This window comes from Paraburkholderia sp. Ac-20340 (assembly GCF_017104965.1).
GTDB lineage: Bacteria > Pseudomonadota > Gammaproteobacteria > Burkholderiales > Burkholderiaceae > Paraburkholderia.
In genome coordinates, this window is sequence record NZ_JAAGPR010000019.1 from 57,001 (window position 1) to 156,217 (window position 99,217).

Annotated in this window: 85 protein-coding genes, 2 tRNA genes, 1 pseudogene and 1 riboswitch (1 of these 89 cut by a window edge); of the genes and pseudogenes, 50 read left to right on the plus strand and 38 right to left on the minus strand. The window is 63.2% G+C overall.

Annotated features, from left to right (window positions below; translation table 11 throughout):
- Both G3N59_RS22375 and G3N59_RS22380 read right to left on the minus strand, forming a co-directional pair.
- Positions 1 to 1,433: the 5' portion of an FUSC family protein gene (locus G3N59_RS22375; protein WP_205984805.1), read on the minus strand. It extends 859 nt beyond the left edge of the window; only the first 1,433 of its 2,292 coding nucleotides appear in the window; it begins with the start codon at positions 1,431 to 1,433; its stop codon lies off the left edge, out of view.
- A gap of 11 nt (positions 1,434 to 1,444) precedes the next feature.
- Positions 1,445 to 3,046: an efflux transporter outer membrane subunit gene (locus G3N59_RS22380; protein ID WP_205984806.1), complete on the minus strand. Its 1,602-nt coding sequence runs from the start codon at positions 3,044 to 3,046 to the stop codon at positions 1,445 to 1,447.
- A gap of 155 nt (positions 3,047 to 3,201) precedes the next feature.
- On the opposite strand from G3N59_RS22380, the gene G3N59_RS22385 reads away from it, so the two are divergent.
- Complete coding sequence (locus G3N59_RS22385; protein WP_205984807.1) at positions 3,202 to 4,140, plus strand: LysR family transcriptional regulator; 939 nt, start codon at positions 3,202 to 3,204, stop codon at positions 4,138 to 4,140.
- A gap of 190 nt (positions 4,141 to 4,330) precedes the next feature.
- A complete protein-coding gene (locus G3N59_RS22390) occupies positions 4,331 to 4,483 on the plus strand; it encodes a hypothetical protein (protein WP_205984808.1) in 153 nt (50 codons plus the stop codon).
- A gap of 91 nt (positions 4,484 to 4,574) precedes the next feature.
- On the opposite strand, the gene G3N59_RS22395 is transcribed toward G3N59_RS22390, so the two are convergent.
- From G3N59_RS22395 to wrbA, 4 genes are all read right to left on the minus strand, one after another.
- Positions 4,575 to 5,381 carry a metallophosphoesterase gene (locus G3N59_RS22395; RefSeq protein ID WP_205984809.1) on the minus strand — a complete coding sequence of 269 codons (807 nt, stop codon included), beginning with the start codon at positions 5,379 to 5,381 and terminating at the stop codon, positions 4,575 to 4,577.
- A gap of 19 nt (positions 5,382 to 5,400) precedes the next feature.
- On the minus strand, positions 5,401 to 6,828 hold the full coding sequence (locus G3N59_RS22400; RefSeq protein ID WP_205984810.1) for an FAD-binding oxidoreductase: 1,428 nt from the start codon (positions 6,826 to 6,828) through the stop codon (positions 5,401 to 5,403).
- A 145-nt stretch (positions 6,829 to 6,973) separates the two neighbouring features.
- Positions 6,974 to 7,306: a DUF2069 domain-containing protein gene (locus G3N59_RS22405; protein ID WP_321814683.1), complete on the minus strand. Its 333-nt coding sequence runs from the start codon at positions 7,304 to 7,306 to the stop codon at positions 6,974 to 6,976.
- Between the two features lie 215 nt (positions 7,307 to 7,521).
- On the minus strand, positions 7,522 to 8,130 hold the full coding sequence (gene wrbA, locus G3N59_RS22410) for an NAD(P)H:quinone oxidoreductase (protein ID WP_205984812.1): 609 nt from the start codon (positions 8,128 to 8,130) through the stop codon (positions 7,522 to 7,524).
- A 101-nt stretch (positions 8,131 to 8,231) separates the two neighbouring features.
- Here wrbA and G3N59_RS22415 point away from each other — a divergent pair, with 101 nt between their 5' ends.
- The gene (locus G3N59_RS22415; protein ID WP_205984819.1) at positions 8,232 to 9,539 is read left to right on the plus strand and encodes a YihY family inner membrane protein; all 1,308 of its coding nucleotides are present in this window, start codon (positions 8,232 to 8,234) and stop codon (positions 9,537 to 9,539) included.
- A 57-nt stretch (positions 9,540 to 9,596) separates the two neighbouring features.
- Here G3N59_RS22415 and G3N59_RS22420 read toward each other — a convergent pair whose 3' ends face one another.
- The 3 genes from G3N59_RS22420 to G3N59_RS22430 all read right to left on the minus strand — a co-directional run bounded on the left by G3N59_RS22420 (position 9,597) and on the right by G3N59_RS22430 (position 12,287).
- Complete coding sequence (locus G3N59_RS22420) at positions 9,597 to 9,923, minus strand: Mpo1-like protein (protein ID WP_205984821.1); 327 nt, start codon at positions 9,921 to 9,923, stop codon at positions 9,597 to 9,599.
- A gap of 193 nt (positions 9,924 to 10,116) precedes the next feature.
- Entirely contained in the window at positions 10,117 to 10,953 is an 837-nt protein-coding gene (locus G3N59_RS22425; RefSeq protein WP_205984823.1) for an alpha/beta hydrolase, read from the minus strand.
- Entirely contained in the window at positions 10,950 to 12,287 is a 1,338-nt protein-coding gene (locus G3N59_RS22430; RefSeq protein ID WP_205984831.1) for an O-acetylhomoserine aminocarboxypropyltransferase, read from the minus strand. The genes G3N59_RS22425 and G3N59_RS22430 overlap by 4 nt, the downstream gene beginning before the upstream one ends.
- A 413-nt stretch (positions 12,288 to 12,700) precedes the next feature.
- Here G3N59_RS22430 and G3N59_RS22435 point away from each other — a divergent pair, with 413 nt between their 5' ends.
- The 4 genes from G3N59_RS22435 to G3N59_RS22450 all read left to right on the plus strand — a co-directional run bounded on the left by G3N59_RS22435 (position 12,701) and on the right by G3N59_RS22450 (position 18,410).
- Positions 12,701 to 13,156: a CBS domain-containing protein gene (locus G3N59_RS22435; protein ID WP_205984834.1), complete on the plus strand. Its 456-nt coding sequence runs from the start codon at positions 12,701 to 12,703 to the stop codon at positions 13,154 to 13,156.
- A 122-nt stretch (positions 13,157 to 13,278) separates the two neighbouring features.
- The gene (locus G3N59_RS22440; protein WP_205984836.1) at positions 13,279 to 15,252 is read left to right on the plus strand and encodes an MFS transporter; all 1,974 of its coding nucleotides are present in this window, start codon (positions 13,279 to 13,281) and stop codon (positions 15,250 to 15,252) included.
- A gap of 108 nt (positions 15,253 to 15,360) precedes the next feature.
- Positions 15,361 to 16,461: a chorismate synthase gene (gene aroC, locus G3N59_RS22445; protein WP_205984846.1), complete on the plus strand. Its 1,101-nt coding sequence runs from the start codon at positions 15,361 to 15,363 to the stop codon at positions 16,459 to 16,461.
- A 242-nt stretch (positions 16,462 to 16,703) separates the two neighbouring features.
- Positions 16,704 to 18,410 (plus strand): tetratricopeptide repeat protein, encoded by a 1,707-nt coding sequence (locus G3N59_RS22450; protein WP_205984848.1) that lies wholly within the window; start codon positions 16,704 to 16,706, stop codon positions 18,408 to 18,410.
- Between the two features lie 60 nt (positions 18,411 to 18,470).
- Here the strand turns inward: G3N59_RS22450 and G3N59_RS22455 are convergent, their stop codons facing one another.
- Positions 18,471 to 20,144, minus strand: coding sequence for an electron transfer flavoprotein-ubiquinone oxidoreductase (locus G3N59_RS22455; protein WP_205984850.1), 1,674 nt, complete (start codon positions 20,142 to 20,144; stop codon positions 18,471 to 18,473).
- Between the two features lie 177 nt (positions 20,145 to 20,321).
- Here G3N59_RS22455 and G3N59_RS22460 point away from each other — a divergent pair, with 177 nt between their 5' ends.
- Both G3N59_RS22460 and G3N59_RS22465 read left to right on the plus strand, forming a co-directional pair.
- Positions 20,322 to 21,101: an SDR family oxidoreductase gene (locus tag G3N59_RS22460; protein ID WP_205984852.1), complete on the plus strand. Its 780-nt coding sequence runs from the start codon at positions 20,322 to 20,324 to the stop codon at positions 21,099 to 21,101.
- Between the two features lie 56 nt (positions 21,102 to 21,157).
- On the plus strand, positions 21,158 to 21,598 hold the full coding sequence (locus G3N59_RS22465) for an acyl-CoA thioesterase (protein WP_205985051.1): 441 nt from the start codon (positions 21,158 to 21,160) through the stop codon (positions 21,596 to 21,598).
- Positions 21,599 to 21,667: 69 nt separating this feature from the next.
- Here the strand turns inward: G3N59_RS22465 and G3N59_RS22470 are convergent, their stop codons facing one another.
- Positions 21,668 to 22,234 (minus strand): LuxR C-terminal-related transcriptional regulator, encoded by a 567-nt coding sequence (locus G3N59_RS22470; protein ID WP_205984854.1) that lies wholly within the window; start codon positions 22,232 to 22,234, stop codon positions 21,668 to 21,670.
- A 239-nt stretch (positions 22,235 to 22,473) separates the two neighbouring features.
- Between G3N59_RS22470 and G3N59_RS22475 the strand changes: the two genes are divergently transcribed.
- From G3N59_RS22475 to G3N59_RS22555, 17 genes are all read left to right on the plus strand, one after another.
- Complete coding sequence (locus tag G3N59_RS22475) at positions 22,474 to 23,178, plus strand: CoA transferase subunit A (RefSeq protein ID WP_205984855.1); 705 nt, start codon at positions 22,474 to 22,476, stop codon at positions 23,176 to 23,178.
- Positions 23,179 to 23,193: 15 nt separating this feature from the next.
- Positions 23,194 to 23,835: a CoA transferase subunit B gene (locus G3N59_RS22480; RefSeq protein WP_205984863.1), complete on the plus strand. Its 642-nt coding sequence runs from the start codon at positions 23,194 to 23,196 to the stop codon at positions 23,833 to 23,835.
- A gap of 307 nt (positions 23,836 to 24,142) precedes the next feature.
- A complete protein-coding gene (locus G3N59_RS22485) occupies positions 24,143 to 25,018 on the plus strand; it encodes an alpha/beta hydrolase (protein ID WP_205984866.1) in 876 nt (291 codons plus the stop codon).
- A 110-nt stretch (positions 25,019 to 25,128) separates the two neighbouring features.
- Positions 25,129 to 25,482 (plus strand): RidA family protein, encoded by a 354-nt coding sequence (locus tag G3N59_RS22490; RefSeq protein ID WP_205984867.1) that lies wholly within the window; start codon positions 25,129 to 25,131, stop codon positions 25,480 to 25,482.
- Positions 25,483 to 25,587: 105 nt separating this feature from the next.
- Positions 25,588 to 27,840 carry a bifunctional (p)ppGpp synthetase/guanosine-3',5'-bis(diphosphate) 3'-pyrophosphohydrolase gene (locus G3N59_RS22495; RefSeq protein WP_205984869.1) on the plus strand — a complete coding sequence of 751 codons (2,253 nt, stop codon included), beginning with the start codon at positions 25,588 to 25,590 and terminating at the stop codon, positions 27,838 to 27,840.
- Positions 27,841 to 27,932: 92 nt separating this feature from the next.
- A tRNA-Val gene (locus G3N59_RS22500) sits at positions 27,933 to 28,009 on the plus strand.
- A gap of 284 nt (positions 28,010 to 28,293) precedes the next feature.
- On the plus strand, positions 28,294 to 30,201 hold the full coding sequence (gene thrS / locus G3N59_RS22505; RefSeq protein ID WP_205984871.1) for a threonine--tRNA ligase: 1,908 nt from the start codon (positions 28,294 to 28,296) through the stop codon (positions 30,199 to 30,201).
- Positions 30,202 to 30,250: 49 nt separating this feature from the next.
- The gene (gene infC, locus G3N59_RS22510) at positions 30,251 to 30,772 is read left to right on the plus strand and encodes a translation initiation factor IF-3 (protein ID WP_084068824.1); all 522 of its coding nucleotides are present in this window, start codon (positions 30,251 to 30,253) and stop codon (positions 30,770 to 30,772) included.
- A gap of 313 nt (positions 30,773 to 31,085) precedes the next feature.
- Entirely contained in the window at positions 31,086 to 31,283 is a 198-nt protein-coding gene (gene rpmI, locus G3N59_RS22515; protein ID WP_027793434.1) for a 50S ribosomal protein L35, read from the plus strand.
- Positions 31,284 to 31,313: 30 nt separating this feature from the next.
- Positions 31,314 to 31,673 (plus strand): 50S ribosomal protein L20, encoded by a 360-nt coding sequence (gene rplT, locus G3N59_RS22520; RefSeq protein ID WP_004192938.1) that lies wholly within the window; start codon positions 31,314 to 31,316, stop codon positions 31,671 to 31,673.
- A 248-nt stretch (positions 31,674 to 31,921) separates the two neighbouring features.
- Complete coding sequence (pheS, locus tag G3N59_RS22525; protein ID WP_205984873.1) at positions 31,922 to 32,935, plus strand: phenylalanine--tRNA ligase subunit alpha; 1,014 nt, start codon at positions 31,922 to 31,924, stop codon at positions 32,933 to 32,935.
- Between the two features lie 118 nt (positions 32,936 to 33,053).
- Positions 33,054 to 35,510, plus strand: coding sequence for a phenylalanine--tRNA ligase subunit beta (pheT, locus tag G3N59_RS22530; RefSeq protein ID WP_205984875.1), 2,457 nt, complete (start codon positions 33,054 to 33,056; stop codon positions 35,508 to 35,510).
- Positions 35,511 to 35,592: 82 nt separating this feature from the next.
- Positions 35,593 to 36,003 (plus strand): integration host factor subunit alpha, encoded by a 411-nt coding sequence (locus G3N59_RS22535; RefSeq protein WP_027815071.1) that lies wholly within the window; start codon positions 35,593 to 35,595, stop codon positions 36,001 to 36,003.
- A gap of 145 nt (positions 36,004 to 36,148) precedes the next feature.
- Entirely contained in the window at positions 36,149 to 36,547 is a 399-nt protein-coding gene (locus tag G3N59_RS22540) for a MerR family transcriptional regulator (RefSeq protein ID WP_205984877.1), read from the plus strand.
- A gap of 92 nt (positions 36,548 to 36,639) precedes the next feature.
- Positions 36,640 to 36,716: transfer RNA gene (locus G3N59_RS22545), tRNA-Pro, on the plus strand.
- Positions 36,717 to 36,811: 95 nt separating this feature from the next.
- Entirely contained in the window at positions 36,812 to 38,332 is a 1,521-nt protein-coding gene (locus G3N59_RS22550; protein ID WP_205984886.1) for a DUF6538 domain-containing protein, read from the plus strand.
- 237 nt (positions 38,333 to 38,569) lie between these two features.
- A complete protein-coding gene (locus G3N59_RS22555; protein WP_205984888.1) occupies positions 38,570 to 39,439 on the plus strand; it encodes a replication initiation protein in 870 nt (289 codons plus the stop codon).
- Positions 39,440 to 39,753: 314 nt separating this feature from the next.
- Here G3N59_RS22555 and G3N59_RS37455 read toward each other — a convergent pair whose 3' ends face one another.
- A complete protein-coding gene (locus tag G3N59_RS37455) occupies positions 39,754 to 40,254 on the minus strand; it encodes a HigA family addiction module antitoxin (protein ID WP_346777917.1) in 501 nt (166 codons plus the stop codon).
- A 46-nt stretch (positions 40,255 to 40,300) separates the two neighbouring features.
- Between G3N59_RS37455 and G3N59_RS22565 the strand changes: the two genes are divergently transcribed.
- Positions 40,301 to 40,870, plus strand: coding sequence for a hypothetical protein (locus G3N59_RS22565; protein WP_205984890.1), 570 nt, complete (start codon positions 40,301 to 40,303; stop codon positions 40,868 to 40,870).
- Positions 40,867 to 41,076, plus strand: coding sequence for a hypothetical protein (locus tag G3N59_RS22570; RefSeq protein ID WP_205984897.1), 210 nt, complete (start codon positions 40,867 to 40,869; stop codon positions 41,074 to 41,076). Before G3N59_RS22565 ends, G3N59_RS22570 begins: the two co-directional genes overlap by 4 nt.
- A 457-nt stretch (positions 41,077 to 41,533) precedes the next feature.
- On the opposite strand, the gene G3N59_RS22575 is transcribed toward G3N59_RS22570, so the two are convergent.
- A complete protein-coding gene (locus tag G3N59_RS22575) occupies positions 41,534 to 42,970 on the minus strand; it encodes a hypothetical protein (RefSeq protein ID WP_205984911.1) in 1,437 nt (478 codons plus the stop codon).
- A 137-nt stretch (positions 42,971 to 43,107) separates the two neighbouring features.
- Complete coding sequence (locus tag G3N59_RS22580; RefSeq protein ID WP_205984913.1) at positions 43,108 to 44,094, minus strand: hypothetical protein; 987 nt, start codon at positions 44,092 to 44,094, stop codon at positions 43,108 to 43,110.
- A 211-nt stretch (positions 44,095 to 44,305) separates the two neighbouring features.
- Here G3N59_RS22580 and G3N59_RS22585 point away from each other — a divergent pair, with 211 nt between their 5' ends.
- From G3N59_RS22585 to G3N59_RS22610, 6 genes are all read left to right on the plus strand, one after another.
- A complete protein-coding gene (locus G3N59_RS22585) occupies positions 44,306 to 44,905 on the plus strand; it encodes a recombinase family protein (protein ID WP_205984915.1) in 600 nt (199 codons plus the stop codon).
- Between the two features lie 552 nt (positions 44,906 to 45,457).
- A complete protein-coding gene (locus tag G3N59_RS22590) occupies positions 45,458 to 47,068 on the plus strand; it encodes a hypothetical protein (protein ID WP_205984917.1) in 1,611 nt (536 codons plus the stop codon).
- 95 nt (positions 47,069 to 47,163) lie between these two features.
- Entirely contained in the window at positions 47,164 to 47,838 is a 675-nt protein-coding gene (locus tag G3N59_RS22595; protein ID WP_205984919.1) for an endonuclease domain-containing protein, read from the plus strand.
- Positions 47,839 to 48,468: 630 nt separating this feature from the next.
- Complete coding sequence (locus G3N59_RS22600; RefSeq protein ID WP_205984921.1) at positions 48,469 to 49,407, plus strand: DMT family transporter; 939 nt, start codon at positions 48,469 to 48,471, stop codon at positions 49,405 to 49,407.
- A 417-nt stretch (positions 49,408 to 49,824) separates the two neighbouring features.
- Positions 49,825 to 50,391: an acyloxyacyl hydrolase gene (locus tag G3N59_RS22605; protein WP_205984928.1), complete on the plus strand. Its 567-nt coding sequence runs from the start codon at positions 49,825 to 49,827 to the stop codon at positions 50,389 to 50,391.
- Positions 50,392 to 50,572: 181 nt separating this feature from the next.
- The gene (locus G3N59_RS22610) at positions 50,573 to 51,427 is read left to right on the plus strand and encodes a 3-hydroxybutyryl-CoA dehydrogenase (protein ID WP_205984930.1); all 855 of its coding nucleotides are present in this window, start codon (positions 50,573 to 50,575) and stop codon (positions 51,425 to 51,427) included.
- A 65-nt stretch (positions 51,428 to 51,492) separates the two neighbouring features.
- Here G3N59_RS22610 and G3N59_RS22615 read toward each other — a convergent pair whose 3' ends face one another.
- Positions 51,493 to 52,578: an aldose epimerase family protein gene (locus tag G3N59_RS22615; protein ID WP_205984932.1), complete on the minus strand. Its 1,086-nt coding sequence runs from the start codon at positions 52,576 to 52,578 to the stop codon at positions 51,493 to 51,495.
- Between the two features lie 43 nt (positions 52,579 to 52,621).
- Entirely contained in the window at positions 52,622 to 53,848 is a 1,227-nt protein-coding gene (locus G3N59_RS22620; protein WP_205984934.1) for a DNA-binding transcriptional regulator, read from the minus strand.
- A 294-nt stretch (positions 53,849 to 54,142) separates the two neighbouring features.
- Between G3N59_RS22620 and xylA the strand changes: the two genes are divergently transcribed.
- From xylA to G3N59_RS22650, 6 genes are all read left to right on the plus strand, one after another.
- A complete protein-coding gene (gene xylA / locus G3N59_RS22625; protein WP_205984936.1) occupies positions 54,143 to 55,465 on the plus strand; it encodes a xylose isomerase in 1,323 nt (440 codons plus the stop codon).
- A gap of 69 nt (positions 55,466 to 55,534) precedes the next feature.
- Complete coding sequence (xylB, locus tag G3N59_RS22630; protein ID WP_205984938.1) at positions 55,535 to 57,025, plus strand: xylulokinase; 1,491 nt, start codon at positions 55,535 to 55,537, stop codon at positions 57,023 to 57,025.
- A gap of 221 nt (positions 57,026 to 57,246) precedes the next feature.
- The gene (gene xylF, locus G3N59_RS22635; RefSeq protein WP_205984946.1) at positions 57,247 to 58,275 is read left to right on the plus strand and encodes a D-xylose ABC transporter substrate-binding protein; all 1,029 of its coding nucleotides are present in this window, start codon (positions 57,247 to 57,249) and stop codon (positions 58,273 to 58,275) included.
- 85 nt (positions 58,276 to 58,360) lie between these two features.
- A complete protein-coding gene (gene xylG / locus G3N59_RS22640) occupies positions 58,361 to 59,914 on the plus strand; it encodes a D-xylose ABC transporter ATP-binding protein (RefSeq protein WP_205984948.1) in 1,554 nt (517 codons plus the stop codon).
- The gene (locus G3N59_RS22645; RefSeq protein ID WP_205984949.1) at positions 59,911 to 61,110 is read left to right on the plus strand and encodes a sugar ABC transporter permease; all 1,200 of its coding nucleotides are present in this window, start codon (positions 59,911 to 59,913) and stop codon (positions 61,108 to 61,110) included. The genes xylG and G3N59_RS22645 overlap by 4 nt, the downstream gene beginning before the upstream one ends.
- 369 nt (positions 61,111 to 61,479) lie before the next feature.
- Positions 61,480 to 64,341 carry an AAA family ATPase gene (locus G3N59_RS22650; RefSeq protein ID WP_205984957.1) on the plus strand — a complete coding sequence of 954 codons (2,862 nt, stop codon included), beginning with the start codon at positions 61,480 to 61,482 and terminating at the stop codon, positions 64,339 to 64,341.
- An 85-nt stretch (positions 64,342 to 64,426) separates the two neighbouring features.
- Here G3N59_RS22650 and G3N59_RS22655 read toward each other — a convergent pair whose 3' ends face one another.
- Complete coding sequence (locus G3N59_RS22655) at positions 64,427 to 66,709, minus strand: ATP-dependent DNA helicase (RefSeq protein WP_205984959.1); 2,283 nt, start codon at positions 66,707 to 66,709, stop codon at positions 64,427 to 64,429.
- Positions 66,706 to 68,448: a VRR-NUC domain-containing protein gene (locus G3N59_RS22660; RefSeq protein WP_205984961.1), complete on the minus strand. Its 1,743-nt coding sequence runs from the start codon at positions 68,446 to 68,448 to the stop codon at positions 66,706 to 66,708. Before G3N59_RS22660 ends, G3N59_RS22655 begins: the two co-directional genes overlap by 4 nt.
- A gap of 174 nt (positions 68,449 to 68,622) precedes the next feature.
- Here G3N59_RS22660 and G3N59_RS22665 point away from each other — a divergent pair, with 174 nt between their 5' ends.
- The gene (locus G3N59_RS22665) at positions 68,623 to 69,225 is read left to right on the plus strand and encodes a hypothetical protein (RefSeq protein WP_205984962.1); all 603 of its coding nucleotides are present in this window, start codon (positions 68,623 to 68,625) and stop codon (positions 69,223 to 69,225) included.
- A 45-nt stretch (positions 69,226 to 69,270) separates the two neighbouring features.
- Here the strand turns inward: G3N59_RS22665 and G3N59_RS22670 are convergent, their stop codons facing one another.
- Together G3N59_RS22670 and G3N59_RS22675 are read right to left on the minus strand one after the other, a co-directional pair.
- Positions 69,271 to 70,554, minus strand: a complete 1,284-nt coding sequence (locus G3N59_RS22670; protein ID WP_205984964.1) for a DUF3443 domain-containing protein — start codon at positions 70,552 to 70,554, stop codon at positions 69,271 to 69,273.
- Positions 70,551 to 71,072, minus strand: coding sequence for a DUF2844 domain-containing protein (locus G3N59_RS22675; RefSeq protein WP_205984966.1), 522 nt, complete (start codon positions 71,070 to 71,072; stop codon positions 70,551 to 70,553). Before G3N59_RS22675 ends, G3N59_RS22670 begins: the two co-directional genes overlap by 4 nt.
- A gap of 399 nt (positions 71,073 to 71,471) precedes the next feature.
- On the opposite strand from G3N59_RS22675, the gene bamC reads away from it, so the two are divergent.
- On the plus strand, positions 71,472 to 72,728 hold the full coding sequence (bamC, locus tag G3N59_RS22680; protein WP_205984968.1) for an outer membrane protein assembly factor BamC: 1,257 nt from the start codon (positions 71,472 to 71,474) through the stop codon (positions 72,726 to 72,728).
- Positions 72,729 to 72,820: 92 nt separating this feature from the next.
- Here the strand turns inward: bamC and G3N59_RS22685 are convergent, their stop codons facing one another.
- The 5 genes from G3N59_RS22685 to G3N59_RS22705 form a co-directional block, all read right to left on the minus strand.
- Entirely contained in the window at positions 72,821 to 74,422 is a 1,602-nt protein-coding gene (locus tag G3N59_RS22685) for an L-lactate permease (RefSeq protein ID WP_205984970.1), read from the minus strand.
- A 279-nt stretch (positions 74,423 to 74,701) separates the two neighbouring features.
- Positions 74,702 to 75,208, minus strand: coding sequence for a hypothetical protein (locus G3N59_RS22690; protein ID WP_241023794.1), 507 nt, complete (start codon positions 75,206 to 75,208; stop codon positions 74,702 to 74,704).
- 245 nt (positions 75,209 to 75,453) lie between these two features.
- A complete protein-coding gene (locus G3N59_RS22695; RefSeq protein ID WP_205984978.1) occupies positions 75,454 to 75,675 on the minus strand; it encodes a glycine zipper 2TM domain-containing protein in 222 nt (73 codons plus the stop codon).
- Between the two features lie 228 nt (positions 75,676 to 75,903).
- On the minus strand, positions 75,904 to 77,835 hold the full coding sequence (gene thiC / locus G3N59_RS22700; RefSeq protein ID WP_205984980.1) for a phosphomethylpyrimidine synthase ThiC: 1,932 nt from the start codon (positions 77,833 to 77,835) through the stop codon (positions 75,904 to 75,906).
- Positions 77,836 to 77,945: 110 nt separating this feature from the next.
- Positions 77,946 to 78,087, minus strand: a riboswitch (TPP riboswitch).
- A gap of 204 nt (positions 78,088 to 78,291) precedes the next feature.
- Positions 78,292 to 78,699, minus strand: a complete 408-nt coding sequence (locus G3N59_RS22705; RefSeq protein WP_205984982.1) for a GreA/GreB family elongation factor — start codon at positions 78,697 to 78,699, stop codon at positions 78,292 to 78,294.
- Positions 78,700 to 79,351: 652 nt separating this feature from the next.
- Here G3N59_RS22705 and G3N59_RS22710 point away from each other — a divergent pair.
- Complete coding sequence (locus G3N59_RS22710) at positions 79,352 to 80,347, plus strand: EamA family transporter (RefSeq protein WP_241023796.1); 996 nt, start codon at positions 79,352 to 79,354, stop codon at positions 80,345 to 80,347.
- Between the two features lie 197 nt (positions 80,348 to 80,544).
- Here the strand turns inward: G3N59_RS22710 and G3N59_RS22715 are convergent, their stop codons facing one another.
- A complete protein-coding gene (locus tag G3N59_RS22715) occupies positions 80,545 to 80,682 on the minus strand; it encodes an entericidin A/B family lipoprotein (RefSeq protein WP_205984984.1) in 138 nt (45 codons plus the stop codon).
- A gap of 156 nt (positions 80,683 to 80,838) precedes the next feature.
- On the opposite strand from G3N59_RS22715, the gene G3N59_RS22720 reads away from it, so the two are divergent.
- Entirely contained in the window at positions 80,839 to 81,381 is a 543-nt protein-coding gene (locus G3N59_RS22720; protein WP_205984986.1) for a ferritin-like domain-containing protein, read from the plus strand.
- 40 nt (positions 81,382 to 81,421) lie between these two features.
- Here G3N59_RS22720 and G3N59_RS22725 read toward each other — a convergent pair whose 3' ends face one another.
- The 9 genes from G3N59_RS22725 to G3N59_RS22765 all read right to left on the minus strand — a co-directional run bounded on the left by G3N59_RS22725 (position 81,422) and on the right by G3N59_RS22765 (position 90,507).
- On the minus strand, positions 81,422 to 82,633 hold the full coding sequence (locus tag G3N59_RS22725; RefSeq protein WP_205984988.1) for an MFS transporter: 1,212 nt from the start codon (positions 82,631 to 82,633) through the stop codon (positions 81,422 to 81,424).
- A gap of 168 nt (positions 82,634 to 82,801) precedes the next feature.
- Positions 82,802 to 83,629 carry a phosphodiesterase gene (locus G3N59_RS22730; RefSeq protein WP_205984990.1) on the minus strand — a complete coding sequence of 276 codons (828 nt, stop codon included), beginning with the start codon at positions 83,627 to 83,629 and terminating at the stop codon, positions 82,802 to 82,804.
- Between the two features lie 31 nt (positions 83,630 to 83,660).
- A complete protein-coding gene (locus tag G3N59_RS22735) occupies positions 83,661 to 84,701 on the minus strand; it encodes an ABC transporter ATP-binding protein (protein WP_205984992.1) in 1,041 nt (346 codons plus the stop codon).
- Entirely contained in the window at positions 84,698 to 85,597 is a 900-nt protein-coding gene (locus G3N59_RS22740) for an ABC transporter permease (RefSeq protein WP_205984999.1), read from the minus strand. Before G3N59_RS22740 ends, G3N59_RS22735 begins: the two co-directional genes overlap by 4 nt.
- The gene (locus tag G3N59_RS22745; protein ID WP_205985001.1) at positions 85,594 to 86,418 is read right to left on the minus strand and encodes an ABC transporter permease; all 825 of its coding nucleotides are present in this window, start codon (positions 86,416 to 86,418) and stop codon (positions 85,594 to 85,596) included. Before G3N59_RS22745 ends, G3N59_RS22740 begins: the two co-directional genes overlap by 4 nt.
- A 32-nt stretch (positions 86,419 to 86,450) precedes the next feature.
- Positions 86,451 to 87,497 (minus strand): ABC transporter substrate-binding protein, encoded by a 1,047-nt coding sequence (locus tag G3N59_RS22750; RefSeq protein WP_205985055.1) that lies wholly within the window; start codon positions 87,495 to 87,497, stop codon positions 86,451 to 86,453.
- Between the two features lie 110 nt (positions 87,498 to 87,607).
- Positions 87,608 to 88,666, minus strand: a complete 1,059-nt coding sequence (locus tag G3N59_RS22755) for a substrate-binding domain-containing protein (protein WP_205985010.1) — start codon at positions 88,664 to 88,666, stop codon at positions 87,608 to 87,610.
- A 1,044-nt stretch (positions 88,667 to 89,710) separates the two neighbouring features.
- Complete coding sequence (locus G3N59_RS22760; RefSeq protein WP_205985012.1) at positions 89,711 to 89,983, minus strand: hypothetical protein; 273 nt, start codon at positions 89,981 to 89,983, stop codon at positions 89,711 to 89,713.
- 275 nt (positions 89,984 to 90,258) lie between these two features.
- Positions 90,259 to 90,507 carry a hypothetical protein gene (locus tag G3N59_RS22765; RefSeq protein WP_205985014.1) on the minus strand — a complete coding sequence of 83 codons (249 nt, stop codon included), beginning with the start codon at positions 90,505 to 90,507 and terminating at the stop codon, positions 90,259 to 90,261.
- A gap of 472 nt (positions 90,508 to 90,979) precedes the next feature.
- Here G3N59_RS22765 and G3N59_RS22770 point away from each other — a divergent pair, with 472 nt between their 5' ends.
- The 5 genes from G3N59_RS22770 to G3N59_RS22790 all read left to right on the plus strand — a co-directional run bounded on the left by G3N59_RS22770 (position 90,980) and on the right by G3N59_RS22790 (position 94,533).
- The gene (locus G3N59_RS22770) at positions 90,980 to 91,594 is read left to right on the plus strand and encodes a glutathione S-transferase (RefSeq protein WP_205985022.1); all 615 of its coding nucleotides are present in this window, start codon (positions 90,980 to 90,982) and stop codon (positions 91,592 to 91,594) included.
- Between the two features lie 178 nt (positions 91,595 to 91,772).
- On the plus strand, positions 91,773 to 91,982 hold the full coding sequence (locus G3N59_RS22775; protein ID WP_027814986.1) for a hypothetical protein: 210 nt from the start codon (positions 91,773 to 91,775) through the stop codon (positions 91,980 to 91,982).
- Positions 91,983 to 92,274: 292 nt separating this feature from the next.
- Positions 92,275 to 93,684: an FAD-containing oxidoreductase gene (locus G3N59_RS22780; protein ID WP_205985024.1), complete on the plus strand. Its 1,410-nt coding sequence runs from the start codon at positions 92,275 to 92,277 to the stop codon at positions 93,682 to 93,684.
- Positions 93,681 to 94,004: a cupin domain-containing protein gene (locus G3N59_RS22785; protein WP_205985026.1), complete on the plus strand. Its 324-nt coding sequence runs from the start codon at positions 93,681 to 93,683 to the stop codon at positions 94,002 to 94,004. Before G3N59_RS22780 ends, G3N59_RS22785 begins: the two co-directional genes overlap by 4 nt.
- A 49-nt stretch (positions 94,005 to 94,053) precedes the next feature.
- On the plus strand, positions 94,054 to 94,533 hold the full coding sequence (locus G3N59_RS22790) for a metallophosphoesterase family protein (protein WP_205985028.1): 480 nt from the start codon (positions 94,054 to 94,056) through the stop codon (positions 94,531 to 94,533).
- 85 nt (positions 94,534 to 94,618) lie between these two features.
- On the opposite strand, the gene proP is transcribed toward G3N59_RS22790, so the two are convergent.
- The 3 genes from proP to argA all read right to left on the minus strand — a co-directional run bounded on the left by proP (position 94,619) and on the right by argA (position 98,445).
- Positions 94,619 to 96,082, minus strand: coding sequence for a glycine betaine/L-proline transporter ProP (proP, locus tag G3N59_RS22795; protein WP_205985056.1), 1,464 nt, complete (start codon positions 96,080 to 96,082; stop codon positions 94,619 to 94,621).
- A gap of 639 nt (positions 96,083 to 96,721) precedes the next feature.
- Entirely contained in the window at positions 96,722 to 96,997 is a 276-nt protein-coding gene (locus G3N59_RS22800; RefSeq protein ID WP_065060302.1) for an oxidative damage protection protein, read from the minus strand.
- A gap of 44 nt (positions 96,998 to 97,041) precedes the next feature.
- A complete protein-coding gene (gene argA / locus G3N59_RS22805; protein ID WP_205985030.1) occupies positions 97,042 to 98,445 on the minus strand; it encodes an amino-acid N-acetyltransferase in 1,404 nt (467 codons plus the stop codon).
- 23 nt (positions 98,446 to 98,468) lie between these two features.
- Between argA and G3N59_RS22810 the strand changes: the two are divergent.
- Positions 98,469 to 99,217 (plus strand): annotated as a pseudogene (locus tag G3N59_RS22810) (hypothetical protein); the annotation flags it as partial.

Genomic DNA, 99,217 nt, shown 5'->3' on the forward strand with positions numbered 1-99,217 from the left:
AGCATCGGGAAGCCGTCGATGTGCGGGAACACGCCAAACGTCAGCACCATGCCGACGATCGCCGCGAGCATCGTGCCGACTGCCATCTGGTTCGCCATGCGCGTCGGTTGCGGCGAGGCCGATGCGAGCGCACAGGTCGCCGCGGCGTTGAGCACGAGGTTGGTGCCGCTCGGCCAGGCCGTGGCGATCCAGAACGCGCCCAGCAGTCCCATGACGATCGCGGCGCGCATGCCGTGCACGCTGGCCGCGAACAGATTGGTCCGGGGCATGTAGCGCGCGATCCATTTCTCGCGCGAATGCGTGTCGACGGCGAGCGAGGCGTAGGTCGCCGTGTACTCGTTCATCTCGTGCACGAAGCGGTAGAACAGTTCCGTCGCGGTGTCGAAGTCGAGCAGGGCGGCGGCCTTGTCGGCGTCGTCCAGCGTGGCTTCGAGCTGCGCACGCGTTTCGCGCACGCGCCTGGGCAACGCCGCGCGGTACTGCGAAAGCTGCGCGGACGCCTGGGTCGCATCGGCGGCCGTGAGCACGCGCTCGCCCGCGATCTCGAACAGCGGCGCGATCTCGTGGAAATACGGCTCCAGCGCCGCCACCGTGGCGCTCGAGCCTTCGCCGCGCAGACGGTTCATCAGCTGATGCAGCGCGTGAAAGCGCGTCGATGCCGCCATGAATTCGGTGTTCAGGCGCGCAAGACGGCCCGAGCGCATGCGCGAATCCGGCGACTCGAACACGGCATTGCTGCGGCTCGCCTCGAAGCCGACGATATCGGCCACGAAACGCGCATTGGTCGCTTCGATCTGCGAACGATCGACGCGCCCCGCGAGCGACGCCGACACGTAATCGACGAACGACGAAAAGCGGCGGCGCACCGTCGAGCGCAGCAATTCGCCCGTGTACTGCGGAAACACCACGGCGCTCACGACGCCCGAAGCCAGAATGCCGAGCGAGATTTCGGCCACGCGCGTCATCGCCGACATGAACGCGCCGTCGGGATGCTGCGAGGCCGGAATGCCGATCAGCGCGGCCGTGTAGCCCGCGAGCACGAAGCCATACGAGCGGAAGTTGCGGTTACGCGCCGCGCCCGCCGTACAGATGCCGACCCACAGCGCCGTGCTGGCGATGAAGAGTTCGGGCTGCTGCGCGAACAGGCCGATCAGCGCGAGCATCACGACGAGGCCGATCAGCGTGCCGCAAAGCCGGTAGAAACTCTTGGCGAACACCGGGCCGCTCTGCGGCTGCATGACGATGAACACCGTCGTCATGGCGGTGCGCGGCGAGGGCAGTTCGAGCTTCATCGCAATACCGAGCGCGATCAGCGCGGCGGCGATGGTCTTGAAGAGATAGAGCCAGACGAGGCCATCGGTGCGAGCCCAGTCGGCGAACGCTTTCAGAAAGCGCTGGCCGTCCGGCTGCGTGGAGGAAGAGGACGCTTGCATCGTCGCCTGCCTCAGTGCGCGCTGCCTGGCGCGCCGGCGTCGTCAGCCGACGAATGCGGCGCGAGCAGCGCGGCCGGTGCGAGCGGCACGGCGCGCGTCTTCTTGCCGTGCGCGGGCAACTGTTCGGCGGCCGTGGGACTCGCCACGGCGGGATCGGCCGCGGTATCGGCTCCCGCAGCGATCGTGCCGCCGCCCAGCGCCGCCACCAGCGTGGCATGCGCGGTCAGACGCGCCGCCTGGATGCGCGCGACGCCTTCCTGCGCACGCAGCAACTGCGTCTGCGCGATCAGCACATTGAGATAGTCGGTCAGACCGCGGCGATAGCCTTCCTGCGACAGATCGTAGTTGCGCTGCGCGGCCGCCACCGAGCGATGCGCGTCGTCTTCCTGCGTCGCGAGCGAACGCATGCGCACGACCTGATCGGCGATTTCCTTGAGCGCGGTCACGATCGTCTGGTTGTACTGCTCCACGGCGATGTCGTAAGTGGCCGACTGCGCGCCGAGTTGCGAGCGCAGACGTCCGCCGTCGAAGATCGGCAGCGACAGGGCGGGGCCGCCCGCATAACTGCCGCTCATCGACTTCAGGAACTGGAACATCGGGCCGGCCGCCGCATAACCGCCCATCGACACGAGCAGGTTGATGTTCGGATAAAAGTCGGCCTTGGCCACGTCGATGCCGCGCGCCTGCGCGGCCACGGTCCAGCGCGCCGCGACGATGTCCGGGCGATGGCCGATGAGTTCGGCCGGCAGCGCCGAGGGCAGACCCGCCGGTGCGCCCAGCGCCAGTGCCGGGCGCTGGATCGTTTCACCCGCGCCGGGGCCCTTGCCGGCGAGCGCGGCAAGCTGGTTCTTGCCCAGCGCGATGGCTTCTTCGAGCGAATCGATCTGGCGCTCGTACTCGGGCAGCGGCGTTTCGGCCTGGCTGACTTCGAGTTGCGTGCCGATGCCGCCCTTCAGACGGTGCTGCGCGAGCGCGAGCACTTTCTGCTGCTCGGCGAGCGTCTGTTTGGCGATATCGAGCAGCGCGTAGTTCATCGACATATCGATGTACGCGCGCGTGACGTTCACTTCGAGTTCGAGCTGCGCGGCGCGGGCATCGGCGGCCGTGGCGTGCGCCACGTCGAGCGCGCGCTCGGCGTTGTTCTTGTCCTGGCCCCAGAGATCGAGGTGATAGGACAGGCCGAGCGTGGCGGTGTTGTTCCACGAATTCGAGTTGGCGAGCGAGCCCGGTCCGTAATAGATATTGTCGGACCAATGCTGGCGCTGGATGGACATGCTGCCGTTGATCTGCGGCAGCAGGCCGGCTTCGGCCACGCCCGCCATCGAGCGCGCTTCGCGCACGCGTGCCTGCGCGGCCGCGAGCGACGGATTGCCCGAGATCGAGGCTTCGATCCAGGTATTGAGCTGCGGGTCGTTGTAGGCGCGCCACCAGTCGGCGGCGGGCCATTTTGCGTCGGTGTTGGCGGCGCGGATCGCCGATCCGGCGTCCAGTTCGCTCGCGTCGACGTGCTTCGCTTGAGGGGCGATTCCCCCGGTACTGGCGCATCCCGCGATTATCAACGAGAACGTAAGAACCGCGGCTACGGCTAGTCCTTTCGGTACCGGAGACTGCACGATTTACTCCCTTAACGGCTATAGATTGATGTGCGTCATTATATTTTTTGACCGATTGGCGAATAACCGGTAAAGATGCAAGGCATTCTTACGCGTTATGAGATAATTGATATTACAAAACGTGCAACAATTCGTCCGTCAGATAGAGGATTGGTATGGATACGCTTCAAAACATGCGGGTATTCGTCCGGGTGGTGGAAGCCGGCAGCTTTACGGGCGCCGCCCAGCACCTGAATACGACCACGGCTTATGCGTCGCGCGCGGTCTCCGACCTGGAGGCTCACCTGCGCACGCGTCTTCTGAACCGCACGACGCGCCGCATCGCGCTCACCGAAGCCGGCGAGCGTTATCTGCAGCGTTGCGAGCAGATCCTGGCCTATGTGGATCAGGCGGAAGCCGAAGCCGGCGACGCGCATGCGCGCCCGTCGGGCAAGCTCAAGGTTCACGCGATGACGAGCTTCGGCCAGCACTATGTCGTGCCGGCGGTGGGGCAGTATCAGCAGTTGTATCCCGATGTGCATGTCGAGCTGACGCTCGCGCAGCGCATGCCGGATCTGCTCGACGAGGGTTATGACGTGGCGCTCGTGCTGGCCACCGATCTGCCGGATTCGGGTTTCGTGTCGCAGCGGCTGACCAGCGCGTTCAGCATCGCCTGCGCGTCGCCGGCCTATCTGGAGCGCCATGGCGTGCCGCAGACGCCGCACGACCTCGTCAATCACCGTTGCCTGCAACTGGTGACGCCGGTGTTTCCGTCGTCGCAATGGCAGTTCACCGGGCCGCAGGGCGTCGAGACCATCGATCTCGGGCCGGCCACCTTCCAGGTGAACGTGGCCGAAGCGATGGCCGTGGGCGTGCGCGAAGGCATGGGCGTGGGCCTGCTGCCGATCTATTCGGCGATCAGTGGGCTGCGCAGCGGCGAACTCGTGTGGATTCTGCCCGAGTACCGCTCGCAGGAGATGACGGTGTTCGCGATGTATCCGTCGCGTCAGTATCTGGATGCGAAGATCCGCACGTGGGTCGAGTTGCTGCGCGAGAAGTTGCCCGCGACGCTCGCGGAAGACCAGACGGAACTGCGCCGCTTCGCGCGCACGTAATTCACGTAATGCGCACCTTGGTCAGGCCGGAAAGGCTGGGGGAAGGGCGTTTGGACGTGTGCTTGCAAGCCGCGCTGTGACAGGCTGTTACAGCTACGCGTTCTCGCAACACTTCTTAACGCACACGCGGGCGGCGGCTTGATAAGGTAGCGGAACTGAAACGTCAATTCGCCTGAACCCGAGGATTTCCATGGATACGCATCTGATGATCGGCATCGCCGTGATGATGAGCCTGATCGGCATCGCCGCATCGCGCGACCTTCTGCGCATGCGCCGCGCCCAGCTTCAGCCGGTCACGCTGCGCGTGCAGCGCCCGATCGACCGTTCGCGCGACCTGCGCTGAGTGTTCGCCGCGTGAGATGAGCGGGTGCGCGCAAGCCGCTGCACCGCTCGTCGCGCGGCTGAGTCTGCGCTGAATCTGCGTTAAGTACGCCTCAAATCTCCACCACCTTGTCCCACGCAAACGCCGGATTCTCCGGCAGACCGCTGCGCCGGTCACGATAGCCGCGCGGATTGCACACTACGCGTGTGCCGTTCACGGTGTAATCGAAGCAGGTATGCGTGTGACCATGTATCCAGAGCGCCGCAGGCGCGCCCACCAGCGCGCCCAGGTCGCTCACGAATCCCGCCGATACCGGATCGTTCGCATAGCGCGCCGCCAGGCTTAGCCGATGCGGCGCGTGGTGCGTCACCACGACCGTCTTGCCCGCGAAGGGCTTCGCCAGTTCCTTCTCCAGCCATGCGCGCGCCTGCGCGTGCAGCGCCAGCGAATCCGCAGGCGTGAAGTCGCGCGCGAGGCCATCGACGCTGGCCGGCCACGAGAGCTGGATCAATCCCTTGAAATCGAGCATCACGCGCAGCGCCGCCGCGATGGCGGCTTCGCGCGCGGCGTCATCCGCGCCGAACAGTTCGAAATCCGCCCACAGCGTCGTGCCGAGCACGCGAAAGCGCTGCGCCGGATCGACATACACGGCGTTGTTCAGGAAGTGCACGTTATCGAGCGAGGCGGCGGCGTCGCGCATCGCCGCTTCCAGCGCGCCGAGTTCGCCGTCGTAATACTCGTGATTGCCCGGCACGTAGATCACGGGCACCAGCGGATCGAAGGTTTCCGCCGCCCAGCGCAGGCCGAGCCCGTGATTGTGGATGTCGCCCGCGAGCACGACGAGATCGGCGTCGGCGTGTGGAATCAGGTTGGGCTCGTCATGTTCCAGATGCAGATCGGACAGCACGCGGATTTTCACGTCGTCGCCTCCTGGCGGTTTATCGGATGACCTTGCCGGGGTTCATCAGATTGAGCGGATCGAGCGCCGTCTTGATGGCGCGCATCATCGACAGTTCGACTTCGCTCTTGTAATGCGCGTTTTCCTCGACCTTCAACTGGCCGAGCCCGTGTTCCGCACTGATCGTGCCGCGATGGCGCGCGACGCTGTCGTAGACGATGCGGTTCAGGGTCTTTTCGTTATCGGCGAGGAACTGCTTCGGATCGCCGCCTTCGGGCGCCTGCACGTTGTAGTGCAGATTGCCGTCGCCCAGATGGCCGAACGTCACCATGCGCGCGCCCGGCACCACGCGCGCGATTTCCGCGCCGGTTTCCTCGATGAAATGGCCGATGCGCGAAATCGGCACGCCGATGTCGTGCTTCACATTCAGCCCTTCCTGCGCCTGCGCGAGCGGAATATGTTCGCGGATATTCCAGAACGCCTGCGATTGCGCGAGGCTTTCCGCCACCACCGCATCTTCCACCAGACCCTGTTCGAGCGCCGCTTCCATGAGCCGCTCGAACAGGGCGCGGCCGTGTTCTTCGCTTTCGTTATCGGACAATTCGAGCAGCACGACTTGCGCGTGACGTTCGGCGAACGGGTAGCGCAGCTGCGGGAAATGACGGCCCACGAGCTGCATGCAGAAGTCCGACATCAACTCGAAGCCGGTGAGCAGCGGACCTGCGTAGCGCTGCGCGAGCGACAGAAAGTCGAGCGCGGCGTGCGCCGAGCCAAGCGCCGCCAGTGCCGTCACGCTCGCGGCCGGTTGCGGATGCAGCTTCATCACCGCGGCCGTGATGATGCCGAGCGTGCCTTCCGCGCCGATAAACAGATCGCGCAGATCGTAGCCGGTGTTGTCCTTGCGCAGCCCGCGCAGGCCGTCCCAGAGTTCGCCCTGCGGCGTGACGACTTCGAGGCCCAGGCACAACTCGCGCGTGTTGCCGTAGCGCAGCACGCCGGTGCCGCCCGCGTTGGTCGACAGATTGCCGCCGATCGTGCAACTGCCTTCGGCGGCCAGCGAAAGCGGGAACAGCCGGCCGGCATCGGCGGCGCGCGCCTGCACTTCGGCGAGGATCACGCCGGCTTCGACGGTGATCGTATTGTTATGGGCATCGATTTCGCGCACGCGGTTCAGGCGGCGCAGGCTCAGCACGGCTTGCTGGCCGCTCGCGTCGGGCGTCGCGCCGCCTGCGAGGCCGGTGTTGCCGCCTTGCGGCACGAGCGCGACGCGATGCGCGTGCGCGAGTTTGACGACAGCGGCGGTTTCCTCGGCGCTGGCCGGGCAGAGCACGGCGAAGGCGGCGCCCTGATAGCGCTTGCGCCAGTCGGCGAGATAGGGCGCGGTGTCGTGGGCGTCGGTCAGTACGTGTTGCGCGCCGATGGCGGCGGCGCAGGCGTCGAGAAAGGCTTGGGGGGCGGTTTGGGTCATGGCTCAGTGGGGTGATTCCGGTGCCGTGGCGATGTGAGGCGCGCTGAGCGGCACACGGAATGCGGCGGCGGTTGGCCGGCAGTGCTGGCTAAAGGCTTAGTGTGACACGCTCGCGTGCCGATGCGTCGCTCGCCGGGGCAGAAGTCTAGGCGGTGGCGCGTTTCGCGCGCCGCGCGGCCCGCTTGAACGGCGCGACGTAGGCCAGCGCGCAGCCAAAGAACGCGAGCGACAGCCCGACCTCGATCCAGCCGAGCAGATCGCCCGGCGCGGGATCGGTCATGCCGCGCACGATGCCTTCGGCGAAATAGAGCAGCACCAGCATCGACGCCCATTGCAGCGTATACAGGCGCCGACGGAACACGCCGGGCAGCGCCGCCGCAAGCGGCAAGGCCTTGAGTACGAGTGCGCTGCCGCCGGGGCGCAGCGGCGCAATGCGCCACTCCCAGGCGAGACACAGCGCAGTGAGCGCGGCCAGCACGACGAAGGCGCCGAGCGCCGCGAACTTGCGTGTGGCGACGGGTGCGGGCGATGCTTCTGTCAGAGCACGCTCGCGCCGTGAGTTTTGCGATGACGGTAAAGTGCGCGGCTGCGCGTCGCCAGCCGCTGATGTTTCACGCGGCCCGTCCGACGTGTGAGGCGCGCTTGCGGCGTTCACGCCATCTGCATTGCCTTCTGATTCGAACGGGCGTTGGCTCATGGACGTTCGCCTTGTGCGAGTGAGAGCGAGGCCCGCGCGAGGCGCGCCCCGAGCGCGATGGCCAGCGCCTTTTCATCGGCGGAGAGGCCGTGGCTGCGGCCGTCGGCGCGGGCGTGATGCGAGGCGCCATAAGGCGTGCCGCCGCCATCCGTCGACGAAAGCGCACTTTCGGTGTACGGAATGCCCACGAGCAGCATGCCGTGGTGCAGGAGCGGCAGCATCATCGAAAGCAGCGTGCTCTCCTGGCCGCCGTGCAGGCTGCCGGTGGACGTGAACACGCAGCCGGGTTTGCCGGCGAGCGCGCCTGCGAGCCACTGCGGCGTGGTGCCGTCGAGGAAGTATTTGAGCGGCGCGGCCATATTGCCGAAGCGGGTGGGCGAGCCGAGCGCGAGTCCCGCGCATTCTTCGAGGTCGCGCAGTTCGGCGTAGGGCGGGCCGTCGTCGGGAATGTCGGGCGCGGTGGCTTCGCAGACCGCGGATACGGGCGGCACCGTGCGGATGCGCGCTTCGGCGCCAGGCACGCTGTCGATGCCCTGGGCGATGGCGCGCGCAAGTTCGCGGGTGGCGCCATGGCGGCTGTAATAGAGCACAAGAATCGGTTTCATCGGGCCTCGTCGGTGGACGGGATATTATAGGGGCTGGGTTCGCCGCGGGTTTCCCGGCGGTTTCCAGACGAAGCGCGGCGCTGGCTGGGGAAGGCTGGACAATGGATGTGTTGTCGAGAGTACGAATCGATCTGGATATCGTGAAACGCCTCGCGCGTTTCGCGGCGCGGCGTAGCCGCGAAGACCGCATTCCGCAGGTGGCGGGCAGTCTCACTTTTACGACCATGCTGGCGATCGTGCCGCTGGCGACCGTGGCGTTCGCGCTCTTTACCGCGTTCCCCATCTTCTCGTCGTTCCAGAACTCGCTGCAGGGTTTTCTCGCCGAGCACCTGATGCCGGCGCAGATCAACAGTCAGATCTTCCTGTACCTGAACCAGTTCGCGTCGAAGGCCAAGGGCCTGACGACGATGGGCATGATCGTGCTGTTCGTCACCTCCGTCATGACGATGATGACGGTCGAATCGGCATTCAATGTGATCTGGCGCGTGCGCAAGGCGCGCCCATTCGCCCAGCGCGTGCTGGTGTACTGGGCGATTCTCACGCTCGGGCCGATCCTGATCGGCGTGAGTCTGTCGATTTCGTCGTATCTCTTCACGCGTTCGCTGGCGCTCGCCACCGAGCAGCATGTTTCGATGCTGTTCGACTGGATGCTGATGGGCGCCTCGCTGCCGCTGACCGCGCTGGCCTTCACGATGCTCTACGTCTATCTGCCGAATTGCCGCGTGGAATGGCGCGACGCGCTGATCGGCGGGATTGCCTCGGCTATCGCGTTCGAACTGGCCAAGCGCGGCTTCGGCTATTACGTGCGGCGCATTCCCACTTACACGGCGGTTTATGGCGCCTTCGCCGCCGCGCCGATGTTTCTGCTCTGGATGTACCTGAGCTGGTTCATCACGCTGGTGGGGGCGATGATCACGTCGGCGCTGCCGGAGATCCGCACGGGGCGCTTCAATCGTCCGCGTTTCCCGGGCAGCGATCTGCTCGACGCGCTCGAACTGCTGGCCGGTCTCGCCGAAACGCGCGACGCGGGCAGTCCTGGCCTGAGCGCCGAACAGATCGCACAACTGCTGCGGCGCGATCTGGCAACCGTGACGCGGCTGGTGAACGACCTCGAAGAAGACGAACTGATTGCGCGGCTCGAAAAGGACGGCGTGAAAGCGCATTACGTGCTGATCGCCAATCCGGCGCGCATTTCGGTGGAGCGCATTTACGCGCGATTCGTGATCGACCGGAAGGAACTGGCGTATCAGCTCAAATCGAGCGATATCGATGCCGGAATGCTGCTGGCGGCGCTGGAGAACGACAAGTTGTCGGTTTCGCTGGCCTCGCTGCTGGCGGCGCGCCGCGAACTGGCGCGCATGGCCGAGGCAAGCGGTCAGCCGCCGGCGTTGCCGCACCCGGCGGCGTGACGTTTGCCGCTGACTGCCCGGCGCGCCGCTGGATGCGCACTCGCGGGCGTTAGGGCGTTACAACGAGATTTTGCCCCGACAGATATCCGAAAACATGACCCAGTCGCCCATCAGGCTGTAAATGGGGTGACGGAAGGTGGCAGGGCGATTCTTCTCGAACATGAAGTGACCGATCCAGGCGAAGCCGTAGCCGCAGATCACGGCGAGCGGCAGCCAGAGCCACATGCCCGTGGCGATCGCCATGGCAATGCAGCCGATCACACCCAGCGAGCCGATAAAGTGCAGCCGCCGCGACACGAGGTTGCTGTGTTCGCTCAGATAGAACGGATAAAACTCCGCGAAATTCGCGAAGTGTTGATGTTCGGTGTGGGTGGCGTGGGCCATGTCTCCTCCTTGTAGTCAATCTACGGTGAGGACAAGAACGCTTGTGCAAACGGCTCGCAAAAGCCAATCCTGAACAGCCCATTCTCTTGCGAATCGCACGACCGTGCAAGCCGGGGAAAGCCACGAAATCGACGCACGCGGCGGGCCGGTTGGCGCGATTCGCAGCGCATTTTTACGGCCCGCCCTGGATCGATCAGCCATTGCCCGCGCGCGATGTTCGCGCGGCAAATTCATGGAGCGCGTCCAGCGTGGCGTCGGGCTGTTCCGTCATCAGCGCGTGGCCAGCATCGAGCGTAACCGTATCGACGACATTGCCCGACTGCCTGAGCGCCTGTGCGATGTCATGCGTCGCGCGCGGCGGCGTCATGAGATCGCGTTTGCCGACGATCAGGCGCACCGGGCAGGCCACTTTCGCCGCGCTCGTCAGACCGTCTGCATAGGCGTTGCAGGCGGAAAAATCGGTGTGAAAGAGTTGCGGCTCGCCGTTGATGGAGACGCGCTCCATCAGACGCCGGTTCATGCCGCGCAGCCAGAAACCGGGGCCGGGACTCGACGGCTTGGCCGCGAGCGTCGAATGCGACCAGGCGTTGACGAGTTCGATCGCCTCGGGCTCGCGCTCGCGGGCCGATTCGAGCAGGGCGGGCGAAACCGTCATCGGATAGGCGGTGGCGAGCAGGGCGATCGCCTGTGCGCGCGCGGGATAGCGCGCCGCAAATTCAAGCGCGACGAGCGAACCCATGCTGTGCCCGGCCACGAACGCCTTTTCCACCTTGAGCGCCGCGAGCAGCGAATCCAGCCAGTCGGCCAGCGCGCCGATGCTCGTGAGCGCAGGCCCCGCGCTGCGCATATGGCCTGGCAGATCGACGGCCAGCACGCTGAAGCCGTGATGCGCGAAATAGCGTGTCTGAAGTCCCCAGACGCTGTGATCGTGCTGCGCGCCATGCACGAACACGGCCACGGGCAGCGCAGGATCGAACGCGCGGCCGCCGGTGTAGGCGTAGACGCTTTTGCCATCGACATCGACGATCATGACGCCTCCTTGCCTGCCGCGGTCGCGGCCGTCGCCCTGGGCGCGACGCTGCCTTTCTGCGAGGCCTTGAGTGCGCGTTTGAGGTCGTCGATCAGATCGTCGGGATCTTCGAGGCCGATCGAAAGACGGATCGTGCCCGCGCCAATGCCCGCGGCCTCGAGCGCGGCTTCGTCCATGCGGAAGTGCGTGGTGGAGGCGGGGTGGATCACCAGCGAGCGCGCGTCGCCCACATTGGCGAGATGCGAAAACAGCGAGAGCGATTCGATAAAGCGCTTGCCTGCCTCGCGGCCGCCCGCGAGATCGAAGCTGAACACGGCGCCCGCGCCGCGTGGCAGCAGGCGCTGGGCGAGTGCGTAGTCGCGGTGGTTCTCCAGTTCCGGGTAGGCGACGGCATTCACGGCATCCTGTGCAGTGAGAAATTCGACGACACGCCGCGTGTTCGCCACATGACGTTCCATGCGCAGCGGCAACGTTTCGATGCCTTGCAGCAGTTGCCAGGCGGCCTGCGGATGCAGGCAGGCGCCGAAGTCGCGCAGACCTTCGCGGCGCGCGCGCAGCAGAAAGGGCGCGACGCTGCTTTCCTCGCTGAACACCATGCCGTGAAAGCCCGCATAGGGCTGCGTGAACTCCGGAAATTGTCCCGATGCCTCGAAATCGAAGCTGCCGCCATCGACCAGCACACCGCCGATGGTCGTGCCGTGCCCGCCCAGGAACTTGGTGGCCGAGTGGTAGACGAAATCCGCGCCGTGCTCGAAAGGCTGCAGCAGATACGGCGTGGTGAACGTCGAATCGACCAGCAGCGGCACGCGATGTTCATGGGCGATCTGCGCGACAGCGGCGATGTCGAGCACGTCGAGCCCCGGATTGCCGAGCGTTTCGCCGAACAGCAGGCGCGTATTCGGACGTACCGCTGCGCGCCAGGCGTCGAGGTCGCCTGGCTTCACGAAGGTGGTTTCGATGCCGAAGCGGCGCAACGTGTAGTTGAGCAGGTTGTGCGAGCCGCCATAGAGCGCTGCCGACGCGACGATATGCGCGCCCGCGCCCATCAGCGTGGCGATGGCCAGGTGCAGCGCGGCCTGCCCGCTGGCGGTGCCGATCGCGCCCACGCCGCCTTCGAGCGCGGCGACCCGCTCTTCGAACACCGCCACTGTGGGGTTCGAGATGCGCGAGTACACATGGCCCGCGCGTTCCAGATTGAAGAGCGCGGCGGCGTGGTCGGTGTCGCGAAACGAGAACGACGTGGTCTGATAGATCGGCGTCGCGCGGGCGCCGGTGGCGGGGTCGGGCGCGGCGCCGGCATGCAGCGCGAGCGTGTCGAAACGAGGATCGGACATTCTGGCAGCACAGCCGGCGCGAACCGGCGACGGGTGAAAGGTGCTGGCATCGTAACACCGGGCATGCGCCCTAAAAACACATCGCAGCCATCGCCAAAGTCCAGCGCGACGGCCGCAAACCCTTGTGCGGCGGGCTTGAGCGGGCGCAGTGCCCTGGCCGTCAGGTATAACCCGAATAGCCGATGCCGCGCCTGGCAAACCGTGCAGATTCCGGCGTTTGCCTGCGCCGGCAAGGCGTTTTAGGGCCCGGTTACGCCGTTTGGCCCGTTTTCCTGCGCCTTTTCTTTTGGCGGCCTTTCCGCTAGGATCGAAAACAGGTAGGCATCTTTCAGCATCTCCCCCCGATTAACCCTCTGCACGGGACCAGCGCCGGGCGCTCGAGCGCCAGCTTTGGTCGATACAGGAGACACATCATGCGCGTGAGCGACATTCTCAAGGTCAAGGGCAATACGCTCTACACCGTCACGCCCGACACGTCGCTGCACGACGCAGTGAACACCATGGCCGAGCACGACATCGGCTCGCTCGTCGTCATGGAATACGGCGATCTCGTGGGCATGCTCACGTTCCGCGAGATCATTCTCACGCTGCGCACCAACGGTGGCAGCGTGGGCACCACGACGATCCGCAAGGTCATGGACGACCATCCCATCACCTGCACGCCGGAAACCGAAGTAGACGAAGTGCGCCGCATGATGCTCGAGCATCACGTGCGCTATCTGCCGGTCATGGAAAGCCGCTCGCTGATGGGCGTGATCTCGTTCTACGACGTCGCGAAAGCGGTCGTGGAAGCGCAGGGCTTCGAAAACAAGCTGCTCAAGGCGTATATCCGCGACTGGCCCGAAGAAGAGCGTCATTCGGCGACCTGATCGCCGTCGTCAGGGCAGGCTGGTTTCAGAGGCCGCCTCACAGAATCAGCATGAGAAAAGCGCGCGTCAGGCGCGCTTTTTCACGTCTGCCGAACGATCCCGACCGCATAAATCAAAACGCGATGAACGATAGACCGATGCCCGCCGCGCAGGCGGCGCCCGTGGAGGAGACCGCCCACGCCTCGCAGTTCGAGTTGCTGCGCCAGCGGCGTTTCGCGCCGTTTTTCTGGACGCAGTTCCTCGGCGCGATGAACGACAACGTCTTCAAGATCGGCTTCACGTCGCTGGTGACCTATCAGGCATCGCGTTTTTCGGGCGTCGATCCGAAGACCGTCGCGTTCCTGATTTCGGCGATTTTCATCGTGCCGTTCGTGTTGCTCTCGGCGACCTCGGGGCAGATCGCCGATAAGTACGACAAGGCCGTCCTCACGCGCTGGGTCAAGACCTTCGAAATTGCGGTGATGCTGGTTGGCGCAGCGGGTTTCTGGATGCACAGCGCGCCGCTGCTCTACCTGTGCACCTTCCTGATGGGTGTGCATTCGACGGTGTTCGGGCCGATCAAGTACGCGTATCTGCCGCAGAAACTCAACAATGACGAACTGGTCGGCGGCAACGGCCTGGTGGAAATGGGCACCTTCGTCGCGATTCTGATCGGTACCATCATGGGCGGCATCGCGGCAGGGATCGGCGCGGGCGAGGCGTCGGCAGCGGCAACGGCCGGCACGCCGGTGGGCGCATGGTGGCTTGGCGGGCTGTGTATCGTGATCGCGCTGATCGGCCGGGTGGCCAGCGGGTTCGTGCCACCGTGTCCATCGTCGCAGCCCGCGCTGCGCATCAACTGGAATCCGTTTACCGAAACCTGGCGCAATCTGCGCCTCGCGCACGGCAACCGCACGGTGTTCCTGAGCCTGCTGGGCATTTCGTGGCTCTGGTTCGTGGGCGCGACCTTTCTCGCTTCGTTCTTCAATTTCGCGAAAGACGTGCTGTCGGCCGATCCCGATGTCGTGACTCTGCTGCTGGCGATGTTCTCGCTCGGCATCGGTTTCGGCTCGATGATGTGCGAAAAGCTGTCGCGCCGGCGTATCGAAATCGGCCTCGTGCCGCTCGGGTCGATCGGCATGAGCGTGTTCGGCATCGACCTTTTTTTCGCGAGCCACGCGCTGCCTGCCGCGCCGCATCTGCTGTCGGTGGGCGAATTCATCGGCACCTTCGCGCACTGGCGCGTGCTGGCCGATCTGTTCCTGCTGGCGATGTTCGGCGGTTTCTACAGCGTGCCGCTCTACGCGCTGATCCAGAGCCGCAGCGCGCCGAGCCATCGCGCTCGCATCATCGCCGCCAATAACATCCTCAATTCGCTGTTCATGATTGCTTCGGCGCTGATGGCGATGGGACTCTCGGCGGCGGGCGTGGGCGTGCCGGGCATCTTTCTCACGACGGCGCTGCTCAATATCGTCGTGGCGGCCTACATCTACACGCTGGTGCCCGAGTTCCTGCTGCGCTTCGTGGCCTGGGTGCTCGTGCATACGGTCTATCGCGTGCGTCTGGTGAATGCCGCGCGCATTCCCGCCGAAGGCCCGGCGGTGCTGGTCTGCAACCACGTGAGTTTCGTCGATGCCGTGGTCATCATGGCCGAAAGCCCGCGGCCGATCCGCTTCGTGATGGATCACCAGATTTTCCGCTCGCCCCTGCTCGGCTGGATGTTCCGGCACGCCAAGGCGATTCCGATCGCGCCCGCCCACCAGGACGCCGCGCTGCTGGCGGCCGCCTACGATGCCTGCGCCGCCGCGCTGGCCGAGGGCGAACTGGTCTGCATCTTCCCCGAAGGCAAGATCACGCGCGACGGCGAGATGAATCCGTTCCGCCATGGCGTGACCGAAATTCTGAAGCGCCACCCGGCGCCTGTCGTGCCGATGGCGCTGCGCGGCCTGTGGGGCAGCATGTTCTCGCGGCATGCGGCTTCGGGGCAGGATCGGCCGGTGCGGCGCGGCATCACGAGCCGGCTGACGCTGGCGGTGGGAGAGCCTGTCGCGCCCGAAGACGTGAGCGTCGACGGACTGCAGCGCATGGTGACAGAACTGCGCGGCGCACGGCGCTGAAGCCGGCGTAAAGCGGGGCGGCGGCATCGGGCCTGAAAGGCGCCCCAGGCGCGGGGCCGCGCGGACTGGCATAATGCTGGATTCCCCGAATTACTTTGGACGACTGCCATGTCCGGCAACACGCTCGGTACGCTTTTCACCGTCACCACCTTCGGCGAATCCCACGGCCCCGCCATCGGCTGTGTCATCGACGGCTGCCCGCCCGGCATGGCGCTCACCGAAGCCGATATCCAGATCGATCTGGACCGCCGCCGTCCCGGCACCTCGCGTCACGTCACGCAGCGCCAGGAAGCCGACCAGGTCGAAATCCTCTCGGGCGTGTTCGAAGGCGTCACGACCGGCACGCCCATCGCGCTGCTGATCCGCAACACCGACCAGCGCAGCAAGGACTACGGCAATATCGTCGAGACCTTCCGCCCGGGTCACGCCGATTACACCTATTGGCAGAAGTACGGCATCCGCGACTATCGTGGCGGCGGCCGTTCGTCGGCGCGTCTGACGGCGCCCACGGTGGCGGCGGGCGCGGTTGCGAAGAAGTGGCTGCGCGAGCGCTTCGGCGTGGAAGTGCGCGGCTACATGAGCGCGCTCGGCGAGATCGACGTGCCGTTCGTCGGCTGGCAGCACGTGCATGAGAACCCGTTCTTCGCCGCGAACGCCGATGTCGTGCCGCAGCTCGAGGCGTATATGGACGCGCTGCGCAAGGACGGCGACTCGATCGGCGCACGCATCAACGTGGTCGCGAGCGGCGTGCCGGTGGGCTGGGGCGAGCCGCTGTTCGACCGCCTCGACGCCGACATCGCACACGCGATGATGGGCATCAACGCGGTGAAGGGCATCGAGATCGGCGCGGGCTTCGCAAGCGTCGCGCAACGCGGCTCGACCCACGGCGACGAACTCACGCCCAACGGTTTCCACGGCAATCACGCTGGCGGCATTCTCGGCGGCATTTCGACGGGGCAGGACATCACCGTGTCGCTCGCGATCAAGCCGACGTCGAGCATCCGCACGCCGCGCCGTTCGATCGACAAGGCGGGCGAACCGGCGATGGTCGAAACCTTCGGCCGCCATGATCCGTGCGTGGGCATTCGCGCCACGCCGATCGCCGAAGCCATGCTGGCGCTCGTGCTGATCGATCACGCCATGCGCCATCGCGCGCAGAACGCCGATGTGGTGGTGTCGACGCCGAAGATCGCGGCCAGCGATAGCTGAATCGCCGATTGCGTTACCCGGCGCGCGCCGGGCTGAAAGCGCCACAACGCCGCCAGGCAGAGCGTCATCGACGCTCGCCTGGCGGCGTTTTGTTTTAGCGACGAACGTATCGCCGTGCGAGGCAAGGTGTCGCATGACGATGCCGGTTTGCGTCTTTTTAAGACTTCGCCAATGTACTGGCGCAGCGAAGCCCCATACATTGCCCCGATCGGCGCATTTCGCGCATTTGACGGGCAGTGTCCATGAACGCTTCGCTTCCTCCCGCTTCGCTGTCGCAGATCTGGCGGGCCGCACGCTCTCTGCACGCGGCGGGCGCACACGACGATGCGCTCGACGCGTTCGCACAGGTGCTTTCGGCCCAGCCGGACGACCCCGAAGCGCTCGATCTGGCGGCGCGCACGCTTGCAGGCCGCGACCGGCCCGGCGAGGCGCCAGCGTTGACCACCGCGCTCGCACAGGCTGACGCTTATTTCGCGCTGGGCGCCTGGTTGTTCCAGCGCGGCTGCGTCGCCGCGGCCGGGCGTGCTTACCGCTGCGTGTTGTCGATACGGCCGAACGACGTATCGGCATATTCGAACCTCAGCGTCGTGCTGATGCAGCAGGCGCAGCCGGACGAAGCCGAGGCGTTGCTCCAGCGGGCGCTCGAAATCGATCCTGCGCACGTCGGCGCGTTGTTGCATCAAGGGCTGCTGATGTGGCGGCTCGGTCGGCTCGCGCAGTCCGAAGCTGCGTATCGCGCCGCGCTCGCGCACCGGCCGGACAACGTGTTCGCCTGGAACAATCTCGGTTTGCTGCTGAAGGACATGAACCGGCTGCCGGAATCGGAAGAGGCGTGCCGTCGCGCGCTCGCGCTCAACGACAATCTCGCCGAGGTGCATAACAACCTCGGCAACGCGCTCTGGCAACTCGGCCGTGTCGACGAATCGATCGACGCCTATCGACGCTCGCTCGCGCTGCGCCCGGACTACACGGCCGCGCGCGCGAATCTGGCCTTGCCGTTGCTGTGTCTCGGCGACTACGCGGCGGGCTGGCCTTTGTACGAAGCGCGGCATGAGGTGTCGATCGGTGCCGAAGGCGTCGAGCGGCTGCCGGTGCCTTATCCGCAGTGGCAGGGCGAATCGCTCGCGGGCAAATCGGTGCTGATCTGGCCGGAACAGGGGCTCGGCGACAGCCTGCAGTTCTGCCGCTATGTGCCGATGCTGAAGGCACTGGGCGCGTCGCAGGTGAGCGTGGCGTGCGCGCCGACGCAACAGCGGCTGTTCGAAACGCTGGCGGGCGCCGACACGGTGATTCCGCTCAACGGCCAAGGCCGGATCGAGCGCCACGATTACTGGTGTTTGATGATGAGCCTGCCGCTGCGTTTCGCCACGACGGTCGCGACGATTCCGGCGCGCGTGCCGTATCTGCATGCGCAGGCGGCGGATGTCGACAGATTCCGGCAGCGCCTGCCAGCCGGCGCGCCGAAGGTCGGCCTCGTGTGGGCAGGCAATCCGCGTGCGGATCAGGCTGGCTCGTATGCGATGGATCAGCGCCGCTCGCTCGATGCGCAGGCGTTTGTGCCGCTGCTCAAGACGCCGGGCGTCACGTTCGTGAGCTTGCAGCTGGGCGAAACCACTCGCCCGCAGATTGCAGCATTGCCTGCCGCGCTGCGCCCGTTCGATCCCATGGACGATGTGCGCGATTTCGCCGATACGGCGGCCATCGTTGCGAATCTCGATCTGGTGATTACCGTCGATACATCGACGGCGCATCTGGTCGGCGCGCTCGGCAAGCCGGTGTGGGTGCTGTCGCGTTATGCCGCGTGCTGGCGGTGGTTCAGGGAGCGCGAAGATTCGCCCTGGTATCCGACTGCGCGGGTCTTTCGGCAGACGCAGCCCGATGGCTGGGACGACGCGCTGCGGCGTGTCGAGCGTGCGCTTGAGGAATGGGTGGCGGCGCGCGCAGCGTAGCGCTGGGGCGGGGCAGGGTAGAAAGCAGAAGGGCCGCTAGACGCGGCCCTTTGTACAACGTTACATGTTCGGATAGTTCGGTCCGCCGCCGCCTTCCGGCGTGACCCAGACGATGTTCTGCGTCGGGTCCTTGATATCGCAGGTCTTGCAGTGCACGCAGTTCTGCGCGTTGATCTGCAGACGATCGCTACCGTCGTCGTTCTTCACGAACTCGTACACGGCCGCCGGGCAGAAGCGCGCTTCAGGACCGGCATAGGTGCGCAGGTTCACATCGACGGGCACCTTCGCATCTTTCAGCGTCAAATGCGCGGGCTGATTCTCTTCATGATTGGTGTTCGAGATGAACACCGAAGAGAGCCGGTCGAACGTGAGCTTGCCGTCAGGTTTCGGATACTCGATCGGTTTGCATTGCGACGCGGGTTTCAGCATTTCGTTGTCGCGATGCTGGTGATGCAGCGTCCACGGCACATTGCCGCCCAGCAGCTTCTGCTCGATGCCGACCATCAGCGTGCCCAGATACAGGCCCTTGCTCATCCACTGCTTGAAGTTGCGCGCCTTGTACAGTTCTTCGTGCAGCCACGACTTCTTGAACGCTTCCGGGTAGGCCGCGAGTTCATCGCTCTGACGGCCCGCCTGAACCGCTTCGAACGCGGCTTCCGCAGCCAGCATGCCGGTCTTGATCGCCGCGTGGCTGCCCTTGATACGCGCGGCGTTCAGGAAGCCCGCATCGTCGCCAACGAGCGCGCCGCCCGGGAACACGAGCTTCGGCAGCGACATCAGACCGCCCGCCGTCATCGCACGCGCGCCGTACGACACGCGCTTGCCGCCTTCCAGATACTGGCGGATCGCCGGATGCGTCTTGTAGCGTTGAAACTCCTCGAACGGCGACAGATACGGATTCGTATAAGCCAGGCCGACGACAAAACCCACCATCACCTGGTTATTGTCGATGTGATACAGGAACGAGCCACCGTAGGTATCGCTCTCCAGCGGCCAGCCAGCCGTGTGAATCACCAGACCCGGCTGATGCTTGGCCGGATCGATTTCCCAGAGCTCTTTGATGCCGATGCCATAAACCTGCGGATCGGCGTCCTTATCGAGCTTCAGCTTTTCATTGAGCTGGCGGCCAAGATGTCCACGCGCGCCTTCGCAGAACAGCGTGTACTTCGCGTGCAACTCCATGCCGAGCTGGAAATTTTCGGTCGGCTCGCCATCCTTGCCGACGCCCATGTTGCCCGTCGCGACGCCCTTGACCGAGCCATCGTCGTTGAACAGCACTTCGGCGGCCGGAAAGCCGGGAAAAATCTCGACGCCGAGCGCCTCGGCCTGTTGACCCAGCCAGCGCGTCACGTTCGCGAGGCTGATCACGTAATTGCCGTGGTTCTTGAAATTGTCGGGCAGCGCCCAGTTCGGCACGGCCTTCGCGCCCGTTTCCGAGAGAAACAGGAACTTGTCTTCCGTCACGGGGACGTCCAGCGGCGCACCTTGCTCCTTCCAGTCGGGGAAGAGTTCGGTGAGCGCGCGCGGGTCCATGACCGCGCCCGAGAGGATATGCGCCCCGATTTCAGAGCCTTTTTCCAGCACGCACACGCCAATATCGGCGCCTTTTTCGGCAGCCAGTTGCTTCAGGCGGATGGCCGCCGACAGCCCGGCGGGGCCGCCACCGACGATCACGACGTCATATTCCATCGACTCGCGTGGGCCGTATTGCTCCAAGAGACTTGTGGGGGTCATTAAAGCTCCTCTTGCCATTAGAATGCTTTTTTCGGGTTCGTATTGTCGGGTAACGCTCCCCTTGCCGCAACCCGACAAACCCGCATTAGCACGATCGTTCTATTTTATGCCAGAATGCCCGGCTTGCCGCCGGTGGTGCGTTCTGGCGTCCCGTCATCCCTTGAACAGGAAGCGAAAATGGGCCGTTCGATCAATCTTGAAGGGAAGGTGGCGATGATTACCGGCGCGTCGAGCGGTCTCGGCAAGCGCTTCGCCCAGGTGCTCTCGCAGGCCGGCGCAAAAGTCGTGCTGGCCAGCCGTCGCGTCGAGCGGCTCAAGGAACTGCGTGCGGAAATCGAAGCCGATGGCGGCGCCGCGCACGTGGTTTCGCTCGATGTCACCGACTACCAGAGCATCCGCTCGGCGGTCGCCCATGCCGAAACCGAGGCCGGCACCATCGACATCCTCGTCAACAATTCGGGCGTCTCGACCACCCAAAAGCTCGCCGACGTCACGCCCGCCGATTTCGAATACGTGTTCGACACCAACACGCGCGGCGCCTTCTTCGTCGCGCAGGAAGTGGCCAAACGCATGATCATGCGCGGCAACGGCGGCGGCTCGAAACCGGCTTACCGCATCATCAACATCGCTTCCGTGGCCGGTTTGAGCGTGTTGCCGCAGATCGGCCTCTATTCGATCAGCAAGGCAGCGGTCGTGCATATGACCAAGGCGATGGCGCTGGAGTGGGGCCGCCACGGCATCAACGTCAACGCGATCTGTCCCGGTTATATCGATACCGAGATCAATCACCACCACTGGGCGACCGAGCAGGGCCAGAAGCTCGTGTCGATGCTGCCGCGCCACCGCGTAGGCACGCCCGCCGACCTCGACGGTCTGCTTTTGCTGCTGGCCGCCGACGAATCGGCCTTCATGAACGGCTCGATCATCACCGCCGACGATGGTTTCGGCCTGACCTGAGCCGCCGTATTCCTTAACGTATTCCCGCTACCCGAAGTCGAAGTGCAATGAGTGAAATGAACGATTACCACCCTGTTTTTGAAATGACCATGCCGATCCGTTGGGGCGACATGGACGCGTTCGGTCACGTGAACAACACGGTCTACTTCCGCTACATGGAGCAGGTGCGGATTTCCTGGTTCGAACAGCTTGGCGTGGCCGGCGAAAGCCGTGAGAGCGGTAACGCGCAGGGGCCGGTGATCGTCAATGCGTCGATGGAGTTTCTCAAGCAATTGCACTATCCGGGCGACATCGTCTGCACGATGACGGTGGGCCAGCCCGGCCGCAGCAGCTTCGACACCGGTTTCGAACTGCGTCGCGCGGACGAGCCCGACACCGTTTATGCACGCGGCAATGCGCGCTGCGTCTGGATCGACTACGAAGCCGGCAAGTCGGTGCCGATTCCCGATCACCTGCGCTCGACCATCGAAAACGCGCCGCTCGTCAAGGCGCGCTGATACGCGCATTCTGCGCGTGTTTCACGCGGCGCCGATCTGCGCCGCGTCTCCCTCTCCTCAGAACCGGATTTATTGCCCGAGCAGCCGCTGCAGCAGCTCGGTGGCGTTGCCGGTGTCGTACTTGCGCATGAGCCGCGCGCGGTAGACGTCTACCGTGCGCGGGCTGATGTCCAGAATCCGTCCGATCTGCTTGCTCGTCTTGCCCGTCACCAGTTGCGCGGCGATTTCGCGCTCGCGCGGCGTCAGTTCCACCGCCACGCGCCGCGTCGCGCTCAGATCCTCGAAGGTCCAGACGCCCGCCGCGTGAGGCGCCGCCCGGTCGAGCGAGCGGCCGGTGACGTGACACCAGAACAGTTCGCCGTTTGCGCGCTTCATGATGCGGTCGTCGGCGTAACTGCCTTGCGCGGTCATGATCGGCGGAATGCGCTCGCCAATGCGCTCGAATTCGTCCGCCGACGGATACAGCACCTGAAACGATTGGCCGACCAGCGCCTCGCGCGGACAGCGGAAGATCGCGCAAACGGCCTCGTTGCAGTCTTCGATGATGCGCTCGCGCGCAATCACGAGGCCGATGGGCGCGAGGTGAAAGGCGGTCCGGTAATCGAGCGCGGAAGTGACGGTGGCGGTTTCAGGCATGGCGGTTGATACGGGTATGGCTTTATGTATTTTTGCGTATTGTGCCGCAATGCCCGCCCAGCGTACGCTTCCCATCCATCAGAGGGCCGCGCGGGCAGTGCGCCGGGTTCACGGCAGCGCCACTGCGGCATGACTAGAATGGGGCATCCGGGCGTGTATCGCACCCGCGTGCCAGGCTGAACAACTAGATTGATCGAACAACGCATCAACGTATTTCCATTCGAGGAAGGGACACACTGATGAACAAAGTCTATGGAAGCGCGGCTGTCGCGCTCGAAGGCATCGTCAAGGACGGCCAGACCTTTGCGGTTGGCGGTTTCGGGCTGTGCGGGATTCCTGAGGCGCTGATCGGCGCGCTGCGCGATTCGGGCGTCAAGGGCATTACCTGTATCAGCAACAATGCCGGCGTGGACGGCTTCGGCCTGGGCCTGCTGCTGGAAACGCGCCAGATCAAGAAAATGATCTCGTCCTATGTGGGCGAGAACAAGGAATTCGAGCGCCAGTACCTCTCGGGCGAACTCGAACTCGAATTCACGCCGCAGGGCACGCTGGCCGAAAAGCTGCGCGCGGGCGGTGCGGGCATTCCGGCGTTCTTCACCAACACGGGCTACGGCACGCTGATCGCGGAAGGCAAGGAAACGCGCCAGTTCGGCGACAAGCATTACGTGATGGAGCATTCGCTCACGGCGGATGTTGCGCTCGTGAAGGCCTGGAAGGCGGACAAGTCGGGCAATCTGGTCTATCGCCGTACGGCGCGCAACTTCAACCCGATGTGCGCGATGGCGGGCAAGATCACGGTCGCGGAAGTCGAGGAAATCGTCGAGAACGGCGAACTCGACCCGGATGCGATCCATACGCCGGGCATCTTCGTGCAGCGCATCGTGCTGAATGCGCAACCGGAAAAACGCATCGAACAACGCACCGTGCGCGCTGCAAGCGCCTAAGAGGGGAGACCGATCATGGCATGGAATCGTGACGAAATGGCCGCGCGCGCGGCGAAGGAACTGCAGGACGGCTTTTACGTGAACCTGGGTATCGGCCTGCCGACGCTCGTGGCCAATCACGTACCGCAAGGTGTGGAAGTGTGGCTGCAATCGGAAAACGGTCTGCTGGGCATTGGCCCGTTCCCGACCGAAGATCAGGTGGACGCCGACATGATCAACGCCGGCAAACAGACCGTGACCACGCTGGCGGGCTCGTCGATTTTCTCGTCGGCGGACTCGTTCGCGATGATTCGCGGTGGCCACATCAATCTGGCGATCCTGGGCGCGATGCAGGTCAGCGAAAAGGGCGACCTGGCCAACTGGATGATCCCCGGCAAGATGATCAAGGGCATGGGCGGCGCGATGGATCTGGTCGCCGGCGTGGGCCGTGTGGTGGTGCTCATGGAGCACGTGGCCAAGGGCGACCAGCACAAGATTCTGGATGCGTGCACGTTGCCGCTCACGGGCGTGGGTGTGGTCGATCTGATCATCACCGACCTGGGCGTTATCGAGGTGAGCGACGCGGGTCTGAAGGTGACCGAACTCGCACCGGGCGTCACGGTGGACGAGATCAAGACCAAAACGGGCGCACCGCTGGACGTGAGCGCGGTGAGCTGAGCACGGTCTGGATACAGTAGTCGCTGAAGCGGGTTGCATGGCAGAGGCGCAAGGGTGCAATGACGGGCGGAACTTCGGTTTCGCCCGTTTTGTTTTCGATGCAGCCATTCTGGCGCGATGGCCGGTTTCTGAAACCTCGGCCAGACGGGATAGCCCGGATGGCGGGTGGCGAAGTCTGCAATAGCCCGCCAGGTAAGGCTTCGCAAGCGCCGCAGTGATCCCGGCGGCGCCGCGCGCACCGGTCCCGCCGGCCAAAGCCGTTTACAATGCCCCCACGCTTACGAACGCTTTCTGCGAGGATCAAACGATGACCGAGCCGTCTGCCCAGCCGCGCCAGCACTACGTCCAGTGCCTGAGCCCCTCCGGGTTGCATCGCGTGGCGTATACCGAATGGGGCGATCCCGCCAACCCGCGTGTGCTCATGTGTGTGCACGGTCTTACGCGCTCCAGCCGCGATTTCGATCGTCTGGCGGCAGTGCTGTCGCAGACCTATCGCGTCGTCTGTCCCGATGTGGTCGGGCGCGGGATGTCGTCGTGGCTCGTCGATCCGCGTGGTTACGGTGTCGCTCAATACGTTGCGGATATGGTCACGCTGATCGCGCGTACCGGCGTGGAGAAAGTCGACTGGTTCGGTACGTCGATGGGCGGTTTGATCGGCATGGCGCTGGCCGGTTTGCCTGACGCGCCGATCGGCCGCCTTCTGCTCAACGATATCGGGCCGCATATCGAACCGGCTTCGCTTGAACGCATCGGCGAATATGTGGGGCGCGACGTCAAGTTCGCTTCGCTGCAGGAAGGTATCGACAACGCCGCGTTGCTGGCGGCTTCGTTCGGCCCGCTCACGCCGGACGAATGGCGCGAGATCAATACGCCGTTGCTGCACGTGGTCGATGGGGCGTGGCGCTATCGTTACGACCCGCGCATCTCAGAGGCCTTCAAGGGTGTGACGCCCGAGCAGAACGAGCAGGGCGAGCAGTTCCTTTGGCGCTCGCTCGCGGCGTTCAAAGGACCGGTGCTGGCCGTGCGCGGCGAGCTTTCCGATCTGCTTTCGCGCGAAACCGTGGCAAAAATGGAAGCCACGGGCCAGCAGCTATCGAGCGTCGAAATCGCCGGAGTGGGGCACGCGCCCACGTTTCTTCCGGCCGACCAGATCGAGATCGCGCGCCGTTTCTTCGCCGCATAGGGCGCGAGCGCGTCATAATATTGGATTGTCCGGCGTCTGGGCGCAGTGCGAAACCGGCCCGCGGCGGACAGATCCAGTTGCACCGAACATCCAACTCATCGGGAAAATTCATGGCAGTCATTCGTCACCACGTCGGGCCGCGTCTTTCGGAAACCGCCATCCACAATGGCACGGTCTATCTGGCTGGCCAGATCGCGGAAGACACGAAGCAGGACATCGGCGGGCAGACGCGTGAATGTCTCGGCCACATCGATCGTCTGCTGGGCGAGGCGAATAGCGACAAGACGCTGCTGCTGTCCGTGCAGATCTACATCGCCGACATGAAGGACTTTCCGGGTATGAACGCCGAGTGGGACAAGTGGGTCGCACAGGGCGCAACGCCGCCGCGCGCGACCGTCGAGGCGAAGCTTGCGAACCCGGAATGCCTCGTTGAAATCGTCGTGGTGGCCGCGCAGCGCGATTGAGCAAGACCGGCCGTGCGAAGCGCGGCCTTGCTGCGTAGTTTGACCATGGTTGAACCGTTTTACCGTAGTTAGCAGCCCGTCCGGCATGCCGGCGGGCGACGCATCATGAGCAGCGACACCTTACCTCCCGTTCCCGCCGAAGTTCCCGCGTCTGTCACGCTGCTGTCGCTCGACGACACGCTCGCGTTCGTGCGCGAGCACGCCGGTGACGCTCGCCTGTCCACGGGCGAACCGCTCGTCGAACACGCGCAGGGCACGGCGTCGATCATGAGCCGTTTGAACGTCGATCCGCCTGCGGTGCTGGCGGCGGCGCTCTTCAACATCGCCCCGCATCTGGACGACCCGGAAGCGACGCTCGAAGCGCGATTCGGCGCCGAAGTCGCGAAGCTCGTTTTCGACGTGCGCAAGCTGCTGCGTCTGGGCAGTGTGAGTGTGCGGGCCGCCGCCCAGCATGCGGTGCCCGAAAGCGGCCGCGAAAGCCGCGACGCGCAGGCCGCGCGCCGTGCTCAGGTCGAATCGCTGCGCAAGATGCTGCTCGCATTCGCGCAGGACATTCGTGTCGTGCTGATCCGGCTTGCTTCGCGGCTGCAGTCGCTGCGCTATTACGCGGCGGCCAAGGTCACGCCTGCGCCCGAGATCGCGCGCGAGACGCTGGATATCTACGCGCCGCTCGCCAACCGGCTCGGCATCTGGCAGCTGAAGTGGGAACTGGAAGATCTCGCGTTCCGCTTCGAGGAGCCGGTCACCTACAAGCGCATCGCGAAGCTGCTCGACGAAAAGCGCGTGGAGCGCGAGAGCTATGTGGCCGAGGCCATCTCCCGGCTTCAGCAGGAACTCGCCGCTGCGCATATCGACGCGGAGGTCAGTGGGCGGCCCAAGCACATCTACAGCATCTTCAAGAAGATGCGCGGCAAGGAGATCGACTTCTCCGAGCTGTACGACGTGCGCGCGTTCCGTGTGATCGTGCGTGACATCAAGGATTGCTACACGGTGCTGGGCATCGTGCACAACCTCTGGCAGCCGGTGCCGCGCGAATTCGACGATTACATTTCGCGGCCCAAGCCCAACGGCTATCGCTCGCTGCACACGGTCGTGGTGGGCGACGACGGGCGCGCGTTCGAAGTGCAGATCCGCACGCAGGAAATGCATCAGTTCGCGGAATACGGCGTGGCCGCGCACTGGCGCTACAAGGAAGCCGGCTCGAAGGGTTACGGCGGCCAGTTCAGCGCCAGCAGCAGCTATGACGAGAAGATCGCGTGGCTGCGCCAGTTGCTCGCGTGGAAGGACGATGTCGCCGATGGCCGTCAGCCGTGGGAGCAACTGCGCCAGGCAACGCTCGACGACGATCACATCTACGTGCTCACGCCGCAGGCCCGCGTGATTGCGCTGCCGCAGGGCGCGACGCCGCTCGATTTTGCCTATCACCTGCACAGCGAACTCGGCCATCGTTGCCGTGGCGCGCGCGTGGACGGCGCGATGGTGCCGCTCAACACGCATCTGCAGAACGGCCAGACCGTCGACATCATCGCGATCAAGGAGGGCGGGCCGTCGCGCGACTGGCTCAATCCGCAGCTCGGCTATCTGCAAAGCCATCGCGCGCGCCAGAAAGTGCGAGCGTGGTTCAACGGGATCGAGGCGCAGGAGAACATCGCCAACGGTCGCGCGATGGTCGAAAAGACCTTGCAGCGCGAGGGCCGCACGTCGGTGAACCTCGACCAGCTCGCGAGCAAGCTGGGTTTCAAGTCGACCGACGAGTTTTTCAGCTCGGTCGGCAAGGAAGAGTTCAGCCTGCGCTATGTCGAGCAGGCGCTGAGCGACGCGCCGGCGCCCGAGCCGGAAGAAGAAACGCCCGAGCAGCTGACCAAGCGCGCGAGCGGTTCGAATGTGGCGCACGGTGGTTCGTCGGGTGTGCTGGTGGTGGGCGTCGATGCGCTGCTCACGCAACTGGCGCGTTGCTGCCGTCCGGCGCCGCCCGACGGCATCAGCGGTTTCGTCACGCGCGGCAAGGGCATGTCGATCCACCGCACCGATTGTGCGACGTTCCAGCGCATGGCGCGGCGCTCGCCCGAGCGCGTGCTGCAAACCACCTGGTCCGCCGATGTGATGGGCGGGCGTGGCCAGTCGGTTTATCCGGTCGATATTTCGATCGAAGCCACCGACCGCCAGGGGTTGCTGCGCGATATCTCGGAAGTTTTCGCGCGCGAGAAGATGAACGTGATCGGCGTGAAGTCGCAGTCGCGCCGCAACGCGGCCTTCATGCAGTTCACCGTCGAGGTGTCGAGCTCCGCGCAGATCCAGCGCGCCTGCGTGCTGCTGGGCGAAGTGGGCGGGGTGCTGCGCGCGTCGCGCAGGGCCTAGATAACGCTGACGCGATATGCGGCGACTTTTTATGCCGCAACGCAAAAAGCGCTTGCCAACTTCGCGAAAGTGTCATATAGTCTTGCTTCTTCAGGCTCGTAGCTCAGCTGGTTAGAGCACCACCTTGACATGGTGGGGGTCGTTGGTTCGAGTCCAATCGAGCCTACCAACGAAATCGAAGTCGCGGTGTGTTGTTGCATCGGGGCTTCATAGCAGTAAGGCGCTCAGCGCTTAAGGCGAATACGGTTATGACACCGCGAACGTTGACCGAAACTACTTCGGAGCGACGCTAGTCGAGGACCTCTTTCGCCCTGCAATCTGGTTTGAAAAGTGAATGCGGCCCCTCGAAAGCGGGGCCGCATTTTTTTTCGCCGCGACGTTTTCGCGGGGAAGCTTTACCCACAATCTTCCACGAACGATACGACGTGCCACGCGGCACTTCTGGAGAAAAACATGGTTGCGATACGTCTGCCCGACGGTTCGGTTCGACAGTACGATCACCCCGTCACGGTCGCCGAAGTGGCGGCTTCGATTGGTGCCGGCCTTGCCAAAGCGGCGCTCGGCGGCAAGCTCGACGGTGAACTGGTCGATACGTCGACGCTGATCGATCACGACGCATCGCTGGCCATCGTCACGGACAAGGACGCCGACGGCCTCGACATCATCCGTCACTCCACGGCGCACTTGCTGGCCTACGCGGTCAAGGAATTGTTCCCGGAAGCACAGGTCACGATCGGGCCGGTCATCGACAACGGTTTTTACTACGATTTCGCCTACAGCCGTCCCTTCACGCCCGAAGATCTGGAAAAGATCGAAAAGCGCATGCAGGAACTCGCGAAGAAGGACGAGCAGGTCACGCGCCGCGTCGTTTCGCGCGGCGATGCGGTCGACTACTTCAAGAGCATCGGCGAGAAGTACAAGGCCGAGATCATCGAGTCGATTCCGGGCGATCAGGACATCAAGCTGTACTCGCACGGCAATTTCACTGACCTGTGCCGCGGCCCGCACGTGCCGTCCACCGGCAAGCTCAAGGTTTTCAAGCTCATGAAGGTCGCAGGCGCTTACTGGCGCGGCGATGCGAAGAACGAGCAGCTTCAGCGTATCTACGGCACGGCCTGGACGAAGAAGGAAGATCAGGAACTCTATCTTCACAACCTCGAAGAAGCCGAAAAGCGCGATCACCGCAAGCTCGGCAAGCAACTCGACCTGTTCCACATGCAGGACGAGTCGCCGGGCATGGTGTTCTGGCATCCGAAGGGCTGGACGCTCTGGCAGCAGGTCGAGCAGTACATGCGCGCGCGTCTGCGCGTCGCGGGCTACGACGAAATCAAGACGCCGATGATCATGGACCGCTCGCTGTGGGAAGCGTCGGGTCACTGGCAGAACTATCGTGAAAACATGTTCACGACGGAGTCGGAGAAGCGCGACTACGCCGTCAAGCCTATGAACTGCCCGGGCCACGTCCAGGTGTTCAACCACGGCCTGCGTTCGTACCGCGACCTGCCGCTGCGTTACGCGGAATTCGGTTCGTGCCACCGCAACGAGGCATCGGGCGCGCTGCACGGTCTGATGCGCGTGCGCGGTTTCGTTCAGGACGATGCGCACATCTTCTGTACGGAAGACCAGATCATTGCGGAATCGATCGCCTTCAACACGCTGGCGATGAGCATCTACAAGGATTTCGGCTTCGAGCACATCGACATCAAGCTGTCGCTGCGCCCGGATTCGCGCGCGGGGACGGATGAGACGTGGGATCGCGCCGAGCAGGGCCTGCGCGAAGCGCTGACGGCCTGCGGTCTGCAGTGGGAAGAGCTGCCGGGCGAGGGCGCGTTCTACGGTCCGAAGGTCGAGTACCACATCAAGGATGCGCTCGGCCGTTCGTGGCAGTGCGGCACGCTCCAGCTCGACATGGTCCTGCCGGAGCGCCTTGGCGCCGAGTACGTGGCGGAAGACAACAGCCGCCGTCGCCCGATCATGCTGCACCGTGCAATCCTCGGTTCGATGGAGCGTTTCCTCGGTATTCTGATCGAGCACCATGCTGGTGCAATGCCGTCCTGGCTGGCTCCGGTGCAGGTCGTTGTGATGAATATCGCGGAAAGTCAGGCCGAATATGCCGCTAATCTGACCCAATCGTTGCAAAAACAAGGGGTTAGAGTGCAGGCCGATTTGCGCAACGAGAAAATTAGCTATAAAATACGCGAGCACACGCTTGAGAAGGTCCCGTACCTGCTGGTTGTCGGTGACAAAGAGCGTGAAGCACAAACGGTAGCCGTGCGTGCCCGTGGCGGTGTCGACCTGGGTGTGATGCCCGTCGACGCATTCGCTGAGCGTCTGGCGCAGGACGTCAGTTCGTTCAAGTAAGCCACCTGGCAGCGCGGCTCGTTTTTTTAATTTTTAGAGGAAACGTAACATCGCTACGGATAAGTCGCATCGCATCAACGGTGAAATCACTGCACCCGAGGTGCGTCTCGTCGGAATCGAGAACGAGCCGCTCGGCATCGTAAAGCTGGCAGATGCGTTCCGCATGTCGGAACAGCAAGACGTCGATCTGGTTGAAATTGCTCCCCAGGCAGTGCCGCCCGTGTGCCGCCTGATGGATTACGGCAAGTTCAAGTACCAGGAATCGAAGAAGCAGCACGAAGCCAAGCTCAAGCAAAAGGTCATCCAGGTCAAGGAAGTCAAGTTCCGCCCGGGTACCGACGACGGCGATTACAACGTCAAGCTGCGCAATCTCATCCGATTCCTCGATGAAGGCGACAAGACGAAGATCACGTTGCGTTTCCGCGGCCGCGAAATGGCTCACCAGGAAATCGGTATGCGCATGCTCGAGCGCCTGCGCACCGACCTCGAAGAAGTCGGTCAGGTCGAGCAGATGCCGAAGATGGAAGGGCGCCAGATGATCATGGTGCTCTCGCCGAAGAAGAAGAAGTGATCCGGCGCGCAGTGTGAGGTGCTTGCACCTTTGCACTGCGCGGCGATTCAAGCAGTTCTCGATGTCTCGCGCGCGGGTGTCCGTGCGCGCAGGCATGCAGCAGGTTCCGGAAATGGCGCCCGCGCGCTGCACGAAAGTGCGGCAGGCGGCGCTTTTCCTGAAAGCGACGGCAGCTTGTCTTTTTAGAGCTGCCAGTTGCGAAAACAAGTGGAGTGGGTTTCGAAGGGCGGTATGAGGGCAAAAACGCAAGGCGCAAGCCGTGCGCGGGAGCCAGCCGCACACCCATGTCCATCAAATAAATGGAGTTTTTGTCATGCCCAAGATGAAGACCAAGAAAAGCGCCGCAAAGCGCTTTGTGGTTCGTCCGGGTGGTACCGTCAAGCGCGGTCAAGCCTTCAAGCGTCACATCCTGACCAAGAAGACCACCAAGAACAAGCGTCATCTGCGTGGTGCAACGGCCGTTCATGATTCCGATCTGAAGTCCGTGCGCGCAATGCTGCCGTTCGCGTAATCCTCAACCGACAACTCATAGGAGCTACTCATGCCTCGAGTCAAACGTGGGGTTACCGCACGGGCCCGCCACAAGAAGATCATCAACCTGGCCAAGGGTTACCGCGGCCGTCGCAATAACGTCTATCGCATCGCCAAGCAGGCGGTCATGCGCGCAGGCCAATACGCCTATCGCGATCGCCGCAACAAGAAGCGTGTGTTCCGCGCACTGTGGATCACGCGTATCAATGCAGCGGTGCGTCAGCACGACATGACCTACAGCGTGTTCATCAACGGCCTGAAGAAGGCTTCGATCGAACTCGACCGTAAGGTCCTGGCTGACATGGCTGTGTTCGACAAGGCTGCATTTGCTGCGATCGTCAAGCAGGTGAAGGCCGCCGTCGCTGCCTAAGTCGGGTATTGCGCAGGTTCGTTGCAGCAGCGTCCGGTTGTTTCGGTGCTGCTGCAACAAAAACGGGGCTCCTCACCGAGCCCCGTTTTTGTTGGTGAAGCGCTTCCTGCGCGCTTGCCATGCTGCAAGCGGCCACGCCGCCTCATGCCGTGCCTTCATGTCGTCGCGATCGTGCGTAACACTCGCATTCGCACCCCGGGCAAGGCACCGCTCAAGTCTCAAACACTGACGCTGAAAAGATGGGATCAATGGATTTGGACCAGATTGTCGCCGACGCGCAAACCGCTTTCGCTTCCGCCCCCGACGTCAACACGCTTGAAAACGAGAAGGCTCGTTTTCTCGGCAAGTCGGGCGCGCTGACCGAGCTGCTCAAGGGTCTTGGCAAGCTCGACGCGGAAACGCGCAAGACCGAGGGCGCGCGCATCAACGCCGTCAAGCAACAGGTGGAAGCCGCGCTGAACGCGCGCCGCCAGGCGCTTGCCGATGCGCTCCTGAACCAGCGTCTCGCCTCCGAGGCGATCGACGTCACGCTGCCGGGCCGCGGCACGGGCACGGGTAGCCTGCATCCGGTCATGCAGACGTGGGAACGCGTCGAGCAGATCTTCGGCTCGATCGGCTTCGACGTGGCCGACGGTCCCGAGATCGAAACCGACTGGTTCAACTTCACTTCGCTGAACAGCCCGGAAAACCATCCGGCGCGCTCGATGCAGGACACGTTCTACGTGGACGGCAAGGACGCCGATGGCCGTCAGCTGCTGCTGCGCACGCACACGAGCCCGATGCAGGTGCGCTACGCGCGCACCCACACGCCGCCGATCAAGGTGATCGTGCCGGGCCGCACGTATCGCGTGGACAGCGACGCCACGCACTCGCCGATGTTCAACCAGGTCGAAGGCCTGTGGATCGAAGAGAACATCAGCTTCGCGGATCTGAAGGGCGTCTATACCGACTTCCTGAAGAAGTTCTTCGAGCGCGACGACATCCAGGTGCGCTTCCGTCCGTCGTACTTCCCGTTCACGGAACCGTCGGCGGAAATCGACATGATGTTCGAGCACGGCAAGAACGCCGGCAAGTGGCTCGAAATTTCGGGCTCGGGCCAGGTGCATCCGACCGTGATCCGCAACATGGGTCTGGACCCGGAGCGCTATATCGGCTTTGCGTTCGGCAGCGGCCTCGAACGCCTGACGATGCTGCGTTATGGCGTGCAGGATCTGCGCCTGTTCTTCGAAGGCGATCTGCGCTTCCTGCGCCAGTTCGCTTAAGCCGAAGCGACACCGCAGCGACATTTCGCCTGCAGGGCGCGAAGCGGACGCAGCACTCGACGCAGTGCGCGAGAACCCGCTTCGCGACGGTCACAATCTGTCTGGAACGTAAAACCAAATGCTATTCCCCGAATCCTGGCTGAGAAGCTTTGTCGATCCGAAGCTCACGACCGATGAACTCGCCCACGCGCTCACGATGGCCGGCCTCGAAGTCGAAGGCCTGCGCCCGGCCGCGCCGCCCACCACGAAGATCGTCGTGGGCCGTGTGCTCGAAGTCGTGAAGCACCCGGACGCGGACAAACTCAACGTCTGTCAGGTCGATGCCGGCACCGGCGCGACGCTGCAGATCGTGTGCGGCGCGCCCAACGTCGCGCCCGGCATCAAGGTGCCCGTGGCGCTGGTCGGCGCGGAACTGCCGCCCGCCGAAGAAGGCGGCAAGCCGTTCGCGATCAAGCTCTCGAAGCTGCGCGGCGTGGAAAGCCAGGGCATGCTGTGCTCGGCACGCGAGCTCAAGCTCTCGGAAGACCACAGCGGCCTGATGATCCTGCCGGAAGATCAACCGATCGGTCAGGACATCCGCGAAGCGCTGAACCTCGACGACACCATCTTCGAAATCAAGCTCACGCCGAACAAGGCCGATTGCCTCTCGGTGTACGGCGTCGCGCGCGAAACCGCCGCGATCACCGGCGCGCCGCTGCAGGCGCCCGTGTTCCCGAAGGTCGATGTCAAGCTGAACGAAACATTGCCCGTGAAGATCTCGGCGCCGGATCTGTGCGGCCGCTTCTCGGGTCGCGTGATTCGCGGCGTGAATGCGCATGCGAAGACGCCGATGTGGATGGTCGAGCGCCTCGAGCGTTCGGGCCAGCGCAGCATTTCGGCATTGGTCGACATCTCGAACTACGTGATGCTCGAACTGGGCCGCCCGTCGCACGTGTTCGATCTCGACAAGATCCACGGCTCGATGGATGTGCGTTGGGGCAAGCAGGGCGAACAGCTCAAGCTGCTCAACGGCAATACCGTCGAAGTCGATGAAACCGTGGGCGTGATCGCCGACGAGCGCGAGATCGAAAGCCTCGCGGGCATCATGGGCGGCGACAGCACGGCCGTGACGCTCGACACGAAAAACATCTATCTGGAAGCCGCTTTCTGGTGGCCGGATGCGATTCGCGGCCGCTCGCGCCGCTACAACTTCTCGACCGATGCAGGTCATCGTTTCGAGCGCGGCGTGGATTGGTCGACGACGGTCGAGCATATCGAACGCATCACGCAACTGATCCTCGACATTTGCGGCGGCGAAGCCGGCCCGGTCGACGACCAGACCGTGAACGTGCCGAACCGCGCGCCGGTGAAGATGCGCGTTGCGCGTGCGAACCGCATTATCGGCGTGAAGATTGGCGCCGATGAAATCGCGGAGATCTTCACGCGTCTGGGTCTCACGTTCGAACGTAGCGTCGACAACGCCGGTGACGAGAGCTTCAGCGTCACGCCGCCGCCGTATCGCTTCGACATCGAAATCGAAGAAGACCTGATCGAAGAAGTCGCGCGTATTTACGGCGTCGAAAAGATTCCGGCACAGCCGCCGGTGGCGCGCAGCGAAATGCGCGCGACCAACGAAACGCGCCGCTCGATTCACGCGATCCGTCACGCGATCGCTGCGCGCGACTACGCTGAAACGATCAACTTCAGCTTTGTCGATGCCCAGTGGGAGCAGGATTTCGCGGGCAACAGCAATCCGGTCAAGCTGCTGAACCCGATCGCGAGCCAGCTTTCAGTGATGCGCACGACGCTGTTCGGCAGCCTCATCAACGTGCTGCGCCACAACCTCAACCGCCGTGCGGACCGCGTGCGCGTGTTCGAAGCGGGTCGTGTGTTCCTGCATGATCCGGCGATCAAGGCGAGCGAGATGACGGTGGAAGGTTTCGCACAACCGAAGATGATCGGCGCACTCGCGTACGGTCCCGCGCTCGACGAGCAGTGGGGCGCGCAATCGCGCGGCGTGGACTTCTTCGACGTGAAGGGCGATCTCGAAGCGCTGTTTGCGAATCTCGGCGCGACAAAGACGCCGCGTTTCGTGAAGGCCGAGCATCCCGCGCTGCATCCGGGACGCAGCGCACGCGTGGAAGTCGATGGCCGTGCAGTGGGCTGGATTGGCGAGCTGCATCCGCGCTGGATGCAGAAGTACGATCTGCCGCACGCACCGATCCTGTTCGAAATCGAAGCCGATGCGCTGATGGCGCGCGAGTTGCCGACGCCGACGGAAGTGTCGAAATTCCCGCCAGTGCGACGCGATATCGCAGTGGTCGTCGATCAGAAGATCGAGGTCCAGGCGCTGCTCGACGAGATGCACAAGGGCATCCAGGACGAGCCTGCGCGGATTGTCCAGAGGGTTGCGTTGTTCGATGAATTTCGTGCAAAATCAAACACTTCCGGACTTGGCGCGGACGAGAAAAGCCTTGCCTTCCGGGTGACCCTGCAAGATACTGGCGGAACCCTTCAGGACGAAACGGTCGATGCGGCCATCAAGTCCCTGATGGATCGCCTGGCTCGAGTGTTTGGCGCCCGGTTGCGCGGATAAGCCTGCGGCTTATCACCTGACCGACATAGGCTTCCGGTTTGTGCAGGACCTGGCAACCGGAAGCGCGCCATTTCAAAGATAGATGAACGAAATGAACTCGAGTGATTTCGAAGCCCTTCTCGCGGCACAGCGTAGCGCCATGATTCGCGACATACCTGCCTCGTCGGCGAGCGCCGCGAACGATACGCCCACGCTGACCAAAGCTGAACTCGCGGAACTGCTGTTCGACAACGTCGGGCTCAACAAACGCGAAGCCAAGGATATGGTCGAAGCGTTCTTCGAAGTGATTCGCGACGCGCTCGAGGGCGGCGACAGCGTGAAGCTCTCCGGCTTCGGCAATTTTCAGTTGCGCGACAAGCCGCAACGCCCGGGCCGCAACCCGAAGACCGGCGAAGCGATTCCTATCGCTGCGCGCCGTGTCGTTACGTTCCACGCAAGCCAGAAGCTCAAGGCGCTGGTGGAAAGCGGCGCCGAGGCAAGCTTCCCGCGCTGATTGACCCAGGAAGCGATCGATCAAGGCATCATGCGCGGGACGACCCGCGCGCGCCCGCACGGGTGATTTGCAGCGGGCGTGACTGGCAACAACGGACTCTGGCGGCGACGCCACTTTGCGCAACCACCACGACGGCAACCCGGCGATGACATCGACAATCGAAAAGGTCGTCTTGCCTCCGATACCCGCCAAGCGCTACTTCACGATCGGCGAAGTGAGCGAGCTGTGCGGCGTGAAGCCCCATGTGCTGCGATATTGGGAGCAGGAGTTCACGCAGTTGAAGCCGGTGAAGCGACGCGGCAACCGGCGCTATTACCAGCATCATGAAGTCCTGCTGATCCGGCGCATTCGCGAACTGCTCTATGAGCAAGGCTTCACGATCAATGGCGCGCGCAACCGTCTCGACTCGCACGGTGCGGTGGCGGAAGAGGACGCAGCGGCGGAAGTGGAAGATGCCGCGGTGTGCGAAGGCAATATGGCCAACGTCGATGTCGATCAGTTGCGCAAGGAGTTGCTGCATGTGATCGATCTGCTGGGGCGTTGATCGCTTGTCCTGGCATCCGCAAAGATTCTTTCCGACGAATTGCAATTCAGGCATTCAAATCGGCAAAAGGGTCTGTTATACTTTCTAGCTCTCGGGGCGTAGCGCAGCCTGGTAGCGTACCTGCATGGGGTGCAGGTGGTCGGAGGTTCAAATCCTCTCGCCCCGACCAGATATCTCTTTGATTTTGTTCTTAAATCAAAGAAATCAATGGCTTAAAGCAGGGTGTGGCCGGTGTCATAGACACTTGCTACACTCCTGCCCGCCATGACAAATCATCTTGAAAAGCGCGGTACCGTCTGGTACTTCCGTCGCAAAATTCCCACCGATCTAGAGCAGCACTTTGGCCGAAAGCAGATGATGTTTTCGCTGAAGACGCGCGACTACGCAGAAGCCAAGCAACTGGCCGCGACTCATACCGTCTTAACCGACGCTCAATTTTCGGCAGCCCGCACGCTTAAGGACGGCAAACAACCCACATCTACGGTCGTACAACCGATGGACGAGGGGATGGCCGACGTCTTTCGCCATGAGGAGGACTGGCAGGCCGAGTATGAGGCGCACAAAGATTGGCACGATGCCCGGGACGCCGGGGCGCAGGCAGAGCGAGAATCCATTGATGCAATCTTGTCTGCGGCTGGTGCGCCTAGTGCGAGCCAGATGGAATTCTTCCTGATCGAAGGTGGCTTCCGGCCCGATGACCTCCCGACCGCGAAGCAGCAGGCTTTGGCTATTGCGATGCGGCGGGCTGCTGATACAGCTGAAATTACGCAGGCTGGACGTTCGGCGGCAAGGCAGATAGTTGTACCGGCGTCGCACATCGATGGACAAACCCTACGGCATGTGATCCCAGCGTGGATCGCGCGCAACGCACCGAAGGAGAACGCCGTTGGCCGGACGAAAAAGGCGGTGGAGTTGTTCGAACAGGCCGTAGGCGTCATCTCCCTGCGACAGCTTACGAAAGCAGATGGTGCGAAATTCGTGAGGTTCCTCCTCGACGAGGGGGCGCGTGGCTTTAAGCGAAAGACAGCAAGTAACCACGCTAACGCTATTAGCACTCTGCTCCGTGTTGCGGTGAAGGAGGACCTAATCGAACGCAATCTGCTAGACCTGACGTTCGACAAGAGCATCGGAGCTGAGACCCGGACGCCGTGGACCGACGCAGAGCTAAAGCTGATGTACGGGCACGCGTTGTTTTCCGACCATATGAACGATGTGCCGGAGTGGCAGGACGTAAAGCCTGCGGATGGCCGCGCTTTGCTATTGATCCTTCAGCATACCGGTGCGCGCATTGGCGAGGTCGCTCAGCTACGTCGCGGTGATTTTCATTTGCGGGACGGTATAACGGCGATTCACATTACAGCTGCGGCAGGGACCGTCAAAACCGCAGATTCAGAACGCTCCGTGCCACTAGCCAATCACCTTCTAGGCGACGTGTGGTTTAGCGCGTGGTTGGAAGCGGTGATGGACGGCAAACATGCTGATCGTGCAGCATTCCCATCGATGGCTGGTCGTACACGCGGCCCCGGCGATACTGCCGTGCAATGGTTCCGGGCGTTTCGCGATGTTGCGGGTCTGCCATCTGGACCGCTCCATGGGTCGCACAAGTTTCGCCATTGGATACGCACTGCAATGAACGCACTGGACGTTGCAGAGGCAACCCAGGACGCGATTACAGGCCATACAGCAGGCGGCTCAACGGGCACTAAGGTCTATACGCATGTGCCGTTGCCAGTGATGCTGGCGGCGCTCAACCGCATTGCTTACCCTGAACAATCCTCCATGTAAGCGCCTGTCCGGATAGCCGACGGTACAACCGCGATCAATTTGTTGCGAGCGCAACGACTATCTAGGACCCAAAATTTCGAGCCCTTTCGTACATAAAAATATCGATTTTGTAGAATTATCTACCGTATATTGACGAGCAAGTGAAATGTTCTTAGCATTGAGGCAGGTGCCGAGAAAATTTCCCGCGCGTCGGACAGATGGCGCGTTGTTGTGACCAGACCTGATTCGGGAGGAAAAGTGGAACACGACTACACGGTAACTATGAGTAACCAGCTGGCACGATCCAACCAAGGGCTGGAGCGGCTTTCTGAAATTCGAGTTGTGCACGCGTGCATCGGCAGGTTTAACGCTTACCCGTCACCAGAAGGGCGCGAGTGGGACGTGCGTCTTTCCGCAAGCGAGTACGCCAGCATCTTCGACGTCACCATCGATACCGCGTACCTTCAGCTGAAAGATGTTGCTTGCTGTTTGGCAGATCGGCGGGCGACGTTGTCTGACGGGCAGAAGCTGCGCTGGGTGGATTCGGTCAAGTACCGAGACGGCGCAGGCGAGATTGAGCTACGGTGGTCTCCGGAGATAATTCCGCATATCAGCCAAGTTGACGCGCTATTGGCAGCGGTGCGTGAGGATGAAGTGGAGCTTCCCGCGATGACAGTCGAAGAAGAAACGCCGACGGAGTTGCCTGCCAGTAGCTGGAATTATCGGGTAATGGAATTCCACCCTCCAGATGAGGAGCGATACCGGGCAATCCATGAGGTTCACTATAGAAATGGTGTTCCTACAAGCTATAGCGAGGACCCGGCAACCATAGGGTGGAGTGTGAATGAAGGCGATCAAGCAGCGCTGACGGCACTTCAGCGGATGAGTGAAGCCCTAAGTAAGCCAGTCCTTTTTGAGGAAGATTTCGGTAGCTTGTCCGACGATTCTTTTACTTTGTACGTATTTCGAGGCGAAAACGGCAAGTGGTTCGGCAAGTTCATTGACTCTGCACGGCAGGAAACTGGTGCGATAAAGGTGGGCTTCGATTGCCCTGACGATGTTGAGGCGTACGCCCGTGAAAACGGTATCTATGCGGATTGCGTCGAGATAGAAGCTGATCGCCGATAAGCGCATCGCGTACGCGAGCATTTGCGTTGCGGCGTTTGGAAGGAAAGGGCTGGTAACAGGTTACGGGGCAACCAAAGCATAGGTTACGGGGCAACCGGCAACCCAGTTGCGGGTTAGTGTCTCGGCGAAAGCCTTACAGGGCGGCCTTTTCGGAGATTTCATCCAGCTAGGTTGCCCCCGTAACCAAAATTGTATTTTTTTTATCTAGCCGAACGTCGGGCGCGCGCAATGCCCGCGCGAAAAAGGGCGCAGGAAGGACCCGTGATTTTTGACTGGGGCTTTTCCGCTGGTGTGTCTGGTTGGGCGGCAGGGACTTACGGTCGGCGGCGCGGCTTCGTGCTGGCGAGTTGTTCGGCGGTCGGTTCGAACGTGTCCGAATCGTCAGCGATGCCGCGCTGGATTTCGGCCTCTTCTTCGGGCGTGTTGGGAAGGAACGAGCCGACGGGACGCACCCCACGCGCGGGCGTAACTTCAGCGGCCACGCCGCGCTGGTGAGCCTGCCATAGGTCGTACTGGGCCTGCATGCGCAGCCAGAAATCAGCGTCGCCGCCGTGATCGACTCCTAACCACGCCTGGATACGCAAAGCCAATTCTGCAGTTACAGGTGCTTCGGCGTTCAGCACGCGCACAAAATCATCAAGCGGCACGCCGAGTTGATCGGCTGCTTCCTGCGGCGTGAGCTTGAGGCCGGGAACGGTCATCTCGCGCAGGATTTCACCTGGGTGCGACGGGCAGTGCATGCGAGGGCGGGACGTAGTCATTTGCGAAAGATAGCATTCATAAAGCCGAGCCGTAAAACGCCATCGAAACGGCACGGATCGCGCAGCTAAGAGGCCACGTTATTCCTGTGATGATAGAGTGTTGCCGGTCGAATTTGGCCGACTATGCGTGCCGCATGAGAACCGCAAAGCGCGGGCCGTGCGGCCACTCCAGGGAGCAAATGCGATGCCTTTAGCGTGTACGAATGTAGAGTTCTACAAAGCCTTCAAAGACAACATGGAAGCGTTGGGCTTGGACGTGCCATCGACGCTTTCTACCGCGCCCGCGAATGTCGGTGCGAAGATCGGCGCATGGGTTGCCGCGTCCGAAAAGTTCGGCAAAGCCGTAACGATGGGCGAAGTAATCGGCGCGGGGATGGGTAGCGAAATCCTGTTAGCCCTTGGCGGTGTCTACGCCGCGTTCTGGCTTGGCGCTGCCGTGGGTAGCTTGATGGTTGCAACCACGAAGTACCTGGACTGCAATAAGAACGCGAACGATATCGCCAACGCTGCGCGCCAGTTCACGTTCGATACGGGTTTCCGTATTCCCCCGGCAATCCTGGCCGTGATGCAAACCAACCCTATGATTTTCGCCGTTGGGCAGGCTGGCCGCACCGCGTTTGCGCGGCGCGCTGCTGTCCCGGCTTCTGCGCGAGTGGCGGCGGTGCAATGAAGGCATTTTCGAAGGAATGGTGGATAGATCGGGCCGCGCTTATCGCCGTGGCTATCGGCTGCGCTGCGCTGGCCTGGCTGTTCTCCGTATCAGCGGGAACCCACGCAACCGAAATCCTGCTGGTGGTGGTGTTCGCTGGCCTGATCCTGGACAATCGCCGGATGCGCAAACTTCTAAAAGAGCGCAGCGGGGCTAACGGGGGTTAGCTACTTCGCCGCAACGCGGCCACGGCTGCGGAAGTGGGGGGCGTTCTTCGCTGCCCATTCCCGCAACGCCGCCAGCGCTGGCCGAAACTTGCACTGTATTTCACACCCAAGTGAACGTTGCTGCACACGATATAAAGTACGCCAGCGTTAATGCTGGGCTTTTCGAGCGGGCGGCGGCACAGGCTCTCCGTCCTCGATCAAATCGGCGACGCATTCTGCAACTACCTGTCTAATCCCGGCCAATGCCCTGGCTTCCGTTGGTTCCAACCAGCTCAGGCTGGGGAATTCGGCGCACAGGCCGACGTACTCTTGGTCTTCTTCAGACCAGATGGCGCGGTACGAGTATTGGTCAGTGGACATTCTGTTCTCTCAGTTGATTGGTTGTTTGGCCGAATTCTGTAGCGAGCAACACCCGGAAACAGCGTCCAAGAAATCCGGGGCTGCAGTTGCACAACGTTTATCTTAGAACAACCTCTCGCAAACGATTAGCCATCATCGTTTCGACAAACTCACCGTCGTCGGCCTTAAGCGCAGTGAGAGCGGCAATTAAATCATCGTCGAATAAAGGAAGTACTAGGCCACGCTGATCTGTGTAAATATCATTGCAGCGTGAAAACAGCGCCGCTCTGTCATTCACTGATCTGCAAAGAACGAGACCTACTCTCCCTCTATTTGGAGAGAATCGCCCTTGAATTTGATCAAGTTCTGGATTATTTATATCACGAGAATAATTCTTGCATTCAACGATTATGTATTGGCAATTTAGTCCGAATTGCATCTGTAATCGTGTAAAAAATCCAGTTTGGGCCGCATTATCGAAGGTTAAGTCTATTCTTCGACGGCCGTCATTGATTTCTACTTCAACTTCCGGGCATATTAAATGTGGATAAAATAACAACTCCAGAACGCTTACAATGATTCGGTGATAATGGGTTGCGGTGGCATTTCCAGATGGAGTGCCATTAATTTGAGAGATTAAATGATCAATAACGCTCCCTCGATCAATTTCCTCTAGGCCTTCACCTGGAATGGGAGATTCTCCAGCTACATTGCGACGGAAATTGGCGAAGACGTCTCGGTGCTGTTGGGTAAAGCTGGCTAAATAGTCTTTCTCGAATGGTGCCTCATGTTGAATGATGCTCTTTTTTGTCACAAAGGGCGTTTCTGTTTTTCGACGATATTGGACTAGAGACGACCCCATTCGCAAATGTTCGTGCTGTAGAAATGTAAGCAGAAACCGTCTGTAATAGCTTTCGGCTGTATATCGCCTTGAGAATGAGACAACACCCTTCGGGACAAGTAGAATTTTCCGACCATCGACTACCAGCATTCTATCGTGAGTGTTGTCCCATTGCCGAATCGCTGGGTCCCAGAAGAAGCCAGTCGAAATATTATCAGTTAAAGGAATTTCCCATAAATCACATTGTTTTTGTGTGTACGTTATGAGGTTGCGACGAATTATGTTCGTCGTCATGTCCGAAATTTTGTCTTTATCTACGCCAAAAACAAAGATGCGCGTGTCTTCTAGGTGCTCAAGTACACCTGTCTGCGCGGCTTTACTCGCAAGGATGCTGTCAAAGATGTGATTTGCATCATATTCACCAACTCCACGGCCTCTGGGAGGCCCCACCGACAACCCGAGGCAAGTCTCATTGGGTTCCTGGAGGTGTGAGAACAATTCGCGTGCTGCTTTTAAATCGCCCGCTCGCAAGAGAGTGAGAAAGTAATTAAAGAAATTTCTGATTGTGCGGCCAGCTTTGGTCGAGAAATCGTCGCTGCGCTGGCCGATGAAGTATGGGTCAAGAAATAGCGGAGTGTCGATATCAGTATCAATATCGACAAAATCCAACTCTAGCTGAGTGCGGTTTAATCCGAATCGCTCGCTTATTTTCATGTTTTGAATATTAATAAATTTTTAAATATCAAAAAATCACGAAAAATACTTCTTTTAAGGATGGAGTTCACAGTTTTGTCGCAGTCCTCGAAATATATGAAATTCACAAGGACTGAACTGAACGGGATCGTCATCACTTACGATGTGGGTGCAGCCGAAAAACGCAGTAGTTCACCGGAAACTTGTGATTTCTCGACGATGCGAACCGTTATCGTTGCCCGAATAGCTTTTGTTGACGTCATGCAATTTATGAGTCGTTTGATTTTGGTCGGGGTCATTTCAGGCTCGCGATATAGAACGGAGAATTGAGCGGTTTCCGACCTTAATTGGATGCGATAGTTTGGCCCAATTTTAACTATTCCATCGACAATAAATATGTCATCGATTGTCTGCGTATCAGACTTGCGACGCTTCCGGCGCTCCGATAGTACATCTAGTTGATGCGAATTTAGATTAACATCCCCTATTTGCACATTATTTGCGTCGGCGGCAGAGCTCGCTAATTGCCAAAAGCTAGTGGAAACGTCAGGGATAAGCTGATCTAAAGCTGGGAATTTTGAAGATAATCGTTCAATCGCGCTGTCTAGTTTTTCCCAGCGTTCACGGTCTTGAGTAGTAATCTGTTGAGTTAAGGAAAGCAGTTGATTTCGGTCCTCAATTTCCAATTGCTTTGCTTTATTCTCGAAGTGCTTGAGAATAATTGGTTTTGCAACAATAGCCAAGCCGACAACCACGGCTGCAATTAACGATTCAATGGGTCTATTTTGGACGACTTGAGCAGCGGCGTGAATTAACGGGCTAAGGTCCGTGTCCGCGATTGACGACCCTTTCCGAACTGTCGTCGTGAACTCCAATTGCTCACTTTCTGCCTTTTTAAGTCGACGCATATCGTATGCGCCGTGCGCAATCGCTGCATATGCACGACCCATCGACTGTCGGAAGCCGATTAGAGCTTCCATCTGCCCAGAGCGTAGGGACGATGCGTATCCTTTGCCATCGATCTTGATCCGGAGAGCTGGCCAGTTCTCGAAATCTAGTGTTGGAATAGATTGGCCCGCTAACCAAATGTCAATCAACTCCCATGCATCCTCTTCGCTTCTAATTTTGAACGTGTCCGATGTCATTCAATCCCCGTCGCGGTGTTTTTCAAAGAGTTATTTTCTGCAGACCAATAATACCAGCGACACCGGGCGTTCCGCGCCGACAAATCTGGATCGGTTCGGTATACCCGTGTGAGCCATTCGCGGGAGGAAAAAAATATGGATCAATAGGGTTGACAGTGTGTGATCCAGTCGGCAAATTTGATCCATCTACCCAATTGATCCAATCTAAGCCATGACGAAAGAACGGAAGTTGTACTACGGTCGAATCAGCACGACGGACGGCCAATCCATCGCAAGCCAAGTTGAGGACGCCAAAGCTCACTGCGTCAGCGAGAAAGACACGTTCATTGATGAAGGCGTAAGCGGATATCACGTCGCGCCGCTGGATCGTCCGCAGTGGGCCAAGGTCGAGCATGATCTACGGCACGGCGGTGTGCTGGTCGTGCGTTGGCTTGACCGAATCAGCCGCCGTTACGACGAGCTGCACGCGACGATGCGCCGGTTGATGGATATGGGTGTGCGTGTCGAATGCACGCTAAACGGGATGGCGTTCGACGGCAGCGAGGCCGACCCGATCCAGAAGGCGATGCGCGATGCGGTGCTGGCGTTCATGGCCGCACAGGGAGAATCGGACTACCGCAACCGCCGTGAAATGCAGACGCGCGGCATCGCGATAGCCAAGGCCGAGGGCAAGTACACGGGCCGCCAGCGCACCCACGACTACGAAGCGATCAAGGCATGGCGGGCTGAGCATGGCGCGTCGATCAGCAGGACGGCGGAACACTTTGGCGTGGGCACAGCGACCGTCAAGCGCGCATGTGCCGTAGGGTAAGAGTGCCCTCATTTTTGTGTTCTCACTTCGTAAACGGTTGCCCGTCCCGATTTTCGCTTCGGGGGGGCGAATGCACCAGATTTATCGGCAAGCTTCAGAACTGCGACGCACTCAATATGGTGAGAATTCCGTATTGTGAAACAGTACGCAGCTTTGATACAACCCGAAAATCATCTCAAAAGAACAAATTTTTTACATTGTGAAACAGTCGGGGGCTTCGAAGCAACGAACACCCCACCAAATCACGAAGACGCCCATGTGCGTCTTTTTTTTCGTCCCAAAAAACGCCCCATTGATAGGGGCAATTTCAATTAATTAATAAGGTTTACTAATGAATATAAAGGAAAGAGTGGCGCGCTTGCGCCGTCGTAACGCCGGTGTCCGCGTTTTCGGAACACCCAACCGAGCGGTCGTCGTGATCGATTTTTCGGAGGTACAGGCAATCACGGCATGGCGTCCGACGCCGTGCACCGTCACGCTCAAAGGCGGTGCGGAGTACCAGTTGACAGTCGATACAGATTCATTTCTCGCGGCGTTTGAGCGGGAGGCCGAGTGCGAGTGATCGACGTAACACCGGGGTCATGGGCCGCATCCGCCGAGGTCATCGCGGAAGTAATGCGCGAGCGTTTCTGGCTAGTTGGTGGGCGTGTAGCGCGCTGGGATCGCGACGAAATGATCCCGATGGCCGCACGCGAAGTGGAGATGCGTTTGTGCGATCAGCGCGCCAGTGCTTATGTGGCGGGGCGGTCGAATGGACGTGCAGCGCGCGTACCCGCAGATTTACTTGCGCTCGGTATGGCGGAATTCAAGCGTGCCGCGCGGAAACACGGGCGCGCTGTAGACCATACGGTGCGCTGGCCGATGATGGTGCGCGAAAGTGGCACATGGTTGCCCGTACCCGTGGCGACTTCCGGAGTCGTACAGGTTGGTAGAGCGGTAGTTTGTGTCGAGGGCGATGGCGCAAAGGACGCGCTGGCGCTGGCGGACGACGCGACATTTGTTAGTGCAGTGGACGTGGTGATGGCCCCGTTCGGGGAATACCGTTTGGCGGATAAACGGCACCAGGCTCTTGTACTAGCAGCGGCGCTGACGGCTGCGAACCGGCCAGCATTGCGTACGGCGCCAGCTGTCGTGATCGAGTCGCCGCTTCCACGTTCGGGCAAGACATTGCTGGCCGATAGTATTGGGGCGCTTGTGCCCCAGCGGGACGACTACGGTAGCGTCGCTGTGTCTATGCCAACGAAAGAGGAAGAGATTGAGAAACGTGTGGCAGCGTGGTCCGAATCGGATGAACCGGTTGTCTCGCTGGACAACCTGACTGGGCTGGTAGCGAGCGACGCGCTTACCGCGTTGATTACATCCGGCGTCGCGAAGTATCGCCCGTTCGGGTCGAACACAGAGATGCGTACCGTGGATTTTCGCGGACTGGTAGTGATGACCGGGAACAATGCGAGGTTGAGCAGGGATTTGCGCGCCCGGTCACTGAATATTCGAATCGACACCGGAAGCCTTGCGCCGGAGACCATCACGCATGCGTTCCATCCGCTGGAAAAGATCGAAGCTGAGCGGGCTGAGATCGCGGCGGCAGCGATTGGGATTCTCGCGGCGAGAGGAAGTGCCCGTGAGCAGTGGTTGCGGGATGTGTCGCCTGATTTTGCCGATTTGATTGCGCCTGCCGTACGGCGAGCTTGTGCGCTGATGCCGGAGCGGTTCGAATGGCCCGCCAGCGTCGCGGTCGAAATGTTCCCAACAGATGGGCCGACTGCCGTGGTGTCTGAACTGTTGGAGGCGTTCCTTGGCGCTCCCATCGAGCATGTGTTGGCGTTCGAAGCAGGTGTAACGGCAGATGAGATGCGCCATTGGTTCGAGGTTATCGAAGTCATGGAACCTGTTCTGGTGAATCATCACAAGCGTTTGAATCGGATCAGCCTTTCGCAGGAGCTAAGCAAACTGAACGGCGTGCCATGCGAATTTGGGAAGATTACTCAAACAAGACGGACAGCTACAACGAAGCCGAGGTGGCGTGTTGAGTTCTCGCCTGCTTTCCGTGAGCAACGTGCGAAGTACGCCGCGCAGCTGGATTTGGATGCTGCTGTGGATTTGGAAAGGTTGGCGGTGGGGAGCGAGGTTGGTCATTGGGTCACAACGTTGATCCAGAATTAAAATATATTTAATTAAATCAATAGTTTGAGTGAAGTCTGAGCGCCCTGTCGATCGGTCATCGGTAGGGCATTTTTTATGACCAAAGGAAAATAGAAGTGACGCAGTTGAAGTTTGATTTTGAAGTAGTAGGCCGACCGCTGACGGACGGCAAAGGGTTTAAGCACACTGGGATGAATGCTGACGAAATCGCGGTGTTGAAGGCGTTGCAATGGCGGCAGCAAGGAAGAAAGTGCGCGCTGTGCGGCGCGAAAGTGGCGTTAAAAGAGGCAGTATCGGATCACGACCACGCAACAACTGTCGCGCGTGGGGTACTTCACAGGCACTGTAATTCTTGGCTCGGGACAATGGAGGCGCGCGGGGAGAAGGCGGCGTACGAAGCGATCAGGGCAAAATCAGAGCGAATGAATGCTCCAAACTGGCTGTTCAATGCCCGGCAATATCTGGCCGAATGGGGGGCGCTAGTCGCCGAAGTAGTGCCGGTTTACCACGCGCATGGTGTGTTAGCGGGGACACCGTGCCAGCAGGTATCTTGTGGACTTTTGCCCGATTTGGCGCGGGCGCGCCGGCGCGCTCGGGTGCGCCTTACGTGGGAGTTGCGTAAGCGCTGTGGCGCAAGAACGGCGCGACAACTACGCAGGCCATCCCCGGTGGCGGAGTGGCGAGCGGCTGAACGCGAGTCGAGCGAAGTGAGCGGCATACTGGCTGACTGCATCTTGAAGGCGTATCAAATCCCGGGATTCAGCCCGGTCAGTATTTGGGCGACGTCGTGATGCGGTTATGGAACTCGCATCAACGTTTTGGCAGGTTAGGCCGTAGGCGAAGGGCAAAACTGTTACACTTAGGTCTTACACTGGCCACACCGAGTGTTTTTAGGTCATTGATTTATAAGGTTTTTTGTTGGCGTCGATGGGGTTCAAATCCTCTCGCCCCGACCAGAATAGAACCCGCACGGTGTCAAAACCGTGCGGGTTTTTGCATTTGCGCGCGTAAAAAACGCGATGCGATCGTCGACCTCTCATCGCCCCTCAACAAATTCCACACCTCTGCGCGATCTCGCTTGATGTCGCATGCCTTCGCGCTCAAGTGCAAGCGGATATCCAATCGTTAACCTTTTACATTCAAAGCGTTAGCATCGCCTACGCGCAGAATGACTGCGCAAGATCCGGCTGTTAGTTTTTCTCACATATCGATGAGAATCATTCGTTATGAGAGACGCGCCGCGCCCCTTACGATGTGCGCATATCCGCCGGTGCCTCTGTCACGTTCCGCATCTCGTTGCTATTACGCCGGGTTGCGGGCCTTTCGCATTCTGCTTCGCAGCAGGTGAGGGCAAGCCCGGACGCCATAACAAAGGCAGGCCCCTCACGAGGCACAACCGCGCGTTCGACAGCGCTATCCCTATGAATCCGATCCAACTCGCCCAGCTTGTCTTTCTCGCCTCCCTGTGGGGCGGTTCGTTTCTCTTTATCCGCGTCGGTGTGACCGATCTGGGCGTGGCGCCGTTGATGGCGTTGCGCGTCGGTATCGGCGCCACGTTTTTGCTGCTGGTGCTGTTCACGCGACGTTCGCCGCGCGAAGCCATCGGCACGTTGCGCGCGCGTGCGTGGCCGCTGCTCGTGGTCGGCATCCTGAATTCGGCGGCGCCATTCTGCCTCTTCGCGTGGGCGGAGCTCACGCTTTCCGCAGGCGTGACTTCGGTGATCAATGCGACTACGCCGCTGTTCGGCGGGGTCGTCGCCTACGTCTGGCTCAAGGATCGCCTGAGCGGTCCGCGCGTGGTGGGCCTTGTGATCGGCTTTCTCGGCGTGCTGGCGTTGGTGTGGGATCAGATCGCCACGGGTGCCGGTAACGGCGCGAGCAGCTCGTCGACGTTGCTGGCCGCTGCTGCCGCGCTGCTCGCTTCCGCGCTCTACGGCGTCGCGGCGAGCCTGACCAAACGTCACCTGACGGGCATCGATCCGCTCACCGTTGCCGCCGGCACGATGACGGCCGCGGCGATCGTGCTCGCGCCGTTTGCAATCGCGACCTGGCCGCACGCCGCCATCTCGCTGAAGGCGTGGGGCGCGGCGCTCTGTCTGGGCGTGGCGTGCACGGGCGTCGCGTATCTGATGTTCTTCCGCCTGATTGCTGCGATTGGCCCGGCGCGGACGATCACCGTGACTTTCGTGATTCCCATTTTCGGCATTCTCTGGGGCGCGCTTTTCCTCGGCGAGCATGTGTCGATTGGCATGGTCGAGGCCTGCTTCACGATTCTTGTCGGCACGGCGCTGGCGACGGGTTTTATCAAGCGTTTGCCGGGCTTCGGCCCGCGCGCCGATCGCGCCGCCGCCAAGCAGTAACGCTGCAATTTCACTCCTCTCATGATCGTTGCGCACACATCGATGCGTGCGCAACGATATCGACGCAACGCCAGACTGCCGGTAATCCCCGCCAATTATCGGCAGTTACCCCGCAGTCAACGTCAGCAATTCATCACCCTTAAACCGCCACTTAAAGCCGGTTTAAGCGCGACTGATTCGCATTGCAATCCCCGCCGATTTTCAATGAAAGCATCCAGTCAGCGAGTGCTTTGTCGCCCGGATGTGGGCGGCCGAACAGGCGCAGGTGTCAAATCGCGCCTACACTTCTTCGCACATCAGGCGATTCATTAGCAAACAGGTGTAAATCGCGTGGTGCGATGGTGCAGGCCAGCAATAAGGGAGAGCAGGCCGCGTGACGGCCCGGTCGTGAAGTGAAGTTCCTTGTCGGGGAAATTCATGACAAAAAGACAATGGGCGTGGCAGGCCCGGTTGGCGCATTGCGCCTGTGCGGCGGCGCTGGCATTTGGCGCGGCGTCGGCGCACGCGGATCAGTTCGGCGTCCAGTTGGGCGCGGGCGTCGCCGATCACGATGTCAAAAAGCTCGATCTCGGTCTGGTCTGGGACCCCGGCCTGCAATGGTGGCACTTCGCGGGTTTTCATTTCACCGTAGTGGGCGAATTTCACGCCGCCTACTGGAAGCTCGATGAAGCCGCGGCTTCGCAGCCAAATATCTGGGAATTCGGCGTGACGCCGGTGTTCCGCATCATCAAGGACTCGGGCTGGATTCGGCCTTTCTTCGAAGCGGGCGTGGGTATCCGCCTGCTGTCGCACGTCGAGCTCACGCCCGATCGCACGATGTCCACCGCGTTCCAGTTCGCCGATATGGTGGGCATCGGTGCGCAGTTCGGCGAGCACCAGAACTATCAGGCGGGCCTGCGCTTCCAGCACATCTCGAACGCCGACATCAAGACGCCGAATCCGGGCCTGAATTTCGGCGAGGTTTATCTGCAGTACAACTTCTAGGCAGATCGGCAGCCCGCACCGGCGGTGGGGCGCGCACCTGCCGCCCCCCGTCACGCCCATCCCCCTCCGGCCGTCCAACCCGTTACACTCTGCTTATGATGCAGTGCACCACGCGTGCGGCATCACCGGTTTTCCATAGACGATGTACCGGCGTCGCAGATAAAGGAGTGAGGAGCAAGGCATGGCAATCGAAACGGTTGGGATCGTGGGAGCGGGCACCATGGGCAACGGCATCGCGCAGGCGGTGGCCGTGGCCGGGCTGAAGGCGGTGATGATCGACGTGACGGACGCGGCGCTGGAAAAGGGCGTGGCCACGCTCACGTACAGCCTCGAGCGGCTCGTCTCGAAGGGCAAGCTCGACGCCGCGGCGCGCGACGCGGCGCTCGCGCAGATCGAAACTTCGACGGACTACGCGCGTCTTTCCAGCGCCGATCTCGTGATCGAAGCGGCGACCGAGAACGCCGAACTCAAGACGCGCATCCTCAAGCAGATCGAGGCCGCGGCGCGCCCGGATGCGATCATCGCGTCGAATACCTCGTCGATTTCGATCACGACGCTGGCCACCACGCTGGCCGATCCGTCGCGCTTTATCGGCATGCACTTCTTCAACCCGGTGCCGATGATGCCGCTCGTCGAAGTGATTCGCGGTCTGCAGACGCGTCCCGATGTGGCCGAAGCCGTGCGCGAACTCGCGCAGCGTCTGGACAAGACGCCGATCGGCGTGAAGAACGCGCCTGGTTTCGTCGTCAACCGCATTCTCGTGCCGATGATCAACGAAGCGTTCTTCGTGCTGGCCGAAGGCGTGGCGAGCGCCGAGGAAATCGACGCCGGCATGAAGCTGGGCGCGAATCATCCGATCGGGCCGCTCGCGCTGGCGGACCTGATTGGCCTCGATGTGTGCCTGTCCGTGATGGACGTGTTCCTCAAGGACTTCGGCGATTCGAAGTATCGCGCCTGCCCGCTGCTGCGCGAGATGGTGGCGGCGGGGCAACTCGGCCGCAAGACCGGCCGCGGCGTCTACCAGTACGACAAGTAAGCGCCGAAGTTAGCCACGAAGTTAGTCACGAGGTTAGCGACGAAGTTAAGCCGCGTGCGTGCTGCTCAGGCGCGCACGCCCAGCTTGTATTGCGTCACCTGGCGGTAGGTGCCGCCGGGCCGCAACACCGCGTCGTCGCATTCCGGCGCGGCCATGTTGATCTGGTTCGGGAAGCCGCCCGCTTCGAGACACAGGCCCGCGTGTTTCACGCAAGGCGCGCCGTGGCGTCCCGGCTGGCCTTGCAGATAATTCCCCGTATAGCACTGCAATCCGCGCTGATCGGTGGTGACTATGAGTTCGCGCCCGCTGCCCGGTTCGTAGACGCTCGCCACTTGTCGCAGCGCCGGCCGCACGCCCGCCTGTTCGCCGCCGCGCAGCACGTAGCAATGATCGAAGCCGTTCGCGCGCGCAAGCTGCGCATGCGGCCACTCCAGGCGTGCACCCAATGGCGCGCCGTGGCGGAAATCGAAAGCGCTGCCCGACACGTCCGCCAGGCCGATGGGGATCATCTGCTCGTCGACTTCGAAAAAAGCGTCCGCGTCGATTGTGAGGATGTGGCCGCGCACATCCGCTCCTGCTTCGCCGCTCAGATTGAAATAGGCGTGATTCGTGAGGCTGAGCGCCGTGGGCGCGTCGGTGACGGCTTCGTAGGCGATCGTGAGCGTGCCGTCGTCCGCGAGCGTGTAGCGCACTTCGACGCTCACGTTGCCAGGAAATCCGCCATCGCCTTCAGGCGAGTCGAGGCGCAGCAGCAGCGTGCCGCGATCCTCTTCGACCTGCCAGAGCGCGCGGTGAAAACCGTTCGCGCCGCCATGCAGCAGATTGCCGTTTTCGTTGCGATCGAGCGTATGGCCGACGCCGTCGAGCATGAAGCGCGCGCCCGCGATGCGATTGGCCCAGCGCCCGATCAGCGCGCCCATATAAGTTGTGGCGCTCGCGTAGGCGGCGGGCGTGTCATGGCCGAGCAGGATATCGGCGAGACGGCCCGCGCGATCGGGCGCATGCCAGGACACGAGCGTGCCGCCAAGATCGCTGATCGTCAGCTTCATGTCCTGCGCGTTGCGCAGCGTGTAGAGCCGGCAGGCGTCGCCGCCTGGCAGCGTGCCCCACGGTTCGGAGGTGATCGGGCTCATATGCAGAGGGTGGTTCATGGGGCTTGGCTCGTTGAATTCGATGGCGGTCCGGCTTTGCGTGTCAGCTAGCCGACGCACGCGAAGCGGGTGAGATGGGCGTCACACTGTCCTGATACTCGCGCGGCGTGCAACCCAGTTCGCGCCGGAACACCGCGTACATATATTGCAGCGAGGTAAATCCGCAGCGGATCGCCACTTCGGCGCTCGACGCATCGCGGCTTGCGAGCATCGCCTTCGCCGCGTCCAGCTTGTGACGCAGGATCTCCTGATGCACGGTGCAATGCAACTCGCGCCGAAAATACTCTTCGAGCGACGAACGCGACACGCCCACGTAATCGGCGACCTGTTCGGTCTTGATGCCCTGGCACGCGTACTGGCGAATGAAATGGCGCGCGCGCATCACATGCGGGCTCGACAGCGGTTCGTGCCGCGTCGACTCCAGCACATTGATGCCGACCGGCGGCACCAGAATGCGCCGCCCCGGAAAGCGCGCGCCGCGCAGCATCTGATGCAACAGGTGCGCGGCCGTCTTGCCCATTTCCTCGGTGCCCTGAATCACGGACGAAATCGGAATACGCGTGAGCGTGCGCGTGAGCGGATCATTGTCGATGCCGATGATCGCGACCTGCTCGGGCACGGCAATGCCGTGCATCAGACATGCCTGCAGCAGATGGCGCGCGCGGGCATCCGTCACGGCAATCACGCCGATCGGCTTGGGCAGCGCGTGCAGCCAGACGCTCAATTGCTCGAGCGCCTGATTCCACGACGGCGCGCTGGTCGCCAGGCCGCGATAGATCGGCGCATCCATGCCTTCCTCGCGCGCGAGCGCCTGAAATGCGAGTTCGCGCTCCTGCGCCCAGCGGTTCTCCTGCGCCTCGGGCAGGCTGTACATCGCCAGATGCGGCAGACCCGCGCCGATCAAATGCGTCCACGCGAGCGACACCAGCTTGCGGTTATCGGTGGCGATATAGGGCAGTCCGGCTGGGTAGTGCGCGGCGTCCTCGAACGACGAACCGAGCGCCACGACAGGCAGCCGGCAATCCTGCAAGGCATCGGCAACCGCGGGATCGTCGAAGTCGGCGATGATGCCGTCGCCGTCGAAGCGCTCGATGCCCGCAAGACGGCAGCGAAAATCCTCTTCGAGAAACAGATCCCACGCCACGCGCGTCGAGCGCAGATAGTGGCCGATACCCGCGATGATTTCGCGGTCATAGACCTTGTTCGCATTGAACAGCAGCGCAATGCGGTGCGCGGGCGGCGAGTTCTGGGAAGCGGGGGCACGGGTCATGGCGTGTCGCGCGCGTTCTGGCGCGCTTGTCTCCGAGGTGTCTCCGGGTTGTCTCCGGTTCGTGTCGGGCTCGCGCGGCTGCAGGGCGCGGCGGCTCTTTTTAAGCGTCCGGTTATTTTAGGCCGGGCGCGCGGCGTGCGCGCGACTCACGCGGAAAACTGGCAGGAATCGTTACGCCGCTCGCGCAATTTCGCAATTGCCGCTCGCCTCGCCAGACGGGCAGTATGGCGTCACCTTGCTGGATGCGTGCCGCGCTGTGCTTGCGCTGCGCCGCAACATTAAAACGGAGACGTCATGTCGTATTTCGAAGCCATTCCCGCGATTCGCTATGAAGGCCCGCAATCGGACAATCCGCTTGCGTACCACTATTACGACCGCACGAAAAAAGTGCTGGGCAAGACGCTCGAAGAGCATCTGCGCATTGCCGTCTGCTACTGGCATTCGTTCGTGTGGCCGGGCGTCGATATCTTCGGGCAGGGCACGTTTCACCGTCCGTGGCAGCAGCCCGGCGACGCCATGGAGCGCGCCCATCAGAAAGCCGATGCGGCCTTCGAATTCTTCACGAAGCTAGGCGTGCCGTACTACACCTTCCACGACACCGACGTCGCGCCCGAAGGCAAGGATCTCAAGGACTACAAGGAAAACTTCGCGCGCATGGTGGCTTACCTGGGCGAGAAGCAGCAGGCGAGCGGCATGAAGCTGCTGTGGGGCACGGCGAATCTGTTCTCGCATCCGCGTTATGCAGGCGGCGCGGCCACCAGCCCGAACCCGGAAGTGTTTGCTTATGCGGCGACGCAGGTCTGCAACGCGCTCGACGCCACGCATCGGCTCGGCGGCGAAAACTACGTGCTGTGGGGCGGCCGCGAAGGCTACGACACGCTGCTCAATACCGATCTCGCGAAAGAGCGCGATCAGTTCGCGCGTTTTCTGGCGATGGTGGTGGAGCACAAGGAGCGCATCGGCTTCAAGGGCGCGCTGCTGATCGAGCCGAAGCCGCAGGAGCCGACCAAGCATCAATACGATTACGACGTCGCCACCGTCCACGGCTTCCTCACGCAGTACGGACTGCAAAACGAAATCCGCGTGAATATCGAAGCCAATCACGCGACGCTGGCGGGCCATTCGTTTCATCACGAAATCGCCATGGCGTATGCGCTCAATGTGTTCGGCAGCGTCGATGCCAATCGTGGCGATCAGCAGAATGGCTGGGATACCGACCAGTTTCCGAACAGCGTGGAAGAACTCACGCTCGCGTTCTACGAAATCCTGCGTCACGGCGGCTTCACGACGGGCGGCATGAACTTCGACGCCAAGGTGCGCCGCCAGAGCAGCGATGCCGAAGACATGTTCTATGGCCACGTTGGCGCGATCGACGTGCTGGCGATCGCGCTGGAGCGGGCCGCCGTGCTGGTCGAGAACGATCGGCTCGAACAGTTCAAACGCCAGCGTTACGCGGGCTGGGACACCGAATTCGGACGCAAGATTCTTTCGGGCGGCTATTCGCTGTCGTCGCTCGCCGCCGATGCCGCCGCGCACGGCATGAATCCGCAGCATGCGAGCGGCCAGCAGGAACGCCTCGAAAACGTCGTCAATCAGGCGATTTACGGCCAGCGCTGAGCGCGACCGCGATGGCCACCGGCGCGTTGTGAACCCGCGCCGGGCCGTCAGCAGAATAAGGATGGAGACATGTTTATCGGTATCGACCTTGGCACGTCGGGCGTGAAGGCGGTGCTGCTCGACCGCGCGGGCGACGTGCTCGGCAGTGCGAGCGCGCCGCTCGCGGCGAGCCGTCCGCAGCCGCGCTGGTCCGAACAGGCGCCGCAGGACTGGTGGCGCGCCACCCAGCGCGCGCTGCACGATCTGCTCGATACGGTGCGCCGCAATGGCATCGACACGAATGGCATCGAAGCGCTCGGCCTCACCGGGCAGATGCATGGTGCGACGCTGCTCGACGCACATGGCGAAGTGCTGCGCCCGGCGATCCTATGGAACGATGGTCGTTCGGATTCCGAATGTATCGAACTGGAGCGCGCCGCGCCGGAACTGCACGCGCTGGCGGGCAATCTGGCGATGCCGGGTTTCACCGCGCCCAAGCTGCTGTGGGTGAAAAAACACGAGCCGGAGATTTTCGCGCGGATCGCGCATGTGCTGCTGCCGAAGGACTATTTACGCTGGCTGCTGACGGGCGTGTTCGCGACCGATCCTTCGGATGCGGCCGGAACGCTGTGGCTCGACGTGGCGAAGCGCGACTATAGCGACGCGTTGCTATCCGCCTGCGGCCTCACGCGCGCGCAGATGCCGGACGTGTTCGAAGGCAACCAGGTCACGGGCAAGTTGAGCGCCGATATCGCGCGTGAATTCGGCCTGCGCGAGATTCCGGTGGTGGCGGGCGGCGGCGATAACGCGGCGGGTGCGGTGGGCGTCGGCATCGTGCGTCCCGGCGATGCGATGCTGTCGCTCGGCACGTCGGGGGTGTATTTCGCGGTATCGGACGGCTTTCTGGCGAACCCGAATTCCGCGGTTCATAGCTTCTGCCATGCGCTGCCGCAGACTTGGCATCTGATGTCGGTGATGCTCAACGCGGCCAGCTGTCTCGACTTCACGGCGCAATTGACCGGTTACGAAAACGTCGCGGCGCTGCTCGCGGATGCCGAAGCGCACACGAACGCCGATCTCGATGCGCGTCGTCCCTGGTTTCTGCCTTACCTGAGCGGCGAACGCACGCCGCACAACAACGTCAACGCAAAGGGCGTTTTCTACGGCATGACGCCGCAAACTTCGCGCGCCGATCTCGCCAACGCAACGCTCGAAGGCGTGGGTTTTGCGCTGCTCGATGGCATGGACGCGCTGCACGCAGCGGGCCTCGTGCCCGACACGATCACCGTGATCGGCGGCGGTTCGCGCAGCGCCTACTGGACGCAGATGCTCGCCGATATCAGCGGGCGCGCGCTCACGCTGCGTGCGGGCGGCGAGGTGGGTCCGGCGCTGGGCGCCGCGCGCCTCGCGCATCTCGCGGTCGAACCCGGCGCGACGCTCGATTCGGTGTGTCCGCAACCACCTGTACTGGCGGTGCGCGAACCCGACGCCGCCCGCCACGCGTGGTATCGCGACGCGCGTCGCCCCACGTTTGCTTCGCTGTATCGCGCGCTCGAACCGGTCTTCGCCGGCAGCGCCTGAGCCTTCGCTTTATCGCAGCACCGCAGTTCCCAGCCGTACCGCGTCACGCACCGCGCCGCCCCATTCACACGGGCGCGCGCGGCGGCGTGCGCGCTTGAACAGCCAGTCAAGTCGTCAATCGAATCGCCCGTTCCACCGTCACACCGCACATTCAATAACGCAACGACGCGCCGCCGCCGCGCTTCGCACGGCCAGCGCGCGATAACACGAGGAGTGGAGACATGAAGTTCGCCAAACGTCGTTCGGTTCTGGGTTCACTAGTTTGCGGCGCTGTGCTTGCGAGTCTGTCGCTGGCCGCGCCGCTTGCGCATGCGAGCAAGGATCACCCGGAAATCGGCTTCTGTATCGACGATCTGCGCGTCGAGCGCTGGTCGCGCGACCGCGATTACTTTGTCGCGGCCGCCGAAAAAATGGGCGCGAAAGTGTCGGTGCAGTCGGCCGATGCGAGCGAAGAACGCCAGATTTCGCAGATCGAAAATCTCATCTCGCGCGGCGTCGATGTGATCGTGATCGTGCCGTTCAATTCGAAAACGCTCGGTAACGTGGTGGCCGAAGCGAAGAAGGCCGGTATCAAGGTGGTGTCGTACGACCGCCTGATTCTCGATGCCGATGTCGACGCCTATATCTCGTTCGACAACGAAAAGGTGGGCGAGCTGCAGGCGCAGGGGGTGTTCAACGCGCAGCCCAAGGGCAATTACTTTCTGCTGGGCGGCGCGCCGACCGACAACAACGCCAAGATGCTGCGTGAAGGACAACTGAAGGTTCTGAAGCCGGCGATCGATCGCGGCGATATCAAGGTCATCGGCCAGCAGTGGGTGCCGGAGTGGAGCGCATCGACGGCGCTGCGCATCACGGAAGACGCGCTCACGGCGAACAACAACAAGATCGACGCGATCGTGGCCTCCAACGACGGCACGGCGGGCGGCGCGATTCAGGCGCTTGCCGCGCAGCATCTCGCGGGCAAGGTGCCGGTCTCGGGTCAGGACGCCGACCTCGCCGCGGTCAAGCGCGTGATGGCGGGCACGCAAACCATGACGGTCTACAAGCCGCTCAAGCTCATCGCAAGCGAAGCCGCGAAGCTTGCCGTCGATCTCGCGAAGGGTCAAAAGCCCGCGTTCAACGCGCAATACGACAACGGCAAGAAGAAGGTGCAGACCGTGTTGCTGCAACCGACGCTGCTCACGAAGAGCAACGCCGATATCGTCGTGAAGGACGGTTTCTATACGCAGGCGCAACTCGCCAGCCAGTAACTGAGGCCTGGCCAGTCCAGCCATCCGGCGGCCCGCGCGCTGTGTCGTTCACACGCGCGGGCCTTCAACGCGGGCAATCAAGCGTATGACCGAACCTTTGCTGACGATGCGCGACATCGTCAAAACTTTCGCGGGCGTCAAGGCGCTCGACGGCATCGACCTGACGGTGCGGCCCGGCGAATGCGTCGGCCTGTGCGGCGAGAACGGCGCGGGCAAATCCACGCTGATGAAGGTGCTCTCGGGCGTGTATCCGCACGGCACCTGGAACGGCGAGATCCGCTGGGAAGGCCAGCCGCTCGAAGCGCAGAGCGTGCGCGATACCGAGCGCGCGGGCATCGTCATCATCCATCAGGAACTGATGCTGGTGCCGGAGCTTTCGGTGGCGGAGAACATCTTTCTCGGCAACGAAATCACGCTGCCGGGCGGACGCATGAATTACGCGGCGATGTATCAGCGCGCCGATGAACTGCTGCGCGAATTGAACATCGACGCCATCAACGTCGCGCAACCGGTGATGAACTACGGCGGCGGCCATCAGCAATTGATCGAGATTGCCAAGGCGCTCAACAAGCGCGCGAAGCTGCTGATACTCGATGAACCGTCGTCGTCGCTTACGGCGGCCGAAACGAAAATCCTGCTCGATATCGTGCGCGATCTGAAGCGGCGCGGCGTGGCCTGCGTCTACATCTCGCACAAGCTCGATGAAGTCGAAGCCGTGTGCGATACGGTCAGCGTGATCCGCGATGGGCGGCATGTGGCGACCGAGCCGATGGCTTCGCTCACCACGGACCGCATCATCGCGATGATGGTGGGGCGCGAGATCAAGAATCTCTTTCCGCGCGAGCCGCACGAGATTGGCGAGGTGGTGTTCGAGGCGCGCAACGTCACCTGTTACGACGTCACGAATCCACGGCGCAAGCGCGTCAACGATGTGTCGTTCGCCGTGCGGCGCGGCGAGATTCTGGGCGTGGCGGGACTGGTGGGCGCCGGGCGCACGGAAACCATGCAGGCGATCTTCGGCGCGTATCCCGGCAACTGCACGGCGACGGTGCTGCTCGACGGCAAGCCGTTGAAGATTCGCGCGCCGCTCGACGCGATTCGCGCGGGCATCGCCATGGTGCCCGAGGATCGCAAGCGCCACGGCATCGTGCCGCAACTGGGCGTGGGGCATAACATCACGCTTTCCGTGCTGGAGCGTTTTGCAAGGCACGGCCGTATCGATACGGCCGCCGAACTCGACACGATCCGCACGGAAATGCAGCGTCTTTCGGTGCGCGCGGCCAACCCGATGCTGTCTATCGCGAGTCTCTCCGGCGGCAATCAGCAAAAAGCCGTGCTGACCAAGATGTTGCTGACCGAGCCCAAAGTGCTGATCCTCGACGAACCCACGCGTGGCGTCGATGTCGGCGCGAAATACGAAATCTACAAGCTCGTGTTCCAGCTCGCGAAACGTGGCGTGGCGATTGTGATGGTGTCGTCCGAATTGCCCGAAGTGCTGGGCATCAGCGATCGCGTGCTGGTGATTGGCGAAGGCGAGGTGCGCGGCGATTTCGCCAACGACGGCCTCACGCAGGAACACATTCTCGGCGCCGCGATCCAGAGTGCGCGCGCCCAATCTCTTTCAGCGAGTGCAGCATGACCCCTGACGTCACGACTCAAGGCGCGCGCGACGAGCAACTGGCCGGCGGCAACCGTCTCGGCCTGCGTTTCCAGCAACTGTTCGCGCGCTACAAGATTCTCGCGCTGCTGCTGGCCGTGGCCGCGATCTGGGTGTTTTTCTCGGTACTCACGCACGGCGCGTTCGTCACGCCGCGCAATGTGTCGAACCTGCTGCGGCAGATGTCGATCACCGGCATGCTCGCGTGCGGCATGGTGTTCGTCATTATCGCGGGAGAGATCGATCTTTCGGTGGGCTCGCTGCTGGGTCTGCTCGGCGGCGTGGCGGCGATTCTCGATGTGAACCGTCACTGGCCGATTGGCGTGACGGTGCCGGCGGTGCTCGCGCTCGGCGTGCTGGTGGGGCTGTTCAACGGCTGGTGGTCGACGTATCGGCGCGTGCCGTCGTTTATTGTCGGGCTGGGCGGCATGCTGGCGTTTCGCGGCGTGCTGCTGGGGATTACCGGCGGCTCGACCATTGCACCTGTTTCGGATTCCTTTGTATTTATCGGGCAAGGTTATTTGCCGCGTATTGCCGGCGATGTGCTCGCGTTTGCGCTGTTCGTGCTGCTTGCCGTGCTGACGGTGCGCCAGCGCGCGAACCGCCGACGCTATCAGTTGAGCGTGGTGCCGCTCTGGCAGGACGGCGTGAAGATCGTCGGCGCGGGCGCGATCGTGCTGGCTTTCGTGCTGATGCTCGACAGCTACGGCGGCATTCCCGTGCCGGTGTTGCTGCTGCTCGCGCTGCTCGGCATCTTTACGTGGATCGCTACGCAAACCGTATTCGGCCGCCGCATCTATGCCGTGGGTTCGAATCTGGAGGCCACGCGTCTTTCCGGCGTCAATACGAACCGCGTGAAGCTGGCGATTTTCGCGTTGATGGGTCTGATGTGCGCGGTCGCCGGAATCGTCAATTCGGCGCGGCTCGCGGCGGGTTCGCCTTCGGCGGGCACGATGGGCGAACTCGATGCGATCGCTGCATGCTTTATCGGCGGGACGTCGATGCGCGGCGGTTCCGGCACCGTCTACGGCGCGCTGATCGGCGCGCTCGTGATGGCGAGTCTGGACAACGGCATGTCGATGCTCGATGTCGACGCCTACTGGCAGATGATCGTGAAGGGCGGCATTCTGGTGCTGGCCGTGTGGGTCGATGTGGTGTCGGGGTCGAACCGCCGCTGAGTTTTTGTCTGATGTGAAGCGGTGAGCCCAACGGGCGGGACGCGCATCCCGCCCGTTTTCTTTTGCACTTTTCACGCCGCAACAAGCCGGTTGAAAGCGCGTTGACACGTGTTGCAGCTTTGGTACGTGGTGTGCGGATTCCTGCCACAATCGATTCGTCGTGTGCCTCCGGCGCATCGTTCCGCTTCATGCTGCCGGAGTTGCCACCGCCTGCCGCGGCGCCGCACGCTTCGCGCAATCCGCGTTGTCGTTCGCTGGGCCTCTATCTGTGCGACGCGCTGCCGCCTGTCACTTTTCCGACGCATTCATGCAATGCGCCGTGCCGTTTCGCATGCTGCGAAACGGCATCGAACTGGAGACGAGTCGACCATGCCAACCCTCTGCGAAATCTGCAATACGCGGCCCGCTGTCGCGCGCGTGACCGTGGTGCAAAACGGCCAGCGCAAGTCGATGTCGATTTGCGATTACGACTATCGGCAATTGATGCGCCATCAGAGCATGATCAATCCGTTCGATTCGCTGCTGGGCGGAGGCGGTCTGTCGCGCTTTCTTGGCGGCGTGGACGGCGATCACGACGACGATGACGACGATGATCACTACTCCGCCGAAGTGCCGCGCGAATCGGTGGACGCAACCGACGCATTCAGCGAGCAGACGCTCGAAATCCTGCAGCGTGCCGCGGAAAAAGCGCACGAGTTACGCCGCACCGAACTCGACACGGAACATCTGCTCTACGTGCTCGCCGATACCGATGTTTGCGCCGCGCTGCTCAAGGAATTGAAGCTGTCGCCGCAGGATATTCAGGGTTATATCGATCAGCACGCGCAAAAAGGCACCGCCGATCCTGACGCGCCGATCGACAAAATGACCATCTCGCCGCGCCTGAAAAAAGCGTTTCAGTTTGCGTTCCAGGCCTCGCGCGATCTGGGCCATTCCTATGTTGGACCGGAGCATTTGCTGATCGGGCTCGCGGCGGTGCCGGACAGTATTGCGGGCACCTTGCTCAAGAAATACGGCGTGACGCCCGAAGCCTTGCGTCAGAAGGTCGTGAAGGTGGTGGGCAAGGGCGCGGAAGATGGCCGCGTGGATGCGCCCACCGGCACGCCGACGCTCGACAAGTTCGGGCGCGATCTCACGGCGATGGCGCGTCAGGGCAAGCTCGATCCAGTGCTGGGCCGCGCGCTCGAAATCGAAAACACGATCGAAGTACTGGCGCGGCGCAAGAAGAACAATCCGGTGCTGATCGGCGAGCCGGGCGTGGGCAAGACGGCGATCGTCGAAGGGCTTGCGCAGCGTATCGTCAACGGCGATGTGCCCGAAGTGTTGCGCGGCAAACGGCTGGTCGAAGTCAATATCAATTCGATGGTGGCGGGCGCGAAGTATCGCGGCGAATTCGAGGAGCGCGCCAAGCAGCTGATCGACGAGGTGACGGCGAAGAACGACGAGCTGATTCTCTTTATCGACGAACTGCACACGATCGTGGGCGCGGGGCAGGGCGGCGGCGAAGGCGGGCTCGATATTGCCAACGTGCTCAAGCCGGCGCTCGCGCGCGGCGAGTTGAGCCTGATCGGCGCGACCACGCTCAACGAGTATCAGAAGTACATCGAAAAAGACGCGGCGCTCGAACGGCGCTTCCAGCCCGTGCTGGTGCCCGAGCCGAGCGTCGAGCAGACCATCGTGATTCTGCGCGGGTTGCGCGACAAGCTCGAAGCGCACCACCAGGTCACTTTCGCCGACGATGCCTTTGTCGCGGCGGCCGAATTCTCGGACCGCTACATCACCTCGCGTTTCCTGCCCGACAAGGCGATCGATCTGATCGATCAGGCGGCGGCGCGCGTGCGTATCGGCGCGACATCGCGGCCGGCGGACATTCAGGAACTCGAAGCGGAAATCGTGCAGCTCAAGCGCGAGCAGGATTACGCCTCCTCGCGCAAGCGCTTCGACGAAGCGAAGGGCTTCGAGACGCGCATCAACGAGAAGCAGGCGAAGCTCGAAGAGCTTACCGAAGCGTGGCAGCGCAAGACCGGTTCCGAAACGCTGGAAGTGACGGTGGCGTCGATCGCCGAGGTGGTCTCGCGGCTCACCGGCATCCCTGTTGCGGATCTCACGCAGGAAGAGCGCCAGAAGTTGCTCAAGATGGAAGAGAAGCTTCGCGAACGCGTGGTCGGCCAGAGCGACGCCGTGGTGGCGGTGAGCGACGCCGTGCGGCTCTCGCGCGCGGGACTTGGCCAGGAACATCGGCCGATTGCGACCTTCCTGTTCCTTGGGCCGACCGGCGTGGGCAAGACGGAACTGGCGAAGGCGCTCGCGGAAACCGTATTCGGCGACGAACAGTCGATCATCCGCATCGACATGAGCGAGTATATGGAGCGCCATACGGTCGCGCGGCTGATCGGCGCGCCGCCGGGATACGTGGGCTACGACGAAGGCGGCCAGTTGACCGAGCGCGTGCGGCGGCGCCCGTACAGCGTGATCCTGCTCGACGAGATCGAGAAGGCGCACCCGGACGTTTATAACGTGCTGCTGCAGGTGTTCGACGATGGCCGTCTCACGGACGGCAAGGGACGGGTGGTCGATTTCAGCAATACGATCATCATCGCCACCAGCAATCTGGGCGCGTCCATCATCATGGAGAACCTCGAACAACCCGAAGCCGATCGCAAGAGCGACAAGGAAGTGCGCGGCGAACTGATGAAGGTGCTCAAGGGCCATTTCCGGCCCGAGTTCCTCAATCGCATCGATGAAATCATCGTGTTCCATGCGCTGTCGAAGGACAACATCCGCAACATCGTGACGATCCAGCTCGAGCGCGTGACGCGCACGGCGGCCGCGCAGGGCATCACGCTGAAGATGAGCGATGCGCTGGTCGAGCATCTGGTCGAAGCCGGTTATCAGCCCGAATTCGGCGCGCGCGAATTGAAGCGGCAGATTCGCCAGGAAGTGGAAACACGCCTTGCCAAAGAGATTCTCGGCGATGCGCTGCAAACGGGCGATACCGTCGAAATCGGCTACGACAAGATCAACGACGAAGTGACCATCAACAAGATCGCCGTGCCCGCCGATATTCCCGAAGCGAAAGCCGCGAAGAAGGGCAAGGGCGACGGCAAGGCCGCGAAACCCGACGTGAAGGAAGTCGCGCCGGAAATTGCCGCCGACGATCTGGAAGGCGATCCGCCTCCGCCGCCGCCGAAGAAAAATGGCAAGGGGAGCGGCAAGTCGAAATCGGCGTGATTCAAGTTCGATGTGAGCGCAGCGCCGTTCGTGGCGCTGCGTTATTTGTCGACGTAATTAATATGGATTACGTATCAATCAGGCATCACGCGATATCCCACCATGCAGGCAGCAAGGCGCGCACATCGGGCCGCGCGAACCGGTCGTCCAGCAGATGCACCACGCCGCTATCGTGTTCGCTGCGGATCACGCGCCCGGCTGCCTGCACGACCTTGCGCAGGCCGGGAATCAGATAGGTGTAGTCGAAGCCCGCGCCGTACAGCGCATCCATGCGCTCGCGCATTGCTTCGTTGACGGCGTTGACCTGCGGCATGCCCAGCGTTGCGATAAACGTGCCGATCAGTCGCGTGCCCGGCAGATCGATGCCTTCGCCAAACGCGCCGCCCAGCACCGCGAAGCCAATGCCGCAACCGCCTTCCACGAAGCGCGCCACAAATGCCTGCTGCTGCGCTTCGTCCATCGTGCGCGACTGCGTCCAAGTATCGATGTGCGCGTGACGCGCAACGAAGACATCGGCGGCCTGCTGAAGATAGTCGTAGCTGCTGAAGAAGCAGAGGTAGTTGCCGGGACGCTGCGCATATTGCCGCGCGATCCGCTCGACCAGCGTGTCGAGCGAGCGTGCGCGATCCTTGTAGCGCGTCGAAATATCGCGCGCGATCTGCACATCGAGTTGCTCCGCGCGAAACGGCGTGCCGATTTCCACCTGCACCGTGTTCGCGGGCAGGCCGAGCATATCGGCGTAAAAATGCGCGGGCGCGAGCGTGGCGGAAAAGAGCGTCACGCTATGCGCGGCGGCCACGCGCGGGCGCAACGCGTTAGCGGGCACGAGATTGCGGATGCACAAGGTCGAACGCGCGCGTTTGCCTGCATGACCGGCCAGGGGCGTGACGTCGAAGATCGATTGCGTATCGAAGCGTTCGGCGAGACGCAGGAAATGCAGCGCGTCGAAATAGAGGCGTTCGAGATCGGCGTCGCGCACCAGCGCGGGTTCCGCAAGCTGATCGCCGATGCGGGCAATCACGTCGCCCAGCGCGCCGATCAGGCCGTCGGGCAGCGTATCGCTTGCGCGCCACGCATCGGGCGAGAGCGCGTTCTGTGCGTTCCAGTGACGCGCGAGTCGCGTGAGCGCGCGCTTCACCGGCGCGCTCGCGGCACGCCGCACGGCATCCATGCGCGTCTGCACGAGTTCGGCGGAATACATCGCGCGGGCGCGCTCGGGCAGATTGTGCGCTTCGTCCACCAGCAGGCTCATGCGCCACTGGTTGTGCGCGCCGAGCATGAACAGCATCGCGCTCACGTCGAAGTAATAGTTGTAGTCGCCGACGATCACGTCGCTCCAGCGCGCGAGTTCCTGGCCGAGGTAATACGGGCAGACCGCGTGTTCGCGCGCGACTTCGCGCAGCGCGTCGCGCTTGAGATGGACGCGGGCGAGCGCGGCTTCGCGCGCGGCGGGCAGGCGGTCGTAGAAGCCGCGCGCGAGCGGGCACGACTGGCCGTGGCACGCGAGTTCGGGATGCTCGCAGGCCTTGTCGCGCGCGACGAGTTCGAGCACGCGTAGCGGCAGCGGCGCGTTGGTTTCGTCGCTTGCGTCGCTCTGTGCATTCGCGAGCGTGTCGAGCGCATCGAGCGCGAGTTGCCGCCCGGAGCTTTTCGCGCTCAAAAACAGCACCTTGTCGATGCCGCCGCGCGCGCAGGCCTTCAACTGCGGAAACAAGGTGCCGATGGTCTTGCCGATGCCTGTCGGCGCCTGAGCGAGCAGACAACGGCCTTGGGTGGCCGCGCGCCAGACCGCCTCGGCGAGATCGCGCTGGCCCTGACGAAAGCTCGGATGCGGCAGACGCAGCGCGGCGAGCGCCGTGTCGCGCGCACTGCGATGCGCGCTTTCCTGCTCGGCCCATGCGATAAAGCGCGCGCATTGCGCTTCGAAATCCGCGCGTAACTGCCAGGCGCTGGCCTGCTCGACGAGCGCCGTTTCGCGCCCCGAACCGATGTCGTAATACACCAGCGCCAGTTCGAGCGTATCGAGGCCAAGCTTCTCGCACATCAAGGCGCCGTACACGCGCAACTGCGCCCAGTGCAGCGCGCGCTGGTTCTCGCGCATGGCGTCCAGATCGCCGCGATAGGTCTTGAATTCTTCGAGCCGATGTCGCGCGGGATCGTAGCCATCGGCGCGCCCGCGCACGGTCAGTGTGCCGATGGTGCCGCTCAGGGCGATTTCCGTTTCGTAACCGTCAGGCCGGCGCGCGGCGATGGCGGCGTGACCCGCGCGGCCTTCGCTCGCATCGGGCGAGGGCGTGAAGCGCAGATCGAGGTCGCCGCGTTTGGCGGTGAACTCGCAAAGCATGCGCACGGCGACGGTGTAACTCATGGCGCGATCACGGCTTCCTGCGCGATATCCTCGCTCGCCCAACGCGCCTGCAATACCGTCACCGGCATGCCGTGCGCGGCGCAGTAGGCGAGCCAGCGGCGCTGGTTGTCCTGCAGGCGATCGCCGGGCCCTTTGACTTCGATCAGTTCGTAGCGGCGCTCGCGCGGCCAGAAGCGCACGAGATCGGGCAGGCCCGAACGATTCGCAGCCGGCTCGCGCAAGAGGCGCTCGAACCACAGACGCAGATGCGCGGCCGGGAAGCAGTCGAGCGCCAGCGCGAGCAAGGTGTCGTCGAGCGCGCCCCATGCGATGAAGGGCGCCTGCGTGCCGTATTTATCGGCGAAACGCTGCGCGATGGTGTGGCGATACGTGCCGGTTTCGAGTTCGGCGAGACAGGCGTCGAACAGCGCCGCGCGGCGCGTAACGAAATCGGCGGCAAGCAGATCGGCGGGGCCGCGCTGGAACGGGTGGAAGAACGCGCCCGGCAGCGGCGCGAACAGCGCAGGCCAGCACAACAGGCCGAACAGGCCCGTAATGAGCGTGTTTTCGACGTAGAACACCGGCGCTTCGGCGTCGCTGCCAGCGAGCGCGAGACGCGCGGCTTCTTCCACGCGCAGCGGCCGGTGCGCGGCGGGCAGCGTCAGTTCGATGAGCGAGTGATCGGGCGCGGTGGGCTGGCTGCGTGACGTCGCGCGGCGGCGCGTCAGACGGCCGAGCGTGCGCGCGGCGCGCTGCGCCTCTTCTTCGTTCGCGGGCGCTTCGGCAATCGACTGGGCGAGTGCGCAGGCCGCGTCGCGCTGTCCCAGTTGCTCCAGCACGCGCACGCGCCGGTAGCGCGATTCGGGGTGGCCGCAGTCGAGATAGGCGCGCATCGCCAGCGCCGCTTCGCCCAGCCGTTCGGCCGACTGGCCCGCCGCGTGGCGCACTCGGTCGTGGCGCGCGCGCAGCCAGGCGTTGTGGTGCGTGTGCGCGGCAAGCGCGTCGAGAGCATCGAGCGCAGTGGCGATGTCGAGCGCGCCTGGATCTTCGGGCGCGACATCGAAAATCGCGCGGCAATCGCGCAGGGCCAGATACGCGTCGATATCGGCGCGCTGCTGGAAGGCCCGCGAGGCGCTGTCGAGCGGCACCGGTTCGTAGCGGTAGACGCCCAGATCGGCGAGCACGAATTCGGACCAGTCCTGATGCAGATTGCCGAAGAACATCAGGCGCAGACGTTCGCACAGCGGCGCGGCGACGAAGTCGAAAACCGTATCCGCCGTGGCGGGAAACCACGCGCTCCAAAGACGCGCGGCGGGCGCGGCGGCGCCGAGCGCGTCGAGCGTGGCCGCGCGCGTGGCGGTGCGCGGGTTCAGGGCGATCAGGTCGGGCGTGGCGGCTTCGCCCTGAGCGACGAGCCGCGCGGCGAGCGTCTGCAATTCCGCCTTGGTCACGAGCGCCGCAAGCGCGTCGAGCGCGAGTTCCGGCGCCGCGTCGAGCCAGCCCGCCGCGATTAACGGCGCGGCCGCCGCGCGCGGGCAGCCGATCTCGGCGTAATCGAGTTTGCTCGCGCGAAAGTGCGGGCCTTTGCGCATCAGCATGCGCACGAAGAGCGCCCGCGCCGCGAGCGGCAGGGCGCCGAATTCCTGCGCGAAACGGCGTTCGGCGTCGTCGAACAGGTCGGCGCAGCGCGCGTCGAGCCAGCCGAGCGCGCGCTCGAAGTTCGCCAGGTAGTAGAACGGATCGGGGGAGTCGGGGAGCACGCGCGGCACTGTATGGATATACAGCCGCGATGATAGCAGGCCCGCGCGCTTCGCTGCCGGCGGGGCCGTCCGGCGTAGATCGGCGTCGGGCGGGCCGTAAGCTACAATTGGCGCAGCCTGAAAACCGGATCGCGCTGCACGCGCGACTACAGTGACAAAACAGCGACAAGAGCGATGAACAAACGGAATGCCTGTCTCGTCGGCCTCGCGGCCGGCGCCACCCTGCTCGCGGGCTGCGTTGCGCAGTACCAGAACCCCAGCGCCTGCGAACAGGAGATGCGCAGCCGCCTCGCCAGTGCGTCGCTGGGCGACTTCTCCGTCACGCACACGGCGGTGGCGTATCGCGGCAAGCGCGTCGTCATCGAAGGGCAACTCGAACGCGGCATGATTCCGGCTTCGGGCGTGCTCGGGGCTTCGGAAGCGCTCGCGGTGGGCGGCATGCCGAATGCGGGTTCGCCGGCGGTGGCATCCGCTGCATCCGCTGCATCCAGTGCGGCTGGCGTGACGGGCAAGCAGCACGCTGCGGTTGCCGTGCCGGCGTCGGGCGCCTCTGCGGTCAGCGCGGCTTCGGCGCCGAAGGTCGAAGAGCCCAAACCCACCACGCCGCTTGGCATCCTCGCCGTGAAGCTCGGCCTGCACAAAGCGCCGCCGCCTGGCGCCGCCGCGGAATGCCAGTACGACCGCACCGGCGCGCTCACCGCGTTCCACTGGCTTTCGCCGGCCGCGCTTGCGAAGACCACGCCCGCAACGCCCGCATCCGACGCGCAGGCCGAATAAGCCGAAGTCAGCACAGGCCAGTACAGGCCAGCGCCCCGCGCGCATTCAGAACGCGTAGTACGGCCCCGTGCCTGCGGGTGTCGTCTGCGCCTGGATGGCGGTGTAGACGCGCCGCCCGAAGAAGAACGGCAAGCCCCAGCCGAATGCGCTGCCGTTGTAGCCCGCAAGATTGTTGAACGCCCAGTTGCCGGTTGCGAACAGCGACGTCGCGTTCGCAACCGATAGCGAAGCGGGCGCGGCCACGCCATCCACGCCCTTGAGCGTCGCGGCCAGGCTCTGCGGCGAACTCGGGCAGAACCACACGCCGCAGCGCGTGAGCGTCGCGTTCGCGAAGAAGAAACCGTTCGAACCGCTGTCGATGTAGCTCTGCGAATAGACGCTGCCATCCGATGTCGTGGTCGAAACGAAACCCGTCACCGAATTGCCGCGCAGCACCGTCGCGCTGCCGAGCGCATTGTTCGCCTGCGAACCGATGCCGAAGATCAGCGAGCCGCTCACTGCGCTTTCTCCCGTGCTCGCAATCGCCGGAAGATCGACGATAACGCCGTTATTGTCGGTGGCGAAGGCCGCGACCGGATTGCTCACCTGCTGCGCGAGCGGCTGCGTGCTCGCCGTGCAGTTGCCCGACGGGCATGCGTAGTACCACGAACTATTGGGCCCATTCACGCAGGACGCACCGCAATCGGCACCGAACGGCCCGACGCCGAGAATGCCGTTGGAGCGCAGCGCCGTGGCGTTGATCATGGCAAGGCCAAAACCCTTGCAGGCGCTGGGGATGGTCGGCACCGACGGGTCGGCGATCAGCTGGATCGGCAAGGCGGAGGCGACTTCGCCCGCGAGCTTCACGTCGGCGCTGCGCACCGCGCCCCACGTGTAGCCGGAGCCGAACGCCGCGCACGAACCGGCCGGATCACTGCCGTTGCCAGCGGGCACGGCCGGGAGCGCGAAGCCGGCCGGCAAGGCCGAGGCGAGCAGGCGCAGCCCCTGCGAGCCGGTATCGACCTGGACGTTGTTGACGATCGCGCAGGTGCTGGTGCCGGGCACGCAGACGGTGACGCTCGCCATCAGCATGTTGCGCGTCGAAGTGGGCGTCGAGGCGACGGTGATCGGCAAGACGTTGGGCGTGGTCGATTGCGTCACGCTGCCGGTGCTCGTGGCGGGCGTGGTGGAGGGGGGCGACGCGCCGGACGATCCCGATGCCGCAGGCGTACTGGCCGCGGACGTCCCGCCCGGGGCCGCCGCCGCTGCGGACGACGAACCGCCGCCGCCGCCACATGCAGCGAGCGCGGCCGCGAGCATCGCCGCGAACACGCACAGGCGCGCGCTCATCGCAGATCTCCTTCGCTCACGCCTGCGGGCAGCGCGCCCGGCAGCCACGCGCGGCCCACGTAGCTGCGCATCAAACCGCCGGATTCGACGATCACGCTCGGCGTATCCACGCGCGCGGCGTGCAGATTGTCGCGATCGGCCACGTGCAGCGCGACGGCGCCGTTCTGGAAGTCGGCGGCATAACGGCCGAGGAGGGTGTGCAGATTCGGCGCCGATGGCCCTTGCCACGTATAGGCGACGATCTGGCCGCTGGCCGTGGCCACGTATTCGCTCACGCGCGTGCCGGCTGCATCGACGCGCTGCGTGACGCGCAGCGCGCCGCCCGCGAGCGACTGGGTTGCGGCGGCGTCGGCGGCGTCGGTGGCGAGGCTTACGCGCGCCGCCGTCGGCACGATGTCGCCGAGCGCGGCCTGCGCGGGGCCGGATAGCGCGCCCAGAAGGCCCAGAAGTCCCAGAAGCGATAGAAGGCGGGCACCGGACGCGACGCGGCCCAGCCGGATGAGGCTGCAAGTTGTCATGAATTCTCTCCGTACGACGTTTTAGAATTTTTCTTTCTGATTTTTTTGGGGAAATTAGCATCGCGTCGGCGCGGCAAGGCGTGCACGCCAACAATGCCGATCGGCGCAAGCTCTGCGGCTGGCCGTCATCATCGGCAAGTCATTGATAAAAAATAGGATTTGTCTGATTGATGTTGCGCGGAGAGTGTTTTCAGAATGTGGACGAACGTTACATCTGCGCGGTCGTCACGCGCCCTGCGCAGCGTTACAAGCCGTCCGGCGAAGCGCGCTTCTTACCGCTGCAACATGCGGAAACGCGTCCGCTTAATCCGGTTTTTGCACAGCGCGCCATCTCGCCGGTAAAATGGCTGGTTGATCCACGCAAACTGTCCGTGGCGTAGCCGAAGGGATTACCCGAACATGAGTGATTTTCATCAACGTCTTGCCGCACGCGCGTTTGCGCTCCTGATGGCGGGCGGGCTGGTCGCCGGCTGCAGCTCGCCGACGCCGGGCAAGATCGATTACCGTAGTGACGCAAAGGCGAAGCAATCGTCGCTGGCCGTACCGCCGAACATGCTCGACGAAACGGCCGACCAGCGCTCGCTGCCCCCGCAGGGCGGCGAAACCTCGCTGTCGGCGCTCAAGCAGGTGCAGGCCGCCGCGCCCGCGACCGACGACAACAGCCAGGTCCTGCCGCAGGTGCCGGGCATGCATATCCAGCGTGACGGCACGGAAAGCTGGCTGGTCATCGACAGCCGCACGCCCGCCGACGTCTGGGCGCAGGTGCGTCGCTTCTGGCAGGAACAAGGCTTCCTGCTGGTCGTCGACCAGCGCGACAAGGGCCTGATGGAAACCGACTGGAACGAAACCCATCCCAAGATCAACGACGGCCTGATCCGTAATACGTTGTCCTGGGCCACGGGCAATTCCTACGTCACGGCAGAACGCAACAAGTACCGTACGCGTCTGGAAACCTCGCCCACGGGCGGCACGTATGTGTTCATCAGCCAGAAGGGCTTGAGCGAACAGCTTTCCGGCACGAACAACGAAACCAGCAAGTGGGTGCCCAAGCCCAACGATCCGGCGCTCGAACAGGAATACCTGAAGCGCCTGATGGTGACGCTGGCGCGCGCCAAGCCGGGCGTGCCGGACGCGCAGGTCGCCGCCGACGCCGACGCGAAGGCCGACAAGAAGGGTGCGAAGGCTGCATCGTCGAAGGCGCCGGATGCCGCAGCGGCAGCCATCGCTGCGCAGAACGCGGCGGCGGTGGGCCAGAGCCCCGCGGCTGCGGGTTCGAAGGGTGCGTCGGGCGGCACGCTGCCGGGCGGCCAGTACACCTCGACCGAGCTGACGCTGTCGGAGCCGTATGACCGTGCATGGTTGCGTGTGGGCCTCGCGCTCGACCGCGCCAACTTCACGGTGGACGACCGCGATCGCTCGAAGGGCGTCTACTACGTGCGTTACGTCGATCCGCAGGATATGACTTCGGCCGAGCAGGGCTTCTGGAACCAGATCTTCCACGGCCGCAAGGAAAAGGTCGCGAAGCAGTACAAGGTCAACGTGCGCGCCGTCACGGAAAACCAGACGCGCATCGCCGTGGTGGACGACAAGGGCGAGATCGACTCGTCGCGTCCCGCACGCGAAATCATGGGTCTCGTGGTCGAAGAGCTGCACTAAGACGCGCGTCACCCAGGCATTGCCCATAAAAAACCCGCCTTGCGCAAGCAGGCGGGTTTTTTCGTTTTACGTCCTTATCGGCGCGGCGGTGTTCAGTGCGGCGGAATCATCCACGTCAGCACGTACTGTTGCAGCCACACCAGAATGCCGAGCAGCACCGTCATCACGATCGAATGCTTGAAGGTGCGGGCGAAGACGTGACCTTCCTGGCCCTTGAGTTCGGTGGTCGCGACGCCAGTGGCGATGTTCTGCGGCGAGATCATCTTGCCCATCACGCCGCCCGACGAATTGGTCGCCGCCATCAGCACCGGGTTCAGGTTGAGCTGCTGCGCGGCCACTACCTGCAGATTGCCGAACAGCGCGTTGCCCGAGGTATCGCTGCCCGAGAGGAACACGGCCACCCAGCCGAGGAACGCCGAGACCAGCGGAAACAGTGCGCCCACTGACGCCACGCCCAGACCCAGCGTGTAGGTCAGCCCCGAATAGTTCATCAGGAACGCCAGTCCGACGATGGTCGCCACGGTGAGAATGGCGATGCGCGTCTGCACCCAGGTATCGACGATTGCGCCGCCGAAATCGGACGGCTTCAGACGCACGACGAACGCGGTGATGATCGCCGCGCACAGGATGGCGGTGCCGGTGGCGAGCGGCTGGAAGTCCCACACCGCGCCATAAGGCGTTTTGTAGAGCGTGATGAACACGGCCTTGTTCAGGCCCGGCCACGGCACCTTGACGTCGCCGATCGCGAACACCTTGGCCACCGTCCAGACGATCACCACGACCGCAACGATGATCCACGGATACCAGCCCTGCGCGCCCGTGATATTGCCGCGTACCTCTTTGCTTCGATCGACGCGGATTTCGAATTGCGCATCGGGCGCGGGCTTCCACACGCGCAGGAACAGGATCGTGAGGATCAGCGAAACGAGCGAGGAGAGCACATCGGTGAGACTGTAATTGACGTAGTTCGAGGTGACGAACTGCGTCAGCGCGAAGCTGCCGCCCGAAACCAGCAGCACGGGCCAGATGCGCAGCATGCCGCCCACGCCCGCGTAGATGGCGATCACGTAGAACGGCAGCAGCAGCGCGAAGAACGGCAACTGGCGGCCGACCATCTGGCCGAGCACATCGGCGGGAAGGTGCGTGACCGCGCCGAGCACCGTGATCGGCACACCCAGCGCGCCGAAGGCCACCGGCGCCGTGTTGAAGATCAGCGTGAAGGTGAGGGCTTCGAGCGTTGGAAAGCCCAGCATGATGAGCAGCGAACTGGTGATGGCGATCGGCGTGCCGAAGCCGGAAATCCCTTCGAACAACGCGCCGAACGAAAAACCCACGACCACCAGCACGATGCGCCGGTCGTTGGGCAGATTGTCGAGCAGCCACATGCGGAAGGCGGCGAAGCGACCCGAGCGCAGCGCGATGTTGTAGAGCAGGATCGCCGTCACGACGATCCACATGACCGGCCAGAGCGCGAACACCACGCCGTTGAGCACCGCGCTGATCGCCAGATTGACCGGAAACTGCCAGCCCGCGATCGCGACAATCAGCCCGACGATCAACCCGGCGAGCGAGGCCTGCCAGGCGGGCCGGCGCGCCCAGCCGAGCAGGATGAGCACCACAACGATCGGCAGCACCGCGACGAGAAACGACAAAAGCAGCGAATTGCCGATGGGAGTCAACAACTGGTGGAACATGACGTCTCCTTTCTGCTGGTTCGTATCGGCGCGGGCGTGCGTGAGGGCGCACGGCGAGCCGGGCATGGCGTCAGGCGGAATGCGGACAGCGAGCAGACAACAAGCAGGCAGATGCGGCAGAACGCGAGCGGCATGCGCGTGGCGCTCGCGAATTCCACCGCTGAGGAGGGCTTATTCAGTAAGGCAGTGTTTCAATCCCCGATGCCCCACTTGCAGGATAGAAAACGGAGCGCCAGGGTCAAGCAGGGAAAGTACGGTCGTGCGGTGCCAGAGCGATCTTTAGTGATGCCAGTGACCGCCGCCATAGCCGCCATGGCCCCAGTAGCCGCGTCCCCAATAACCGCCGCCGCCCCAGAAGCCGACGCCGATCGAAACTGCCGGTGCGCCCCAGCCCCAACCGGAATAGCCGTAGTACGCGGGATAAGGGTAATAGGCCGGATAGATCGGCCACGCCGGCACTGCAACCGCAACGGGCGGCGAGGGATAAAGCGGTCCTGGATATTGAGCATCCGCGACGGCAGCGGGCGCAGGGTTGGGGCGCGCGTAGGTTTGCGTAACGGTGCGCGTCGTCGTTGAGCCTGCAACGGCCACGGCGGTTTCCTGCTGCGTGCTGGCGGCGGGAACGGTCGGGTAATAACCCGGGTAGTAATACGGCGACCAGGCCGAGTACCCGTAAGGCGTGTAGTAATAGCAACCCGAGAGCGCGAGCAGCGCGCCGGTAGCGCACACGATCGCCGCCGTTCTGAGCGGACGGCACAGCGCGCGAGTAGAAAGCGGGGATTTCATGGCGACTCCAGACGAACGCTTCAGGCTATCACGCCTGAACGATCGCGCCATGTGTGAACGCAAAAGCGGCACATGCCCTTGCAGGAGCACGTGCCGCGTATCCTCTCTGAAGCCGAGTGACTGGCCAATCTGCCTGTTGTATCTTGTTGCGCTTTTAGCGGCTTTCGTACTGCACATAGCGTGACGAAAGGATCGTCGAACCAGGATGCCAGGCGTCACGCAGTCACGCACTCCGGCGCGAAACCTTACTTGCCAACCTGATTGCCGATAATGCCGCCGACTGCGGCGCCGCCCACGGTAGAAAGCGCGCTACCGCCGATCACGGCGCCAGCGGCACCACCGACACCTGCGCCAATGGCAGTGTCACGGTCGCGTCGGGACATGTTGTCGCAAGCGCTCAGACTGCCGATCACGGCAACGAGCGTAGCCACGGTGAAGAGGGTACGGGTGCGAGCGAAGTTTTTCATGTTCGACTCCAGCTATAGGGGGTATCCGGTGCAAAAGGAGTCGCATAAATCGCGCCCAGTTCGCACCTCCAGTACACCCATCCTAGCCACGCCCTCCGTATCCGGGTGTGTGCGCTTGTCAGCGAGTTGTCGGAGTCGTTAAAAAGTGTTTCGGTGTGGAAAGCATCATTCGCTGCGCTGCACGATACGTCAGCTCATCGTGCAGCGCAGCGAAAGGGCGTTCTCGCCTTACTGGCGCTGATAAATCTCTGCGCCTTGCTTGACGAATTCCACCGCCTTCACTTCCATGCCTTTTTTCAAGGCTTCGGCGTCGCTGACGCCTTGTTTGGCCGCGAAGTCGCGCACGTCCTGCGTGATCTTCATCGAGCAGAAGTGCGGGCCGCACATCGAGCAGAAATGCGCGACCTTGGCCGAGTCCTTGGGCAGCGTTTCGTCGTGGAATTCACGCGCCTTGTCCGGGTCGAGGCCGATGTTGAACTGGTCTTCCCAGCGGAACTCGAAACGCGCCTTCGACAAGGCGTTGTCACGCACCTGCGCGCCCGGATGACCCTTGGCCAGATCGGCGGCATGCGCCGCGAGCTTGTACGTGATGATGCCTTCCTTCACGTCGTCCTTGTTCGGCAGGCCCAGGTGTTCCTTCGGCGTGACGTAGCAGAGCATCGCCGTGCCGAACCAGCCGATCATCGCCGCGCCAATGCCCGAGGTGATGTGATCGTAGCCCGGAGCGATATCGGTCGTGAGCGGCCCGAGCGTGTAGAACGGCGCTTCGTCGCACCATTCCAGCTGCAGGTCCATGTTTTCCTTGATGAGCTGCATCGGCACATGGCCGGGGCCTTCGATCATCACCTGTACGTCGTGCTTCCACGCGATCTGCGTGAGTTCGCCCAGCGTCTTGAGTTCGCCCAGTTGCGCTTCGTCGTTGGCGTCGTAGATCGAGCCGGGGCGCAGGCCGTCGCCCAGCGAAAAGCTCACGTCGTATTCCTTCATGATTTCGCAGATCTCTTCGAAATGCTCGTAAATGAAGGACTCCTTGTGATGCGCGAGACACCACTTGGCCATGATCGAGCCGCCGCGCGACACGATGCCCGTCATGCGGTTGGCCGTCAGCGGCACGTATTGCAGACGCACGCCCGCGTGAATCGTGAAGTAATCGACGCCTTGCTCGGCCTGTTCGATCAGCGTGTCGCGGAACATTTCCCAGGTCAGGTCTTCGGCCTTGCCGTTGACCTTTTCGAGCGCCTGATAGATCGGCACCGTGCCGATCGGCACCGGCGAATTGCGGATGATCCACTCGCGCGTTTCGTGAATGTGCTTGCCGGTCGACAGATCCATCACCGTGTCGCCGCCCCAGCGGATTGCCCAGGTCATCTTGTCGACTTCCTCGCCGATCGAGGACGTCACCGCCGAATTGCCGATATTCGCGTTGATCTTCACGAGGAAGTTACGGCCGATGATCATCGGCTCGCTTTCCGGGTGGTTGATGTTGGCGGGAATGATCGCGCGGCCGCGGGCGATTTCCTCGCGCACGAATTCCGGCGTGATTTCCTTGAGCGCATCCTTGCCGAAGGCAGCAGCACCGAACGCCTGGCCCGGATGCTGGCGGCCCATCATGGCGGCGAGCTTCGCGCCGTTCGGGCCGCTGGTCTTGAGGCTTTCGAGGTATTCGGCGCGTCGCTGGTTTTCGCGGATGGCGATGTATTCCATCTCGGGCGTGATGATGCCCTGACGCGCGTAGTGCATCTGCGTGACGTTCTTGCCCGCTTGTGCGCGGCGCGGCGTGCGGTGCAGGCCGGGGAAACGCAGCTCGGCCGTGGCCGGATCGGCGGCGCGCTCGCGGCCGTAATCGGAGGAGAGGCCCGGCAGCGCTTCGGTGTCGCCGCGCTTCTCGATCCATGCCTGACGCACGGCGGGCAAGCCTGCGCGAATGTCGATCTTCGCTTCGGGATCGGTGTACGGACCCGAGGTGTCGTAGACGTAGATCGGCGGATTCTTTTCGCCGCCGAAGCCCGTGGGCGTATCGGCCTGCGTGATCTCGCGCATCGGCACGCGGATGTCCGGCTGCGAACCGGTCACGTAGATCTTGCGGGAATTGGGCAGCGGCGCAATCGCGGCTTCGTCGACGTGCGCGTTGGCGGAAATGAACTTGGGATTCGCGTTCATGCGTCTCTCTCCATGCAATGCAAAGTGGGAACTACGGCTTCGCAGGAGACGAGACGGAACGTGGACGGACCTCGCAATGAGGATGGGTGCAGGCGGTGATGCGTGTCTTGCTGCAAGGTCCGGACGCTTCCCTGCGCTGGCATTATCCAGATCAGGTTCAAAGGGTATTTCTCACCCGCGAAATACGCTGCCTGACGCTATTCGTGTGAACAGTTCGAAGCGGCGCATAACGCAGGACCCCCGCGTAAGCAGGCCAAACGATACACCGCGCTGCGACACTCTGGCAAGTGCCTTTGCGTGGGGGAATGTGCTGTGTACGCGAGGAATTCGCGCGCGCGACCTATATAGGAGAGAACGCGCTTTTGACGCGAAAAAGGGCGAAAAACGAGGCGAAAAAACTTGTCGATGGACTGCGCCGGGAGCCTCGGCGGGCTCGTTGACCGGCGCAATCGCGCATCACAGCGCGAAGTCGTCGGCGGCTTCGGGCTGGAACAGGATGCGCGAAATTTTCAGCGTTTCGACGGCGCCGCTGGGCGGTGTGAAGCGCACGGTTTCGCCGCGTTTCGCGCCGAGCAGCGCCAGTCCTGCGGGCGAAAACACGTTGAGACGGCCTTGATTGACGCTGGCGTTGGCCGGGTAGACGACCGTCCAGGTGACGGCTTCGCCAGTGCGATCGCTCACCAGCGTGACCTGCGAATTCATGGTGACGATATTGGCGGCAATTTCGCGCGGATCGACGATCTCGGCGCGTTCGAGCAGTTCGTCGAGCATCAGTTGGCGCGCGGGCGCGGCGCCGGTTTCGGCGGCGCATTTTTCGAGGCGGGCGAGATCGAGCTCGGTCAGATAACGGATTTTCTTCGACATGGGATTCTCCTTTGCGATCCAGATGAAGCGGCCTTCAGGGAAGGCCTCGATAGGGCGTACGGGATCGGCCCGGAGCCCGACTGAATGGCTCCGGCAAAGGAGGGTGGTTCAGTGCGGACGCCGGGCGAAGGCGAGCGGGGCCGGCAGGCCGGAAGGGCGTCGCAGCGCGCACGCGTGCGCCGCCACCGGGCGCGAGGCGCGCGGTGGAAGCGAGGCGAAAAACGCAGGCAGCGGACGCATGATGAATGTAATGACAATGAAAGAATGTGACATCCTAGCACGGTCTCAAAATGACGCATCGACCTGGCATGAAGCGACGGTTTTCTGTCTTCGCACGACATCGCTGCGCCCTTATTTCGCGACCGTTGCGCGCGCGCTGCGCGTCGGCGCATAAAGCACGTTCGCGGCGTCCGCAACGCGGCGCCTTGTTGCATAATGCGTGGCGCCCGTTCCGGGTATTTCGGGCGGCTTTCGACCGGCTTGCATTTTCCTGTGCGGCTTGGTCGTGTGTTGCTCTGGTGCGCTTACTTTCGCGTCTCCTACTCTCTCTCGTCGCCTCCATCATGCCGTCGCGCTTTATTCGTCCCGTCCCTGGTCTGGCGGGGCGTTCGCGGTTAGCCCTCTGGTTTGTCTCCCGTTCTGCGGCGGTGCAATGACGATGCCGCCCCGTTTGCCTTCCGGTTCGTCCATCAGCCCGTATTTGCGCGGTTTCCTGCAGTTGCTCGGCACGCTAGGCGCGCACAGCTGGCGTCTCGCGCGCAGCGTGCGGCTGCCGCAGACGCGCGGCGGTCGCGTCGCGCTGGCGCTGGCCGTCGTGTACTTCGTCTGGGGTTCGACCTATCTCGCCGTGCATGTGGCGCTCGAATCGTTCCCGCCGCTGCTGCTCTCCGGGCTGCGTAACCTGCTGGCGGGCATCGGCCTGTTCGTATTCGCGATGCGACGGCGCCCCGTCATGCCCACGCTCACGCAGATCCGCAATGCCGGCGTGGTCGGCACGATGCTCGTGGGGCTGTCGAGCGGCATGCTGGCCTACGGCATGCGCACGGTCGGCACCGGCACGGCGGCGGTGATGGTCGCAACGGTGCCCTTGTTCGCCACGCTGATCGCGGCGGCTGCCGGGCGGCGCGTCGCCAAAGGCGAATGGGCCGCAGTGGGGCTGGGCCTTGTCGGCATCGCGATCCTGAGCCACGGTGGCGGCGCGAGCGGTACGGCCGGCGGCAGTCTGGCGATTCTGGGCGGCGCGTTGTTCTGGGCGATCGGCGCGCATCTGGCCGGGCGGCTCGAATTGCCTGCCGATCTCTTTATCGCCACGGCACTGCAGATTGGCCTGGGCGGCGGGATTTCGACGCTCGTGGCGATCGTCACCGGCGAACGCATGGGCGCGCTGCATTTTGTGCCGTTCGTCGCCTTTGGCTATCTGATGCTGATCGGCACGATGGCCGCGTATGTTGCCTACGGTTATCTGATCCGCAATACCAGCCCGATCGTGGCCAGTAGCTGCATGTACGTGAATCCGGTGGTGGCGGTGGCACTGGGCGCGCTCACGCTGGGCGAACCGATTACCCATTCCACGATCATCGCGACCGCGCTGATTCTGGGCAGCGTGGGCCTTTCGTTCGTATTCGACGATCGTCGGCGTGCTTCATGAGGGTCTTCCGGCCACATTTCGCAGGCTGCGAAAATCATTCGGATTGCAGATTAACCCGATTAACCACGCTATCCAATAACGCCATTTAACGCGATCCGGCGCTGCCTGAAAAGGCAGCGCCGAACGCGCAGCGAGTGCATTTCAACGGCACTGAACAGCCGTTTCCACACCCCGCATATCACGCCTGCCGAGCCGCGTTACTTGGCTTGCTCGGCGGTATTCGTGATGGCGTGACCGCCCGCGGACATATCCTGGCCAGCGCCTGCAACGGTGTTGCAGGCCGCCAGCGCCGCGGCCGACGCGGCAACGAGAAGCAAGGCAATCAGGCGTTTCATGAGGGAATCTCCACGGATTAAGGGAGACCTCCTACAGCACGCCGCGTGCCTGACCTCCGTGCGAGCCCGTGCAGCACGCGTGCCACGCCTTCAGGCCCACCCTTTGCGCTTGGGACGGACAGCAGTCAGTCGTCCCCACCGTTCAAGGAGAGTCAGATGTCGAAGTCACACGCTGCGTTTGAATTTGACCTGAAGCGCGTGCGCGAAGAGGCGCGCCGCAATCTGGATCAGGGTTCCGTCACCCCGAGCTATCGTGCCGATCGCGAGGCCGTGCTCAAGCTCCTCAACGATTCGCTCGCCACCGAACTGGTCTGCGTGCTGCGCTACAAGCGCCACTATTTCATGGCGAAGGGCATCGAATCGGAAGCCGTTGCGGCCGAATTTCTCGAGCATGCCAACGAAGAACAGCAGCACGCGGACATGCTCGCCGCGCGCATCGTGCAACTGGGCGGCGAGCCGGATTTCGCGCCCGCGCACCTGAGCGAGCGCTCGCATTCGGAATACAAGGAAGGCAAGGATCTGCACGACATGATCCGCGAAAACCTGATTGCCGAGCGCATCGCCATCGATAGTTATCGCGCGATCATCCAGTATCTCGGCGATACCGACACCACCACGCGCCGCATCTTCGAAGAGATTCTGGCGGTGGAGGAGGAGCACGCCGACGATATGACCGATCTGCTCGATTCGGGCCGCTAGGCCCGGCGCTGTGCGACTAGATTGGCGAATGAAACGGTGATCAAAGCGCCTGCGCGCTCGCGTCCAGACGCGGGCGCGTGGCGAAATGAATCCACGCGGCGAGCGCGCTGAATGCGAGCCCGGCCACGCACACGCCCACCCAGCCGAAGGCGTGCCACGTGGCCGCGCCGACGGCCGAGCCGGTTGCGCCGCCGATGAAGTAGCACACCATGAACACGGTATTCACGCGGCTGCGCGCTTCGGGGCGCAGCGCGTAAATGCGCGACTGGTTCGAGATCTGGGCGGCCTGTACGCCCACGTCGAGCACCACCACGCCGATCACGAGTCCGATCAGGCTCTTGCCCGAGAACGCGAAAATCACGAATGCGATGGCGATCAGCGCGATCGACAGCGTGATGACGGCGCGCGGGCCGCGTTTATCGGCGGAACGACCGGCCCACGGCGCGGCCAGCGCACCCGCCGCACCGACGATGCCGAACAGCCCCGCAACCTGCGGCCCGAGATGGAACGGCTCGCCCGCGAGCAGCAGCGTGAGCACGGGCCAGAACAGGCTGAACGCCGCAAAGAGGCACGCGCCTGTTGCCGACGCTTCGCGCAGGCCGCGCAACTCCACCACCAGATGCCACATCGAGCCGATCAGTTTGCCGTAGCTGAGCGTCGAAGTCGGCTTGCTCTTCGGCAACTTCTTGACGATGACCACCGCAAGCAGGAGCAGCGCGATGATCGACGCGCCAAACACCGCGCGCCAGCCGAAATACTGTCCGACAAAACCGGCCGCCGTGCGCGCGAGCAGAATGCCGAGCAGCAGCCCGCTCATCACCGTGCCGACCGCATGGCCGCGCGCTTCGGGCGGCGCGAGTTCGGCCGAGAACGGCACCGCCTGCTGCGCGATGGTCGACAGCACGCCGATGGCGAGACTCGCGCCGATCAGCACGGGCAGCGTCGGCGCGAAGGTCGCGGCCAGCAGCGCGAGGCAAAGCAGGCCGATCTGCAGAAGGATGATGCGGCGGCGGTCGAAGCGGTCGCCCAGCGGCGCGAGCAGCAGCATGCCGGCGGCGTAGCCGAGTTGCGTCGAGGCCGGTACGGCGCCGATCCACGCCGCGCCGGACGGGAACGCCTTGCGGAAGTCGTCGAGCAGCGGCTGGTTGTAGTAGATGTTCGCGACCGAGATGCCCGCAATGGTGGCGAGCAGGAGCAACAGGCCGCGCAGCGACTGACTTTCGCCAGCGGATGCGGAATCGGGTGTGGACATGGACACGGGGCTACGAGCGCGGGCAAAGCCCGCCAGAACGGAAAAGTGCGGAACAGCGGCCCGGACGAACCGGGGCGTGCCGATGATACCGGAGCCCGTGGGTTCGTGCTGGCGGCCGCTTCCGTGACGATGCAAGCCGCTACCGACCGATGACGCCCGCCCGCCGCGTCAGGCGATCAGTTCGCCCGACGGCTCGTGGAACGGGTAGGGGCCGTCCGCATCGTCGACATAGGCGTGATGGGTGACGATGCCGCGGGCCGCGTCGTAGCGATGCAGCGCGAACGCGGGCGGCTCAAGCGTAAAAGTGGACGGCGCATCCGGCGCGAGATCGAGCGTCACCTGATGTGCGGGCGCCGGCACGGCACTGGCGATGGTGCCGCCAAAGCGCACGAACATCGGCCGGTGCACGTGGCCGCAGAGCACGCGCTCGACGTTCGGGTGGCGCGCGATCAGCGCTTCGAGCGCACGCGCGGCGGTGTCGTCCAGGCGGATCGCGTCCATATGGGCGATGCCGCAATCGAAGGGCGGATGATGCAGCGCGACGATCACCGGTTTGCCGCGCGCCGCGTCCAGCTGCTGTTCGAGCCACGTCAGCCGCGCCGCGCAAAGCGTGCCGCCGCTCTCGCCCGGCGACATCGAATCGAGCGCGATCAGGCGCAGCGGCCCGAGATCGGCGGCGTATTGCACGAACTCGCCGCCTGCGCGCAACTCCGCGCGCTCCGGGAAGACTTCGCGCAGCCCTTCGCGGCCGTCGTGATTGCCGATCAGCAGCCAGCAAGGCATGCGCAACGGCGCGAGCAGCGTCTTGAGATGGTGATATTCGTCGGCGTGGCCGCGATCGACCAGATCGCCGGTCACGAGCACGACGTCCGGGCGCGGCGAGAGCGCATTCAGGCGTTCGACCGTGCGTGCGAGACTGGCAGCCGTATCGACGCGCCGATACGCAAGCGCGCCCGGTTCCTTGATGTGCAGATCGCTGATTTGCGCGAGCAGCATGGTGACCTCGATCAATTCTCGATTGTAAAAATTACGCGAGCGCGATGAGCGCTTCGGGCGCGATGGCAATGCCCACGCGCGTGCCGCGCGCGAGTTCGATGCGACCGGCGACATCGACGAAAAGCGCATCGGGCGCGGCGCCGCCGATGGTCAGCCGCGTGCGCTCGCCGAGGAAAGTCGCCTGTTCGATCACGCCGCGCAGCGGCGCGTGGGCGGGATCGGCGAGCGTGGCGTCTTCGGGGCGGAAGAACAGTTCGGCCGCGCCCGAAGCGGGGCGCGCGCTGGCGTCGAGCGTGCCGCCCGAGGTCACGAGCGCGCCGTCGCGCCATTGTCCTGCGATCCGGTTGAGCGTGCCGACGAACTGCGCGACCGCGCGGCTCGCGGGCTGGTAATAGATCTCGCGCGGCGTGCCGATCTGCTCGATGCGGCCCGCGCTCATCACGACGATGCGGTCGCCCAGCTCCATCGCCTCGGCCTGATCGTGCGTGACGTAGACCGTGGTGACGCCCAGCTCGCGCAGCAGCGTGTTCATCTCGCCGCGCAGTGCATCGCGCAAACGCGCGTCGAGCGCGGTGAGCGGCTCGTCGAGCAGCAGCACGCGCGGACGCGGCGCGAGCGCGCGCGCCAGGGCGACACGCTGGCGCTGCCCGCCCGAAAGCTGGCCGATGGGTTTATCGGCGTGGGCTTCGAGACGCATCATGGCGAGCAGTTCGTCCACGCGCGCGCGGGCGTCGGCGGCGGGAACGCGGGCGATCTTCAGACCGTAGCCGATATTGCCGCGCACGTTCAGGTTCGGAAACAGCGCGTAGTTCTGGAACACCATGCCGACCTTGCGGCGCTCGATGGGCAACGCGGTGACGTCGTCGTCGCCGAATTGCACGCGGCCGCCCGCATCGGGCGTTTCAAGGCCGGCGATCAAACGCAGCGTCGTGGTCTTGCCGCAGCCCGACGGGCCGAGCAGCACCAGCGTTTCCCCCGCGTCAATCGACAGATCGAGCGGTTCCAGCACGCGCGCCCCGCGATAGGTCTTGCCGCATTGCGTGAGCGCAATCGGCATCGAATCGAGTTTCATTGGGAATCCTGATGAGTGTGCTTTGCGGCTTGATCACGCTTGCGTGTGCCCTTGCCCGTGCCCGGCGTCTGTGCGCCGAACCATTGCATCGCCACGAGTAGCGGCATCGTCATCACGAAGAAGAGCAGGGTGTAAGCGCTGCCGATCTCGATACGCATCGACGCATAGGTATCGGCGAGGCCGACGGGCAGCGTTTTCGTATCGGGCGTGTGCAGCATCCACGTGAGATTGAATTCGCCGATGGATAGCGTGAGCACGGCGAGCGCACCCGCCAGAATGCCCGGCCGCGCATTGGGCAGCACGATCGTGAAGAAGCGCTGCACGAAATGCGCGCCGAGGCTGGCGGCGCCTTCTTCGAGCGTGCGCAGATCCGCGGCGGCGCACACGGCGGCGACCGGGCGCACCATGAACGGCAGCGTGAAAACCACATGACCCACGACGATAAAAGCCGCGCTCATGCGAAACGCGGAGAAGCCGCCGTACACCACCAGCAGCGCGAGCGCCGAAGCGAGTCCGGGCAGCGCAACCGGCATCACCAGCAACTCTTCGATCAGACGCGAAAGACGCGTGCGGCTGCGTGCGAGCGCGTAGCCTGCGGGCACGCCGGTCAGGAGCGTGATCGCGAGCGTCGCGGCCGCCACTTCCAGCGAGAGGAACACCGAGTCGTGATACTGGCTCCAGACTGCTTCGAGCCAGCGCAGCGTGAGGCCGCTCGCCACGCCGCGAAAGTAGTTCACGGTGAGGCCCGCGACGATCGACATCACCACGGGGATGACGAGAAACGCGCAGGTGAGGAGCGTGACAAACCACTGCGCCGCGGCGATCCACGTGCGTGTGGAGGGCAGGGCGAGACGGCGCCTGGCGACCGGCGCGCCGGTTCTGCTGAGCGTGCTCATGCCGTCGCCGCCACGGCAGCGCCTGTGAGGCTGCGCGCGATCGTCAGCACGGCCCACGTCACGACGCCGAGCACGATCGACAGGCCTGCCGCCGTGACCATGTTCGCGTTGAGCGTGAACTCGGTGTAGATCGTCATCGGCAAGACGTCGATATCGGTGGCGAGCGTGAAGGCGGTGCCGAACGCGCCCATCGCGGTTGCGAAGCAGACGGCGCCCGCCGCGATCAGTCCCGGCGCGAGCGCGGGCAGGATCACATCGCGCGTGACGCGCCACGAGGAGGCGCCCAGCGAGCGCGCGGCTTCTTCGAGCGAGGTGTCGAGCTGGCTGGCGCTGGCCATCACCGTGACGATCACGCGCGGAATCGAAAAGTACAGATAGCCCAGGAACAGGCCCGCCATCGAATAGGCAAACACCCAGCGCTCGCCGGTCAGACGCATGGCGAGCGCGCCGATCAAGCCCTGGCGCCCGGCCAGCATGATGACCATGAAGCCGACGACCACGCCTGGAAACGCCAGCGGAAACGTCAGCAGCGCGACCAGCAGGCGACGCCCCGCGAATTCCCGGCGCGCGAGCAGCAGGCCGCAAATCGTCGAGAGCACGAGTGTGGCCACGGTGACCGCCGCCGATAGCAGCACGGTCTGCAGCAGGCTCGTCATGTAGCGGCCATTAGTCAGGAGTGCGCGATAAGTGCCGATCAGATGACCATCGGCGCTGACCTGAACGAGGGCCACCATCGGCAGCAGCCAGAAGGCGAGAAACACCGCGAGCGCGGGCGCGACGAGCGCCACGCGCCAGCGCAGCGGGAAGGTGAGATCGTGCATGAAAGACGAAAATAACCAGAACGAAGACGGTGTTAATGCATGATCTGCAGATAGCGTTCGCCGAATGCGCGCTGCTGCGCTGCCATCTTCGCGAAATCGACAGGCTTGGCGCGCGCATAGTCGCTGGCGGGCAGGAACTTCGCGGCGGCTTCGGGCGATAGCGTGTTCGCGCGCACGGGGCGCAGATACGCGCTGGCCCAAAGCTTCTGGCCTTGATCCGAGAGCACGAAATCCAGCACTTTCTTGCCGTTCTGCGCGTGCGGCGCGTTCTTCACGAGACTCATCACATAGGGCACCGAGATCGTGCCTTCGGTGGGAATCACGAATTGCACATTGGCGTGATCCTTGTACCTGGCGCGATAGGCGTCGAAGTCGTAATCGAGCAGGATCGGAATCTCGCCCGAGAGCACGCGCGCGTAGGCGGTCTGCTTCGGCACGATCGGCTGGTTCGCCTTGAGCTTGCTGAACCACGTGAAGGCCGGCTGGAAGTTGTCGAGCGTGCCGCCGAGCGCGAGATTCACCGCCACGGCGCCCGCATAGCCCACGAAAGCACTCGACGGATCGAGGTAGCCGATCATGCCTTTGTATTCGGGCTTGAGCAGATCGGCCCACGAGCGCGGCACCGGTCGCCCTTCGAGCGCGTCCTTGTTGACGAAGAAACCCAGCGTGCCCGAATGGATCGCGAACCAGTAGCCTTGCGGGTCCTTGAGGTTGGCCGGAATCTCGTCCCAGTGCGCGGGTTTGTATGGCGCGATGACGCCTTTGTCCTTCGCCTGGAACGCGGAAGACACGCCCAGATAGACGACATCGGCGACCGGGCTTTTCTGCTCGGCCATCAATTGCGCGATCGACTGGCCGGAGTTCTTGTTGTCGAACGGCACGCGAATGCCGGTCTGACGCTCGATCGCCTGGATCTGGCTCGCCCAGTCGGCCCATTCGGGCGGGCAGTTGTAGCAGATGGCGGTTTCGTCGGCGTGGACCGGCGTCGAGGCGCTCGATGCGGCGAATCCCGCGGCAAGCGCGAGCGTGACGCTGAGCGCCGTGCGGGCGGAGTGGACGAAGCGGGCGAAGCGGCGTATCACGTCGAGGCTCCTGTGCGGATGGGCGGCATGGTGTGTCGATGCGTTTGGCCACGCGCGCGGGCACGCCGTTCTAGCGGCGCGCGGCGCGTGGCACGTCGAAAAAGGGCTTAGCCGAGCGCGACGCCCCGGCCGCCGACGCCGGCGCGCAACGCGCCGCCGCCCGTCGCGATGGCCGCGATCGTGCCGCCTTCGCGCAGCGTGTGCGCTAGCGTGAGATCGAGCGTCGGGCCCACGTATTCGCCGCTGATGCGCGCCATCAGACGCTGCCAGGCGGCGCGGCCGATTTCGCCGTTGGGCGTGCCGATGCTCGCGAGCGGCGGCGCGAGCAGTTCGCTCATCGCCAGGCCGTCGAAGCCGAGAATCGACATGTCCTGCGGCACGCGCATGCGCGCGCGGCGCAGACCGCGCATCACCACCATCGCCAGCAGGTCGTTGCTGCAAAAGAGCGCCGTGGGGCGCGCAGGCCCCGTGCTCAGATGCGCGAGCACCGAAGGCGCGAGCGCTTCGGCATTGAAGTCGATTTCCAGCGCGGGCGCGGGTGTGAGGCCGGCCTGTTCCATCGCGTGGGCATAACCGGCGTAGCGCTGGCGCGCGCGGTCCGATGCCGAGAGCGTGCCCGCAAGCATCAGGATGCGCCGGTGGCCGTGCGCGATCAGCATGCGCACGCCGTCACAGGCGGCCTGGTGATTGTCGACCGATACCGAAGGGCGGCGCGTCGTGTCGTTGTGCATGAGCACGTAGAGCGGGCCATCGGCGTCGAGTTCGTCGAGCAGCGGGTGGGTATCCGCATCGGCGACCGTGAGGATCAGGCCTTCTACCCGTTGCGCGCGCAACGTTTCGATTGCGTGGCGCTCGCGCTGGGCGTCGTATTGCGTCGTCATCAGCATCAGGCGAAAGCCCTGTGCCGAAGCCAGTTCGTCGATGCCCTGCAGGCATTCGGCGAACACGGGATTGGCGAGCGTCGGCAACACCACGCCGATCAGGCGCGTGCGCTCGCCGCGCAACTGGCGGCCGATCGGGCTGGGGCGAAACTTGAGTGCGTCGATGGCTTCGCGCACCTTGGCGAGTGTCACGGGATTGACCGTGTGCGGCGCATTGATCGCCCGGGAAACCGTGGCGATCGAAAAACCGGCGTGTGCGGCGACATCCTTGATGGTTGGCGTCATGCGGGCGGCCCGAGCGTTGTAAACGTTTTCGATGCGGCCGATTATGGAAAGCGCATGTGACCGCGCGATGAACGCCAGATGACGGCGGATGACCGGCGGCGCTTGGGAGGGTACGCGGGGCAGTGGTAGAATGCCGTCCGCCCTGCCGGCGTGATGAAATTGGTAAACATAGCGGACTTAAAAACAGATTGAGTGCCCAGCCGGAAACGGCCGGTGCAGAACCCCTCAAATTCGGCGAACCCCCTGGAACCAGGCGACGCGCAAGCGTGCGGTTACCGAGGCAACGCCGAGCCAAGCCGGCTGACGCGCAAGCGTCGGCATGGAAGGTGTAGAGACTAGACGGGGGGCGCCTAAGGTTCGAAGGTTTGGGTCGCTGCAAAGCGCGCACAAGTTTTCAGGCTAGGGCGAAGGCATAGTCCAGCGCACGAACGCCGCTTGTTGCTTTAAGTTGTTTGCACAGCGCGCGGCGTCTAAAGACGTAGTGTGACGAAAATCCGCCGCCTCACGGCTTACCGGTTCAAGTCCGGTCGCCGGCACCAGGGCCACCTGGATACGCTTCGCAAGAAGCCCTGAAACCCGCACAGGCGTCATGCCTTGCGGGTTTTTTGTTTTCTGCTGCGCAATGGGGCGAAAAGACGTGGCCAGCTGACGGGCCGATCGAGAAACCGCAAACGTTGGCGGTGTCGTGCGAGGAAGTGGAGTCGCGGTGCCCGGCTTGTGCGTGCTGCGACGATCCGGGATCAGTGTGCGCCGCGCGCGATCAGCGGCTGCCGATCTGGCCAGTGCGAGGGTTCACGAGCCGTGCAAATCCGAACAATGCGGCAATGCCAAGCGGCGAAGCGATAAAGAAAGCGGTCAGCATGATACGAAGTGAGACAAACCGTAACAAAGTGTGTCTCAAGTGTAGCGCGCCGATGCAATTTGAGTATCAGGGAGAACGACAACAAACTATTGTGCGATCGTAAGATTCGGGAAGGTTTGCGGCGGGGCAGGAGACGGGGAAGGCGGCTGGACGGGGCTTTGCGCGATTTGTGAAAATACGGCTTAAATGCAGTCGAAGATTACTTCTACAGACTGGGTCGTGACGCCGCGCAAGCCTTCGCTGTGGACCTCGACGGTATGCAGTTCTTTCTTGCGCTTGTGGCAGTAGGCCTCGGCCTCCTTCATGCCGGCGCTGCGCACGTGATTCCAGGACACGATGTCCCAGCGCGCACGGCTGGTGACCGAAAGATGTCCGTCCTGTCTCGAGTTGATACCGGTCACCGATGTGCATGCCGTCAGCATGCCGAGTCCGAGCAACAGGATGCCACCTTTCATAGAGTCCCCCCTGATTGCGCACCATTGTCGCCGCCAAACGTCGGCATTGGCAACCCGAAACAAAGGTTTGCAGACGTTGCATTACCGGAGGACAAGACGAGGCGGCGTGCGCTTGAGCGGCGCACGCGAGGGAAGATCCGGGCAAAGCCGGAAGGTGAACACGCTAATCGACACGCCGGAATGACGTGAATCACCGCGCGCAATCCCGCTAATACGCAGGACGATGCGCGCGGAGCCTGCTATCGGCACTCAGCCAGCGTTCAGCCGAGCCGGATTCAGTCGTGTGCGACGACCTTGCCGACCTGCGCCTGACCGGACACGAGGCACGAGGACATGAAGTTCTCGCCCTGGCTACGCGCGCCGAGCGTGCTGAAGCCGCGCGCCAGCGCCTCCAGCCGAACCAGTTCGGAGCCCTTCGCGCAGGATACCGAGCCGCCCTCGTGCGCCTGCACACGAGTCAGCACGCGGTTCCCGACGAGGAGTGCGAGGATGATGACGATGCCAATGTTGAATACCTGTCTCATGATTTCGTCTCCTTGTGCGTTCAGACTAGCTCAGGCTTTGCGCCGATGAATCCAGGAGTTTCCCGGCGATGCGGTGCAGCACATGCGGCGCGGAAAAACACCTTGAATTCCAGCGTAAAGATGCTTCGGCATCCTGCTGTTATCGGGGTCGATCCGCTTTGCCTTGCGCAGTAAGGCAGCCGGCCGGAAGCCATTAAAACGAGACAGGCATTGCAACGCAGCAATGGCGCATTGCGTCACTCCGCTTGTCTGCTAACCAATGTAATCCCGGACAAAAATAATCGTGCGTGGCAGATCGCCCCGGCCACATTCGCGACGATATCGCGGTTTGACGAGGATCAGTTTCGCGCGCGCTTATGGCGGCAATCATCGCGTCGGAAACGATCGTGAGGATCGCCTGGCGAATCTTGAAATGCGGGCGCCGATGTTGCACCATCGACGGTCCGGTCCTCTTTTTCATGCGAGGTGAGTCATGCAGTTGATTGGCATGATGGATTCCCCCTACGTGCGACGTGTCGCAATCGCGCTTCACGTGCTGGAGATGCCGTTCGAGCATCGCAGCCTCTCGGTGTTCGGCCAGTACGATGAATTCGCGCAGATCAATCCGGTCGTCAAGGCGCCCACGTTCGTCGACGATGATGGCACCGTGCTGATCGACTCCACGCTGATCCTCGATTACCTCGACCATAAAGTGCCCGCTGCGCGCCGCCTTCTGCCGGAGGAAACGCAGGAGCGCACCTTTGCGCTGCGCGTGAACGGCTTCGCGCTGGCGGCCATGGAGAAGACCGTGCAGCAGGTCTACGAGCGCCGCCTGCGGCCCGAGGAGCGGCAGCACGAGCCCTGGTTCGCGCGCGTGAACGCGCAGATGCACGCGGCGTGGGCGGTGCTCGACAAACTGCTGGCGGGGCGCGAAGGCTGGCTGTGCGGCGGCCGGATCACGCAGGCCGATATCACGGCGGCGGTGGCGTGGCGGTTCACGCAGTTCGTGTTGCCGGATGCGGTCGATCTGGCACGATATCCGGCTGTGGCGGCGCTGTCCTTGCGGGCGGAGGCCTTGCCGGCGTTTGTCGCGACGCCGCTGGCTTGATGCGACGGGCGGCGTTGGCCGTCCGAGCCTTGCTGCGCCGCTCGAACAACGATTGTTCGAGTTTGACGACAAGTGACTTCGCGCTCGGCCCATTTATCGGCGGACGCTACATTCCTAGAATGCTCCCATGTCAATACCGCTGCGTCACGAAGGCGTAGCGGGTGTAGCGGGAGCCGTCATGAAAGACTTTATCGAACGACAACTTTATCAGCCAGCGCTGGTCCTGCCGATGGTGGACCTGATGCAGCTGATGGTGTCGCTCGACTTCAACATGGGCCAGATCGGGCTGCTGGTTGCGACGCGCGGCGCGCGTGCCGCTTTCCAGCGCTCGCGCGATCTCTGGTGCGCGAGCCACGGCTGTGCAGCGCCTGGCGAAAGCGTGCACTGACCGGCCCTTGTTCGACTGTCTTTCCCGAGCGCTACGCCTGACGCAAAGATCGCCTGAAGCAACGCTTCCCCCCCGACGCGCAGCGGCATCGCCCGTTTGCTGTTGTGCTGTCACCCTGTAAGCCACCCCATGATCCGGGGTGGCTCTTTTTTTGCCGTTTTCCCGGCATAAAGGCTTCACGGACGCGCTCGCGCGGCGCGCGACGCCCCCGGCGTACCATGACGCGAACGTGTTCCGGTGCGCGCGGCATGCGACGTGCGCGCTGGGTGTTCCTCACGCGAAGGAGGGCGGCATGGCACAGCGATTCGATGCGATCGTCATCGGCACGGGGCAGAGTGGTCCGCCGCTGGCCGTGCGGCTTGGCGCGAGCGGGCGCAAAACGGCGGTCATCGAGCGCGCGGCGTTCGGCGGCACCTGTGTGAATGTCGGTTGCACGCCGACCAAGGCTTACGTGGCCTGCGCGCGTGCCGCCCATGTGGCGCGCCACGCGGGCGATTACGGCGTGAGCATCGGACCGGGTGGCCATCACAGCGAAGTGAGCGTCGATCTCGCCTTCGTGAAAGCGCGCAAGGACCGCATCATCGGCGCCTCGCGCGATGGCGTGGAGCGCTGGCTGCGCGACGCGCAGAACGTCACTGTGCTGCAAGGACACGGGCGCTTTACCGGGCCGAATACGGTGAGCGTGATGTCCGAAGGCGGGCAGACCGAGACGCTCGAAGCCAGCGAAATCTTCATCAACACCGGTACGCGCGCCGCGGTGCCGGCGGTGCCCGGGCTCGAACGCATCTGGTACGAAACCAATTCGACGATCCTCTCGCTCACCGAATTGCCCACGCATCTGGCGATCTGCGGCGGCAGCTATGTGGCGCTGGAGTTCGCGCAGATATTCCGCCGGTTCGGCAGCCGCGTGACGGTGCTGGTGCGCGGCGAGCGCATTCTCGCGCGCGAGGACGACGATGTCGCGAAGGCCGTGCAGGACGTGCTGGTGAGCGAAGGCGTGGAGTTTCGTTTCGGAAACGCGCCGGATAGCGTGGCGCCGCTGGGCCCGACGCCCGCGCATGGCATCCGCATTGCGCTGGGCGGCGAAACGCTCGACGTCTCGCATCTGCTATTCGCCACCGGTCGCATTCCCAATACCGACGATCTCGGCCTCGAAGCCGCGGGCATCGAGTGCGACACGCACGGCCTGATTCCCGTCGATGGCCAGTTGCGCACGCGTGTGCCGGGCGTCTGGGCGATCGGCGATGTGAACGGGCGCGGCGCCTTCACGCATACCTCTTACGACGATTACCAGATCGTCGCGGCGAATCTGCTGGACGGTGCGCACCGCAGCGCCGACACGCGCATTCCCGCCTACGCCGTGTTCGTCGACCCGCCGCTCGCGCGCGTGGGCGCAAGCGAGCGCGAAGTCCGCGCGAGCGGCAAGCCGGCGCTGATCGCCACCTTGCCGATGTCGCGCGTCGGCCGCGCACGCGAGCGTGGCGAGACGGCGGGTTTCATGAAAGCGCTGGTCGATGCGCAGACGCAGCGCATCCTGGGCGCGATGATCTTCGGCATCGAAGGCGACGAGGCGATCCACACTTTCATCGACACCATGACGGCCGACGCGCCTTGCACGACGCTGCAATTCGCGATGCACGTCCATCCGACCGTGAGCGAACTCGTGCCGACCTTGCTCGACGGTTTGAGGCCGCTCGTATGAGCGGCGCGTCGAATCTGTTCGAAGGGATCGACGCCCATGCGCGCGAGGAAGTGTTCGAGCGTCTCGTTGCGCAGGATGGCGTGCTGATCGAGCGGATCGTCTCGACCGGGCAGGCGAGCCCGGCGGGCTTCTGGTACGACGATCCGCGCGACGAGTGGGTGGTGCTGCTGTCCGGCGCGGCGGAACTGGAATTCGACGACCGGCGCATGCGCCTGACACCCGGCGATCATGTGCACATTCGCGCGCATTGCCGGCATCGCGTCGCGTGGACGGACCCGCAGACGCCAACCGTGTGGCTCGCCGTATACTTCGGCGCGTGATTAGCGCGTCGTGTGACGTGCGCCTATTTCCGCCGATCCAGACCAGCCCATGCCTCATCGAAAACCGCTACGCGTCGCGCTTGTTTCCGATACGCACAATCTCGTGCGCCCCGAGTTGCTGGCCTTTGTGCAAGGCTGCGATGCGATCGTCCACGCGGGCGATATCTGCGACGCCGCCGTGCTCGATCAGCTTCGTGCGCTTGCGCCGCTCACCGCCGTGCGCGGCAACAACGACCGCGGCGCGTGGGCCGAAGCGCTGCCGGTGCAGACGGTCGTGGAGATCGGCGGCGTGGCGATCGTGGTCGTCCACGAGTTGCCCGATCTGCGCGGCGATCCCGCCTCGCAGGGCATTGCCGTGGTCGTGAGCGGTCACTCGCACAAGCCCTCGCAGGACACGCGCGACGGCGTGCTCTATGTGAATCCGGGCAGCGCGGGGCCGCGCCGCTTCCGGTTGCCGATCACCGCCGCGATGCTGACGATCGGAAACGACGGCGCATTGCAGGTCGAACACACCCAGCTGATCGACTAGATTCGCAAAGCTTCGATAAGCGCAGACGCAAAAAAGCCAGCTCGAAGCTGGCCTTTTCATTGATTTCCGATCGGAAATGTTCGGCTTACACGCGCGCAGGCATGGCGGCGTAGTCGTCGTCCATCTCGCGGGCGAGACGCACGCCGCGCAGGACGGCATGGGCTTCGGCCTTGGTGCTGACGATCGGCGCCGAACCCGGCAGCGGGCGGCGCGCTGTTTCGTGCAGCGCCAGCACCGAGACGATGCCGACCACGGCCGCGCCCATCAGGTAGTACGCGGGCATCATCAGATTCTGCGTGTGCTCGACCAGCCAGGCGGCGACCAGCGGCGTCGTACCGCCGAACAGCGAAACCGACACATTGAAGCCAATCGCCAGCGCGCCGTAGCGGATCGCCGTCGGGAACAGCGCGGGCAGCGCCGAAGGCATCACGCCCGTGAAGCACGACAGCAGCGTGCCCAGAATCAGCAGGCCGAAGAACACCGGCAGGACAGCGCCCGTCTGGATCAGCGTAAGCGACGGAATCGCCAGCACGATCAGACCCACGCAGCCCGCGAGCATCACCGGCTTGCGGCCGATGGCGTCGGACAGACGGCCGAAGGCGATCGTCATCGGCACCATCAGCACCATCACGGCGAGCACGAGGAACAGACCGTGCGTTTCGTCGAAGTGCAGCGTCGCCGACAGATAGCTTGGCAGATACGACAGCGCCATGTAATCGGTCACGTTGAAGATCAGCACGAGGCCCACGCACAGCAGGAAGGGGCGCAGATGCTGCGTGAGCAGCGAGTGCAGCGTGAGCTTGGGACGCGACACTTCTTCGGCTTCGCGCAGTTCGACTTCACGCTTGAAGGTCGGCGTTTCCTCGAGCTTCGTGCGGATGTACAGACCCACGATGCCGAGCGGCCCGGCGATCATGAACGGCACGCGCCAGCCCCAGTCGAGCAGTTGCTGATGCGAGAGCAGGGCGGTCAGCACTGCGACCGTGCCTGCGCCGAACACGTAGCCCACCATCGTGCCGCACTCCAGGAAGCTGCCCATGAAACCGCGGCGCTTGTCGGTGGCGAATTCGGCGATGAAGGTGGCTGCGCCGCCGTACTCGCCGCCGGTCGAGAAACCCTGCACGAGACGCGCGACCAGCAGCAGCACGGGCGCGGCGATACCGATCGAGTGATACGACGGGATCAGGCCGATGGCGAAGGTGCCGCAGGCCATCATGATCATCGTCATCGCGAGCACGCGTTGGCGGCCGATGCGGTCGCCGAGCGGGCCGAACACCATGCCGCCGATCGGGCGCACGAGGAAGGCGGCCGCGAAGGTGCCGAAGGTAGCGATCAACTGCGCCGACGGGCTGCTCGACGGGAAGAACACCTGGCCGAGCGTGACGGCGATGTAGCTATAGACGCCGAAGTCGAACCATTCCATGGCGTTACCGAGCGCCATGGCGCCGACGGCGCGTTTGAGGAGGCTTTTGTCGACGATCGTAATGTCGTCGAGCGTAAGGTCGGATTGGGCCGACGAGCCGGAAGTGGAAGCGGTCAAGGTCTGCATCTCCAATGACTGCGACGAACTCCAGAAGAGCTCGCCACGGTTGCCGGAGAGTGCCGTTTCGCGATAGCGGCCGATGATGGCTGCGGGTCGCGCGGGAACGCCGCAAATGGGAACGTCCGGTCCGGCTGCGGCGTTGGCGTGCAGGCGGTGCGCGAGTGGCATGCTGAATGTCGCGAAACGACACTCGATCAAATTGTGCGTATGCGTTGCGCCTGCGTGGCCTTGTTGGGGGGCAGGGCGCATGTGACGCTGGACCAGCACGAGGGTGCCCGGTGAAGCGTCGCTGAAACGAAAAAGAATGTCCGTGTGGCGGAACGTTCTTCTTGTATAAAAACACTCAGGCTGAAGGCGGTTTTGGGTGCCGACCTGAATGCAATTGATGGCTAATGCCTGTCGAAAGAAGCGACATGATAGCACGATAACTGAAGATCGTGCAAACGGCCCCATTGTCGCAGTGCCGGCGGGCAGCCGTGAGGCCTTATGGGACGGGGGATTGCGGCGATTCGGGCGGGCCAGGCGCCCGGCCGATCTTTCGCGTGAAGCGCATAAAAAAACCGCGCTCGAAGGCGCGGTTTTTGCGGGATTTCGCGGGCCGCGATCCAGTCAGGGACGGATCGAACGGGGCGATGTCCGGCGGGCTTAGCCCTGGGTCGGCGGCACGAAGCCCGATGCCTGATCGGCGCCTTCACCGAAGAAGTACTTTTCGGTCTGCTTCATCAGGTACTGGCGCGCGCGCGGATCGGCCATGTTCAGGCGGTTCTCGTTGATCAGCATGGTCTGCTGCTTGAGCCAGCCTTGCCAGGCTTCCTTCGAGACGCTTTCATAGATGCGCTTGCCGAGTTCGCCCGGCAGCGGCGGAAAATCGAGACCTTCGGCTTCCTTGCCGAGCTTCGCGCATTGGATCATACGGGCCATGCTGTGCTTCTCCTAAGTCGTATGTGTGGGGTGGCTTGCGCCGCTCAGAGCTGCTTCATCAGCACGAGCGATTTGCGCTGCCAGTTATAGAGGCGGCGGCGGTCTTCGGGCAGGTCGTCGACTGTGGCCTTGACGAAGCCGCGCTTGAGGAACCAGTGTTCGGTGCGCGTGGTGAGCACGAAAATACGCGTGAGGCCGCGTGCGCGGGCGCGTTGCTCGATACGGCGCAACAGGCGTTCGCCGTCGCCGGAACCTTGCGCTTCGGGCGAGACGGTCAGACACGCCATTTCACCGATGCGCTCCTGCGAGTAGGCATACAGCGCCGCGCAGCCGAACAGCACGCCATCGTGCTCGATCACCGAGAAATGGTCGATGTCGCGCTCGATCTGGTGACGGCCGCGGCGCACCAGCGTGCCGTCCGTTTCGAGCGGCTCGATCAGCGTAAGAATGCCGCCGACGTCGTCGGGCGTGGCTTCGCGCAGGCTTTCCAGGTTCTCGTACGAGATCATGGTGCCCACGCCATCGTGCAGGAACAGTTCGAGCAGCAGGCCGCCGTCGAGCACGTAAGGGATGATGTGCGCACGGCCCACGCCGCCACGGCAGGCGCGAATCGAATGCTTCAGATAGAAACCGGCGTCGCCCAGCACGGTGCCGCTTTCCTGCAGCTTGTAGGCGTCGTCGAGCGACATTTCGCGGATCAGCTCGCTGTCTTCGCCGATCAGACCCTGCGTTTCCGTGAGGAACACGATCTTGTCGGCGCGCAGCGCGATGGCCGCAGCCGACGCCACGTCTTCCATCGACAGATTGAACGCTTCGCCCGTGGGCGAGAAACCGAGCGGCGAGAGCAGCACGAGCTTGCGGCTGGCGAGCGAATGGCGGATCGAATCGGCGTCGATCTTGCGCACGACGCCCGTGTGCTGGAAATCCACGCCGTCGAGAATACCGACCGGACGCGCCGTCACGAAGTTGCCGGAAACGACGCTGATGTGCGCGTGCGCCATCGGCGTGTTCGGCAGACCCTGGCTGATGGCGGCTTCGATATCGAGACGCACTTCGCCAGCGGCTTCCTTGGCGGATTCGAGCGCGCGGGCATTGGTGATGCGCATGCCGTGCGAGAACTCGGATTCGACGCCGTGCAGGCTCATCTGTTCTTCGACCTGCGGGCGCGAACCGTGCACCAGCACGATCTGGATGCCCATGGCCTGCAGCAGCGCGATGTCGGCGACGAGCGCGTTGAGCAGATTTTGATGCACCACTTCTCCGCCGAAACCGACGACGAAGGTCTTGCCCTGAAATGCATGGATGTAGGGCGCGACCGATCGCATCCAGTCGACGAATTGTGCGTGCTGCGCGGCCTGCTGTGCAGCTTGCTCAGCAGCGGACTCCGCGGCGGCGGCGGAAGCCGGCGCATTCGCGGTGGCGGGGACGAGGTCGGTTTGGGAATTCATGCCCGGGATTATAATGCGCCCCCATGTCGAATGTACCCAAAAGACCTGCCTCGGCGCAGGGCAGCAACACCTCCGCCGGGAAAGACACGGCGCACGGCGGCGCGCAGGAAAAGCGCGCGTCGCAAAAGTATGGCGATGGGCAGAATCTCGCGTCGTCGGACCGGCTTGCCGCGCTGATGAAGGGCGGCGTGCTCGGTGGCGCGCGCGTGCAGGACAAGCGCGCCGCGACGCCTGCCGCCGCGCCCGCGCAGCCGAAACCGCAGCAGGTTCAGGCGCCGAAGGCGACGCAAACGCCGCAAGCGACGCAAACGCCTCAACCGGCCCAGACTCCGCGCCAGCCGCAAGCGCCGAAAGCCGAACCACGCGCCGCTCAACGCGATGAAGCGAAGCCCGCGCCGCAGGCGCGCGGCGAGCAGCGTGCGCACGAAGCGCGTAATGAGCGTAGCGAGCGCAAGGAACGCACTGAACGCGTGCAAACCGCCGTGCCGCGCGAAGCGAAGCCATCGCAGGAACGCCGCGAGCCGCGCGATGCCGGTGCGCAGGCGAACCCGCCGCGCAATCCGCCGCCGCGTGCGCAACAGCAGCCGAAGCAGCAGGCAACCCAGCAGCAGGCAAAGCCGCAGCCGAATCAAGCACCGAATCAAGCACCGACTCAAGCGCGCCCCAATCCGCAACAGCCCGCGAAGCCGAAATCCGGCCACGCGCCGCGCGCTGGCGGCGAAGGCGCACGCGAACCGGCCCCACGTCCGCTACGCCCGGAGCGCGAACACCG

What these genes read in the sequence shown, in the direction of transcription:
- G3N59_RS22385 (WP_205984807.1), top strand. Translation starts at nt 3,202, where the DNA reads ATGGATACGCTTCAAAACATGCGGGTATTCGTCCGGGTGGTGGAAGCC.
- G3N59_RS22390 (WP_205984808.1), top strand. Translation starts at nt 4,331, where the DNA reads ATGGATACGCATCTGATGATCGGCATCGCCGTGATGATGAGCCTGATC.
- G3N59_RS22400 (WP_205984810.1), bottom strand. Translation starts at nt 6,828, where the DNA reads ATGACCCAAACCGCCCCCCAAGCCTTTCTCGACGCCTGCGCCGCCGCC.
- wrbA (WP_205984812.1), bottom strand. Translation starts at nt 8,130, where the DNA reads ATGAAACCGATTCTTGTGCTCTATTACAGCCGCCATGGCGCCACCCGC.
- G3N59_RS22415 (WP_205984819.1), top strand. Translation starts at nt 8,232, where the DNA reads ATGGATGTGTTGTCGAGAGTACGAATCGATCTGGATATCGTGAAACGC.
- G3N59_RS22420 (WP_205984821.1), bottom strand. Translation starts at nt 9,923, where the DNA reads ATGGCCCACGCCACCCACACCGAACATCAACACTTCGCGAATTTCGCG.
- G3N59_RS22425 (WP_205984823.1), bottom strand. Translation starts at nt 10,953, where the DNA reads ATGATCGTCGATGTCGATGGCAAAAGCGTCTACGCCTACACCGGCGGC.
- G3N59_RS22430 (WP_205984831.1), bottom strand. Translation starts at nt 12,287, where the DNA reads ATGTCCGATCCTCGTTTCGACACGCTCGCGCTGCATGCCGGCGCCGCG.
- G3N59_RS22435 (WP_205984834.1), top strand. Translation starts at nt 12,701, where the DNA reads ATGCGCGTGAGCGACATTCTCAAGGTCAAGGGCAATACGCTCTACACC.
- G3N59_RS22440 (WP_205984836.1), top strand. Translation starts at nt 13,279, where the DNA reads ATGAACGATAGACCGATGCCCGCCGCGCAGGCGGCGCCCGTGGAGGAG.
- aroC (WP_205984846.1), top strand. Translation starts at nt 15,361, where the DNA reads ATGTCCGGCAACACGCTCGGTACGCTTTTCACCGTCACCACCTTCGGC.
- G3N59_RS22450 (WP_205984848.1), top strand. Translation starts at nt 16,704, where the DNA reads ATGAACGCTTCGCTTCCTCCCGCTTCGCTGTCGCAGATCTGGCGGGCC.
- G3N59_RS22455 (WP_205984850.1), bottom strand. Translation starts at nt 20,144, where the DNA reads ATGACCCCCACAAGTCTCTTGGAGCAATACGGCCCACGCGAGTCGATG.
- G3N59_RS22460 (WP_205984852.1), top strand. Translation starts at nt 20,322, where the DNA reads ATGGGCCGTTCGATCAATCTTGAAGGGAAGGTGGCGATGATTACCGGC.
- G3N59_RS22465 (WP_205985051.1), top strand. Translation starts at nt 21,158, where the DNA reads ATGAACGATTACCACCCTGTTTTTGAAATGACCATGCCGATCCGTTGG.
- G3N59_RS22470 (WP_205984854.1), bottom strand. Translation starts at nt 22,234, where the DNA reads ATGCCTGAAACCGCCACCGTCACTTCCGCGCTCGATTACCGGACCGCC.
- G3N59_RS22475 (WP_205984855.1), top strand. Translation starts at nt 22,474, where the DNA reads ATGAACAAAGTCTATGGAAGCGCGGCTGTCGCGCTCGAAGGCATCGTC.
- G3N59_RS22480 (WP_205984863.1), top strand. Translation starts at nt 23,194, where the DNA reads ATGGCATGGAATCGTGACGAAATGGCCGCGCGCGCGGCGAAGGAACTG.
- G3N59_RS22485 (WP_205984866.1), top strand. Translation starts at nt 24,143, where the DNA reads ATGACCGAGCCGTCTGCCCAGCCGCGCCAGCACTACGTCCAGTGCCTG.
- G3N59_RS22490 (WP_205984867.1), top strand. Translation starts at nt 25,129, where the DNA reads ATGGCAGTCATTCGTCACCACGTCGGGCCGCGTCTTTCGGAAACCGCC.
- G3N59_RS22495 (WP_205984869.1), top strand. Translation starts at nt 25,588, where the DNA reads ATGAGCAGCGACACCTTACCTCCCGTTCCCGCCGAAGTTCCCGCGTCT.
- thrS (WP_205984871.1), top strand. Translation starts at nt 28,294, where the DNA reads ATGGTTGCGATACGTCTGCCCGACGGTTCGGTTCGACAGTACGATCAC.
- rpmI (WP_027793434.1), top strand. Translation starts at nt 31,086, where the DNA reads ATGCCCAAGATGAAGACCAAGAAAAGCGCCGCAAAGCGCTTTGTGGTT.
- rplT (WP_004192938.1), top strand. Translation starts at nt 31,314, where the DNA reads ATGCCTCGAGTCAAACGTGGGGTTACCGCACGGGCCCGCCACAAGAAG.
- pheS (WP_205984873.1), top strand. Translation starts at nt 31,922, where the DNA reads ATGGATTTGGACCAGATTGTCGCCGACGCGCAAACCGCTTTCGCTTCC.
- pheT (WP_205984875.1), top strand. Translation starts at nt 33,054, where the DNA reads ATGCTATTCCCCGAATCCTGGCTGAGAAGCTTTGTCGATCCGAAGCTC.
- G3N59_RS22535 (WP_027815071.1), top strand. Translation starts at nt 35,593, where the DNA reads ATGAACGAAATGAACTCGAGTGATTTCGAAGCCCTTCTCGCGGCACAG.
- G3N59_RS22540 (WP_205984877.1), top strand. Translation starts at nt 36,149, where the DNA reads ATGACATCGACAATCGAAAAGGTCGTCTTGCCTCCGATACCCGCCAAG.
- G3N59_RS22550 (WP_205984886.1), top strand. Translation starts at nt 36,812, where the DNA reads ATGACAAATCATCTTGAAAAGCGCGGTACCGTCTGGTACTTCCGTCGC.
- G3N59_RS22570 (WP_205984897.1), top strand. Translation starts at nt 40,867, where the DNA reads ATGAAGGCATTTTCGAAGGAATGGTGGATAGATCGGGCCGCGCTTATC.
- G3N59_RS22575 (WP_205984911.1), bottom strand. Translation starts at nt 42,970, where the DNA reads ATGAAAATAAGCGAGCGATTCGGATTAAACCGCACTCAGCTAGAGTTG.
- G3N59_RS22580 (WP_205984913.1), bottom strand. Translation starts at nt 44,094, where the DNA reads ATGACATCGGACACGTTCAAAATTAGAAGCGAAGAGGATGCATGGGAG.
- G3N59_RS22585 (WP_205984915.1), top strand. Translation starts at nt 44,306, where the DNA reads ATGACGAAAGAACGGAAGTTGTACTACGGTCGAATCAGCACGACGGAC.
- G3N59_RS22600 (WP_205984921.1), top strand. Translation starts at nt 48,469, where the DNA reads ATGAATCCGATCCAACTCGCCCAGCTTGTCTTTCTCGCCTCCCTGTGG.
- G3N59_RS22605 (WP_205984928.1), top strand. Translation starts at nt 49,825, where the DNA reads ATGACAAAAAGACAATGGGCGTGGCAGGCCCGGTTGGCGCATTGCGCC.
- G3N59_RS22610 (WP_205984930.1), top strand. Translation starts at nt 50,573, where the DNA reads ATGGCAATCGAAACGGTTGGGATCGTGGGAGCGGGCACCATGGGCAAC.
- G3N59_RS22615 (WP_205984932.1), bottom strand. Translation starts at nt 52,578, where the DNA reads ATGAACCACCCTCTGCATATGAGCCCGATCACCTCCGAACCGTGGGGC.
- G3N59_RS22620 (WP_205984934.1), bottom strand. Translation starts at nt 53,848, where the DNA reads ATGACCCGTGCCCCCGCTTCCCAGAACTCGCCGCCCGCGCACCGCATT.
- xylA (WP_205984936.1), top strand. Translation starts at nt 54,143, where the DNA reads ATGTCGTATTTCGAAGCCATTCCCGCGATTCGCTATGAAGGCCCGCAA.
- xylB (WP_205984938.1), top strand. Translation starts at nt 55,535, where the DNA reads ATGTTTATCGGTATCGACCTTGGCACGTCGGGCGTGAAGGCGGTGCTG.
- xylF (WP_205984946.1), top strand. Translation starts at nt 57,247, where the DNA reads ATGAAGTTCGCCAAACGTCGTTCGGTTCTGGGTTCACTAGTTTGCGGC.
- xylG (WP_205984948.1), top strand. Translation starts at nt 58,361, where the DNA reads ATGACCGAACCTTTGCTGACGATGCGCGACATCGTCAAAACTTTCGCG.
- G3N59_RS22645 (WP_205984949.1), top strand. Translation starts at nt 59,911, where the DNA reads ATGACCCCTGACGTCACGACTCAAGGCGCGCGCGACGAGCAACTGGCC.
- G3N59_RS22650 (WP_205984957.1), top strand. Translation starts at nt 61,480, where the DNA reads ATGCCAACCCTCTGCGAAATCTGCAATACGCGGCCCGCTGTCGCGCGC.
- G3N59_RS22655 (WP_205984959.1), bottom strand. Translation starts at nt 66,709, where the DNA reads ATGAGTTACACCGTCGCCGTGCGCATGCTTTGCGAGTTCACCGCCAAA.
- G3N59_RS22665 (WP_205984962.1), top strand. Translation starts at nt 68,623, where the DNA reads ATGAACAAACGGAATGCCTGTCTCGTCGGCCTCGCGGCCGGCGCCACC.
- G3N59_RS22670 (WP_205984964.1), bottom strand. Translation starts at nt 70,554, where the DNA reads ATGAGCGCGCGCCTGTGCGTGTTCGCGGCGATGCTCGCGGCCGCGCTC.
- G3N59_RS22675 (WP_205984966.1), bottom strand. Translation starts at nt 71,072, where the DNA reads ATGACAACTTGCAGCCTCATCCGGCTGGGCCGCGTCGCGTCCGGTGCC.
- bamC (WP_205984968.1), top strand. Translation starts at nt 71,472, where the DNA reads ATGAGTGATTTTCATCAACGTCTTGCCGCACGCGCGTTTGCGCTCCTG.
- G3N59_RS22685 (WP_205984970.1), bottom strand. Translation starts at nt 74,422, where the DNA reads ATGTTCCACCAGTTGTTGACTCCCATCGGCAATTCGCTGCTTTTGTCG.
- G3N59_RS22690 (WP_241023794.1), bottom strand. Translation starts at nt 75,208, where the DNA reads ATGAAATCCCCGCTTTCTACTCGCGCGCTGTGCCGTCCGCTCAGAACG.
- G3N59_RS22695 (WP_205984978.1), bottom strand. Translation starts at nt 75,675, where the DNA reads ATGAAAAACTTCGCTCGCACCCGTACCCTCTTCACCGTGGCTACGCTC.
- thiC (WP_205984980.1), bottom strand. Translation starts at nt 77,835, where the DNA reads ATGAACGCGAATCCCAAGTTCATTTCCGCCAACGCGCACGTCGACGAA.
- G3N59_RS22705 (WP_205984982.1), bottom strand. Translation starts at nt 78,699, where the DNA reads ATGTCGAAGAAAATCCGTTATCTGACCGAGCTCGATCTCGCCCGCCTC.
- G3N59_RS22710 (WP_241023796.1), top strand. Translation starts at nt 79,352, where the DNA reads ATGACGATGCCGCCCCGTTTGCCTTCCGGTTCGTCCATCAGCCCGTAT.
- G3N59_RS22715 (WP_205984984.1), bottom strand. Translation starts at nt 80,682, where the DNA reads ATGAAACGCCTGATTGCCTTGCTTCTCGTTGCCGCGTCGGCCGCGGCG.
- G3N59_RS22720 (WP_205984986.1), top strand. Translation starts at nt 80,839, where the DNA reads ATGTCGAAGTCACACGCTGCGTTTGAATTTGACCTGAAGCGCGTGCGC.
- G3N59_RS22725 (WP_205984988.1), bottom strand. Translation starts at nt 82,633, where the DNA reads ATGTCCACACCCGATTCCGCATCCGCTGGCGAAAGTCAGTCGCTGCGC.
- G3N59_RS22730 (WP_205984990.1), bottom strand. Translation starts at nt 83,629, where the DNA reads ATGCTGCTCGCGCAAATCAGCGATCTGCACATCAAGGAACCGGGCGCG.
- G3N59_RS22735 (WP_205984992.1), bottom strand. Translation starts at nt 84,701, where the DNA reads ATGAAACTCGATTCGATGCCGATTGCGCTCACGCAATGCGGCAAGACC.
- G3N59_RS22740 (WP_205984999.1), bottom strand. Translation starts at nt 85,597, where the DNA reads ATGAGCACGCTCAGCAGAACCGGCGCGCCGGTCGCCAGGCGCCGTCTC.
- G3N59_RS22745 (WP_205985001.1), bottom strand. Translation starts at nt 86,418, where the DNA reads ATGCACGATCTCACCTTCCCGCTGCGCTGGCGCGTGGCGCTCGTCGCG.
- G3N59_RS22755 (WP_205985010.1), bottom strand. Translation starts at nt 88,666, where the DNA reads ATGACGCCAACCATCAAGGATGTCGCCGCACACGCCGGTTTTTCGATC.
- G3N59_RS22760 (WP_205985012.1), bottom strand. Translation starts at nt 89,983, where the DNA reads ATGAAAGGTGGCATCCTGTTGCTCGGACTCGGCATGCTGACGGCATGC.
- G3N59_RS22765 (WP_205985014.1), bottom strand. Translation starts at nt 90,507, where the DNA reads ATGAGACAGGTATTCAACATTGGCATCGTCATCATCCTCGCACTCCTC.
- G3N59_RS22770 (WP_205985022.1), top strand. Translation starts at nt 90,980, where the DNA reads ATGCAGTTGATTGGCATGATGGATTCCCCCTACGTGCGACGTGTCGCA.
- G3N59_RS22775 (WP_027814986.1), top strand. Translation starts at nt 91,773, where the DNA reads ATGAAAGACTTTATCGAACGACAACTTTATCAGCCAGCGCTGGTCCTG.
- G3N59_RS22780 (WP_205985024.1), top strand. Translation starts at nt 92,275, where the DNA reads ATGGCACAGCGATTCGATGCGATCGTCATCGGCACGGGGCAGAGTGGT.
- G3N59_RS22785 (WP_205985026.1), top strand. Translation starts at nt 93,681, where the DNA reads ATGAGCGGCGCGTCGAATCTGTTCGAAGGGATCGACGCCCATGCGCGC.
- G3N59_RS22790 (WP_205985028.1), top strand. Translation starts at nt 94,054, where the DNA reads ATGCCTCATCGAAAACCGCTACGCGTCGCGCTTGTTTCCGATACGCAC.
- proP (WP_205985056.1), bottom strand. Translation starts at nt 96,082, where the DNA reads ATGCAGACCTTGACCGCTTCCACTTCCGGCTCGTCGGCCCAATCCGAC.
- G3N59_RS22800 (WP_065060302.1), bottom strand. Translation starts at nt 96,997, where the DNA reads ATGGCCCGTATGATCCAATGCGCGAAGCTCGGCAAGGAAGCCGAAGGT.
- argA (WP_205985030.1), bottom strand. Translation starts at nt 98,445, where the DNA reads ATGAATTCCCAAACCGACCTCGTCCCCGCCACCGCGAATGCGCCGGCT.